General features: G+C 72.9%; 99 protein-coding genes, 3 tRNA genes, 1 other RNA gene and 4 pseudogenes (1 of these 107 only partly in view). 51 read left to right on the top strand and 56 right to left on the bottom strand.

Annotated elements, in window-relative coordinates; genetic code table 11:
- Positions 1-591: the 3' portion of a phosphatase PAP2 family protein gene (locus ACGFNF_RS23080; RefSeq protein WP_393170537.1), read on the top strand. The gene continues 180 nt to the left of window position 1, outside the view; only the last 591 of its 771 coding nucleotides appear in the window; its start codon lies off the left edge, out of view; the stop codon is at positions 589-591.
- A gap of 4 nt (positions 592-595) precedes the next feature.
- Here the strand turns inward: ACGFNF_RS23080 and ACGFNF_RS23075 are convergent, their stop codons facing one another.
- From ACGFNF_RS23075 to ACGFNF_RS23050, 6 genes are all read right to left on the bottom strand, one after another.
- Complete coding sequence (locus ACGFNF_RS23075; RefSeq protein ID WP_393170535.1) at positions 596-1,774, bottom strand: MarP family serine protease; 1,179 nt, start codon at positions 1,772-1,774, stop codon at positions 596-598.
- A 63-nt stretch (positions 1,775-1,837) separates the two neighbouring features.
- Entirely contained in the window at positions 1,838-2,530 is a 693-nt protein-coding gene (locus ACGFNF_RS23070) for a CoA pyrophosphatase (protein ID WP_311413207.1), read from the bottom strand.
- Positions 2,531-2,671: 141 nt separating this feature from the next.
- Positions 2,672-3,295, bottom strand: coding sequence for a TlpA disulfide reductase family protein (locus tag ACGFNF_RS23065; RefSeq protein ID WP_357577968.1), 624 nt, complete (start codon positions 3,293-3,295; stop codon positions 2,672-2,674).
- Positions 3,296-3,398: 103 nt separating this feature from the next.
- On the bottom strand, positions 3,399-4,187 hold the full coding sequence (nth, locus tag ACGFNF_RS23060) for an endonuclease III (protein WP_357577941.1): 789 nt from the start codon (positions 4,185-4,187) through the stop codon (positions 3,399-3,401).
- Between the two features lie 61 nt (positions 4,188-4,248).
- Positions 4,249-5,412, bottom strand: coding sequence for a CapA family protein (locus ACGFNF_RS23055; RefSeq protein ID WP_357577942.1), 1,164 nt, complete (start codon positions 5,410-5,412; stop codon positions 4,249-4,251).
- Between the two features lie 56 nt (positions 5,413-5,468).
- Positions 5,469-6,131 (bottom strand): adenosylcobinamide amidohydrolase, encoded by a 663-nt coding sequence (locus tag ACGFNF_RS23050; protein ID WP_357577943.1) that lies wholly within the window; start codon positions 6,129-6,131, stop codon positions 5,469-5,471.
- 216 nt (positions 6,132-6,347) lie between these two features.
- On the opposite strand from ACGFNF_RS23050, the gene ACGFNF_RS23045 reads away from it, so the two are divergent.
- The 9 genes and pseudogenes from ACGFNF_RS23045 to ACGFNF_RS23005 all read left to right on the top strand — a co-directional run bounded on the left by ACGFNF_RS23045 (position 6,348) and on the right by ACGFNF_RS23005 (position 17,698).
- On the top strand, positions 6,348-7,025 hold the full coding sequence (locus tag ACGFNF_RS23045) for a Crp/Fnr family transcriptional regulator (RefSeq protein ID WP_089003062.1): 678 nt from the start codon (positions 6,348-6,350) through the stop codon (positions 7,023-7,025).
- A gap of 85 nt (positions 7,026-7,110) precedes the next feature.
- Positions 7,111-7,854, top strand: coding sequence for a metallophosphoesterase family protein (locus ACGFNF_RS23040; protein ID WP_357577944.1), 744 nt, complete (start codon positions 7,111-7,113; stop codon positions 7,852-7,854).
- A 409-nt stretch (positions 7,855-8,263) separates the two neighbouring features.
- Positions 8,264-8,866 (top strand): TetR/AcrR family transcriptional regulator, encoded by a 603-nt coding sequence (locus tag ACGFNF_RS23035; protein ID WP_357577945.1) that lies wholly within the window; start codon positions 8,264-8,266, stop codon positions 8,864-8,866.
- A gap of 68 nt (positions 8,867-8,934) precedes the next feature.
- Positions 8,935-9,714: pseudogene (locus tag ACGFNF_RS23030) on the top strand (TIGR03084 family metal-binding protein); the annotation flags it as partial.
- Between the two features lie 125 nt (positions 9,715-9,839).
- Positions 9,840-11,564, top strand: a complete 1,725-nt coding sequence (locus ACGFNF_RS23025; RefSeq protein WP_357577946.1) for an acyclic terpene utilization AtuA family protein — start codon at positions 9,840-9,842, stop codon at positions 11,562-11,564.
- A complete protein-coding gene (locus ACGFNF_RS23020; protein ID WP_357577947.1) occupies positions 11,561-12,700 on the top strand; it encodes an acyl-CoA dehydrogenase family protein in 1,140 nt (379 codons plus the stop codon). Before ACGFNF_RS23025 ends, ACGFNF_RS23020 begins: the two co-directional genes overlap by 4 nt.
- Positions 12,701-12,814: 114 nt before the next feature.
- Entirely contained in the window at positions 12,815-14,416 is a 1,602-nt protein-coding gene (locus tag ACGFNF_RS23015) for a carboxyl transferase domain-containing protein (protein ID WP_357577948.1), read from the top strand.
- A gap of 14 nt (positions 14,417-14,430) precedes the next feature.
- Entirely contained in the window at positions 14,431-16,491 is a 2,061-nt protein-coding gene (locus ACGFNF_RS23010) for a biotin carboxylase N-terminal domain-containing protein (protein WP_393170530.1), read from the top strand.
- A 16-nt stretch (positions 16,492-16,507) separates the two neighbouring features.
- On the top strand, positions 16,508-17,698 hold the full coding sequence (locus tag ACGFNF_RS23005; protein ID WP_393170528.1) for an acyl-CoA dehydrogenase family protein: 1,191 nt from the start codon (positions 16,508-16,510) through the stop codon (positions 17,696-17,698).
- A 49-nt stretch (positions 17,699-17,747) separates the two neighbouring features.
- Here ACGFNF_RS23005 and ACGFNF_RS23000 read toward each other — a convergent pair whose 3' ends face one another.
- A complete protein-coding gene (locus tag ACGFNF_RS23000) occupies positions 17,748-19,553 on the bottom strand; it encodes an alpha/beta hydrolase (RefSeq protein ID WP_393170526.1) in 1,806 nt (601 codons plus the stop codon).
- 197 nt (positions 19,554-19,750) lie between these two features.
- A complete protein-coding gene (locus ACGFNF_RS22995) occupies positions 19,751-20,266 on the bottom strand; it encodes a hypothetical protein (protein ID WP_393170524.1) in 516 nt (171 codons plus the stop codon).
- A gap of 110 nt (positions 20,267-20,376) precedes the next feature.
- Between ACGFNF_RS22995 and ACGFNF_RS22990 the strand changes: the two genes are divergently transcribed.
- A complete protein-coding gene (locus ACGFNF_RS22990) occupies positions 20,377-20,724 on the top strand; it encodes a hypothetical protein (protein ID WP_357577953.1) in 348 nt (115 codons plus the stop codon).
- On the opposite strand, the gene ACGFNF_RS22985 is transcribed toward ACGFNF_RS22990, so the two are convergent.
- The 7 genes from ACGFNF_RS22985 to ACGFNF_RS22955 all read right to left on the bottom strand — a co-directional run bounded on the left by ACGFNF_RS22985 (position 20,701) and on the right by ACGFNF_RS22955 (position 28,498).
- Positions 20,701-22,206 carry a serine/threonine-protein kinase gene (locus tag ACGFNF_RS22985; protein ID WP_357577954.1) on the bottom strand — a complete coding sequence of 502 codons (1,506 nt, stop codon included), beginning with the start codon at positions 22,204-22,206 and terminating at the stop codon, positions 20,701-20,703. The two genes, ACGFNF_RS22990 and ACGFNF_RS22985, sit on opposite strands and share 24 nt — an antisense overlap.
- 30 nt (positions 22,207-22,236) lie before the next feature.
- Complete coding sequence (locus ACGFNF_RS22980; RefSeq protein WP_393170522.1) at positions 22,237-22,707, bottom strand: hypothetical protein; 471 nt, start codon at positions 22,705-22,707, stop codon at positions 22,237-22,239.
- A 127-nt stretch (positions 22,708-22,834) separates the two neighbouring features.
- Positions 22,835-26,419 carry an adenylate/guanylate cyclase domain-containing protein gene (locus tag ACGFNF_RS22975; RefSeq protein ID WP_393170520.1) on the bottom strand — a complete coding sequence of 1,195 codons (3,585 nt, stop codon included), beginning with the start codon at positions 26,417-26,419 and terminating at the stop codon, positions 22,835-22,837.
- Positions 26,416-27,243, bottom strand: a complete 828-nt coding sequence (locus ACGFNF_RS22970; RefSeq protein ID WP_357577957.1) for an MBL fold metallo-hydrolase — start codon at positions 27,241-27,243, stop codon at positions 26,416-26,418. The genes ACGFNF_RS22975 and ACGFNF_RS22970 overlap by 4 nt, the downstream gene beginning before the upstream one ends.
- Before the next feature lie 121 nt (positions 27,244-27,364).
- On the bottom strand, positions 27,365-27,826 hold the full coding sequence (locus tag ACGFNF_RS22965) for a RidA family protein (RefSeq protein ID WP_357577958.1): 462 nt from the start codon (positions 27,824-27,826) through the stop codon (positions 27,365-27,367).
- On the bottom strand, positions 27,823-27,978 hold the full coding sequence (locus tag ACGFNF_RS22960; RefSeq protein WP_018222171.1) for a DUF4177 domain-containing protein: 156 nt from the start codon (positions 27,976-27,978) through the stop codon (positions 27,823-27,825). Before ACGFNF_RS22960 ends, ACGFNF_RS22965 begins: the two co-directional genes overlap by 4 nt.
- A gap of 46 nt (positions 27,979-28,024) precedes the next feature.
- Positions 28,025-28,498 carry a hypothetical protein gene (locus ACGFNF_RS22955; protein WP_357577959.1) on the bottom strand — a complete coding sequence of 158 codons (474 nt, stop codon included), beginning with the start codon at positions 28,496-28,498 and terminating at the stop codon, positions 28,025-28,027.
- Positions 28,499-28,987: 489 nt separating this feature from the next.
- Here ACGFNF_RS22955 and ACGFNF_RS22950 point away from each other — a divergent pair.
- The 3 genes and pseudogenes from ACGFNF_RS22950 to ACGFNF_RS22940 all read left to right on the top strand — a co-directional run.
- Positions 28,988-29,578, top strand: a pseudogene (locus tag ACGFNF_RS22950) (hypothetical protein); the annotation flags it as partial.
- A 26-nt stretch (positions 29,579-29,604) separates the two neighbouring features.
- Positions 29,605-30,582, top strand: a complete 978-nt coding sequence (locus ACGFNF_RS22945; protein WP_357577961.1) for an ArsA-related P-loop ATPase — start codon at positions 29,605-29,607, stop codon at positions 30,580-30,582.
- A 54-nt stretch (positions 30,583-30,636) separates the two neighbouring features.
- The gene (locus tag ACGFNF_RS22940; RefSeq protein ID WP_311413228.1) at positions 30,637-31,788 is read left to right on the top strand and encodes an ArsA-related P-loop ATPase; all 1,152 of its coding nucleotides are present in this window, start codon (positions 30,637-30,639) and stop codon (positions 31,786-31,788) included.
- A gap of 6 nt (positions 31,789-31,794) precedes the next feature.
- Here ACGFNF_RS22940 and ACGFNF_RS22935 read toward each other — a convergent pair whose 3' ends face one another.
- Positions 31,795-32,115, bottom strand: a complete 321-nt coding sequence (locus ACGFNF_RS22935; RefSeq protein ID WP_132238543.1) for a WhiB family transcriptional regulator — start codon at positions 32,113-32,115, stop codon at positions 31,795-31,797.
- 404 nt (positions 32,116-32,519) lie between these two features.
- Here ACGFNF_RS22935 and ACGFNF_RS22930 point away from each other — a divergent pair, with 404 nt between their 5' ends.
- Positions 32,520-34,961: a penicillin-binding protein gene (locus ACGFNF_RS22930; RefSeq protein ID WP_393170516.1), complete on the top strand. Its 2,442-nt coding sequence runs from the start codon at positions 32,520-32,522 to the stop codon at positions 34,959-34,961.
- A gap of 84 nt (positions 34,962-35,045) precedes the next feature.
- Here ACGFNF_RS22930 and ACGFNF_RS22925 read toward each other — a convergent pair whose 3' ends face one another.
- A complete protein-coding gene (locus ACGFNF_RS22925; RefSeq protein ID WP_132238537.1) occupies positions 35,046-35,501 on the bottom strand; it encodes a GatB/YqeY domain-containing protein in 456 nt (151 codons plus the stop codon).
- A gap of 25 nt (positions 35,502-35,526) precedes the next feature.
- Between ACGFNF_RS22925 and ACGFNF_RS22920 the strand changes: the two genes are divergently transcribed.
- Complete coding sequence (locus ACGFNF_RS22920; protein ID WP_357577963.1) at positions 35,527-36,420, top strand: metallophosphoesterase; 894 nt, start codon at positions 35,527-35,529, stop codon at positions 36,418-36,420.
- 335 nt (positions 36,421-36,755) lie between these two features.
- A tRNA-Pro gene (locus ACGFNF_RS22915) sits at positions 36,756-36,829 on the top strand.
- Positions 36,830-36,907: 78 nt separating this feature from the next.
- Here the strand turns inward: ACGFNF_RS22915 and ACGFNF_RS22910 are convergent.
- Positions 36,908-37,185: pseudogene (locus ACGFNF_RS22910) on the bottom strand (tyrosine-type recombinase/integrase); the annotation flags it as partial.
- A gap of 146 nt (positions 37,186-37,331) precedes the next feature.
- Positions 37,332-37,862: a GNAT family N-acetyltransferase gene (locus ACGFNF_RS22905; RefSeq protein WP_393170514.1), complete on the bottom strand. Its 531-nt coding sequence runs from the start codon at positions 37,860-37,862 to the stop codon at positions 37,332-37,334.
- Between the two features lie 740 nt (positions 37,863-38,602).
- On the opposite strand from ACGFNF_RS22905, the gene ACGFNF_RS22900 reads away from it, so the two are divergent.
- Positions 38,603-41,593 carry a hypothetical protein gene (locus tag ACGFNF_RS22900; RefSeq protein ID WP_393170512.1) on the top strand — a complete coding sequence of 997 codons (2,991 nt, stop codon included), beginning with the start codon at positions 38,603-38,605 and terminating at the stop codon, positions 41,591-41,593.
- 11 nt (positions 41,594-41,604) lie between these two features.
- A complete protein-coding gene (locus tag ACGFNF_RS22895) occupies positions 41,605-41,838 on the top strand; it encodes an excalibur calcium-binding domain-containing protein (RefSeq protein ID WP_393170510.1) in 234 nt (77 codons plus the stop codon).
- Between the two features lie 220 nt (positions 41,839-42,058).
- Here the strand turns inward: ACGFNF_RS22895 and ACGFNF_RS22890 are convergent, their stop codons facing one another.
- On the bottom strand, positions 42,059-42,601 hold the full coding sequence (locus ACGFNF_RS22890; protein WP_393170508.1) for a hypothetical protein: 543 nt from the start codon (positions 42,599-42,601) through the stop codon (positions 42,059-42,061).
- A 216-nt stretch (positions 42,602-42,817) separates the two neighbouring features.
- Here ACGFNF_RS22890 and ACGFNF_RS22885 point away from each other — a divergent pair, with 216 nt between their 5' ends.
- Positions 42,818-43,216 (top strand): hypothetical protein, encoded by a 399-nt coding sequence (locus ACGFNF_RS22885; protein ID WP_393170506.1) that lies wholly within the window; start codon positions 42,818-42,820, stop codon positions 43,214-43,216.
- A 45-nt stretch (positions 43,217-43,261) separates the two neighbouring features.
- Here ACGFNF_RS22885 and ACGFNF_RS22880 read toward each other — a convergent pair whose 3' ends face one another.
- Positions 43,262-43,663, bottom strand: coding sequence for a GntR family transcriptional regulator (locus tag ACGFNF_RS22880; RefSeq protein ID WP_392997912.1), 402 nt, complete (start codon positions 43,661-43,663; stop codon positions 43,262-43,264).
- Between the two features lie 587 nt (positions 43,664-44,250).
- On the opposite strand from ACGFNF_RS22880, the gene ACGFNF_RS22875 reads away from it, so the two are divergent.
- Positions 44,251-44,424: a hypothetical protein gene (locus tag ACGFNF_RS22875; protein WP_393170504.1), complete on the top strand. Its 174-nt coding sequence runs from the start codon at positions 44,251-44,253 to the stop codon at positions 44,422-44,424.
- A gap of 280 nt (positions 44,425-44,704) precedes the next feature.
- Positions 44,705-46,729: a hypothetical protein gene (locus ACGFNF_RS22870; protein WP_393170501.1), complete on the top strand. Its 2,025-nt coding sequence runs from the start codon at positions 44,705-44,707 to the stop codon at positions 46,727-46,729.
- A 66-nt stretch (positions 46,730-46,795) separates the two neighbouring features.
- Here ACGFNF_RS22870 and ACGFNF_RS22865 read toward each other — a convergent pair whose 3' ends face one another.
- Positions 46,796-47,269 carry a hypothetical protein gene (locus ACGFNF_RS22865; protein ID WP_357580171.1) on the bottom strand — a complete coding sequence of 158 codons (474 nt, stop codon included), beginning with the start codon at positions 47,267-47,269 and terminating at the stop codon, positions 46,796-46,798.
- A 132-nt stretch (positions 47,270-47,401) separates the two neighbouring features.
- On the opposite strand from ACGFNF_RS22865, the gene ACGFNF_RS22860 reads away from it, so the two are divergent.
- Complete coding sequence (locus ACGFNF_RS22860; RefSeq protein ID WP_357580172.1) at positions 47,402-48,685, top strand: MFS transporter; 1,284 nt, start codon at positions 47,402-47,404, stop codon at positions 48,683-48,685.
- A gap of 198 nt (positions 48,686-48,883) precedes the next feature.
- Here the strand turns inward: ACGFNF_RS22860 and ACGFNF_RS22855 are convergent, their stop codons facing one another.
- The 4 genes from ACGFNF_RS22855 to ACGFNF_RS22840 form a co-directional block, all read right to left on the bottom strand.
- Positions 48,884-50,590 carry a bifunctional metallophosphatase/5'-nucleotidase gene (locus ACGFNF_RS22855; protein ID WP_357580173.1) on the bottom strand — a complete coding sequence of 569 codons (1,707 nt, stop codon included), beginning with the start codon at positions 50,588-50,590 and terminating at the stop codon, positions 48,884-48,886.
- A gap of 288 nt (positions 50,591-50,878) precedes the next feature.
- Complete coding sequence (locus tag ACGFNF_RS22850) at positions 50,879-51,334, bottom strand: lamin tail domain-containing protein (RefSeq protein ID WP_393170498.1); 456 nt, start codon at positions 51,332-51,334, stop codon at positions 50,879-50,881.
- 330 nt (positions 51,335-51,664) lie between these two features.
- Positions 51,665-52,309 carry a histone deacetylase gene (locus ACGFNF_RS22845; RefSeq protein ID WP_357580175.1) on the bottom strand — a complete coding sequence of 215 codons (645 nt, stop codon included), beginning with the start codon at positions 52,307-52,309 and terminating at the stop codon, positions 51,665-51,667.
- Positions 52,310-52,328: 19 nt separating this feature from the next.
- Positions 52,329-53,111 carry a phosphodiesterase gene (locus tag ACGFNF_RS22840; RefSeq protein ID WP_357580176.1) on the bottom strand — a complete coding sequence of 261 codons (783 nt, stop codon included), beginning with the start codon at positions 53,109-53,111 and terminating at the stop codon, positions 52,329-52,331.
- Between the two features lie 216 nt (positions 53,112-53,327).
- Between ACGFNF_RS22840 and ACGFNF_RS22835 the strand changes: the two genes are divergently transcribed.
- Entirely contained in the window at positions 53,328-54,749 is a 1,422-nt protein-coding gene (locus ACGFNF_RS22835) for a diguanylate cyclase (protein WP_357580177.1), read from the top strand.
- A gap of 13 nt (positions 54,750-54,762) precedes the next feature.
- Here the strand turns inward: ACGFNF_RS22835 and ACGFNF_RS22830 are convergent, their stop codons facing one another.
- Positions 54,763-54,969: a hypothetical protein gene (locus ACGFNF_RS22830; RefSeq protein ID WP_357580178.1), complete on the bottom strand. Its 207-nt coding sequence runs from the start codon at positions 54,967-54,969 to the stop codon at positions 54,763-54,765.
- 182 nt (positions 54,970-55,151) lie between these two features.
- On the opposite strand from ACGFNF_RS22830, the gene ACGFNF_RS22825 reads away from it, so the two are divergent.
- Complete coding sequence (locus ACGFNF_RS22825) at positions 55,152-56,195, top strand: hypothetical protein (protein WP_357580179.1); 1,044 nt, start codon at positions 55,152-55,154, stop codon at positions 56,193-56,195.
- A gap of 58 nt (positions 56,196-56,253) precedes the next feature.
- Here ACGFNF_RS22825 and ACGFNF_RS22820 read toward each other — a convergent pair whose 3' ends face one another.
- The 3 genes from ACGFNF_RS22820 to ACGFNF_RS22810 form a co-directional block, all read right to left on the bottom strand.
- Positions 56,254-56,505: a helix-turn-helix domain-containing protein gene (locus ACGFNF_RS22820; protein ID WP_393170495.1), complete on the bottom strand. Its 252-nt coding sequence runs from the start codon at positions 56,503-56,505 to the stop codon at positions 56,254-56,256.
- Between the two features lie 83 nt (positions 56,506-56,588).
- Positions 56,589-57,650, bottom strand: coding sequence for an aspartate-semialdehyde dehydrogenase (locus tag ACGFNF_RS22815; protein WP_393170493.1), 1,062 nt, complete (start codon positions 57,648-57,650; stop codon positions 56,589-56,591).
- A gap of 5 nt (positions 57,651-57,655) precedes the next feature.
- Complete coding sequence (locus ACGFNF_RS22810) at positions 57,656-58,921, bottom strand: aspartate kinase (protein WP_121401692.1); 1,266 nt, start codon at positions 58,919-58,921, stop codon at positions 57,656-57,658.
- Between the two features lie 224 nt (positions 58,922-59,145).
- On the opposite strand from ACGFNF_RS22810, the gene ACGFNF_RS22805 reads away from it, so the two are divergent.
- From ACGFNF_RS22805 to leuA, 3 genes are all read left to right on the top strand, one after another.
- On the top strand, positions 59,146-59,982 hold the full coding sequence (locus tag ACGFNF_RS22805) for a hypothetical protein (RefSeq protein WP_393170491.1): 837 nt from the start codon (positions 59,146-59,148) through the stop codon (positions 59,980-59,982).
- Between the two features lie 85 nt (positions 59,983-60,067).
- Positions 60,068-60,619, top strand: coding sequence for a nitroreductase family protein (locus ACGFNF_RS22800; RefSeq protein WP_393170489.1), 552 nt, complete (start codon positions 60,068-60,070; stop codon positions 60,617-60,619).
- 238 nt (positions 60,620-60,857) lie between these two features.
- Positions 60,858-62,609: a 2-isopropylmalate synthase gene (gene leuA, locus ACGFNF_RS22795; protein WP_393170487.1), complete on the top strand. Its 1,752-nt coding sequence runs from the start codon at positions 60,858-60,860 to the stop codon at positions 62,607-62,609.
- Positions 62,610-62,650: 41 nt separating this feature from the next.
- On the opposite strand, the gene ACGFNF_RS22790 is transcribed toward leuA, so the two are convergent.
- Positions 62,651-64,087, bottom strand: a complete 1,437-nt coding sequence (locus ACGFNF_RS22790; RefSeq protein ID WP_393170485.1) for an MFS transporter — start codon at positions 64,085-64,087, stop codon at positions 62,651-62,653.
- Between the two features lie 108 nt (positions 64,088-64,195).
- Between ACGFNF_RS22790 and ACGFNF_RS22785 the strand changes: the two genes are divergently transcribed.
- Both ACGFNF_RS22785 and ACGFNF_RS22780 read left to right on the top strand, forming a co-directional pair.
- Positions 64,196-64,861 carry an HNH endonuclease family protein gene (locus ACGFNF_RS22785; RefSeq protein ID WP_393170483.1) on the top strand — a complete coding sequence of 222 codons (666 nt, stop codon included), beginning with the start codon at positions 64,196-64,198 and terminating at the stop codon, positions 64,859-64,861.
- On the top strand, positions 64,843-65,298 hold the full coding sequence (locus tag ACGFNF_RS22780; protein ID WP_393170482.1) for a hypothetical protein: 456 nt from the start codon (positions 64,843-64,845) through the stop codon (positions 65,296-65,298). The genes ACGFNF_RS22785 and ACGFNF_RS22780 overlap by 19 nt, the downstream gene beginning before the upstream one ends.
- A gap of 51 nt (positions 65,299-65,349) precedes the next feature.
- Here ACGFNF_RS22780 and ACGFNF_RS22775 read toward each other — a convergent pair whose 3' ends face one another.
- The 7 genes from ACGFNF_RS22775 to ACGFNF_RS22745 form a co-directional block, all read right to left on the bottom strand.
- Positions 65,350-66,453 (bottom strand): oligopeptide/dipeptide ABC transporter ATP-binding protein, encoded by a 1,104-nt coding sequence (locus ACGFNF_RS22775; protein ID WP_327029904.1) that lies wholly within the window; start codon positions 66,451-66,453, stop codon positions 65,350-65,352.
- On the bottom strand, positions 66,450-67,580 hold the full coding sequence (locus tag ACGFNF_RS22770) for an ABC transporter ATP-binding protein (RefSeq protein WP_393170479.1): 1,131 nt from the start codon (positions 67,578-67,580) through the stop codon (positions 66,450-66,452). Before ACGFNF_RS22770 ends, ACGFNF_RS22775 begins: the two co-directional genes overlap by 4 nt.
- Positions 67,581-67,757: 177 nt before the next feature.
- The gene (locus ACGFNF_RS22765; protein WP_357580189.1) at positions 67,758-68,714 is read right to left on the bottom strand and encodes an ABC transporter permease; all 957 of its coding nucleotides are present in this window, start codon (positions 68,712-68,714) and stop codon (positions 67,758-67,760) included.
- The gene (locus ACGFNF_RS22760) at positions 68,711-69,715 is read right to left on the bottom strand and encodes an ABC transporter permease (protein ID WP_393170478.1); all 1,005 of its coding nucleotides are present in this window, start codon (positions 69,713-69,715) and stop codon (positions 68,711-68,713) included. The genes ACGFNF_RS22765 and ACGFNF_RS22760 overlap by 4 nt, the downstream gene beginning before the upstream one ends.
- 78 nt (positions 69,716-69,793) lie before the next feature.
- Positions 69,794-71,458, bottom strand: a complete 1,665-nt coding sequence (locus ACGFNF_RS22755) for an ABC transporter substrate-binding protein (protein WP_393170476.1) — start codon at positions 71,456-71,458, stop codon at positions 69,794-69,796.
- Positions 71,459-71,778: 320 nt separating this feature from the next.
- On the bottom strand, positions 71,779-72,372 hold the full coding sequence (gene recR / locus ACGFNF_RS22750) for a recombination mediator RecR (protein ID WP_089003014.1): 594 nt from the start codon (positions 72,370-72,372) through the stop codon (positions 71,779-71,781).
- Positions 72,373-72,379: 7 nt separating this feature from the next.
- Positions 72,380-72,688: a YbaB/EbfC family nucleoid-associated protein gene (locus ACGFNF_RS22745; protein WP_233600326.1), complete on the bottom strand. Its 309-nt coding sequence runs from the start codon at positions 72,686-72,688 to the stop codon at positions 72,380-72,382.
- 159 nt (positions 72,689-72,847) lie between these two features.
- Here ACGFNF_RS22745 and ACGFNF_RS22740 point away from each other — a divergent pair, with 159 nt between their 5' ends.
- Positions 72,848-73,921, top strand: coding sequence for a DUF2332 domain-containing protein (locus ACGFNF_RS22740; protein ID WP_393170474.1), 1,074 nt, complete (start codon positions 72,848-72,850; stop codon positions 73,919-73,921).
- A gap of 175 nt (positions 73,922-74,096) precedes the next feature.
- Here the strand turns inward: ACGFNF_RS22740 and ACGFNF_RS22735 are convergent, their stop codons facing one another.
- Both ACGFNF_RS22735 and ffs read right to left on the bottom strand, forming a co-directional pair.
- Positions 74,097-77,234: a DNA polymerase III subunit gamma and tau gene (locus ACGFNF_RS22735; RefSeq protein WP_393170472.1), complete on the bottom strand. Its 3,138-nt coding sequence runs from the start codon at positions 77,232-77,234 to the stop codon at positions 74,097-74,099.
- 108 nt (positions 77,235-77,342) lie between these two features.
- Positions 77,343-77,432, bottom strand: an RNA gene (ffs, locus tag ACGFNF_RS22730) — signal recognition particle sRNA small type.
- 82 nt (positions 77,433-77,514) lie between these two features.
- On the opposite strand from ffs, the gene ACGFNF_RS22725 reads away from it, so the two are divergent.
- From ACGFNF_RS22725 to ACGFNF_RS22710, 4 genes are all read left to right on the top strand, one after another.
- A tRNA-Ser gene (locus tag ACGFNF_RS22725) sits at positions 77,515-77,599 on the top strand.
- 180 nt (positions 77,600-77,779) lie between these two features.
- Complete coding sequence (locus tag ACGFNF_RS22720; RefSeq protein WP_393170470.1) at positions 77,780-77,980, top strand: hypothetical protein; 201 nt, start codon at positions 77,780-77,782, stop codon at positions 77,978-77,980.
- Positions 77,977-78,408 (top strand): hypothetical protein, encoded by a 432-nt coding sequence (locus ACGFNF_RS22715; protein WP_393170468.1) that lies wholly within the window; start codon positions 77,977-77,979, stop codon positions 78,406-78,408. The genes ACGFNF_RS22720 and ACGFNF_RS22715 overlap by 4 nt, the downstream gene beginning before the upstream one ends.
- Positions 78,409-78,563: 155 nt before the next feature.
- Entirely contained in the window at positions 78,564-79,364 is an 801-nt protein-coding gene (locus ACGFNF_RS22710) for a sulfite exporter TauE/SafE family protein (RefSeq protein WP_393170466.1), read from the top strand.
- Between the two features lie 159 nt (positions 79,365-79,523).
- Here the strand turns inward: ACGFNF_RS22710 and ACGFNF_RS22705 are convergent, their stop codons facing one another.
- Positions 79,524-79,775, bottom strand: coding sequence for a flavin reductase (locus ACGFNF_RS22705; RefSeq protein ID WP_151457621.1), 252 nt, complete (start codon positions 79,773-79,775; stop codon positions 79,524-79,526).
- Positions 79,772-80,140 carry a hypothetical protein gene (locus ACGFNF_RS22700; RefSeq protein ID WP_393170464.1) on the bottom strand — a complete coding sequence of 123 codons (369 nt, stop codon included), beginning with the start codon at positions 80,138-80,140 and terminating at the stop codon, positions 79,772-79,774. The genes ACGFNF_RS22705 and ACGFNF_RS22700 overlap by 4 nt, the downstream gene beginning before the upstream one ends.
- A 369-nt stretch (positions 80,141-80,509) precedes the next feature.
- Between ACGFNF_RS22700 and ACGFNF_RS22695 the strand changes: the two genes are divergently transcribed.
- From ACGFNF_RS22695 to ACGFNF_RS22675, 5 genes are all read left to right on the top strand, one after another.
- A complete protein-coding gene (locus ACGFNF_RS22695) occupies positions 80,510-81,277 on the top strand; it encodes a Scr1 family TA system antitoxin-like transcriptional regulator (protein WP_393170463.1) in 768 nt (255 codons plus the stop codon).
- Complete coding sequence (locus tag ACGFNF_RS22690; protein ID WP_393170461.1) at positions 81,268-81,459, top strand: DUF397 domain-containing protein; 192 nt, start codon at positions 81,268-81,270, stop codon at positions 81,457-81,459. The genes ACGFNF_RS22695 and ACGFNF_RS22690 overlap by 10 nt, the downstream gene beginning before the upstream one ends.
- 308 nt (positions 81,460-81,767) lie before the next feature.
- Entirely contained in the window at positions 81,768-82,382 is a 615-nt protein-coding gene (locus ACGFNF_RS22685) for a hypothetical protein (RefSeq protein ID WP_311414591.1), read from the top strand.
- Complete coding sequence (locus ACGFNF_RS22680) at positions 82,379-82,909, top strand: hypothetical protein (RefSeq protein WP_393170459.1); 531 nt, start codon at positions 82,379-82,381, stop codon at positions 82,907-82,909. Before ACGFNF_RS22685 ends, ACGFNF_RS22680 begins: the two co-directional genes overlap by 4 nt.
- Positions 82,910-82,961: 52 nt before the next feature.
- Entirely contained in the window at positions 82,962-83,513 is a 552-nt protein-coding gene (locus ACGFNF_RS22675) for a DUF5872 domain-containing protein (protein ID WP_393170457.1), read from the top strand.
- A gap of 201 nt (positions 83,514-83,714) precedes the next feature.
- Here the strand turns inward: ACGFNF_RS22675 and ACGFNF_RS22670 are convergent.
- Positions 83,715-83,801: transfer RNA gene (locus ACGFNF_RS22670), tRNA-Ser, on the bottom strand.
- A 75-nt stretch (positions 83,802-83,876) separates the two neighbouring features.
- On the opposite strand from ACGFNF_RS22670, the gene deoD reads away from it, so the two are divergent.
- From deoD to ACGFNF_RS22655, 3 genes are all read left to right on the top strand, one after another.
- Positions 83,877-84,584, top strand: coding sequence for a purine-nucleoside phosphorylase (gene deoD, locus ACGFNF_RS22665; RefSeq protein ID WP_311414588.1), 708 nt, complete (start codon positions 83,877-83,879; stop codon positions 84,582-84,584).
- A 123-nt stretch (positions 84,585-84,707) separates the two neighbouring features.
- Positions 84,708-85,346 (top strand): TetR/AcrR family transcriptional regulator, encoded by a 639-nt coding sequence (locus tag ACGFNF_RS22660; protein WP_132238435.1) that lies wholly within the window; start codon positions 84,708-84,710, stop codon positions 85,344-85,346.
- Positions 85,343-85,810: an acyl-CoA thioesterase gene (locus tag ACGFNF_RS22655; RefSeq protein ID WP_393170454.1), complete on the top strand. Its 468-nt coding sequence runs from the start codon at positions 85,343-85,345 to the stop codon at positions 85,808-85,810. Before ACGFNF_RS22660 ends, ACGFNF_RS22655 begins: the two co-directional genes overlap by 4 nt.
- A 66-nt stretch (positions 85,811-85,876) precedes the next feature.
- Here ACGFNF_RS22655 and ACGFNF_RS22650 read toward each other — a convergent pair whose 3' ends face one another.
- The 4 genes from ACGFNF_RS22650 to ACGFNF_RS22635 all read right to left on the bottom strand — a co-directional run bounded on the left by ACGFNF_RS22650 (position 85,877) and on the right by ACGFNF_RS22635 (position 87,866).
- A complete protein-coding gene (locus ACGFNF_RS22650; RefSeq protein WP_357578013.1) occupies positions 85,877-86,329 on the bottom strand; it encodes a nucleoside deaminase in 453 nt (150 codons plus the stop codon).
- Positions 86,330-86,513: 184 nt separating this feature from the next.
- Positions 86,514-87,041: a tRNA adenosine deaminase-associated protein gene (locus ACGFNF_RS22645; protein WP_393170452.1), complete on the bottom strand. Its 528-nt coding sequence runs from the start codon at positions 87,039-87,041 to the stop codon at positions 86,514-86,516.
- Positions 87,042-87,163: 122 nt separating this feature from the next.
- Positions 87,164-87,331, bottom strand: a complete 168-nt coding sequence (locus ACGFNF_RS22640; protein ID WP_357577993.1) for a hypothetical protein — start codon at positions 87,329-87,331, stop codon at positions 87,164-87,166.
- 142 nt (positions 87,332-87,473) lie between these two features.
- The gene (locus ACGFNF_RS22635; RefSeq protein ID WP_393170450.1) at positions 87,474-87,866 is read right to left on the bottom strand and encodes a hypothetical protein; all 393 of its coding nucleotides are present in this window, start codon (positions 87,864-87,866) and stop codon (positions 87,474-87,476) included.
- Positions 87,867-87,926: 60 nt separating this feature from the next.
- On the opposite strand from ACGFNF_RS22635, the gene ACGFNF_RS22630 reads away from it, so the two are divergent.
- The 3 genes from ACGFNF_RS22630 (at position 87,927) to ACGFNF_RS22620 (ending at position 92,943) form a co-directional block, all read left to right on the top strand.
- Complete coding sequence (locus tag ACGFNF_RS22630) at positions 87,927-88,691, top strand: M23 family metallopeptidase (RefSeq protein ID WP_393170448.1); 765 nt, start codon at positions 87,927-87,929, stop codon at positions 88,689-88,691.
- A gap of 172 nt (positions 88,692-88,863) precedes the next feature.
- A complete protein-coding gene (locus ACGFNF_RS22625) occupies positions 88,864-91,788 on the top strand; it encodes a glycosyl hydrolase (RefSeq protein WP_393170446.1) in 2,925 nt (974 codons plus the stop codon).
- Between the two features lie 84 nt (positions 91,789-91,872).
- Positions 91,873-92,943: a PHP domain-containing protein gene (locus ACGFNF_RS22620; RefSeq protein ID WP_393170444.1), complete on the top strand. Its 1,071-nt coding sequence runs from the start codon at positions 91,873-91,875 to the stop codon at positions 92,941-92,943.
- A gap of 641 nt (positions 92,944-93,584) precedes the next feature.
- Here ACGFNF_RS22620 and ACGFNF_RS22615 read toward each other — a convergent pair.
- Positions 93,585-94,646, bottom strand: a complete 1,062-nt coding sequence (locus ACGFNF_RS22615; protein ID WP_393170442.1) for a DMT family transporter — start codon at positions 94,644-94,646, stop codon at positions 93,585-93,587.
- Between the two features lie 220 nt (positions 94,647-94,866).
- Between ACGFNF_RS22615 and ACGFNF_RS22610 the strand changes: the two genes are divergently transcribed.
- On the top strand, positions 94,867-96,537 hold the full coding sequence (locus ACGFNF_RS22610; RefSeq protein WP_393170440.1) for a DUF885 domain-containing protein: 1,671 nt from the start codon (positions 94,867-94,869) through the stop codon (positions 96,535-96,537).
- Between the two features lie 61 nt (positions 96,538-96,598).
- On the opposite strand, the gene ACGFNF_RS22605 is transcribed toward ACGFNF_RS22610, so the two are convergent.
- Positions 96,599-97,609, bottom strand: a complete 1,011-nt coding sequence (locus tag ACGFNF_RS22605) for a hypothetical protein (protein ID WP_393170438.1) — start codon at positions 97,607-97,609, stop codon at positions 96,599-96,601.
- A 601-nt stretch (positions 97,610-98,210) separates the two neighbouring features.
- Here ACGFNF_RS22605 and ACGFNF_RS22600 point away from each other — a divergent pair.
- A complete protein-coding gene (locus ACGFNF_RS22600; protein WP_393170436.1) occupies positions 98,211-98,945 on the top strand; it encodes a class I SAM-dependent methyltransferase in 735 nt (244 codons plus the stop codon).
- Between the two features lie 83 nt (positions 98,946-99,028).
- Here the strand turns inward: ACGFNF_RS22600 and ACGFNF_RS22595 are convergent, their stop codons facing one another.
- Positions 99,029-100,063 carry a DUF3068 domain-containing protein gene (locus ACGFNF_RS22595; protein WP_393170434.1) on the bottom strand — a complete coding sequence of 345 codons (1,035 nt, stop codon included), beginning with the start codon at positions 100,061-100,063 and terminating at the stop codon, positions 99,029-99,031.
- A gap of 149 nt (positions 100,064-100,212) precedes the next feature.
- On the opposite strand from ACGFNF_RS22595, the gene ACGFNF_RS22590 reads away from it, so the two are divergent.
- On the top strand, positions 100,213-101,691 hold the full coding sequence (locus ACGFNF_RS22590) for an acyltransferase family protein (protein ID WP_393170432.1): 1,479 nt from the start codon (positions 100,213-100,215) through the stop codon (positions 101,689-101,691).
- Between the two features lie 2,028 nt (positions 101,692-103,719).
- Here ACGFNF_RS22590 and ACGFNF_RS22585 read toward each other — a convergent pair.
- From ACGFNF_RS22585 to ACGFNF_RS22565, 5 genes and pseudogenes are all read right to left on the bottom strand, one after another.
- Positions 103,720-105,702, bottom strand: a pseudogene (locus tag ACGFNF_RS22585) (alpha-(1->3)-arabinofuranosyltransferase family protein); the annotation flags it as partial.
- 77 nt (positions 105,703-105,779) lie between these two features.
- Entirely contained in the window at positions 105,780-107,240 is a 1,461-nt protein-coding gene (locus tag ACGFNF_RS22580; protein WP_393170430.1) for a glycosyltransferase family 4 protein, read from the bottom strand.
- Positions 107,237-108,037 (bottom strand): glycosyltransferase, encoded by an 801-nt coding sequence (locus tag ACGFNF_RS22575; RefSeq protein WP_393170428.1) that lies wholly within the window; start codon positions 108,035-108,037, stop codon positions 107,237-107,239. The genes ACGFNF_RS22580 and ACGFNF_RS22575 overlap by 4 nt, the downstream gene beginning before the upstream one ends.
- Before the next feature lie 30 nt (positions 108,038-108,067).
- On the bottom strand, positions 108,068-108,226 hold the full coding sequence (locus ACGFNF_RS22570; protein WP_393170426.1) for a hypothetical protein: 159 nt from the start codon (positions 108,224-108,226) through the stop codon (positions 108,068-108,070).
- Entirely contained in the window at positions 108,223-109,992 is a 1,770-nt protein-coding gene (locus tag ACGFNF_RS22565; protein ID WP_393170424.1) for a hypothetical protein, read from the bottom strand. The genes ACGFNF_RS22570 and ACGFNF_RS22565 overlap by 4 nt, the downstream gene beginning before the upstream one ends.
- A 171-nt stretch (positions 109,993-110,163) precedes the next feature.
- Here ACGFNF_RS22565 and ACGFNF_RS22560 point away from each other — a divergent pair, with 171 nt between their 5' ends.
- Entirely contained in the window at positions 110,164-111,444 is a 1,281-nt protein-coding gene (locus ACGFNF_RS22560; protein ID WP_393170422.1) for a polysaccharide biosynthesis protein, read from the top strand.
- On the opposite strand, the gene nudC is transcribed toward ACGFNF_RS22560, so the two are convergent.
- The gene (gene nudC, locus ACGFNF_RS22555) at positions 111,341-112,258 is read right to left on the bottom strand and encodes an NAD(+) diphosphatase (RefSeq protein WP_393170420.1); all 918 of its coding nucleotides are present in this window, start codon (positions 112,256-112,258) and stop codon (positions 111,341-111,343) included. The genes ACGFNF_RS22560 and nudC overlap by 104 nt on opposite strands.
- A 179-nt stretch (positions 112,259-112,437) precedes the next feature.
- On the opposite strand from nudC, the gene ACGFNF_RS22550 reads away from it, so the two are divergent.
- On the top strand, positions 112,438-114,252 hold the full coding sequence (locus tag ACGFNF_RS22550) for a VanW family protein (RefSeq protein ID WP_393170418.1): 1,815 nt from the start codon (positions 112,438-112,440) through the stop codon (positions 114,250-114,252).
- Positions 114,253-114,762 lie beyond the last annotated feature (510 nt).

The following is a 114,762-nucleotide window of genomic DNA, read 5'->3' as shown; positions in this document are numbered from 1 at the left end:
CGCCGGCTGGACACGGCGGTCACCGACGCGCTGGTCGGCTACGCCGCCGACCACCCGGCGTGGGTACGCCTGATGACCCTCTGGACCGACGTGTTCGCCCCGATGCCGCTACGCGTCGGCGCCCTCGTCCTGGTCCTCTGGCTGTTCCGCCGGGGTGCCCGGCAGCTGGCGGTCTGGGTGGCCGTCACCATGACCGTCGGCGGCCTGCTCAGCCCGCTGCTCAAGCTGCTCGTCGGCCGGCCCCGGCCGGACCTGCCGGACCCGGTGGCCGAGGCGCCCGGCCTGGCCTTCCCGTCCGGGCACGCGCTCAACGCCGCCCTCGCCGCCGGGGTGCTGCTGGTGGTTTTCCTCCCGTACGCCCGGCCGGCCGGGCGCCGGGTGGTGTGGACGGCCGCCCTGCTGCTCGCCCTGGTGACCGGATTCAGCCGGGTGGCCCTCGGCGTGCACTGGACCAGCGACGTGCTGGCCGGCTGGCTGCTCGGCGCGGCCGTGGTGGCCGCGACCGCCGCCGCCCTCACCGTCTGGCGGGCCGACCCGCCCGGGCGCCCGGCGCCGCCCACGGGTCACGGGCCGACGGGTACGGGGAGCTGACCGGTCAGGTGCACTCGCCGGTGCCGACGGCGCGGGTGCGCTCGGCGCCGGCGAGGGCGACGGGACGGGCCTCGGCCGCGGTCACCGCGAAGCCGGTGTTCGGATCGTCGGCCGCCGCCGCGAAGATCACCCCGAGCACCAGCCCGTTCGACGAGACCAGCGGGCCACCGGAGTTGCCGCTCTGCACGAGCGCCCGGATCGTGTAGACCTCCCGGGTCACGTTGCCGCCGGAGTAGATGTCCGGCCCGGTGATCCGGTCGACGTCCCGGATCCGCGCCGACTGGGCGTTGTACGGCCCGTCGAGCGGGAAGCCCAGCACGATCGCGTCGGCGCCGCTGCCCGCGTTGCCGGCCGCGAAGCGCATCGACGGGCCGGGCAGCCCGGGCACGTGCAGGACGGCCAGGTCCCGGTCGGGGTCGTAGACGACCACCTTGCTGTCGTACCGCTCGCCGTTCAGCTCGACGACGGTGGACCGGGTGCCGGCGACGACGTGCGCGTTGGTCATCACCCGGTCGTCGGCGTAGACGAAGCCGGAGCCCTCGATCCGGCGCGAGCAGCTCGGGGCGGAGCCGAGCACCTTGACCACCGAACGCTGGCTGTTGACCACCACCTGCGAGCCGGCGAGCGCCGGATCCGGCGGGGACACCTGACGGGCGCGGGTGGGTGCCAGGTCGCCGAAGACGTCGGGGAAGCCGTTGGTGTCGACGGTGTCCCGCAGCGCCGTGGAGAGCTGCTGCGCCTGGTCGGGCAGGACCCGGTCGACCACGGTGAGCAGCGCGCTGTTGCGCACCGAGGAGGCCAGCCAGGGCAGCGACGACGAGCCGAGCGGCACCGCGACGAGCCAGGCGACCAGCAGGACGGCGAAGAGCGAGACGAACGCCCCGCCGACGTCGTCGACCCGCTTGGCGACGTCACTGGTGATCGTCTTGCGCAGGTGCGAACCGATCCAGCCGGCGAGCGCCTGGCCGACCACCGCCAGCCCGAAGATCGCCACCAGGGAGATCAGCACCCGGGTGCCGCTGTCGACGAACTGCTGTGCCAGCAGCGGCCCCAGCTGGAGGCCCACCAGCGCGCCCAGGAAGAAGCCGGAGAACGACAGCACCCCGATGACGAAGCCCTGGCGGTATCCGCTGATCGCGAACACGAGCATGAGCAGCAGCAGTACGAGATCCACGGCGGACACGCGTCAAGCGTACGGGCACCGGGCTCGCGAGATGACCATCGCTTGCGGAAGGTGACCGTCCGGTCAGCGCACCGGGGTCTCGTCGACCGCGTCGGTGCCGGCCGAGGGCGCCGGGGTGGCCCCGGTCGGCGGCAGGTCCACGACCCGGTCGCGGGGCCACGGCCGGGCCCAGCCGCCCATGTCGAGCAGGGCGGCCAGCACCCCGGCGGTGAAGCCCCAGACCAGCATCCCGCGCGCCGAGAAGGCCGGGCCGATCCAGCCGCTCGGGTGGCGGACCCGCATCCGGTTCGCCGGGTCGACCAGCTCGGCGACCGGCAGCCGGGCCACGTGCGCCACCTCGGCCGGCTCCCGGGGGTGCACCGGGTGCGGCGCGTGCCACCAGGCGAGCACCGGGGTGACCACGAAGTCGCTGACCGGGATCCAGAGCTTCGGCAGCTCCGCCAGGACGGTGACGCTTGTCGGGTCGAGGCCGACCTCCTCGTTCGCCTCACGCAGGGCGGTCGCCCGGGCGTCGGCGTCCTCCGGGTCGGCCGCGCCGCCGGGGAAGGCGGGCTGCCCGGCGTGGTTGCGCAGGGTGGCCGCCCGCTGGAGGATCAGCACGTCCGGGCCGGCGCCGGGCTCCTCGCCGAGCAGCACCAGCACCGCGCTCTCCCGCCCCCCGCTCTCCGGGGTGACCAGCCGGGTGAAGTCCTCGCTGCGCGCGCTGCCGAGCCGGGTCAGCAGCGGGTCGAACCAGCCCGGCGGACGCCGGCTCACGCCCGCACCCCCGCGCCCCGCCGGTGGCCCGTGCCCGCGGGCCAGCGCCCCGAACGCACAGCGCGGCTCACGCCCGCACCCCCGCGCCCCGCCGGTGGCCCGTGCCCGCACCCCCGCGCCCCGTCGCGCGTGCCGGACGGCTCATGCCGGCACCGTCACGCCGAGGTGCTGGCGGACCAGGTCCGCCAGCCGGGCGTCGTCGAGGGCGCCGCTGGAGTCGATGTGCCGGATGCGGCCCTGCCCGTCGACGAAGACGGTCAGGGGGATGGCCTTGCGGTTCAGCTCCCGCTTCAGGCGCTCACCCTGGTCGACCAGCACCGGGAAGCGGACGCCGAAGTCCTCGCCGATGGCCTGGGCCGCCTCGCGGCCGTCCTGGTTGTTGACCCCGACCACCTGGAGCTGGCCGGCGGCCCGCTGGCTGAGCCGCTGGAAGGCGGGCAGCTCCTTGCGGCAGGGCGGGCACCAGGAGGCCCAGACGTTGATCACCGCCGGACCGCGCAGGTCGCGCAGGGCGACCGGGGCGCCGCCGGTGAAGCAGTTCAGGGTCAGCTCGGGCAGCGCCTGGCCCCCGCCCCCGGACGGGGCGGCGGGTGCGGCGGACGCGGGCGGCGTACCGAGGGCGGAGCAGTCCTGGAAGGGAGACGGCCGGCTGGCGGCGGCCTTCTGCCGGTCGGTGGGGCCCGGGTCCTTCTCCTCGGCGCCGGCGGTGCACCCCGCGACGGCCAGCAGCACGGGTACGAGCAGGGCGGCGAGCCGGCGCTTCACCGGTCGCGACTGCGGGGCTCGCAACACCGGCTCACTCCTCGCGCTCACAGCGATACCTCGGTTCGCGACTGCGGGGCTCGCAACACCGGCTCACTCCTCGCGCTCACGGTGCCTCCGCCACGACGGCCTGGACCGGCACCAGCTCCGGGTCGACCCCGGCCGCCACCGCCAGGTCCCGGGCCCGGGGGCCCTTGAGCAGCTTCGCGGCCGCCGCCGACTCGGTCGGACCGGTGCCGTACGACGGGCACAGCTTCGTCAGCGTGCACGCGCCGCAGGCCGGCTTGCGGGCGTGGCAGACCCGGCGGCCGTGGAAGATGATGCGGTGCGACAGCATGGTCCAGTCGCGCCGGGGGAAGAGCGCCCCGATCGCGTGCTCGATCTTGACGGGGTCGGTCTCGGCGGTCAGCCGCCAGCGCTGGACCAGCCGCTGGAAGTGCGTGTCGACGGTGATCCCGGGGACGTCGAAGGCGTTGCCGAGGATGACGTTGGCGGTCTTGCGGCCGATGCCGGGCAGCGTCACCAGGTCGGCGAGCTTGCCGGGGACGCGGCCGTCGTACCGCTCCACGAGGGCCTGGCCGAGCTTGATCAGCGAGTCGGTCTTGTTACGGTAGAAGCCGGTGGGCCGGATCAGCTCCTCCAGCTCCGCCCGGTCCGCCCCCGCGTAGTCGGCCGCGCTCGGGTAGCGGGCGAAGAGCTTCGGGGTGACCTCGTTGACCTTCTTGTCCGTGCACTGCGCGGAGAGGATCGTCGCGACGGCCAGCTCCAGGGCGTTGGAGTGGTCCAGTTCACAGTGCGCGTCAGGGTGGGTGTCGGTCAGCGCCCGGCCGATCCGGCGGGCGCGACGGGTGCGCCCGAGGTCGGTCTCGGTGAAGCCGGAGGAACTCGTGGTCACGCCGGCCAGCCTACGTCGCCCGGCCGACGGTCGGCCGGGTCCACGCGCCGCGCCGCCCCGGTCAGCCGCCCTGCGGCGCGCTGATCTCGCCGGAGTCGTCGAAGCCGGCGCCGGTCTCCGGGAAGTCGCTCTTGGTGAGCTGCTTCATCAGGCCCAGCCCGCGGTCGTCCTTGTCCATGGTCGGCTTGCCGATGGAGTTCATGTACGTCGAGACGAACGAGCCGCCGGCCCAGCTCCCGTCCGGCTTCAGCGAGACCTTCAGCACCCCGCCCCAGCCGAGCCGGCCGGCGTTGCTCAGCGAGTTTCCCCCACCGGCGAAGTTGCCCAGGCTGTACGCGATCAGCCGGCCCTTGTAGAACTCCATGCCGCGCAGCACGTGCGGGCCGTGCCCGACGATCAGGTCCGCCCCGGCGTCGATCATCGCCTTCGAGAACTTGACCGGGTCGCCCCGGTTCTCGCCGAGGAACATCTCGGTGCCGGGCCGCACCCGCGTCTTCTCGGAGCCCTCGCCGCCCATGTGCACCTGCACCACCACGATGTCGGCCATGCCGGCCGCCTTGGTGATCACCTTCTTCGCGGCGGCGATGTCGGTGAGGCTGTTGGACCAGACGTACGACGAGAAGCCGGCGACCGCGACCTTGACCCCCTTGACGTCGACCACGGTGATCTGGTCGGGCGCCCCGGTGTGCGCGAGGTCGTACTTCTCCAGCGCCTTCTGGGTGTTCTCGTAGCCCTTCGGCCCGAAGTCGTAGCCGTGGTTGTTGGCCTGGTTGAGCAGGTCGAAGCCCGCGTCGCGCAGGTGCGCGGCGTACTCCGGCGGGGCCCGGAACTGGAAGCAGCGGGTCGAGTTCGGGCCGCACTTGCCGGTGCCGGTGTCGACGGTGAGTGGCTCCTCCAGGTTGCCCATCACCAGGTCGGCGGCGAGCGCCTTCTCGACCGAGTCGAAGAAGCCCTTCCCGCCGTTGGGGGGCAGCCGGTTCGGCGCGTTGCCCATGATGATGTCGCCGGTCGCCGAGAGCGAGATCGCCTGCTCGGCGGGCGGTGTGGTGCTCGTGGGCTCGCCGGAGCGGACCGGGGCGCCGGTGTTGCCGCCGCCCGCGCCGGGCTGCCAGACCGCGTCGGACCCGGACCCGGGACCTCCGCAGCCGGCGGTGAGCAGGACGGCGAGCAGTCCGCCGAGGGCGAGTGCGGCCCGGCGACGCGGAGAGGAGGCGGCAGCGTACATCGAGCGCGACCTTATCGGGTGGGCAACGCCGAAACGAGGGCCGATCGGACGGAGTCTCAGCCCACCAGTCGGTCCGACCACGGGACCACGGTGCCCGCCCCGCCGGCCGTCACGGCGGCGTGCACGGCCCGGGCCAGCGGGGCGCCCCAGGTGGAGCGCGGTCCGCCGTACGCCGACTCGGGGCCGTCGACCGGGCAGAGCACGGTGACCGCGTCCGTCGGGGTGCCGGTGCCCGGCACGCCCAACTCGGCGATCGCCTGCGCCTTCGCCTCGGTGGCGGTGGCCACCGCGTTGACGAGGGCGGCGTCGCCGAGCCGGGCCGGGACGTACACGACGATGTTGACGGTGCCGACGCGCTGGGCCAGCGCCGCCGGGGCGGGCTCTGCCGCCCGGACCGGGGTGCCCAGGCCGACCGTCGCCCAGACCCGCACGCCGGTGTCCGTCCGGGCGACCACCTCGGCGACGTCCACCCCGGTCAGCAGGCCCACCCCGGGCCCGTCGAGGTCGAGCCGGTCGGCCAGTTCGGCCAGGTGGTCGGCGGGGTCGTCCCGGTCGTACGACATGGGCACGGTCGCGTTGACGACCCAGTGCCGGACGCCGATCCCGCCGCCCAGCGGCGCGGAACTGACCGCGCGCAGCGGGCGGTCGGCGCGCCAGAACAGCAGCGGAACGTCCCGACCGCCCTCCTGGCGGGCGGTCAGCACGGGTTCACTCAGCACGTGGTGACCCTACGACCCGGGTGTCGGGGGCGGGATCGGCGTCCGGAGGGCGCGCGATTTTACTGCTTGATCAGGCCCGGCAGGTTACGCCCAACGATCAAGTTTCCAGGGGTGCACCTCTGATTGCTGCTCACGTGCGCCTAGACTGGCGACGCGCGAGGGATCAGCGGACGGCGGACCCGGCCGACGGACGGCACGCGCAGGCGGAGGTGCGCGATGGACGAGGTACTGGCCCGCAGCGGGATCTTCCAGGGCGTCGACCCGGAGGCTGCCGAGGCGCTCGCCAAGGAGATGGAGACGCTCGAGGTCCGCAAGGGCGAGATCGTCTTCAACGAGGGCGAGCCCGGCGACAGTCTCTACATCCTGCTGTCCGGCAAGATCAAGGTCGGTCGGCGGGCTGCCGACGGCCGGCAGAACCTGATCGCGGTGATGGGCCCGTCGGACATGGTGGGCGAGCTGTCGCTCTTCGACCCCGGCCCCCGCACGGCGACCGCCACCGCGGTGACCGACACCCGGCTGGTGCGGCTGCGCAAGCAGGCCCTGCGCCCGTGGCTGAACAACCGGCCGGAGATCGCCGAGCAGCTGCTCCGCGTGCTCGCCCGCCGGCTGCGGCGGACGAACGACTCGCTGGCCGACCTGATCTTCACGGACGTGCCCGGCCGCGTCGCCAAGAACCTGCTCCAGATGGCCGGCCGCTTCGGCACCCGCGACGGCGGCGTGCTGCGGGTGACCCACGACCTCACCCAGGAGGAGATCGCCCAGCTCGTCGGCGCCTCCCGGGAGACCGTCAACAAGGCGCTGGCCGACTTCGCCTCGCGTGGGTGGCTGCGCCTGGACGGCAAGAGCATCATCATCCTCGACCCGGAGCGTCTGGCCCGCCGCGCCCGCGTCTGACGCACCCGGCTGATCTGCCCCGGGCTCTGTCTGCCCGGGGCAGAATCGCTGGACTCCGGCACGGGCCGGTGGGCACGGTGGAGCGATGCTGAACCGGGTCGCCGTTCTCTCCGACATCCACGGTGCGCTGCCGGCGCTGGAGGCCGTGCTGGCCGAGCCGGACGTCGCCGCCGCCGACCTGATCGTGCTCACCGGCGACATCGCGGCCGGCCCGCAGCCGGTCGAGGTGCTGGACGTGCTCGCCGGCCTGGGCGACCGGGCCTGCTGGGTGCGCGGCAACGCGGACCGCGAGCTGGTGGAGACCCGGGCCGGGCGCCCGTCCCCGGTCGACGTCTCCAACTGGGCGGCGGAGCAGCTGCGCGACGACCAGGTGGCCCGGTTGGCGGCGCTGCCGCTGACGGTCACCCTGGAGGTCGCCGGACTCGGTCCGGTGTTGTTCTGCCACGCCACCCCCCGCGACGACGAGGAGGTCGTGCTCGTCGACTCCCGGATGGAACGCTGGGCGGAGGTGCTCGCCGACGTCCCCGCCGAGGTCGGAACGGTGGTCTGCGGGCACACCCACATGCCGTTCACCCGGCTGGCCGACCGCCGGCTGATCGTCAACCCGGGCAGCATCGGGATGCCCTACGGCGGCCCCGGCGCCTTCTGGGCGCTCCTCGGTCCCGGCGTGGACCTGCGGCGTACCCCCTTCGACGTGGACGCGGCCTGCGCCCGGGTGGCGGCCGAGTCGGGCTTTCCCGACGCCGCCGACTGGGCGGACGAGTACCTGCGCTCCCGACACAGCGACGCCGCGGCCCTCGCGGTCTTCGCCCCGCGCGACGGCCGCTGAGCACCGGCCGGCGCGACGGGCGATGCGGGCGACGGGACGTGGGACGCGCCTGACGGGACGCGGAGGGAAGACCGGAGGAAGAACCCGGCCACCGCCCTGTCGAACTGAATCGTCTACGACATCAGTGGAATCCAGCGCCACGTCTCTGCGGTCACCTTGAGGGGCGCGGTCGCGCATGAGTCGTCTACGACATCAGCTCGACAGCGCCCCGTAGGTCATCCGCCGCCCTGCCCGCCACGCTGGCCACGGCCAGCCGGCTACGTGGCCGACACCGAGCACGCCGAGGCATCGCGGTGGCGGGGACGGCGGTCCTGCGAGCACCGGAGCCGGCGAGGCACGCGGCCGGGTCACCCGCACCGCAGAAAAAGTCAGTCTTGACTGTTTGTTTCTGCGGCGGCACGCTGTCCCCATGTCCGCATCGACCCGCGTCCCTCAGCAGGAACGCAGCCGCGCCACCCAGGCGCGGCTGCTGGAGGCGACCGTCGAGTGCCTGGTCGAGCACGGCTGGTCCGGCACCACCACCACCGTCGTCGCGGCCCGCGCCGGCGTCTCGCGCGGCGCCCAGTTGCACCACTATCCCACCAAGGCCGCGCTGGTCACGGCTGCCGTCGCCCACCTCGCGGAGCGGCGGGCGGAGGAGCTGCGCACCGAGGCCGAGGCACTGCCGCCCGGCCCGCAGCGGCTCGACCGGGTGATTGACCTGCTCGGCGCGGCCTTCACCGGCCCGCTCTTCGTCGCCGCCCTCGAACTGTGGGTCGCCGCGCGCACCGACCGGGAGCTGCGCGAGGCCCTGGTGCCGCTGGAGGCCCGGGTCGGCCGCGAGATGCACCGGCTCACCGTCGCGCTGCTCGACGTGGACGAACGCCGTCCGGGCGTACGCGAGGCGGTGCAGGCGACCCTCGACCTGCTCCGCGGGCTCGGCGTGGCCAACCTGCTCAACGACGACTCGGCCCGCCGCGCCGCCCTGCTGCACACCTGGAAGCGCCAGCTCGCCACCCTGCTCACCCCCTGATCGCCCGCCCTGACCGCCCCGCCCCGACCGGCCCGCCCTGGCCGCCCGCCCAGCCCTCCGGAGGCACCATGGTCGACCTCAAGGACCTGCTCGCGGACCTGGCCGACGAGTCCCAGCAGCTCGACGACCTGGTGACCCGCCCGCCGACCGACTGGGGACGTGCCACGCCGTCCCCGGGCTGGACCGTCGGGCACCAGATCGCCCACCTCGCCTGGACCGACCACGTCGCACTGCTCGCCGCCACCGACGCCGAGGCGTTCCTCGCCGTCGTGCTCGCTGCCCCCGACCCGGCCCGGCTCGTCGACGTCGGAGTGGCGGAGTTCCTCGCCCCGCCGAGCGAGTTGCTTCCCCGCTGGCGGGCCGGCCGGGCGGCGCTCACCGACGCGTTGGCACGCGTGCCGGCGGGCGGGAAGCTGCCCTGGTTCGGCACCCGGATGTCGGCCGCCTCGATGGCCACCGCCCGGATCATGGAGACCTGGGCGCACGGCACGGACGTGGCCGACGCGCTCGGCGTCACCCGCCCCGGCACGGCCCGACTGCGGCACGTGGCGCACCTCGGCTTCCGTACCCTCGGCCACAGCTTCGCCGCCCACGGCCGGCCGGTGCCGACGGCGCCGGTGCGGGTCGAGCTGGCGGCGCCGGACGGGGACACCTGGACGTACGGGCCGGCCGACGCCGCCGACCGGGTCACCGGTCCCGCGCTCGACTTCTGCCTGCTGGTCACCCAGCGGAGGCACCGCGCGGACCTGGCGCTGGCGGCGACCGGCCCGGTCGCCGACGCCTGGCTGGACGTCGCGCAGGCCTTCGCCGGCCCGCCGGGTCCCGGCCGCCCGCCGACGGCCCCCGCACCCGGCACGGCCGACGCACCCGACGCGACCGACACGGCGGACACGGCCGACGCGGCCGACGCGACCGACGCGGTCCCCGCTGCCGGGGCGGCCGGCCGGACCGGCGTGGCGGGCGGGGTGCCGGCGTGAGCGACGTACTGCGGGTGGGCAACGCCTCCGGCTTCTACGGCGACCGGTTCACGGCGTGGCGGGAGATGCTCGACGGCGGCGACCTGGACGTGCTGACCGGGGACTACCTCGCCGAGCTGACCATGCTGATCCTCGGCCGGGACCGGCTGCGCGACTCCTCCCTCGGCTACGCGAAGACCTTCCTCCGGCAACTGGAGGGCTGCCTAGGCACGGCGCTGGACCGGGGCATACGGATCGTGACAAACGCCGGCGGGCTGAACCCGGCCGGTCTGGCCGCCGCCATCGGGTCCCTCGCCGACCGGCTCGGCCTGACCGTCCGGGTCGGGTACGTCGAGGGCGACGCCCTCGCCCGCCCGGACGCGCTGACGGCGAACGCCTACCTGGGGGCGTACGGCATCGCGGCCTGCCTGGACGGCGGGGCGGACGTGGTGGTCACCGGCCGGGTGACCGACGCGTCCCTGGTGGTCGGGCCGGCGATCGCCCGGTTCGGCTGGGGGCGCGACGACCTGGACGCGCTGGCCGGGGCGACCGTCGCCGGTCACCTGGTCGAGTGCGGGGCGCAGGTGACGGGGGGCAACTTCAGCTTCTTCACGGAGCTGCCCGACGGCGGGCGGTGCCCCGGCTTCCCGGTCGCCGAGCTGCACCCCGACGGCTCCTGCGTGATCACCAAGCACCCGGGCACGGGCGGCGCGGTCACCGTGGAGACGGTCACCGCCCAGCTGCTCTACGAGGTCGGCGGCCCGGCCTACCTCGGGCCGGACGTGGTGACCCGGCTGGACACGGTGGAGCTGGCCGCCGACGGGCCGGACCGGGTACGGGTGAGCGGCGTCCGGGGTACGCCCCCGCCGGGCACCCTCAAGGTGGGCGTCAACAACCTCGGCGGCTTCCGCAACTCGATGACCTTCGTCCTGTGCGGGCTCGACATCCCCGCCAAGGCGGCCCTGGTGCGGAGCCAGGTCGAGGCGGCGGTCGGTACGGAGGGGCTGGAGTTCACCCTGGCCCGTACCGACCACGCCGACGCGGTCGACACCGAGGCGGCGAGCGCGCTGCTGCACGTACACCTGCGCGACGGCGACAAGGCGCGGGCCGGGCGGGCCTTCTCGGCCGCCGCGGTGGAACTGGCCCTGGCCTCCTACCCCGGCTGCACGCTGACCACGCTGCCGGGCGACGCGACGCCCTACGGGGTGTTCACCGCCGACGCCGTGCCGCAGGACACGGTGCCGCACGTCGCGGTGCTCCCCTCCGGCGAGCGGGTGTCGATCCCACCGCCGTCCCGCACCGCCGCCCCGGCGGACGGGCCGGCGACCGCCCCGGAGGCGGACGGCCCGCCGGCCGACCGGCTCACCCGGCGCGCGCCGCTCGGCGAGCTGGTCGGGGCGCGCTCCGGCGACAAGGGCGGCGACGCCAACCTGGGCGTCTGGGCCCGCACCGACGCCACCTGGTCGTGGCTGCGCGGCTGGCTGACCACCGCGCGGCTGCGCGAGCTGCTGCCGGAGACCGCGCCGCTGACCGTGGAGCGGTACGAGCTGCCGAACCTGCGGGCCGTCAACTTCGTCGTCCGGGGCCTGCTCGGGCAGGGGGTGGCCGCCTCCACCCGGTTCGATCCGCAGGCCAAGGCGCTCGGCGAGCTGCTCCGCTCCCGGCTCGTCGACCTGCCAACGGAGCTCACGCCCGGCCCGGACTCCCCGGCCGGCGGCGCGACGCCCCGGGAGAACCGATGACCATCGTGGACACGCCGGAGCGCCGGCAACTGCGGGAGCTGACCCGGGCCTTCGTCACCCGGGAGGTGCTGCCGCACCTGGACGACTGGGAGCGGGCCGGCGAGATTCCGCGGGAACTGCACGCCACCGCCGCCAAGCTCGGCCTGCTCGGCATCGGCTTCCCAGAGGCGGTCGGGGGTAGCGGCGGGGACCTGCTCGACTCGATCCTCGTCACCGAGGAGATCATCCGCTCCGGCGGCTCGTCCGGGCTGATCGCGGCGCTGTTCACCCACGGCATCGCCCTGCCGCACATCGTCGCCTCCGGCGACGCGGAGCTGATCGACCGGTACGTCCGGCCCACGCTTGCCGGCACCATGATCGGCGCGTTGGCGATCACCGAACCGGACGGCGGCTCGGACGTGGCGAGCATCCGCAGCCACGCCCAGCGCGACGGCGACCACTACGTGGTCAACGGGTCGAAGACCTACATCACCAGCGGCGTCCGGGCCGACTTCGTGACCACCGCCGTCTGCACCCTGCCGCCGGGCACCGGCGCCCTGACCCTGCTGGTGATCGACAAGGGTACGCCGGGCTTCACGGTCGGACGTCGGCTGGAGAAGCTCGGCTGGCACTGCTCCGACACCGCCGAGCTGTCCTTCGTCGACGTCCGGGTGCCGGTGACGAACCGGGTCGGCGCGGAGGACACCGCCTTCCTGGCGATCATGCAGAACTTCGCCGCGGAGCGGCTCTCGCTGGCCACCCAGGCATACGCCATCGCGCAGCGCTCCGTCGAGCTGACGGTGCGCTGGTGCCGGGACCGGTCCACGTTCGGCCGCCCCCTGGCGAGCCGACAACTGATCCGGCACCGGCTGGCCGAGATGCACACCCGCGCCGAGGCGGCCCGCGCGTACGTGCACGAGGTGGCGGCCCGGGTGGCGGCGGGCGAGCCGGTGGTGACCGAGGTGGCGATGGCGAAGAACGTCGCGGTGGCCGCCTGCGCCGAGGTGGTCGACCAGGCGCTCCAACTGCACGGCGGCTACGGCTACCTGCGCGACGCCGAGGTGGAGCGGCACTACCGCGACGCCCGGATCCTCGGCATCGGCGGCGGCACCACCGAGATCATGAACGAGATCATCGCGAAAGGCATGGGCCTGTGAGTGCGAGGAGTGAGCCGGGTTTGCGAGCCCCGCAGTCACGAACGAAGGAGGCCCTGTGAGTGCGAGGAGTGAGCCGGGTTTGCGAGCCCCGCAGTCACGAACGAAGGAGGCCCTGTGACGACACTGCGCAGCGCGGTCGACGCGTCCTCGCCGGGGTACCGCGCCAACCGGGAGGCGCTGCTGGAGCGCCTCGCCGAGCTGGAGACGGCCCTCGACCAGGCCCGCGCCGGCGGCGGCGAGAAGTACGTGGCCCGGCACCACAAGCGGGGCAAGCTGCTCCCCCGGGAGCGGATCGAGCTGCTGCTGGACCCGGACAGCCCGTTCCTGGAGCTGTCGCCGGTGGCGGCGTACGGCACCGACTTTCCCGTCGGCGCCAGCGTGGTGACCGGCATCGGCGTCGTCGAGGGCGTCGAGTGCCTCATCGTCGCGAACGATCCGACGGTACGCGGCGGCGCGGTGAACCCGTGGTCGCTGGCGAAGACCCGCCGGGCGGGCGAGATCGCCCTGGCCAACCGGCTGCCGATGGTGAACCTGGTCGAGTCGGCGGGCGCGGACCTGCCCACCCAGGCGGAGATCTTCATCCCGGGCGGGCGGGTGTTCCGCGACCTGACCCGGCTCTCGGCCGCGAAGATCCCCACGGTCAGCGTGGTCTTCGGCAACGCCACCGCCGGGGGCGCGTACGTGCCGGGGATGTCCGACCAGGTGATCATGATCCGGGACCGGTCGCAGGTCTACCTGGCCGGGCCGCCGCTGGTGAAGATGGCCACCGGCGAGGTCACCGACGACGAGTCCCTCGGCGGGGCGGCCATGCACGCGAGCACGTCCGGGCTGGCCGACTTCCTCGCCGAGGACGAGGCCGACGGCATCCGGCTCGCCCGGCAGTGCGTACGCCGGCTGAACCGGCGCAAGCAGGGCCCGCCGCCGCGCAACCCGGTCCCGGCCCCGCCGAAGTACGACCCGGAGGAGCTGCTCGGCATCGCCAGCGCCGACCTGAAGGTGCCGTTCGACCCGCGCGAGGTGCTGGCCCGGGTGCTCGACGGCAGCGAGTTCGACGAGTTCAAGCCGGCCTACGGCACCGCCCTGGTGACCGGCTGGGGCGAGCTGCACGGCTATCCCGTCGGGGTGCTGGCCAACGCGCGGGGCGTGCTGTTCAGCGAGGAGGCCCAGAAGGCGGCCCAGTTCATCCAGCTCGCCAACGCCGCCGACACCCCGCTGGTCTTCCTCCAGAACACCACCGGCTACATGGTCGGCACCGAGTACGAGCAGCGCGGCATCATCAAGCACGGCGCCCTGATGATCAACGCGGTGTCGAACTCGACGGTGCCGCACCTGACGGTCAACCTGGGCGCCTCCTACGGCGCTGGCAACTACGGCATGTGCGGGCGGGCGTACGAGCCGAGGTTCCTGTTCACCTGGCCGAACGCCAAGTCGGCGGTGATGGGGCCGGCGCAGCTCGCGGGCGTGCTGTCCATCGTGGCCCGGCAGGCCGCCGCCGCCCGCGGCCGGGACTACGACGAGGACTCCGACGCCGCGATGCGGATGATGGTCGAGCAGCAGATCGAGTCGCAGTCCGGCGCGCTCTTCCTCTCCGGCCGGCTCTACGACGACGGGGTGATCGACCCCCGGGACACCCGTACGGTCCTCGGGCTCTGCCTGTCGGCGATCCACAACGGACCAGTCAGGGGCGCCGACGGCTTCGGCGTCTTCCGCATGTGAGCGCGAGGACCGCCATGATCACAAAACTTCTGGTCGCGAACCGGGGCGAGATCGCCCGCCGGGTCTTCGCCACCTGCCGGACGCTGGGCGTCGAGACGGTGGCCGTGCACTCCGACGCCGACGCCGACGCGCCGTTCGTCGCCGAGGCCGACCACGCCGTCCGGCTGCCCGGGAACACGCCCGCCGAGACGTACCTGCGCATCGATCTCATCCTGGACGCGGCCCGCAGGGCGGGGGCGGACGCCGTCCACCCCGGCTACGGCTTCCTCGCCGAGAACGCCGAATTCGCCGCGGCGGTGACCGACGCCGGGCTGACCTGGGTCGGCCCGCCGGCCAAGGCGATCGCCGCGATGGGCGACAAGGTGGCGGCGAAGGCCCTGCTCGCCGAGGCGGGCGTGCCGATGCTGCCCACCTGGACCGACGCCGACGAGATCACCGACTTTCCGGTGCTGGTGAAGGCGTCCGCCGGGGGCGGTGGGCGCGGCATGCGGATCGTCCGCGACGCCGCCGGGCTGGCCGAGGCCGTCGCCTCCGCGCGCCGCGAGGCGGCTGCGGCGTTCGGCGACGGCACGGTCTTCATCGAGCGGTACGTCGAGCGCGGCCGGCACGTCGAGGTCCAGATCTTCGGCGACACGCACGGTACGGTGGCCGTCCAGGGCGTACGCGAGTGCTCGATCCAGCGCCGGCACCAGAAGATCGTCGAGGAGGCGCCCGGCGTCCTCCCGCACGAAGTACGCACGGCGCTGCACGAGGCGGCCGTGGCGGCGGGACGGGCGGTCGGCTACGTCGGCGCGGGCACGGTGGAATTCCTGCTCGCCCCGAGCGGTGAGTTCTTCTTCCTGGAGATGAACACCCGGCTCCAGGTGGAACACCCGGTCACCGAACTCTGCACCGGGCTGGACCTGGTCCGCCTGCAACTGATGGTCGCCGAGGGCCAACCCCTGCCGGAGAACGCCACCGACCCGCACTGGATGCGCGGCTACGCGATCGAGGTGCGACTCTGCGCCGAGGAGCCGGTGCAGGGCTGGCGTCCCGCCACCGGCACCGTCCACCGGTTCGCGGTCCCCGGGGTGGCCCGGGAGTTCGGCAACCTCCGGGCGATCGGCCTGCGGCTGGACTCCGGCGTCGTGGACGGCTCGACCGTCGGGGTGCACTACGACTCGATGCTGGCGAAGGTGATCGCCTGGGGCCAGACCCGCGCCGAGACGATCCGGCTGCTGGCCGACGCGCTGGCCCGGGCCGAGTTGCACGGGGTGGCCACCAACCGGGACCTGCTGGTCCGGGTGCTGCGCAGCCCGGAGTTCGGCGCCGTGGAGATCGACACCGGCTTCCTCGACCGGCACGGGGAGGTCTTCGCCCCGCTGCTGCCGGCCGACCAGCTCCCCCTGGTGGCCCTGGCCGCCGCGCTGGCCACCGCCGCCGCTCGCCGCGCCTCGGCGCCGGTGCTCGCCGGCCTCCCGTCGGGCTGGCGCAACGTGCCCGCGTTCCCGCAGGTCACCCGCTACGCGGGACCGGACGGCGAGATCGAGGTCCGCTACCGGCTGGACCGCTCGGGCGGCCTCGCCGAGTGGTCGACCTCGCCGGGCGCCGGCCCCACCGCCCGCACCGACGGGCCGCCCTCGGACGCGGCGGCCCCGACGGGCGGGCCAAACTCGGACGAGACGGCGGCAGGCGGGCCGTCGCCGGTGGTGAGCCTGGTCAAGGCCGCGCCGGACCGGGTGGTGCTCGACGTCGACGGGGTGCGGCGGGCGTACCGCGTACACCGGGTGTCCTCGGAGGTCTTCGTGGACGGCCCGGACGGGGCGGCGAGCCTGACCGAGCTGCCGCGTTTCCCCGAGCCCACGGCGGAGCTGGCGGCCGGGTCGCTGGTCGCGCCGCTGCCCGGCGCGGTGACCCGCGTGTACGTCGAGGTCGGCCAGCGGGTGGCGGCCGGTGACCTGCTGCTGACCCTGGAAGCGATGAAGCTGGAACATCCCGTGCTCGCCCCGGCCGACGGCGTGGTCGCCGAGCTTCCGGTCGCGGCCGGCGGGCAGGTCGACACGGGCGCCGTGCTGGCCGTGGTCAACCCCGAGTGATCCTGGAGGCCCCCCGATGAACTTCGACCTCACCCCCGAGCAGGACCAGCTCCGCGACGCCGTGCGCGCCCTGGGCCGCCGGTACGGCCACGAGTACTTCGTCACCAAGGCCCGCTCCGGCGAACACACCACCGAACTGTGGGACGAGGCCGGCCGGCTGGGCTACCTCGGGGTCAACATCCCCACCGAGTACGGCGGCGGCGGGGGCGGGATCACCGAGCTGGCCATCGTCTGCGAGGAGTTGGCGGCGGCCGGCTGCCCGCTGCTGCTGCTGGTGGTCTCCCCCGCCATCGCGGCCACGGTGATCGCCCGGCACGGCACCGAGGAGCAGCGCAAGCGCTTCCTGCCCGGGTTCGCGGACGGCTCGCTGAAGGTGGTCTTCGCGATCACCGAGCCGGAGGCCGGCTCCAACTTCCACCGGCTCGGCACGGTGGCCCGCCGCGACGGCGACGACTGGCTGCTCTCCGGCCGCAAGTGCTACATCTCGGGTGTCGACGAGGCGTCGTACGTGCTGGTCGTCGCCCGCGTCGCTGTCGAAGACGGCCAGGCCGGCACAGGGGATGCCACTCCGCAGAAACTGAAGCCGGCGCTGTTCATCGTGCCGACCGACGCGCCGGGGCTGACCCGTTCCAAGCTGGACATGGAGATCGTCTCCCCGGAGAACCAGTTCCTGCTCTACCTCGACGACGTGCGGCTGCCCGCAGACGCGCTGGTCGGCGAGTCGCTGGACGCCGGCCTGCCGGCGCTCTTCGCCGGGCTCAACCCGGAGCGGATCACGGTCGCCGCGATGGGCGCCGGCACCGGCCGGTACGCGATCGAGCGGGCCAGCGAGTACACGGCCACCCGCAAGGTCTGGGGCGGCCGGACCATCGGCTCCCACCAGGGCGTCTCCCACCCGCTCGCGCACGCCGCCGTGCAGGTCGAGCTGGCCCGCCTGATGATCCACAAGGCGGCCACCCTCTACGACGCGGGCCGCGACCTGGAGGCCGGCGTCTCCGGCAACATGGCCAAGTACGCCGCCGGGGAGGCCGCCGCGCTGGCCGTCGACACCGCCGTCCAGGTGCTCGGCGGGGCCGGCATGACCACCGAGTACGGCGTGGCCACGCTCCTCGGCGCGGTGCGCGCCGGCCGGATCGCCCCGGTCAGCCGCGAGATGATCCTCAACTTCGTCGCCCAGCACGTCCTCGGCCAGGACAAGTCGTACTGAGCGGGCCGGGGTGCGGCGGGCGCCCGATCGCCCGCCGCACCCCGGGTCCTCAGCGGACGGTCAGCGAGCCGACCGCCGGCAGCGGGGCGACCACCGGCGGGAGCCGCTTCGGCTCACCCCGACCGGGGGCGCCCTCGGCGGCCAGCGCGCCCTTCGACGCCTCCGCCCGCCGGGTCGCCTCCGGCTCGGCCGGCAGCTCGGCGAACGGCTGGACGTCGCCCACGCAGACCTTGCCGTTGGCCGGCAGCGCCCCGCGCAGCAGGTACGCGTCGACCGCGCCGGTCACGCAGGCCGACGTCCCGTACGCGGTGTGGCCCCAGCTGTCGCTGCTGAGCAGGCGGCTGTTCGGCAGCAGCCGGGCCGAGCTGACCGCGCCCCGGTAGTTGGTCGCCGGGTCCCAGTAGTTGCCCACGACCAGCACCGGCGCGGCGGTCCGCCGGTTGAACGGGCCGGTGTAGGCATCCTCGTCCCGCACGGTCCAGCTCTTGCGGGCGCACGGCGAGGTGACCCACGTCCACAGCCGACCGAAGTACGGGTCGCGCTTGTCGGCGTTCGCGGCCAGCGCCGGGAACGAGCCGGCGTCCTTCGGGTGGTACGCGTCGGTGCAGTCCACGCCGAGGAAGGTCTCCAACCCGTTCTCGTACGGGAAGTCGTACCGTCGGGCCTGCTCGCGGGCCTTGACGGCCTGGCGGGTCACGTCGGCCGTCGCCGGGCGGCGGGCGGCCGGCGACGACGCCGGGTCGGTGAGCACCAGCAGGGCGGCGGTGAGGTCGACGACCTCGGCGTAGCCCGTCGGGCCGTAGAGCATGCTGAGGTTGGCGGCGACGAAGTCGGCGTACGTGATGGTGACCGGGCCGACGTCGGGGTCCTCGATGACCACCGGCTTGGCCCGCAGCCGCTTAGCGACCAGGTCGAACGACGCGACAGGATCGCCCTCGGCCAGCGCACACGCCTCCGCGCCGGCCTTGTCGCAGCGCACCAGGATCTCCCGCAGCGCCTTGTACGCGCCCTCCGCGCTGCGCATCCGCTCCTCCTGGGGCAGGCTGCGCGCCCTGCCCTGGCCGACCCACTCGTTCGGGTTGAGCACGCCGTCGATCACCAGGGCACGGACCCGGTCCGGGAACATGTTGGCGTAGTACTGGCCGAGGATGCTGCCGTAGCTGAAGCCGAGGAAGGTGAGCTTCCGGTCCCCGACGGCGCGGCGCAGCACGTCCATGTCGCGGGCGACCTCGGCGGTCGACATCGCGCCGGTGAGCGGCTTGCCCGTGGTGGAGCAGCCCCTGCCGACGGCCTTCGAGGACGCCACGTAGGCATTCTCCTCGGCCTTCGTCAACGGGAACGCCACGTTCAGCCCGGCGTACGCCCGGGTCTGCTCCTTGACGGAGGGGAAGCACCTGACCTGCTGGCTGGCGGCGACGCCGCGCGGGTCGACGCCGACGATGTCGAAGCGGTCCAGCACCTCGTCACCGAGGAAGTACGGCGCGGCGAGCGCGACGTCGGTGCCGGAGCCGCCGGGGCCGCCCGGGTTGACGAAGAGACTGCCGATCTTCCGCTGCTGGTCGCGGGCCTTGACCCGCAGCACGGCGACCTCGGTCGTCGGGCCGTTCGGCTTGTCGTAGTCGCGGGGCAGCCGGACGGTGGCGCACTCGGCGTAGTCGTAGCAGGCGTACCAGTCCAGTTCGGGCGTGGGCACCCGGTCGACCCGGCGGGCCTCCTGCGGGCTGGTCCGGTCGGAGGTGACCGGACGGTCCCCGCCGGCAGGGGACGGTGCGGCGGCGGCGGGTGCGACCGCGGCGCCGGCGAGGAGCACGCCGGCGATTCCCGCAGCGGCGAGAGACCGGTTTCGTCGTGGCATGTGGACGCCTTCCGGTGGGCGACAGGACGGCCGAGCCGTGGCTCGACCTCCGTCACTCTAGGAACGGCGGACCAGGATTACCGGCCGGCGAACGGCCGCATATCCGACAAACCGCTGACCGCTGTAACGAATTGTTCACCGTCGACGCTTTTGGCGGCGGCCAGGCGCAGTGGCCCGGCGTCAGCCCGCGCGCCGGCTCACCTGATGCCGGCCATCCACACCGGCGGTTTGGGCTCCGCACCGTCGGGCGCGTACTCGTCCGCCACCCGCCAGCCGGCGGATCCCCTGCGCAGCAGCAGGAAGCCGACGATCTCGCTGTGCGGGGCGCCCAGTCCGTAGACCTCGTCCCGGTCGACGAAGCCCATCCGGAGGGCGCAGATCGCCGCGGGATCGCGCTTCGCGTTCTTGCAGAGCCCGAGGTAGCGGATCCCCTGGACCGCCGACAGGTGTTTGGCGATCGCCTCGTCCGGGTTGGCGTACCCGCCACGACCGGCGGCCGGCGAAGCGGGGGCGGCCGGCGACGCGGAGACGGACGAGGACGCGGGGGCGGCCGGCGAGGCGGGGGCGGACGACGACGGGGCGGCCGGGGACGTCGGCGCGGCGCCGGTCGCGGAGGGCGGCGCGGTAGCCGGCTCCGGCGCCCCGTCCGCCCCGCACGCGGCCAGCGCACCCGACACCAGCACGGCGGCGACGATCCGGAAGACGCGGGTCACCGGCACTCCTCTCCCACGGGGACGATCACGGCGACGATCTCGGTGAAGATCATTGCATCCGGTGCCGGCGACCCGGTTGACAGCGGGCCCCACTCGGACATCCTGGACGGGTGAGACTTGCGAGGCCCGATGCGCGGGCGAAGGCGGTGGCGGCCGTGCTGGTGGCGGCCTCCCTGCTGGTGACGCTGATCGTGTGGGGGCGCCAGGATCTCGTCGGCGTGACGTTGGCGCTGCTCTGCGTACTCACGACGATGATCGCGGCGGTGTCCGTGGCGGCGGCCCGGCAGGACGACGGCCCGGAACCGGCGGTCACGCCGAACGGCCCGGGGCAGCCCGTCGGGGGACTGTACGGCGTCGACGCCGACACGCTGGAGTCGCTGGACCACCGGGAGGCCGTCCGCGCCATGCGGGAGCGCCACCGGGGACGCGGCGGCTCAGCGGCCCGTGAGGGTGGGTGAGGCGAGCGCGTCGAGCCCACGCCCGGCCAGGCAGCGGTACGTCCGGTCGGCGTCGGCCCCGGCCGGGGGCAGCACCTCCAGGTTCCAGCCGTCCGCGTAGCTGATCCCGCTGGTGAGCCGGAAGGTGGTCTCGTTGCAGACCCCGCGTACCACCGCGGCCGCGCTGACCTCGTCGTGGCCGGCGCCGACCAGGGTGTCGGGGAGCTTGCCCTCGGCGTAGCTCTCCCAGGTGTGCTGGCCGTCGCAGGGCACCCGGGGCGCCCGGGTCCGCGCGCCGCGCACCTCCATCGGCCCGAAGCACTCCAACTCGTCGGCGCAGCCCGCGCCGGCCGGCAACGCGGTCGTCAGGGCGCAGGCGGGCAGCACCGTGCTCGTCGCCGCCACGCCGGCCGTCGGCGACGGGCCCGGGCTGGAGACCGCGCCGGCCAGCCAGGCGCCGGCGCCGGCCGAGGCGGCCAACGCGACCATCCCGGCGCCGCCGAGGAACCAGCGCCGCCGACGCCGCTGGCCGGCGGTGGGCACCGTGGGGTGGAGGTCCTCCACCGGCGGTCGCGGAGCGGGCCGGGAGGCGTGGTCCACGCCGTACGGGCCGACGGGGCCGGGCACGCCGCTGACCGGACCCGGGATGCCCGGGCCGGCCGCCGGGGAGCCGACGGGGCCGAGCGGCAGGCCGACCAGCAGGTCGCGCAGCTCGACGGCCGAGGGACGCTCACCGGGGTCGTTGGACATGCCGGCCCGGAGCACGTCGATCATCTCGGCCGGCACCCCGGGCAGGCCGGGAACCGGCTGGTGGAACATCTCCAGCACCGTGACCAGGCTGGGGTTGCGTTCGGACTGCCAGCGCGGCGGGCGGCCGTGCATCACCGCGTAGAGGGTGGCGCAGAGGGCGTAGACGTCGACGGCGGGCGACGGCGGGCTGTGGTTGAACATCTCCGGCGGCGCGTAGGCCGGGGTGAGCACCTCCAGGGCGACCGAGGCGTCACGCATCTCGGCCACCACGGCCAGCCCGAAGTCGGCAAGCACCGCCGAGTTGAAGTGCGAGTAGAGGATGTTCGCCGGCTTGACGTCGCGGTGCAGCACGCCGGCGGCGTGCGAGTGGGCGATGGCGTCGGCGATCTTGACCCCGAGGTCGCGCGCCTCGGCGGGCCCGAGCGGCGAGGTCCGCATCCGCTCGGCGTACGAGCCGTCGCAGAGCTCCATGATCAGATAGGGGTGCTGGTCGACCGTGACCCCGACGTCGAAGAGATCGACGACGTGCGGGTGGGACGACATCCGCCCGGCGGCCCGCGCCTCGCGCAGGAAGCGGGCCTGGTCGTGCTCGCTGTCGAGGGTGCGATTCTCCACCTTGACCGCGACCTCACGCCCCACCGAGATCTGGGTCGCCTTGTAGATCGTCGCGTAGCCTCCCCTGGCAAACACGTGCAGATCGGTCAGACCGGGCACAATGGGCGTCGGCAGGGCGCCGGGCGGGGTCGCGGTCACAGCTCGAAAATACCCAACCGGACCGACGGCTCAGTGAACCGCATCAGCGGCCGGAACGGCACCGGCAGCGGAATCGCCTCCGCCGCCCACCGCCCCCGGGCCCGCGCGACGGTCGTCCCACCAGAGCCCGGCGGCGGTCGCCACCGCGCCGAGGCCCTCCCAGACGGCCACTCCGAAGAACCGCCCGGGCGCGATGTCGGCCAGCACCGCGATGCTGAACACCGTGAACGTGACCAGCCGGAACAGCACCGTGAAGCGGAAGAACGACCGCCACTCGGTGGCGGTGGCGAGCAGGTAGTAGACCCCCATGTTGAACGAGGCCATTGAGGAGGCGATGAGGAAGGTGCCGGTGTGGTCGCCGGCCGCGCGCGTCGCCGGCACCTCGAAGCCGAGCATTCGCAGCAGCGCCTCCGGCCAGACCAGCCCGACCGCGCCCATGAGCAGGGCCAGCACGCCGAAGACCGCGATCGTCCATCCGGCGGCCGAACGCGGCAACCTCATCACGGCCCTCCCCAGACCCGACGCGGTCGCACGACCGACCGCCCCTCGGACCTGACACGCTATCGGCCATCCCCGACACACCGCATCCCCAGAACCGCCAGACCTTCCGGTTCCGGGGTCCGCGGGACTAGGGGGTGGACAGTCGCGCCCGCAGGGCGTCGGCGGCGGCGCGCTCGCTGCGCTGCTCGGTCGCGTACGCCAGGCGGACCGCCTCCTCGGCGCTGGCGAGCGCCTCCGCGGACCGGCCGCAGGCCGCGAGCGCCTCGGCGAGCACCCGGGCGGCGACCACCTGGCTGCGCACGTCCTCCGCCGGGGCGGCGACGGCCCGCCGGGCCCAGTCCAGCGCCTGCTCGCACTGGCCGTGGGCGAGCAGGGCGGACGCGTACCGGGCCATGGTCTGGCGGCGGGAGAAGAGCAGCGAGGGCACGGTGGCGGCGGCGGTGGCCACCGGGGCGAGCAGCCCCACGGCGGTCGCGGAGTCGCCGGCGGCCAGCCGGGCGGTGGCCAGCAGCACCCGGGGCCCCACCTGGGCGGGCGCCTGCGGGTTGTGCGGCTCGACGGCGGTCAGCACCGACCGGGCGTCCCGCTCGGCCGTGTCGCAGTCGCCCAGGTCCAGCGCCACGAACCCGCGCAGCGTGCCGGCCATCCCGGTGAGCAACGGGTGCGACGTCCGCTCCGCGTACGACAGCGCGTCGGTGAGCAGGTCGGCGGCGTGCCCCGGCTCGCCCAGCCCGCGCGCCACGACGCCCCGGACGACCAGCGCGAACCCGCGCCCCCAGTCGTCGGAGGCGGCGGCGAACTCGCGGTACGCCCGGCGGGCCCCCCGGTCCGCCTCGCCCAGCTCGCCCAGCTCGGCGGTGGCGAACGCCTCGACCGCGCGCAGCGTGCCCACCGCCCACGCCTCGCCGACCCGCTCGCCGAACGGCAGGAAGACCTGCGCCATCCGGCACGCCTCGCGCAGCCGGCCGGCGAGCAGCCGGGCGAAGGCGGTGGTGCCGCGCAGCCAGGCCCGCCCGTACGGGTCCTTCAGCTCGGCGAAGAGCCGGGCGGCCCGGCCGAGCACGGCGTCGGTGCCGGCGAAGTCGCCCCGGGTCGTGGTCACCCAGGCCAGGTTCTGCAACGACCACGCCTGCCCCCGGCGGTCCTGCGACTGGAGGCTGACCTGGTACGACGCGGCGAGCCGGCTGCTGGCCTGCCCTAACCGCCCGGCAACGAAGTCGGCCATGCCGAGGCGGCGCATCGCCGAGGCGCGCAGCGTCGGCAGCCCGCCGGCCGTGGCCACCTGCAACGCCTCCTGCCAGCAGCCCACCGCGCGCGCCTGGTCGCCCATGGTCTGGTGGGCCTGCCCGGCGAGCAGCAGCGCGCTGGTCCGGACGGCGGACTCGTCGCCGGCGTTGGCGGCGATCTTCTCGGCGAAGGCGAGCGCGTCGGCGGGGCGTCCGACCTGGAGCAGCGCCCGGGCGTGCACCACCCGGTCGGCCGCCGGCACCCCGTCCCGGGCCAGCTCGGCCGCGCGTTCGGCGTACTCCACGGCCAGCGCGGGCTCACCCGCCTGCAACGAGCGGCGCGCGGCCCCGCCGAGCGCGGCGACGCCCAGACCGACGACGGCCCGCGCCGGCGCGTCCGGCCGCAGCCCGACCGCGTCGGCCAGCGCGGCGGCCCGTTCCACGTGCTGGGCCACGAAGACGTCGCGGGCCGCCTCGGCGAAGCCGCCCGGCGCGCCCGCCCCCGCCGACGGGCCGGCCGCGGCCCACCGGGCCAGCGCCGCGTGCCGCTCGGCCAGTTCGGCCTTGCTCACCCCGGCGTACGCGGCCTCCCGCATCAGCGGGGTCGCGAAGGCGTACCCGGTGCGGGTGCGGTGCAGCATCCGGCGTTGCAGCAGCTCCTCCACCGCCCGTTCCAGCTCTACGGCGACCACCGCCGCCGGTCGGCCGTCGCGGCCGGCCCGCTGCTCGCGCAGCGCCTCCAGCGCACCGTCCGGCACCGTGTCGCCGACGACGGCCGCGTCCCGCAGCACGGAGCGGGCCTCCGCCGGCAGCGCGTCGATGCGCGCGGCGAGCACCGCGGCCAGGTCGCGGGAGAGCAGGCGGCTGCCGAGCGAGCCGGGCACCAGTCGCCAGCCGCCCGGATTCGGGGAGTTCCGCTCGGCGACGGTGGTCAGCGCGCCCCGCTCCATCAGCAGGGTGACCAGCTCGGCCAGGTAGAACGGGTTGCCCTGGGCGGTGGCGAGCAGCCGGTCGGCGTCGGCCTGCGGCAGCCTGCCGCCGCCGAGGTAGGTGGTGAGCAGCCGGGCCGCGTCGGCGCCGCGCAGCGGCGGCAGCGCGTGCACCTCGGCGTCGGCGACCCGGGTCAGCGCCCCGGCGGTACGCACCAGCTCGGGCCGGCCGAGCAGCAGCACCAGCACCGGGCCGGCGAGCCGGGACAGGGTGACCCCGAGCGCCTCGATGGTCTCGGCGGTGGCGTCGTGCAGGTCGTCGACGACGACCACCAGGGGCGCCTCCCCGGCGAGCGCGGTGAGCAGGTCCGCGACCGCGTTCGGCACGGTGTCGGCGTCGACGGGCTGGGCGGTGCCCCACTCGCCCTGGTCGGCCGGGCCGCCGCCGGGCAGCTCGGCGTACCCGAGCAGGGCCAGCAGCTGGTCGATGGCGACCGGCGCCGGCGTGCCGGTGCGGCTGAGTCGCTGGCCGAGCCGGCGCAGCCGTTCCTCGACGGCCGGGCGGGTGAGCGCGGTGGCGGCGTCGTTGGGCAGGCCGACCGCCGCCCGGACCAGGTCGGCCAGGGGCGCGAGCCGGCGTCGCTCGCCGAACGCGGCGCAGCGCACCGACAGCACCCGGGCGCCGGTGTGCGCGGCGTACCGGCCCGGGCCCACGTCGTAGCCGGCGGCGAGGCGTTCCACCTCGGCGGCGAACCGGGACTTGCCGATCCCGGCCTCGGCGGTCATCAGCAGCACCCGGGGTTCGGCGCGGTCGATCACCTCGGCGAGCCGGCCGGCGACCCGGCCGATCTCGGTCTCCCGGCCGACGAAGGGCGCCTCGTCGCCGAGGCCGGACCGGGTGCCCGGGGCGTCCAGGAGACCGAGCAGCTCGTACGCCTCGACCGGCTCCCGCTTGCCCTTGAGCCGCAGCGGGCGCAACGCCCGCCAGGAGGCCACGTGCCGGGTGGCGGCGGAGGTCCGCGCCCCCGCGTAGACCGCGCCGACGGCGGCGGCGTCGGCCAGCCGGGCGGCGGTGTTGACGGTGTCGCCGATGACCGTGTACTCGATGGCGGCCTGGATACCGGCGATCACGTCGCCGGTGTTCAGCCCGACCCGCAGGCCGAGCGGCGCGCCGCCGCCCCGCTCGTCGTCGAGGACCCGGCGGACCGCCCGCTGCATCGACAGCGCGGCCCGCACGGCCCGCTCGGCGTCGTCCTCGTGCGCGACCGGCGCCCCGAAGACCGCCATGATCCCGTCGCCGGTGAGCTTGTCGACGTGGCCGCCGAACGTCTTCACCGCGCCGGCCAGCGCGGCGAGCACCCGGTCGGTGACCGCGCCGACGCGTTCCGGGTCGAGGTCCTCGGACCAGGAGGTGAAGTCGGACAGGTCGCCGAAGAGCACCGTCACCACGCGGCGTTCGGCCGCGGGCAGCGTCGCGGCGGCCGGCAGCGCGGCGCCGCAGTTGTGGCAGAACCGCGCGCCGGGCACGGCGACGGTTCCGCACACCGGGCAGGTCACGCTTGCTCCAACCCCGCGGCACCTCCGCCGGATTCCCGGCCCAGGTACTCCAGCTGGGCCCGGACGGACCACTCGGCGGCCCACCACAGCGACCGGTCGACGTCGGCGTAGACCGTCGCGACCACCTCGGCGGCGGTGGTGGCGCCCGCGGCGACCGCCGCCCGGACCTGGTCGAGCCGGGCCCGGCGGTGGGCCAGGTAGAAGTCCGCGGCGACGCCGCAGTCGGCCAGCGCCGGGCCGTGCCCCGGCAGCGCCGGGATCCCCCGGTACGTCGAGAGCAGCTCCAGGCTGGCCAGGTAGTCCCCGAGGTGCCCGTCCGGGTGGGCGACCACGGTGGTCCCCCGGCCCAGGATCGTGTCGCCGGTCAGGACCACCCGCTCGTCGCCGTGCTCGACCAGGAAGCAGACCGAGTCGCCGGTGTGCCCGGGGGTCGGCACGAGTCGGACGCCCAGCCCGTGGCCGTCCAGCTCTCCGCCCGGCCCGGTCAGCGGCTCCCCGGCGATGGTGTGCGCCGGGTCGGCGGCGCGTACGGGCACCCCGCCGAGCAGCTCGTGCAGGCGGCGCGAGCCGTCGGTGTGGTCGGGGTGGCCGTGGGTGATCAGCACCAGGCCGATCGGCCCCCGCGCGGCGATCGCCGCCAGGTGCCCCTCGTCGGCCGGGCCCGGGTCGACCACGACGGCGTGCTCCCGGCCGGGGGCGCGCAGCACCCAGGTGTTGGTGCCGTCGAGCGTCATCGGCCCTGGGTTCGGGGCACGCAGCAGCGTCACCCAACCCGGCAACCCGTCGGCGAGCGCCGCCGCCGGCGCGGTGAAGTGCCCGGTCATGGCTGCGATCGTACGGCCCCGCCGGCCACTCCCCGCGATCTTGCAGGCTCCGCCTCTGATACGTCCCGGTTCGCGGCTTTTGCCGGGCGCGAGACGCAAGATCGCGGGGAGGGGGTGCGGGTCAGGAGACCTCGACGACGACCTCGACCTCGACGGGGGCGTCCAGGGGCAGCTCGGCCACGCCGACGGCGCTGCGCGCGTGCCGGCCGGCCTCACCGAAGACCGCGCCGAACAGGTCGGACGCGCCGTTGATCACGCCCGGGATGGCGGTGAACCCGGAGGAGGCCGCGACGAAGCCGGTCAGCTTGACGATCTTGACGACGTTCTCTAGGCCGACCAGCGAGTCGATCGCGGCCAGCGCGTTGAGCGCGCACTGCTGGGCCAGGTCCTTGGCCTGCTCGGCGGAGACGCCGGCGCCGACCTTGCCGGTGGCGAGCAGCTTCCCCTCGACCATCGGCAGCTGCCCGGAGACATAGACGTGCTGCCCGGACTGGACGGCCGGCACGTAGCTGGCCAACGGCGGGGTCACCTCGGGCAGCGTGTGCCCGAGTTCGGCGAGTTTCGCGTGCGGACCGTTGCTCATGCCTTCGGCCGCTTCAGGTAGGCGACGAGCTGCTCCGGGTTGGGACCGGGAACCACGGAGACGAGTTCCCACCCGTCCTCACCCCAGTTGTCGAGGATCTGCTTGGTCGCGTGGACCAGCAGCGGGACCGTGGAGTATTCCCACTTCTGCATAGGTGGAGGGCTCCCTTGGCTGGAGTTCGACTTCTCGACGCACAGCCTACGGTCCGGCGGACGGGCGGGGCACGGGACGCTGCTCCGGGGGCGCCGGCACCTCCCCGCAGGAGCCGCCGTGCTCGTACGGCTGGGGGCAGCGGGAGCGGTCCGGCAGCAGCAGGTCGCAGAAGACCCGGTGCCGGTTGTTCTGGTCGTCGGTGCTGGAGACGGTGGTCTCGCCGGCGTCCAGCTCGTTGAGGAAGCTCAGCGAGGTGGCGACCGTTCCGGCCAGCGCGGTGGCCGCCCTCAGGTCGGCGACCCGGATCGGCAGGTGGATGACGAAGCCGGGCTCCTCCTCGTCCCGGGCTCCGGGCCGAGCGGGCACGGGCACCACCTCGACGGGTTCGGCGAGCCGCCGGTACGACCGTTCGTTGACGGGTAGGCCGACGCCGCCCTCGGTCTCCCCCGGGAAGCCGGGCCGCCGCGCCCGGTCGCCCACCGGGAACTGGGCCCGAGGAATGTTGTCCACGTCGCGCATGCCTTGCCTCCGGACGTCGTACCTGGTCAGGTCATCGCTCGCGGTCCGGACCCTCCGCCCGGCCCGCCCCCCGCGCCGCTGAGAACGTAGGTCGGCGGCGACAGCCACGCCAACCGGACGCGCACAGACGATCACCCAAAGTCACATATGCGACACACCATCGGTAAGGAACCTGACGGCACCCGCCGCCCCCCGGAGCGGGGAACCGACCGTTACCCTTCCGGTCGGACGGGCGCTCCGCCGGCTCGCCGCCAGCTCGATCACGCTCGTCGCCCGGTCAGGCGGCGACGCCGCAACCCGGGGGATGAGATGACCCAACCACCCAGCGGTGGTCCCGTCGGACCGCCGGCCGACCAGCCCGGCTCCCCGGCGGCTCCCGACCCGGTCGCCGTACCCGGCCCGGCAGTCCCATCCGGTCCGGCCGCCGCGCCCTACCCGGCCACCCCGTCCGGCCCGGCCACCCCGTCCGGCCCGGCCACCCCGCCCGGCCCGGCTGCCGCCCCTCCGCCCGGCCCGGCTGCCGCCCCTCCGCCCGGCCCGGCTGCCGCCCCTCCGCCCGGCCCGGCCGCCGCCCCGGACCCGTCGATCCCGCCGGCCCCGGCCGGGTACCCGCCCTACCAGCCGCCCGCCGCGCCGAAGAAGAAGCGCGGCGTGCTCATCGCCTCCATCGCCCTGGCCGTGGTCCTGCTGCTCTGCGCCGGCGGCGGCGTCGTCGCGTTCCTGACGCTGCGCGACGCCGACAGCGGTACGGGGGCCAAGGAGCCGACGGTCGCGGTCGACGAATTCCTCAAGGCCGTCTACCAGGAGCGCGACGCGGACCGGGCGGCCGGCCTGGTCTGCTCCTCGTCGCGGGACGAGAAGAAGATCGCCGCGAAGGTGGCCGAGGTCGAGAAGCACGTCTCGGCCCACCAGAACCCCCGGTTCCGGTGGAGCACCCCGAAGGTGGACAACCAGACCGGGGATCGCGCCATGGTCACCACCAAGGTCACCATGACCACCGCGGACGAGAAGGTGGCCGACCAGGACCTGCGGTTCACCGTGGTGAAGAAGACGGGTTGGTGGGTCTGCGAGGTCGCCTGAGCCCACGGCCTGGATAGGCTCGACGGGTGCGAGCAGCAGAGTCGCCGGCCGACCCGGCCGGCACCCAGTGGCCGGCCCGCCTCCACGTCGTGACCGGCAAGGGCGGCACCGGCAAGACCAGCGTCGCGGCGGCGCTGGCCCTCGCGCTGGCCGCCGGCGGCCGGCGCACGCTGCTGGTCGAGGTCGAGGGGCGGCAGGGCATCGCCCAACTCTTCGGCACCGATCCGCTGCCGTACGAGGAGCGGCACCTGACCGACGCGCCGGGCGGCGGGGAGGTGCGGGCCCTGGCGGTGGACGCCGAGGAGGCCCTGCTGGAGTACCTCGACATGTTCTACAAGCTCGGTGCGGCCGGCCGGGCGCTGCGCAAGCTCGGGGCGATCGACTTCGCCACCACCATCGCCCCGGGCCTGCGGGACGTCCTGCTCACCGGCAAGGTGAAGGAGGCGACCACCCGCACCGTCGGCCAGCGGCGCGCGTACGACGCGGTGGTGCTGGACGCGCCGCCCACCGGGCGGATCGGTCGGTTCCTCAACGTCACCGCCGAGACGGCCCGGCTGGCCAAGGTGGGCCCGATCAAGACCCAGAGCGAGGGGGTCGCGGCGCTGCTGCGCTCCCCGATCACCGCCGTGCACGTCGTCACCCTGCTGGAGGAGATGCCGGTCCAGGAGACGGTCGACGCGATCGCCGAGCTGACCCAGCTCGGCTTCCCGGTGGGGCGGGTGATCGTCAACGGCGCCCGGCCCCCGCTGCCGGCGGGGCGGGTGGTGGCCGCCACCGAGCTGGAGCGGGGGCTGCGCGCCGCCGGGCTGCCGACCGACCGGGACACCGTGGCCGGGCTCGTCGCCGAGGCGCGCGACCAGGCCATCCGCCGCGAGCTGGAGGATTCGCTCCGCGCCGACCTGGTGGAGCTTGGGCTGCCGATGACCGAGCTGCCGCTGCTGCCCGACGGGGTGGACCGGGCCGGCCTGGACCAGCTCGCCGCGACCCTCGTCCGGGCGGATTGACTCACACCTGCGACCGGCCCGGGCGCACGGACCGACCCGGCCCGATACGCTCGATTGGTGCCTTCCGAAGACGCGGCGCCGCAGCTGGACGTCGACCAGATCCTCGCCGATCCGGGCGTCCGGATCGTGGTGTGCTGCGGGGCGGGCGGGGTGGGGAAGACGACCACGGCCGCCGCGCTCGCGCTGCGCGCCGCGGAGCGACACGGCCGGCGCACGGTGGTGCTCACCATCGACCCGGCCCGCCGGCTGGCCCAGTCGCTCGGGCTGACCGAGCTGGACAACACCCCCCGCCAGGTCAAGGGGATCGACGTCGAGGCCAGCGGCGGCGAGCTGCACGCCATGATGCTCGACATGAAGCGCACCTTCGACGACGTGGTGCTCCAGCACACCGACCCGGCGAAGGCGGCGGAGATCTTCGCCAACCCCTTCTACCAGGCCATGAGCTCGACCTTCGCCGGCACGCAGGAATACATGGCGATGGAGAAGCTGGGCCAGTTGCACGCCCGGGGCGAGTGGGACCTGATCGTGGTGGACACCCCGCCGTCCCGCTCGGCGCTCGACTTCCTGGACGCACCGGCCCGCCTGTCCCGCTTCCTCGACGGGCGGATGCTGCGGCTGCTGCTGGCCCCGGCGCGTACCGGCGGGCGGAGCATGTTCAGCCTGGTCACGGCCTCGTTCGGGATGTTCTCCAAGGTCGTGCAGAAGGTGCTCGGGGCCCAGTTGCTGACCGACCTCTCCGGTTTCGTCGCCGCGTTGGATTCGATGTTCGGCGGCTTCCGGCAGCGCGCCGAGCAGACGTACCGCATCCTCCAGGCGCGGGAGACGGCGTTCCTGCTGGTCGCGGCGCCGGAGCCGGACGCGGTCCGGGAGGCCGCCTACTTCGCGGGCCGGCTGCGCGAGGAGAAGATGCCGCTGGCGGGCCTGGTGCTCAACCGGGTGCACCGCTCGGCGGTGCCCGGGCTCGACGCGGCGGAGAGCCTGGCCGCCGCGGAGCGGCTGGCCGGCCTCGGCGGGCACGAGGGCACCGTCGACGTGCTGCGGGCCCACGCGGCGCTGGCCCAGCAGGCGGTACGCGAGCGGCAGGTGGCGGCCCGCTTCACCGAGGCGTTCCCGGCGGTGCCGGCGGTGTCGGTGACGGCGCAGCCCGCCGACGTGCACGACGTCGACGGGCTGCGGACGATCGGCGCGGCGATCAGCCGGCCGTGACGGTGCTCAGCCGGCGGTGGTGACGAGGATCTTGTCCTTGCCGGTCTTGTCCTTGGCGTTCTTCTTCATCGCGGCCTCGAACATCTTGCGCCAGCTCGCCACCTGTGGGTGACGGCGCAACAGCGCACGGCGTTCGCGTTCGGTCATGCCGCCCCACACTCCGAACTCGATCCGGTTGTCCAGCGCGTCGGCCAGGCACTCGTACCGAACTGGGCAGCTCCGGCAGATCCGCTTCGCCACGTTCTGTTCGGCGCCCTGTACGAACAACGCGTCCGGGTCCCCGTTCTGACACGCCGCCAGCGACGGCCAGTCAGTGATCATGCCCATCTGTACACGTCCCCCCTTGCAGTACCTACCGACCCCGTCGCGGACCAGCCGGCAATCCCCCCGATCGCCCTGCCCGCCTTCCCCAAGGCGGCACGGACGACATGTGGCGCTGTCGCCGCCACCATCATGCTCTGTAGTCGCCTGATTACGCAACGTTGTCGGCGAAATCCATCATTCCGGACACTCCCGGCTTCCCGGGCTTCGCGACCGCCGGTTACCCCGTCGGGGTACGTGAAAACGCTGCGGGCCCCCTCCGTCAGGAGGGAAACTCGGCGGCGGATTCACGCAACCACTCACCGGGGGTCGTGCGTTTAGCACAACGAGGTCGGCGCGCGCAGGAAATGGGGAAAGAACGCCCCGGCGCCCCTCGTTCCCTACTCGCGTACCCTGTCGAGGTGACCTGGATGCGGAAACGTGACCACAATGTGCTGACCAACGCCGCATCGCTACTCATCTGTGGCCTGTTGGCCGGCGTGGTGGTCGCGGCGGCGGCCTTCCCCGCAGTGGCGATGTCCGGACTGGCCGCGAAGGCCGGCGCCGAGACCTTCGGCGCACTGCCCAAGGAGCTGACCGTGGCCCGCGCGCCGCAGATCAGCTACCTTCTCGCCTCCGACGGCAAGACACCGCTGGCGACCATGTACGACGAGAACCGTCGCGACGTGAAGCTGGCCGACGTCGCGCCCGTCATGCAGAAGGCGATCATCGCCGCCGAGGACCACGACTTCTACAAGCACAACGGCGTCGACCTCAACGGCATCGCCCGGGCGTTCGTCAACAACCAGTCCAACGCGTCCAGCCAGCAGGGCGCCTCGACGCTGACCATGCAGTACGTCCGGCTCGCCATCGCCTACTCGGCGAGCCACCCGGCGGACGTGGTCGCGGCCACCGAGGACACCAGCGCCCGGAAGCTGCGCGAGATGCGCTACGCGATCCAGATCGACAAGGAGCTCTCCAAGGACGAGATCCTGGAGCGCTACCTCAACATCGCCGCGTTCGGCAACGGCGCGTACGGCATCTACGCCGCCAGCCAGGTCTACTTCAACAAGCCGCCGAGCAAGCTGAAGCTCGAGGAAGCGGCCATGCTCGCCGGCATGGTGAAGGCGCCGAGCACCAACGACCCGACCACCAAGAGCGGCCACGCGGCGGCCCTCGCCCGGCGCAACTACGTCATCCAGAACATGGTCGAGACCGCCGCCATCACCCAGCAGGAGGCGGACGCGGCGAAGGCCACCAAGCTCGTGGTCACCGGCAAGCGCGCCCCCAACGGCTGCGTCTCGACCAACGAGAAGGGCTGGGGCTTCTTCTGCGACTACTTCTACCGCTGGTGGATGCAGCAGGAGACGTTCGGCTCGACCTCGTACGACCGGGAGCGGCGGCTGAAGAGCGGCGGCTACACGGTCATCACCACCCTGGACCCGCAGGCCCAGCGGGGCGCCGACAAGGCCGTCCGCAAGGCCAAGCCGGAGAAGAGCAAGGAAGCCGCCATGGTGGCGGTGGTCGAGCCGGGCACCGGCCGGGTGCGGGCGCTCGCGGTGAACCGCAACTTCAAGCTCGACGACCCGAAGAAGCCGGTCAACAAGGCGCACAGCGACCCCAAGCAGCGCAAGAAGGGCAAGCTCGGCAACTACCCGAACACCGTCAACCCGCTGCTCACCGGCGGCGACGGCATCACGGGCTACCAGGCCGGCTCGACCTTCAAGATCTTCACGATCGTGGCGGCGCTGGAGAAGGGCATCCCGCTCGGCTACACGATCAACGCCCCGCAGGCCTTCAAGTCGGAATACATCGTCGAGGCGGGCAGCCCGGCCGCCTGCCCGGGCACCAACAAGTACTGCCCGACCAACTCCGGCAAGAAGGCCGGCGGCGTACAGAACATGTGGAGCGCCTTCGCCTCCTCCATCAACACGTACTTCGTGCCGCTCCAGCAGCAGGTCGGCGCGGAGAACGTGGTCGACGTGGCCAAGCGGCTCGGCATCCAGTTCCGGGTCACCAAGGAGAACGACTGGGCCAACAACAAGGCGGCCGCGCACGACTGGGGCGCGTTCACCCTGGGCGTCTCGAACACCACCCCGCTGGAGCTGGCCAACGCCTACGCCACCCTCGCGGCCGACGGCAGGTACTGCGAGCCCATCCCGGTGCAGATGATCAAGGACCCGGAGGGCAAGAAGCTCGACATCGCCAACCCGCGCTGCGAGAAGCGGGTCAGCACCGAGGTGGCCCGTGCCGCCGTCGACGCCGCCCGCTGCCCGGTCGGTGACAACTCCTCCACCACCAAGTGCGGCGGCAGCCGTACGGCGGCGAACGTCCGGGGCATCGTCGACGCGCCGGTGGCCGGCAAGTCCGGCACCACCGACTCGGAGAAGAGCGCGGCCCTGGTCGCGATGACCAAGCAGTACGCGGTGGCCGGCATCATGGCCGACCCGGACTGGCCGCAGACCAACGTCAAGATGAAGCACAACCAGAAGGACGGCATCAACCCGCCGGTCTACGAGACGCTGCGCGACGCCATGAAGGGCAAGGACCGGAAGAACTTCGAGCCCCCGGGCAAGAAGATCTCCGAGGGCGACCAGCGCCGGATCCCCGACGTGAAGTGCCTCGACCCGGAGCAGGCGAAGTCCCGGATCAAGGCGGAGGGCTTCGACGCGGTCATCTCCGACATCAAGGTCCCGTCGAGCTGCCCGGCCGGCAAGGCCGCCGGCACCAGCCCCGACGGCCGGACCATCAAGGGCGGCGTGGTCACCATCCAGATCAGCTCCGGCGGCGGCACCGCCCCGGGCACGACGCCCGACAACAACAACCGGCCGCCGAACACCCCCGGCCGACCGCCGGGCCGCTCCGGCGGCTGAGCCGGCCGGACGAACGCCACGGGCGGGCACCCTTCGCGGGGTGCCCGCCCGTTTCGCGTTTGCGGGTCGGTGCGGCCGGGCCTGTCAGAGGCCGAGCTGGCGGCGTACCTCGGCGGCGACGCGACCGCCCTCGGCCCGGCCGGCCACCGCCGCCTGGGCCGCCTTCATGGCCGGGCCCATCTGCGACTTGCCGGTGAAGCCGCCCGCGGCGAGCGCCCCCGCGACCAGCTCGGTCAGCTCGGCGTCGGGGAGCTGCTTCGGCAGGTAGCGCTCCAGCACCTCGCCCTCGGCGATCTCCTTCGTGGCCTGCTCGGTGCGGCCGGCGTCACCGAAGGCGGTGGCGGCCTCCCGGCGCTTCTTCGCCTCCTTGGTCAGCACCGCGAGCACCTCGTCGTCGGTGAGCTCGCGCTTGGCCTTGCCGGCGACCTCGGCGGTGCCGACGGCGGCAAGCGCCATCCGCAGCGTGGAGGTGGTCAGCTCGTCGCGCGCCTTCAGGGCGGCGCGCATGTCGGCGGTCAGACGGTCCTTCAGCGTGCTCATGGTCGGTGAAACTACCCTGAACGGCATGCGAAAGCGCACACTATTCCGGCTCGCGACCGGGACCGCCGCGCTCGGCGCGGCGACCCTGGCCTACGCGTCACTCGTCGAGCGCAACATGTTCACCCTGCGGCGGTACGACGTGCCGGTGCTGCCGGCCGACGCGGAGCCCCTGCGGGTCCTGCACCTGTCGGACCTGCACATGATGCCCGACCAGGGGCGTAAGCAGCGCTGGGTGGCATCGCTGGCCGCCCTCGACCCCGACCTGGTCGTGGTCACCGGGGACAACATGGCGCACCCCGGCGCCGTGCCCGGCGTGCTGCACGCCCTCCAGCCGCTGCTCGACTTCCCGGGGGCCTTCGTCTTCGGTTCCAACGACTACACCGGGCCGGTCTGGAAGAACCCGTTCACCTACTTCCTGCCCGACCGGGAGTACACCGAGGGCGTCGAACTGCCGCACGAGGAGCTGCGGGACGTCTTCGTCGGCGCCGGCTGGGCGGACCTGAACAACGCCCGCACCACCGTCAAGGCCGGCGGCCGGGTCGTCGAGCTGCTCGGCGTGGACGACCCGCACGTCGAACGGGACGACTACGACTCGGTCGCCGGGCCGGTGTCGCCCACCGCCGATCTGTCGATCGCGCTCACCCACTCCCCCGAGCCGGCCGTCCTCGACCGGATGGCCGCCGACGGCTTCGGGCTGATGCTCGCCGGCCACACCCACGGCGGTCAGGTCTGCGTACCGGGGTTCGGCGCGCTGGTCACCAACTGCGGCCTGCCCCGCTCCATGGCACGCGGCCTGCACCGCTGGCCCGGCTCCGACTCGTGGCTGCACGTCTCCGCCGGCCTCGGGACGCATCCGACCGCGCCGGTCCGGTTCGCCTGCCCGCCGGAGGCGAGCGTGCTGACCCTGATCCCCCGCTGACCCACGCGCCGGTGATCCGCCGGGCCGCCGCCTACGGCCCGGCGGCCCGGCGGCCCGGCGGCCCGGCGGCCCGGCGGCCCGGCGGCCCGGCGGCCCGGCCTGGTTGGCGAGCGAGGCGGGAACCGGCTGCCGGCTGGCAGCCGTGCAGGGTGATCGTCGGATCCGCCCGGGGGACCTGGCTGTGTTCGCCCTGTCGAGCTGAGTCGTTCACGACATCAGGCGCCAGGTGGGGTCGGCGCCCGGCAGGTACCGCACGGTCCGGGAGGACCCGCAGGGCGGTGGGGGTACCGAGTTGGACCACCGACGGGGGTGGGCTACTATTTGTCGGCACGCCTCGGGGTGTGGCGCAGCTTGGTAGCGCGCTTCGTTCGGGACGAAGAGGTCGTCGGTTCGAATCCGGCCACCCCGACCGAGGTCAGGGGCCACTCTACATCGATGAGAGTGGCCCCTGATGCATTCGTACAGCAGTCGAGTACAGCAGCGGCGGTCACCGCAGGCTCTCCCCCAGGCGCTTCAGGGCGTCGCGGGTGGCGTCCGAGGACGCCTGCGAGTAGACCTCCATCGTCACCGAGACCTCCGCGTGCCGCAGCACCTGCATGATGACGCGCGGGTGCACGTCCAGGTCGACGAGCAGAGAGTCGCGCAGGTACGCCGGGCGTCGTGCACGGTGATCCTCCGAACTCCGGCACGGGCACAGCGGGCGTCCCAGGAACGGTTGAAGTTGCGCGGCTCCACGGGCGTTCCGTAGCGAGTGGTGAACAGCAGCCGGGAGCCCTGCCAGGCGATGCCCGCCCGACACGTCAACCCGCAGTGACCCCGCACCGGAGGCGGTGCCTGCGATCCGACAGCTGATGTACGACAGGGTCCGGCGACCTAGAGGCGGCAGAGGCAGTCGCAGCGGCCCTTGTCGATCAGTCGGCCAGCTTCTCAAACAGTTCGTTCGGCGTGTCGTAGTACCTCGTTGTTCGACCGAAGTACGTCATGCCGAGCCGCCGACAGACGGCCTGGGAGGCATGGTTGTCCGGATCCGTGACCGCGATGACTCTCGTCAGTCCCCGGCTGAACGCGTCGTCTAGGACCGCCGCCGCTGCTTCGGTGGCGTAGCCGTGCCCCCAGGCGTCCGGATGCAGGTGCCAGCCGATCTCGACATCGGTCGGCGCGCCAACCGGCTCCCCAGCCGACAGGGGAATTGGCTTGAGCAGGAGGTTTCCCACCAGCCGGGCGTCCGCCGCTGTGGTGATGGCCCAGATCCCGTGGATGGGATCGTCGACGGCGCGTCGGCGTGCGATCGAGGCGAGGGCATCCTCGCGGTTATTCATCATCGTGGGATGCGCGCCCAAGAATCGTACGACTTCCCAGCGCGACTCCAGATCTAGGAGGAAGTCGGCGTCCTCGTCGCGCCATGGGCGCAGCAGGAGGCGGTCGCTGGCGATGGTGCGCATGCGACCCAATCTAGCGAGCGCCGAGCAACGCGGCTCAACCCGATTCCCCTCGCACGCATCCGCGGCGATCAGTGCGCTGAGGCGTCGCAGATCAGTTGGCGGACGTGTCGCACCTCAGCCGACGGAGGACACCGGCTGCCAGCCGAGTGTGGGAGGACTTTCTGTACATCTATTCAAGGCGGCCCTGAACGGGCCGCACGCGCCGCCGCCTGGGCGCGTGTCCGTCGCTTCGCTGGCGCTCCGACTCCGGCCACGCAACACGCCCGGCGGCTGGCGCGGATGGCGGGTAGCCCGGTGGGCCGCCGGATGACGACAGCAGTGTTGACTGGGTGAGGGTAGGCCGACAGCCGGCCGGGCCGTGCGCCACACGCCCGCGCGGCATAGGGGAACGCACGCCGGCCGCGTCGGCGAGCTGGCGGCGGTCGCGGGGATGCGGCTACTGCGCCTCCGGCGGGGGGCGCTCCGGCTCCAGGATGGTCGGGGCTGCGTCGGCGGGTCGCGGTCCGTGGGTGGTTGCGGTAAACCATCCCGTCTGCCGTCGACCCGGGCGAGCCGAGCAGACCGCCGCCCGACCCGCCAGCGTCCGAACGTGCGTCAAGGCCGTCTTGACGTGGCGGGCCGGGCGGCGGCCCGCTCCCCACAAGGGCGGGTCGACGGCAGACGGGATGGCGGGCTGACACGTGTTCAACGTCCATCTAATCTGGAGCGGTACCCACGGGGAGGGAATAGGGGAGGGATCAATGGTCGGCGTCGACGGGGGACGGATTGCTGCTCGGGGCTTTCAGTATCAGTATCTACGGACGCTTGAGTACATGCTGAAGGCTATGGGTAACCCGGCGGTCTCCGCTTGTCGCGTAGAAGGCGCACCGAATCCAGTAAATCCCGAGGGTGTCGACGCAGTTGACTTCGACATGATAGATGCTGCTGGCGCTGTTCTCATCGCGGCTCAGGTCAAGAGTCGCTCCGCCGGTGCGAAGATGGGACTGGCGGAGGCCTGCACGATCCTTGCAAAGCTTGTCGCCCGGACCGACGCGGAATCCTATCTGCTTCTCACGGATGCAATCGTCCCTCCGAATCTTGAGCGCTTCTTCGAGGAAGCCAGCAAGAGTAGATCTATCTCTGAATTTCGCACTACCGTGGCTGATGCTCTAAGCGGCGCACCTCGGGCCTTAGCAGAACTGACCGCTTTGCATGATATGCAGTTCGAACGGCTCCAGCGGTGTCGGGTGGTTGCGGACAGCCGCGACCGCGATGAACTGCGTGAAGATATACGGGAATCGATCATTAGGCGGCGGCGTCGCCGCCGGAGCGGCGTCGGAAGCCAATCGAGCGGTTTGCTTGTGTCGTTCTTGCTATCCGAGACCCTGCGTAGAGCCGCTGCACCAGAGAGCGCCATTTGGACATTGGACGACTTTCGAACCGCGCTCGACTTGGATGACGACATCCTCAGTGACGCACTAGGCCAGCGAGATTGGGGGCGGATCGTTGGAGTTATGGCGCCGATTCCCGACGTGGCAAGACCGGACCTACTGCGTCAACTATCCGAGGGCCTTCGCCAAGGGGATTCAAGGTCCCGCTCAGTAACGCGATTGGCGCTGATAGGCCCGTCCGGGATCGGGAAGTCTAGTTTAGCGGCCGCGTATGTGGCAGAGTATTTAGACCTGTATGATTTGGTCCTTTGGGTTGATGCTGCCAATGAATCGGCCCTGTTCGAGTCCTTTCGGAATATTGGACTGTGGATGGGCCTTGACGGAACCCTCGGCATTAATTCACTTAGAACTCTCATCCATGAACGCATGGCGTCCCTTCCTGGTCGGTGGCTGCTTGTCATGGACGACGCCGATGCGGAATCAGTGGAGCAGTGGATTCCACGGGTCGGCAATGGCGACGTAATCATCACATCCTTGGACGGCGTTCACGGCTTCGGCAGTAGCCGTAGGCTACCGGTGACCTCGATGCTTCCGTCCGAAGCGGAGGCGCTCCTCCTTGCCAGGATGCAGCTTGAAGATCCGGACGCAGTGACGGACCGGGATGCGCTTCGCAGGCTTGCCGCAGCACTAGAGTATTGGCCCCTTGCTTTGGAACTGGCGGCAGCCTACCTTCTTAGCTGTGGCTTTAACGTCGACGATGTTGAACACTACTTGACGCGTCTAAAGATTAGATCGCTGAGTGACAAGACTTCTGTGCCACCGGGCTATCCCAGGACACTCGTTGCGGCTATTGACCTCGGACTGGCACGGATGACCTCTTTGGCTGATGACGTTGAGGTTGCAAAGCTTGTGAATGATTCATTAATCACAGCATGCTACCTCGCGCAACGCCGAATTCCGATCCAATTAATTGTGTCGGCGGCGAGGCTTCCTCCGGAAGAGGTGCCACCGGAGCGCGGAACAATCTTCAGTGATGAGCCGCAGATCCCCGAAGCGTTCCGTCTGCTAAAGCGGGTGTCATTCTCGCGGGACGACTCCCCTTTGCCGGCTTCATTCAACGATGATCCGCGTTCACGCAATACTGTTGCCGTTAACAGCATCTTGCAGGAAGTGATCCGTGAGCGGGTTGAACAAGTCCATTCTAATCACTCGGTTAGCTATGAGATGGACAAGCTGGCATTCTATGTCGACCTGTGGCTTGAAGCGGCTATGCATAATGGAGAAGCTGATCGCGTTCACGTAATTGCCCCTCATGCGGAGGTCCTGGCGGGGCATCTGCGAAGATTAGGTGTTGCGACGAACAACGCAGCCATCATGATCGGCAATCTTGCAAGCTTTCACCACGCCCAGGGCAACTTGTCGGAAGCGCAGGACTTGCTGCAATCCGAACTAGCCCTATTTGACTTGATTGAAGAACCAAATGAGCTACTCCTTCAGCAGACGCGGATCTACCTCGCGACAATTCTGATTGAACGTAGAGGTGGGGATAGGCGGGCCACGCTTGATGCTGTAAGGCTTTTGGAGCCCGTAGTCCCCTACCTGCACTCACTTTCCCTTGACCCAGAGACGCAGGATTCCGCGTCCTTCCTTTGTGGTCAAGTCATCGAGGGCCTCTTGGGTAGGAATGGCTGTGACCAGCAGGTGGCCGCCCCCTTGCTGAATGTGCTAGAGGATCTGGCAAGCAGACTGCCAAGGCATAGCCTTATCAGCGGGCGTGAGGCTGCCCGTTACGCGAATGAGCTTATTCAGTCCGGCGATGTCGAGGAAGCCGAATCGATATGTAGAGAGCATCTTGGTCAGGAGGGCGGAGGGGCCGGGAACCTGTATCTAGAGCTGCGACGTCTCCTGGTCGAGGCAGTCCTCAGGCAGGATAGATGGCAGGAGGCGCGAGTAGAACTCGATGCGCTGGTCGCTCGCATGGGAGATGTTCCCCTATACAGGGAAGCTGTGGGCATGACCCTTCACAACCTGGGACTTCAGGCGGCGCTTCAGATGTTTATGTCCTCACATAAGGAAGCCCGTCAGTTCTTCCTATACGTCATGAGCTTGCCTCAGCTAGACGTGGCTCGCACCGCTGCTCCGGATGATGCGGCTTGGAGGTTTGCTGTTCTTGACCTAGCGCACGCGCTTGCGAAGGGTGGGCGCAACGAGGCGGTCGCCTTGTCTGCCGTCGTAAAGAGCATTCTTCCCGCCGAGCCCCGTAATGACCGAGACGCGGGTTGGATGACTTTTGCCCGTTTTTTGTTCGAGGTGGTCGAGGGTGGGTCCAGGGCTGAAGTGCTACGGGTATTCGGGGAATGAGCTAGATCTCGATGTCACGGAGACAACAAGCGGCCACTGCGACGACAGCCGGCAAAGGCATGACGGGCGCAATCGCCCGAGAGCACGGACGCGGACGTATCCCCCAGTGCCCAGGACCATTGGGCTGGTGGACGGAGCGCATGCCATCGCTGCCTATGAGGCGGGGGCGCGGCACCCATTCGCCGCGCGACCCGGGGTACTCGCGGAAGCTGGATCGGGACGGAGACGGCATCGCTTGTGAGTGATGCTGGCTGACGGACGTCGCTGGGGCCCACCTTGGCCGCCGCATCAGCGGCACCTACAGCCACACCGCTAGGGCCAAGATCATGCCGTATCTAGGCCGTCGGAGGGGAACCCGTACTGCCCAGTGCTGACCATCAATGCCAGGCGTAACAGCGGCTCAAGAGCCAAGTCGTCCGCTTTGGCTGACTACGCCCCCGCCGTTGATCAATACAACGCCAAGTGTCAGTAGCCGACCAGCAGCACCCCATCGAAGGGGAGCCGCAGACGCTGGCTGGCGTAGATGGCGTTAAACTGGTCTCGGGCGTCACGAAAGGCTGGCACCGCGACCTCACGGCCCCCACTCTGATGGCGGTAGGCGATCGGTAGCAACAAGGCAAGATATCGCGCGTCAAGGATGAGACTGGTGCGAACGATGTCGCGGTAGACCGCGTTGCCCCGGGCGCCGCGCCCTGCTTCGGCCTCTACCACGATCCCGCGGCCGTCGTGGAAGGCGTCGATTTCGTAGGACACCTCGGCTCGCCCGTTATCACCGAACAGGACAGGCCGGCGGATCTTCCCGGCAGCCGTCTTGCCCGTCTCGACCGCGAAGCCAAGGCCTTTGAGTCCAGCAGCAAGGTGGCGTAGCACCATGTCGCTAGTGACGCCGACGCGAGGCTCAGCCGTAGAGATGTGCGGGGCGGCATCATGGATGACGGAAAGGAAGTCCTCGACCCACTCTGGCGGCCGGAGGTTACGCGGGTAGTAGTTCCACACCGGGTAGGACACCTGGGAAGGTTAACGGGCCGGGCCGAAGCCGCGCAGGAGTGCAGATAGCCATTTTGGGCCGCCAACCGGGGCATTGCAGGGCCGTAGAACGTCGACCAGCAGCGCCCAGAAACAGCAGGCCAGCCGCCATGAGACACGTCCAAGCCGCGAGGCACTTGTCGGGTGCCGGACAGATAGCCCTTACTGACCGCATGCACTCCACTACGGTCGATCTCCATGAAGGGTCTGGGGCGGTACTGGGGCTATCTGGCGTTCGTCATCCTCGTCACGGCTTGGTGGACTCGCTCCGTGGGGCCAGTGGCGCTGCTCGTGCTGTCGCTGTTGGTGACAAGCTTCTTCCTGTTCCAGGCCCCTGTCTGGTGCTGCGCCGTGAACCGCGACGGGACCTTGTGCCGAAACAACTCGGCTGGCCTGCTGCTTGGATGCAGCAAGCGGCAACACAAGTGGCAGAAGCTCAGGATGACCTTCGTTCCGCACGCGTGGCGTCAGATGAACCGCGGGCTTTGGGCGTCGCCCAGGGAGGGACTGACGACCCTGGGCGCGATCGTGGGGATGCTGTCGACGATCGTAGCGACAGCGATCAGCGTTGCCGGGCAGTTTGCAGGTAAGGCCTGACTGGCCGCCCAGCGCGACGCGTAGGCTCAATGGCCATCGCCGCCTCTACCTTCCTACGCGGATGCGGTCGGCCGCGTACAGCTCGCGCGAGCCGTCGGCGCGAAAGATCACGAGGATCGGGATACCTTCGCCCATCTCTAGCTCACGCCGCTCGACAGGGGTAGGCATCCGAGCGGTGGCGGTGTCGCCTTTGAGGAGAGTCACCGTCTCGGTCGGCTCGACGGCACGGACGAACGTGCCGCGCGGTGGTTCCACGATCACGAGCCCTTCCGACCGGAGTAGCGCTACCGCCTGTCGGACGCTCGTGCGGCTCAGCCCATACTCCTGAGCTAACCGCAGCTCGCTGGGCAGTGACGCCCCGGGCGCGAGGTCGCCAGACGCGATCCGGTCTCGCAGGAGGTCTGCGAGCTGCCGGAACACGGCACGATCTGCGCTCGGGTCGATCACGATAGTGACGCTATGTGCCCAACAGCTCTACATCTTATTGTATCTACAGTCCTACGTCGTTACGGTGACGTGAGCTGCGGACTTGCACGATCACCAGTTCCGACGAGATGCCGTGGTTGGCCGATACCCGAGGGGAGACTTGGTGCCTCGCGTCTCGTACGAGGAGTACTTGGTAGCTGTCGCGCTCACTCTCGCCAGACGGCACCGGCCGGTCTGGTCATGGCACCGGTGGCGGAAGGTCTGTCGGTGCGGAGGTGAGCTCCCCTGCCGCACCAGGCATCGGATTCCGATCAACAGAGGCCACTGGCCGTCAGATGACGACCGGCAAGGCGCCCCGGCATCGAAGTGGCGGGCAGCGCGGAAGAGGCTGCAATGACGACACACCTTCCGGTCACACCGGCTTGGGCATGCGGCGGCTGCGGTGCCGACTGGCCCTGCCAGCCCCGGCGGCAGGAGCTGCGAGCCGAGTACGATCGCGCCCCCGTGTCATTGGCCCTCTACCTCGCCGCCCAGCTCGTCGACGCCGCCCAGGACCTGACCCACATCCCCGCCGGCCACCTGCACCACCGATTCCTCGGCTGGACCCGATGAGCATCCTGCGACCCGGCGACGAGAAGTTCCACTACAGCGACGGCTCCCACAAGTGGATCCCACCCGACCCCGACTACGACCAGGAGGTCTGGAACGAGCAGGTCCGCCAGCACAAGGAAGGCCACCTGAGAAACGAGCAGCCCAAGGTCCGCATCCAGCGCCTCGTCTGACGCCAGCAGTACAGCAGCGAAGTACAGCAACCGTGTCAGCCGAACCAGGCCAAGCCGAGCCCCAGCAGAGCCCGTGACCTCGGAAGCAGCCCGACCAGACCACGATGCAGCCAGTTCGGGACGAAGAGGTCGTCGGGTCGGCGAGCCGGTCGACGTCGCCGCCGTCGGGTCGGCCATGGCCGACCTGCGTGACACAGGCACCCGATGATGCTGCGAACGGCCCCCTGCCCGCTGCTGCGGTCAGCGCCAACGGATCGGCCATGACCATGACGTCTGGGACGTGCAGCAGCGCCCGAAAGGCTGTTGCCGTTTATCGAACCTGCACGATTTGATGTCCGCAGCTTTCCGGCCGGACGACCCCGGCTGGATTCGGGGAGGGCCATCCACTGTGATAGTTACCTGGCCACGTCGTGGCCTCATCGGCGCGCTCGCGCTGACGCTGGGCGTCAGCGGGCTCGCCCTCGTCGCGACCGGCAGTCCCGCCGTCGCGGCCCCACACTACGAAAGCACTCCGTCGATCCAGATCGGCTGGACCGACTCCGCCACGCCGCGCAAGGCGTACGGGTGGAACGACGAGACACACATGCCGCTCGGCACGTCCGTGGACGACGCGGATGTCAGCCACACCTCCCGGGTCTACGCCACGTTCGACCTGTCCGCCTACGAGGGCCGGAAGATCTACGGCGGGACGGTCTTCATCGAGGAGTACAGCGCCGCCGACTGCGGAAAGCGGGCGATCGAGATCTGGCGCACCAAGCCGGTGAGCACCACGCCCACCTGGAACAGCGCTCCTGAGCCGCTGACCAAGCTGGACGAGGTCCTCACCCCGGAATGGTGCCCGAAGGCGACTCTGTCGTTCGACGTCGGTGCCGCCGTGCAGGACGCCGTGGCGCACAAGCAGCGCCGGATCACGTTCGAGATCCGCGTCCCGGAAGCCAACGAGAGCGACCCGACCTACGCTCGTCGGCTCAACTGGTACCGCAGCGTCGGCCTGACCACGCAGTACAACTCGGTGCCGAAGGGCGACAACGCCCACCTCTACAACGGCGGGTTCCCGTGCACCCAGTTCCGTCCGTACCCACGGCTGGGCGGCTTCGCCAACGTGCTCCAGGCTCTCGGCACCGACGCGGACCCGGATGACGAGCGCCGCCTGACCAGCGAGTTCGCAATCTGGCCGACGGGCGATGCGGCGGCCCGACAGGTCTTCACCAGCGAGCACGCCATCTCGGGTCGGGTGCACACGGCCAACCTGCCGGCGGGCACGCTCGTTGACGGCAAGTCGTACGCCTGGCAGGCCCGGGTGGGTGACGGGGCGGACTTCTCGGCCTGGTCGAAGAAGTGCTTCTTCACCTACGACGGCACCAGCCCCACCGCACCGACGGTTGCCTCCGCGAACTACCCGGCCGACGACAGCGGCGAGCAGGCCCCGGCGGGCGTTCCGGGCATCTTCACCTTCTCCGGCGGCGGCAACAAGGACGTGGCGGGCTTCCAGTACTCGTGGAACGGCCTCGGGGTGAACACGTGCGCGGCCTCGGGCGACCTGGGCCAGTTGGTCTGCCGCGATCCGTTCAGCCTGCCGAACACGGTCAGGGCAGACGTCCCGGGCGGCTCGGCGACCGTGACCCTGAACCCGACCGGGTCCGGGCCGCAGCAGTTGACCGTGCGTTCCCTCGACCTCGCCGGCAACATCTCGGCCGAGACCGTCTACAAGACGTTCATTCCCTGGTCCGCGCCGGATGTCCGGGTCGAGAACGGAGATCCGCAGTGGGGGCAGGAGGTGGTGCTGAAGTTCGCCCCGGCGACCGGCGTCACCGGCGTCCGCGAATACGAGATCGTCCTGGACAACGGCGACCGCGAGACGAGGCAGGCCGCAGAGGGCACCGCGCACTTCAGCTTCATCGCCGGCAACCCGCAAGGGCATTCGGTGCGGGTACGTAGCATCAGCGACAACGGCTTCATCTCCACAGAGGCCAGTTGGTCGACCTACTTCTACCCCGGCCCGGGCGTCAAGTCGGACGTCTACGTCCAGCCGCCGGACGGTTCGCCGGTCGGCGGAGTGGGAGTCGCAGGAACCTTCACCTTCTCCCCGCCGCCGGGCTGGACGGACACCGTGGCCTACCGGTACTCCTTCGTCGACGGCGAGGAGCTGACCGAGATCGCGGCTGATGCCGATGGTCGCGCAACGGTCACCTGGACGCCGACGACGAGCGGTTGGGTGCTGTTGACCGTGTACGCCGTCAAGCCCGACGGCACCTGGAGCGAGTACGGCAACTGGTACTCGTTCGAGGTGGCGGCCAGTTCCTGAGCCCTGCTCGTAGGTGACGGAGGGCCTGGCACCTGCCGGGCCCTCCGTCACGTACGACGGCGCCGGTCAGTCCTGCTGTTCGGTGCGCGCGATCTCCGTGAACGCGGCGGTCAGATAGCCCTCGACGGGCCTGCCGGTGACGGCGAGCAGGTCGGCGACGAGCAGCGGCGCGTGCTGCGCCACGGCGGGCGGGTCCGGGGGCGACTCGTCGCCGTCCGGGTCGTAGACGCCGAGGGCGCCCGCCAACAGGACGAGGACCACGTGCGGGTCGACATCGGGCCGCCACTGCGCGGCGTCGCGGACGCAGCCTTCGAGCACCTGACGGACGTCGTCGCCGTCGAGGCCGTCGGGGTGGGTCTCCTCCAGCAGCAGCCGGACCACCGCGCCGAGCACCAGGCCCGACCGGTCGGCCGCCGCGAGCCGGGCCACCGCGACGTCGTACGCCTCGGGGGCGCGCTCGCGGGCGGCGGCGACCGCGTCGGTGGTGGCGGCGGCGATCTCGCGGGCCGGTGCGGGCAGGTGTCGCCAGGTGGTGGTCATCACGACCAGGATCGCAGAGAGGTACGACGCCCCGCCGACGCGCCTGTGGTGTGACCCCGCGCACAAGGCGAACGGGAAACTCGGCGCGGAAAGGTCTCGCGCTGTGTCACACCCAGCACACAGAATCGGGGGATGCTCAGTCGCGCCCTGCCCCGCCGTTATGAAGCTCAGCGGATGCTCGTCGGCACGCTGTTGTCGGCGATCGGGCGCGGCCTCACCCTGCCGTTCCTGTTCATCTACCTGACCGACGTCCGGGGTCTCACCGACACCCGCGCCGGCCTGGTGATCGGCTGGTACGGCGTGATCACCCTGGCGCTCTCGCCGATCGGCGGCGCGCTCATCGACCGGTTCGGCGCCCGCCGGATCCTGCTGTCGGGCCTGCTGATCGAGGCGGTCGGCACCGGGTCGCTGGCCCTGGTCGACTCGAGCGCCTCGGCGTTCGGGGTGATGACGCTGGTGGCGATGGGCAGCTCGGTCATCTGGCCCGGGCAGAACACGATCCTCGCCTCGCTCACCGACGCCGACGAGCGGCAGCGGGTCTTCGGGCTGAACTTCGCCCTGCTCAACCTCGGCATCGGCGTCGGCGGCCTGACGTCCGGCGCGATCGTCGACACCACCCGCGAAATCACCTTCCAGGCGATCTACGTGCTCGACGCGATCAGCTATCTGATGCCCGCGCTGATCCTGCTGACCCTGCCGCACGTGGGCCACCGGCTCGCCGCCGGACCGGCCGGGGAGCGGACGTCGGCCGGCGGCTACCTCACCGTGCTGCGCGACCGTCCGTTCCGGCGGCTCGTCATCTTCGGCCTCGTCCTGACCACCTGCGGCTACGCGCAGATCGAGGTCGGCTTCACCGCCTACGCCATACGGGTGGCCGAGGTGACGCCGCGCGTGGTCGCCTGGGCGCTGGCCGGCAACACGGTGATGATCGTGCTCTCCCAGCTGCTGGTCCTGCGACGGATGGAGGGGCGCAGCCGCACGGGCGGGCTGGCGGTCGTGGGCGCGGTCTTCGCGATCGCCTGGCTGGTCCTGGGGGCCGGGGGCGTGGTCGGACCGGGCAACGCGCTGCTCGCCGCCCTCTGCGTCGTGGCCTGCTCGGCGATCTTCGGCTTCGGCGAGACCCTCCTGTCGCCGGTGATGCCGGCGCTGACGAACGCGCTCGCCACGGACGCGCTGCGCGGCCGGTACAACGCCATGAGCTCGATGATCTTCGGCATCAGCGGCGTGATCGGCCCCGTCACGGCGGGCCCGCTGCTCGGTGCGGCCGACGGCCGGATCTGGGTCGGGGTGGTCGTCAGCGGCTGCCTGGTGGCCTCGCTCATCGCGCTCTCCCTGCGCCGGCTGCTCACGCCGGCCCAGGACGGCCGCGCGCCGGCCGCCCCGCCGGCCACCGAACCGGCTACGGCCAAGGCCTGACCGCCCCGCCCCGACGGGCACGCGGACCGTGGGCGGCGGTCGCGTGAGCTGCGGCTGCCGATCGCGCGGGCCGTGGCCTCCGGGCGCGCGGGCCGTGGCCGGCGGGCACCGAGCGTCCGGTCCCGACGCTGCTGACGGCGACGGGCCCCGGAATCCGCAAGGGATGCTCCGGGGCCCGTCGGGTGCGTACCGCTGCCGTCAGGCGGTGGGAACCTCCGCGGTGGTGCGGATGCGGTCCAGGGCCGGCGCCGAGACCGGGGACTCGGCGGTCAGGTAGGCCACGAACGCGTCCAGGTCGATCATGCCGGTGACCGCGTTGGTGCCGCCGGTGAGGACGGTGAAGCCGTCGCCGCCGCCGGAGAGGAAGTTGTTGACCGTGACCCGGTACGTGGCGTCGGCGGTGACCGCCACACCGCCGAGGGTGAGGCTGCCCCGGACGACCCGGGTGCCCGTGCAGGCGTCGGCGACGGTGCCGGTGGTGCCGGCCGGGTCGACGACGTAGCGGACGGTCGACGACGGGTAGAGCGTCCGGCCGGTGACGAACTGCTGCTCCAGCATGCAGTAGAGCTGCGCGCCGGTGAGGTCGAGCGTCACGAGGTTGTTGCCGAACGGCTGCACCGTGAACGCCTCCTCGTAGGTGACCGGGCCGGCGTCGAGGTCGGCGCGTACGCCACCGGGGTTCATGAAGGCCGCGACGGCGCCCTGCTCGTCGTCGGTGGCGGCGAGCTGCGCGTCGGCGATCACGTTGCCCAGCGGGGACTCGCCCAGGGTCGTACCGAAGAGGACCTCCTGGGTCTTCTTGATCTCCTGGGTGGTCCGGCCGACCTCGCGGCCGGCCACCGGGCCGAGCACCGTCTTGTAGCGGTTGATAAGCGCGGTCTGCGCCGGGTCCTTGGCGAGATCCCTGGTGACCACCACGTTCTCGGCCTTGGCGCTGATCACGTCGCCGGTGCGCCGGTCGATGGAGAGGTCGATGTCGGTGACCAGGCGACCGAAGGAGCTGGCGCTGGTGACCAGCTTGCCGGCGATGTCGCAGTTGTACGCCTGGTGGGTGTGGCCGCTGACGACCACGTCGATGGACGGGTCCATCCGGTTGGCGATGTCCACGATGGGACCGGAGATGCCCTTGCAGTCGTTGATGCCGCCGGTCGCGTCCTGGGTGCCGCCCTCGTGCAGCAGCACGACGATGGTCTCGACGCCCTGGCGGCGCAGCTCCCGGGCGTACCGGTTGGCGGTCTGCGCCTCGTCGGCGAAGGTCAGGCCGGCGACGCCCTGCTGGCTGACGATCCGCGGGGTGCCCTCCAGCGTCATGCCGATGAAGCCGACCTTGACGCCCTGCACCTTGTGGATGGCGTACGGCGCCAGCAGCGGCTGGCCGGTCGCGGTCTTGAACGCGTTCGCGGAGAGGTACTGGAAGCCGGCGCCCTCGTACGGGGTGCCGTCGACGCAGCCGTCGACCGGGTGGCAGCCGCCGTTCTGGATGCGCAGCAGCTCGTCAGCGCCCTCGTCGAACTCGTGGTTGCCGACGCTGGCGTAGTCGAGCCCGGCCAGCGAGAGCGCCTCGATGGTCGGCTCGTCGTGGAACGCGGCGGAGAGCAGCGGGGAGGCGCCGATCAGGTCGCCGGCCGCCACGGTGATCGTGTTCTGCTTCTTGGCGTGCCTGCGCAGCTCGGCGAGCTGGGTGGCGAGGTGTTCGGCCCCGCCGGCGGGCTGCCCGGCGATGGAGCCGCTGGAGCCGGACGGCGGTTCGAGGTTGCCGTGGAAGTCGTTGAGGGCCAGCAGCTTGACGGCGACCGGCTTCGGGCCGGCGTCCGCCTGGTCGGGGGTGGTCGTGACCGCGCCGAAGGCGGTCACGGCGAGCGCGGTCAGGCCGATGGCGGCCCGGCGCATCCCGGGGATGGACATGGAACTCCTCGTGGGAAGCCGGCGCGGGCACCCGGGTGACGGTCCACCCCGGGGGCGGGCCGCGCCGTCGACAGGTTCGGTCGCGGTGGCGATGGTGGCCGAGCGCCGCCGCGTCGCGGACAGCTTCTCATCGTCGCCCGCCCCGGTCGACCGGGGCGGGGGCACAGACCTGCGCAAACTCGCGGCCGGCGACCATCCGGACGGGCGTTTCCGACATGCCCGGCAGCGTGGGCGCCGGCCGGCGGAGAGGTGCCGCCGACCCCGGGTGCCCGGGGCCGGCCGCCCGCCTCAGCAGTACGTGTAGCTGCCCTTGCCCCCCCACGAGCAGGAGTCGATCAGGGTGCCGGACGAGTTGCGCAGGGACGCCTTGTCCCCGGTGTTGTTCCAGATGTAGGCGCCCGAGCCCCAGTAGCGGTGGGTCGAGCTGTTGGTGCCCTTCCCGGTGTGCACGAAGACGCTGGCGCCCGGGGCCAGCCGGAAGTCGCCGGAGAACTTGTAGACGTGGTTGGACTGGTCGCGCAGCGTCCAGTACTTCAGGTTGACGGTGGTGGAGCGCCGGTTGGTCAGCCGGATGTATTCGGCGTTCAGGCTGGAGTTCGAGCGGTTGTCGGCACCGGGCGAGTTGTAGTAGGCCTTGGTGATCTGGACGGCCGGGGTGGCGGCCTGGGCCGGGCCGGCGGTGGTCAGTGACACGCCCACCGTGACGGCGAGCGCCACCGCGAGACCGATCAGCCTTCTCCTCATGCGATTCCCCCACACACAGACGGCCGGTCGTGGAGCCGGCGGATGAGCCGTGCCCGCGCACGGCCGGCCGAGGTTATCGATCTCCGGCGGCGATTGTGGACGGTGAAACGGCCGTCACGGGCGATTGCGTCCGCCCGGTTGATCCGCTGCCGGCCGGCGGGACGGCGCCGCTCGTCCGACCGACCGCCGGGGTCACCGTGCGGTGCGACGACGGCCACCGAGCGTCCCGCCCCCGCCCGGCGTTCGGCGTCGGAGGCCGTACGGTGCGGCGGTCAGCCCGGCACCTGGCGCCGGTCCGTGGTCAGCCCGGCCACTCGGGCCGGTAGGTGGTCAGCCCGGCACCTGGCGCCGGTCCGGTCCGGCGAGCAGCGCCGCGACGGCCGCGGCGTCCCAGGCGCCGGCGACCCCCGGCCGGGCCAGCAGGTAGCGGGCGATCCGGTCGGCGTCCCAGCCGTGCGACTCGCGCAGGCCACGGGCGATCATGTCGAGGTAGGCCGGGGCCGGGGCACGCCACGGCACCTCGGACGCCGCCCACGGGGCGGTGAAGGTCAGCAGCGGAAGCCCGTCGAGCCGGCCTGGGCAGAGCAGGGTCTCGTACCGGCCGGGGCCGAGGGTGGCCCTCCCGGTGGCGACGGCCTCGGCGATCAGGCCGGCATCGGCGCCGGGTTCCCGGTACATCTCCTGGGCGGCCACGTCGGCGAACTGCCCGACGTCGAGCAGGTAGGCCCGGGCCGCCGCCTCGCCGGGGAGCGCCGGGTCGTAGAACGCCATCCCGCCGGTCCAGGCCCGCGACTCGCCAGCGAAGTAGACGCCGCCGGGCAGCGACACCGGCACCGTACGCCTGGGGGGTCGCGGGTCCCGGCAGCCCGGATACGTCCGCCGCCCGCCGGGCGGGCAGCCTCCCGCCAGGTAGAAGCCGAGCCGGGCGGCGTGCATGTTCGACCCGTACGCGACGTACCAGACCTCGCCCACCACGGCCGACCGGTCCCGGCGGTCAGAAGCCGCAGGTCATGCCGGCGGCGTGGCTGGCCTGCACCAGATGCGTGGCGCAACCGCTCCCGGTGACCTTGTGCAGCAGGAAGCCGGTCGGCTCGACGACCCAGCCGAACTGGTCGTCGGCGCTGGTGGTGAGGGAGCTCTGCCGCCAGGTGCTCGGCGCGGTGGTGAGCACCGTGCCGGCGAAGGTCACGGTGACCGGGCGGTGGACGTGCCCGGCGACCACCCGGACCACGTGCGGGTGGCGGGCGACCACCTCGGCCAGCTCGTCGCCGTCGGTCAGCCCGATGTCGTCGAGGAACGGGATGCCGACCGGTGCCGGCGGGTGGTGCAGGCAGACCACGGCCGGCACCTCGGGTCGACCGGCCAGCACCCCGTCCAGCCAGCCGAGCTGGTCCGCACCGAGGCAGCCGGCGTCGCCCCCGCCCGGCATCAGGGAGTCGAGCACCACGACAGTCGCCTCCGGGTGGTCCACGTGGTAGTGCGCCGAGAAGCCGCCGCCGAGCCACGGCGTGCCCCCGAACGCGTCCAGCAGCGACTCCCGGTCGTCGTGGTTGCCGGCGACCAGGTGCACCGGCAGCGGGAACCGGCCGATGACCTCGCGCAGGGTCGCGTACTCGTCGGGGCGGCCACGGTCGACCAGGTCGCCGGTGATCACCACGCAGTCGGGCCGTGGGTTCAGCGCCAGCACCCGCCCCAGGGCGCGGTGCAGGCCGGCGGCCGGCTCGGCGGCGAGCACGCCGGTGGTCAGGTGCGGATCACTGAGCTGGGCGATGAGCATCGGTGCCTCCACTCGACCGAGACCCTCACGCTATCGCCGCGGGCCCCGGCGCGCGGCCCGCCCGTACCCACAGGCCCTGTCCACAGCCTGTGGATGGCACATGTGTACGAAGGTGTCGACGATCTTGGTTCCCGCTGGTCCCGCGCCTGCCTGAGTACGCTTGATCGCGGGCCCGCCCGCCGGTCGCGGCCCTCCCTACCTGGAACGACGTGCCGAGTGGATCACGAGCGAGTCATCCGTGACGTCACGGTCCGCCTCCCCATGGCGTCGACCGTCGTCGAGGCGTGCCGGTCGACCGTCACCGCGCTCGCCCGCCACGCGCCGGCCACCATCTCCGTCCTGCTGCACGTCCACGACCGGCTCCGCTGCGTCGCGGCCACCGGCTCCTGGCAGGTCTTCTCCACCGTGCCGCCGAAGACCGGGATCGTGGGCCGGGTGTACGCCTCCGGCGAGACCGCCGTCGTGCCCGACGTCGCCGCCGACCCCGACTACATCCCGGTACGCCCCGACGTCACCGCCGAGGTGTGCGTACCGGTGCTGGACCCGGCGGGCCGGCCCATCGGGGTGCTGGACCTCCAGTGGTGCGGCCCGGCCGACCTCGGCCCGTGGCGCGACACCGCCGAGCGGCTGGCGGCCCGCCTCGGGGCCCGGATCGTGGCGCTCGGCGGGCCACCACCGGAGAGCCGCAGCGAGAAGCTCCTGCGGCACGCCGCCGCGCTGACCTCCGCGTCGACGGAGTGGGACCTGTTCGCCGCCGCGATCGCCGCCGCCCGGGACGTGTCCACGCTCTCCGCGGCGGTACTGGTGCTCGCCGGCCCGGACGGGCCCCGCCTGGGCACGCCGCCGGCCACCCCCGGCGAGCTGGAGGCCCGGATCCGGGCGGAGCTGACCGAGGCGGACCCCGCCGCGCTGGACGGACTCGTGGCTCGCGCCCACCGCCACGGCGTGGGCTACACGCTCGGCGAGGCGGGACACCCGCCCGTGCCCGACCACCGGCCGCTGACCCGGGCCGGGGTGCGCACGCTGGTCGCCGTGCCCGTCGGCCGGCCCGACGACGGCGGGGTGCTGCTGGTGGCCGACGAACGGCTGCTGCGCCCCGACCCGACCACGGTCAACCTGCTGGAGCTGCTCGCCGGCCAGGCGTGGAGCTGCCTCGACCGGCTGCGTACCCTGGCCCGCCTGCGCGAGCAGGCCAACTCGGACCCGTTGACCGGGCTGCGGCACACGGGGCCGTTCGGCCAGCGGATCGCCGCGGCGACCCCGGGGCGTACGGCCCTGCTGGCGATCGACGTGGACGGCTTCAAGGCCGTCAACGACACGTACGGCCACCAGGCCGGCGACCGGGTGCTCGTCCGGCTGGCCCGGGCCCTGGAGGGGGCGCTGCGGCACGGCGACGAGCTCTACCGGATCGGCGGCGACGAGTTCGTGGCGGTGATCGAGGTGGGGCGCCCCGAGGAGGCGGTCCGGATCGCCGAGCGCCTGGCCGAGGCGGCGCGGCAGATCGGCCGCACGATCAGCGTCGGGGTGGCCCTTCCCCGCCCCGGCGAGTCACCCGAGGCCACGCTGCGCCGCGCCGACCAGGCGCTCTACGCGGTGAAACACCACGGCCGCGACGGCGTACGCCTGGCCCCCGCCTGACCGCCTCCGTCGGTCACCGTCGGCGGCGGGCGACGTTCACCGGCTTCTGCTCGTTCGGGGGCATCTCGACCCGGGCGACGCCGGCGTGCCACCGGGTGTGCAGCGCGGTGTCCGCGATCCACGCCCCGCACCGGTGGCAGACCTCGACGTCCTTCGGCCGCCGCCCCGCGGGCAGCAGTTCCCCGCCGTCGTTGTCGGTCCCCCGCGATGTCTCGGCCACCGCCCTACCGTCAACCTCGGGCCGGGAACGGGGCCCGCGTCGGTCCGGTCGGCAACACCGGCAATACCGGCAACAAGCGATAGCACCCGCCCATGACCAGTGGGCCCGCACCGGTTCGCCGGTGCGGCCTCACGGTCTTCCGGGGCCGCCGGTCGGGGGGACGGCCGACTAGGGTGCGGGCCATGCGCATACGTCCTGCCGGGCTCCTCCTCGCTGCGGTCGCCGCGGTGCTCTGGGCGCTCGGGATGACCGTCCTGCAACCGCTGACAGAGCAGGTGGGGCCGTGGCCCGAGGCGCTGCGCGGCAACAACGCCTACTGGGCCCGCGACCTGCGCTTCGTGGCGATCGTCGGGGCGGTGGCGGGGCTCGTGCTGGCCGGTGGCGGCAACCGCCGGTGGAGCGTTCCGGCGGTGCTGCTGGGCGGCGCGTGGATGGCCGTCGACGTAGCCGTGGACCGGGCCGACCCCACCGGCGCGGGTTTTACCGTGCTGCTCGCCGTCGCCGGCTGCGCGGCCGTCGCCGGTGCCGCCGCCCTCGCCGTACGCCGCCAGCGCGGTGGCCGCGATCGGCGGGCGCTGGTCGCCACCGCCTGCGTCACCGGAGTGTCGGTGCTGATCGCCGCGGGCATCGAGTCACCGACCGACCGGGAGCCGGAACTGAACCGGGCAGCTGTCGTCACGAGCCTGCTGCTGCTCGCCCTGACCCTCGGTTGCGCGCTGGCGGCGGCCCCGGGGTGGCACCCGGCCCGGCAGCGGCTGGCGGTCGGGATCGGCGCGGCGGCCGTCGCCGCCGTCCTGCTGGTGCGGGCGGTGCCGCCCGGCTCGCGGATCCTTCCCGGAGTGCTGCTCGGCGCGGTGCTGCTGACCGGGGTCACCCTGCTGGCCTGGGACTGGCCGGGCGGGCGGCCTGTCTGGCGGTGGCACGCCCTCGCTGCCCTGGCGGCCCTGTTCGGCCCGTACGCGATGCTGCTGATCGTGGTCATCGGCACCCTGCCACTCAACCCGGGCGCGCCGCTGACCGCGCTGGCCGGCAACACCGCCATCAACAGCGCCGATTCCGACGTGCTCAACTCGCTGTCCGGGGTGCTCGCCGGCCTCGGGATGGCGTTGCTGCTGGCCTTCCCGCCCGCCCTCGGCTACCGCCCGGCCGACGCGGAGCGCCCCGACGGACCGGACGAGCCGGAGGGACCGGACGGGCTGCGCCGGGCCAGCGCCGACCGGCGGTAGCCGTTGTTGACGTAGATCAGCGCGCCGATCACGAACCAGACAGCACCAATGCCGCTGCTCACCGGTCTTGCAGGGCGGCCTGGTCGTCGCGTTGGGCCGGAACGAGGCCAGGCAGCGCGTTGTACAGGGTGCTGCGAGAGACGCCGAGGAGCTTGGCGATCGAGGTCATCGTGCGGTTCGGTTCGGCGAGCAGTTGTAGCGCGTACGCGACCTTCTCCGGGGTCATGGCCGGCGGCCGGCCGAGCCGGTCGAGCGGCAGTGCATCGGCGCCGAGGTTCGTCCCCTCGTGCTCCGCGCGACGGAGCGCCACGCGAGCGAACCCTCGCGGCAGCGACTCGGAGCGCCACGCGGGCAGGGCCTCGGCGCGCCGCCGTGAGGCGTGCCGGGGGCGGCTCAGCGGGGGGTGAGTTCCTTGGCCAGGAGTTCGGCAATCTGGGCCGTGTTCAGGGCGGCGCCCTTGCGGAGGTTGTCGCCGGTGACGAAGAAGTCCAGGGCGCGGGGGTCGTCGACGGCGCGGCGGATCCGGCCCACCCAGGAGGGGTCGGTGCCGACCGCGTCGATCGGCATCGGGAACTCGCCCGAAGCCGGGTCGTCGACCAGGATCACCCCGGGCGCGTTCCGTAGCACCTCGCGGGCGCCCTCGGCGTCCACCTCGGTGGCGAAGACCGCATGCACCGCGACGGAGTGGCCGGTCACCACCGGCACCCGTACGCAGGTGGCGGAGACCTTCAGGTCGGGCAGCCCGAGGATCTTGCGCGACTCGTTGCGCAGCTTCATCTCCTCGGACGACCATCCCGCGTCGGCCAGGGAACCCGCCCAGGGCACCACGTTGAGCGCCAGCGGCGCGGGGAACGGGCCCACGTCGTCGCCGACAGCCTGGCGTACGTCGCCGGGGCGGGAGCCGAGCACCCGGTCCCCCGCGATCTTGGTGAGCTGGGCGTGCAGGGTGTCCACGCCGCTCTGGCCGGCGCCGGAGGCCGCCTGGTAGGAGGCGAGCACCAGTTCGCGCAGCCCGTACTCGCGGTGCAGCGGAGCGATCGCGATGATCATCGCCAGCGTGGTGCAGTTGGCGTTGGCGATGATCCCCTTCGGCCGGTTGCGTACCTGCTCGGGGTTGATCTCCGGCACCACCAGCGGGACGTCGCGGTCCATCCGGAAGGCGCCGGAGTTGTCCACCGCGACGGCGCCGCGATCGACCGCGATCGGGGCCCACCGCGCGGAGACCTCGTCCGGGACGTCGAACATCGCCACGTCGACGCCGTCGAACGCCTCCGGGGTCAGCGCCTGGACGGTCAGCTCCTCGCCCCGGCAGCGCAGCCGCCGCCCGACCGAGCGCTCGGAGGCGAGCAGCCGGATCTCGCCCCAGACGTTCTTGCGGCCGCTGAGCAGCTCGCACATCACCGTGCCGACGGCACCGGTCGCCCCGACCACGGCCAGGGTGGGCAGCGGCGACACGGTGGCTACCGTCCCGTCCCCGCGTAGACGACGGCCTCGGTGTCGCCGCCGAGGTCGAAGGCCTCGTGGATGGCGCGCACGGCGGCGTCCAGGTCGGTGTCGCGGCAGACCACGGAGACCCGGATCTCCGAGGTGGAGATCATCTCGATGTTCACCCCGGCCGCGCCGAGGGCGGCGAAGAAGCCGGCCGCGACGCCCGGGTGCGAGCGCATGCCCGCCCCGATCAGCGAGACCTTGCCGACGTGGTCGTCGTAGAGCAGGCCCTTGAACTTGACCGACTCCTGGATCTTGCTCAGGGCGGCCATGGCCGTCGGGCCGTCGGCCTTGGGCAGCGTGAAGGAGATGTCCGTGCGGCCCGTGCCCTCGGTGGAGACGTTCTGCACGATCATGTCGAGGTTGATCTCGGCGCCGGCCACGGTGTCGAAGATCCGCGCGGCGGCGCCCGGCTCGTCGGGCACCCCCACGATCGTGATCTTGGCTTCGCTGCGGTCGTGCGCGACGCCGGTGATCAGTGCCTGCTCCACGGGAAGGTCCTCCATCGATCCGGTGACCATCGTGCCGGTGTTGGTCGAGTATGACGAACGGACGTGGATCGGCAAGCCCGCCCGGCGGGCGTACTCCACGCTGCGCAGGTGCAGGATCTTGGCGCCGCAGGCGGCCAGCTCCAGCATCTCCTCGTAGGTGATCTGGGTGATGTGCCGTGCGTTCGGCACGATCCGCGGGTCGGCGGTGAAGACGCCGTCCACGTCGGTGTAGATCTCGCAGACGTCCGCGTGCAACGCGGCGGCGAGCGCCACGGCGGTGGTGTCGGAACCGCCCCGGCCCAGCGTGGTGACGTCCTTGGTGTCCTGCGAGACGCCCTGGAAGCCGGCGACGATGACCACCGCGCCCTCGTCGAGCGCGCCCTTGAGCCGGCCCGGCGTGACGTCGATGATCCGCGCCCGGCCGTGCACCGACGTGGTGATCACGCCGGCCTGCGAGCCGGTGAACGAGCGGGCCTCGTACCCCAGGTTGTGGATGGCCATGGCGAGCAGCGCCATGGAGATCCGCTCCCCGGCGGTGAGCAGCATGTCCAGCTCGCGGCCCGGCGGCAGCGGGCTGACCTGGTTGGCCAGGTCGAGCAGCTCGTCGGTCGTGTCCCCCATCGCGGAGACCACCACGACGACGTCGTCGCCGGCCTTGCGGGCGGCGACGATGCGCTCGGCCACCCGCTTGATCCGCTCCGCGTTGGCGACGGAGGACCCGCCGTACTTCTGCACCACGAGTGCCACGACGGTGCGCTCCCTCCCAGCGACGACCCTGAGCGTGCCGACGCCGCCGGATCTCAGCCGGCGGCGCGTGTCAGACGCACCCAGGGTATCGGTCGGGCGACTCGGCCGGGTCAGGTGATCCCACGATCCGGCCCGGCGGCCCGCGGCGGGGTGGTGCGCGACACGCCGGGGCGCCGCGCGTGGCAGGGCCCCCGCGCGTCGTTTCCGGGCCGCAGAATGGCCCCGTGCACGCCCACCTTCGCCCGGCCGGCCCTCCCGCGAAGCCCGCGCGCCCGCCGGTGCGCCCGGCCCGACGCCTGGCCGGTCCGCTCGCGCTCGCCCTGCCCGCGCTCCTCGTCGCCTGCACCGCCGACGAACCGGTCACCCGGCCCACGCCCACCTCGACACCGGTGCCGGCGGGGATGGACGCGGCGCGCGACGAACTGGCGGCGCTGGCCGCCGCCGCGCAGGATCGGCACCTGGTCGCCAGCTACACGCTGCGCGCCCCGGAGTCCCCGGACCGGACGATCCTGGTGACCAGCGCGAACGACGGGAGCTGGCGGGTCGACGTGCCGGGCGGCGCGCTCGGCGGGACCGCCGACGTCTCGTTCGCCGCCACCGCCGACGGGCTGTTCCAGTGCGCCCTGCCGTCCGCCGCCCGGCCCGAGCCGGCGGCCTGCGTACGCCTCGGCGACCGGGACGAGGCCGTGCCCCGCCGGCTTGACCCCCGGGTGCAGCACCCGTTCACCGACTGGCTGGACGTGCTGACCGACCGCCGGGCCCCGCTCGCCGTCTCCCCCGCCGAGCCGCCACCCGGCGCGTCCGGCGCCTGCTACTCGGTCGAGACCACCTCGGCGTCGATCAACGCGCCGCTGGACGTGGGGATCTACTGCTACGACGCCGACGGCACGCCCACGGCGGTGCGCACCGCGTCCGGCACGCTGATCCTCGCCGGGACGCCCGCGCCCGCCCCGGCCACCGTGCAGCTGGCCGGGCCGGTGGTCGACGCCGAGCCGCTCGGCACGGCTGCTCCGGATCCGACCGCGGAGGCGACCACGAGCCCGAGCGCGGAAACGCCGTGACCGCCCGCGACGTTACGGGTGCCGTTCGCCACATTCGGACATCCCGCCCTTAACCACTGAATCGCCCTTACGGGACACTTACCCCATGGCCGACCTCACCCCGCTGCTCGCGTTCCGTTGGAGCCCCCGGTCCTTCGACCCGGTGGCGGAGCTGTCCCGCGAGGACGCGTCCGCGCTGCTGGAGGCGGCCCGCTGGGCGCCCTCGGCCGGCAACGCCCAACCGTGGCGGTTCGCGCTCGGGCACCGCGACGACGAGACGTTCAAGCGGATCCTGGTCAACCTGCCGGAGACCGAGCAGCGCTGGGCGCAGCGCGCCGCCGCCCTGCTGCTCGGCGCGCACCGGACCGGATCGGCCGGGCACGCGTACGACCTGGGCCAGGCCGTCGCGCACCTCACCGTGCAGGCCACCGCGCTCGGCCTGCACGTACGCCAACTGCACGACCTCGACCACGCCGGCCTGGCCGCCGACCTCGACCTGCCGGCGGACGTACGACCGCACGTGGTGGCGGCCGTCGGGCAGCTCGGCGACCCGCTCAGCCTCCCGGCGGACCTGCTGCGCTCCGAGACCGGCCTGCGCCGCCGGCTCCCCCTGGCCGAACTCCTGCTGACCAGCCAGGCTGCGAAGTGCGTCTCATAGTCCGGACCCGCCTTCCCGCACCCCGGCCCGCCACGTAGGGTTGCCTGGTCATGTGGCGGGCGTACCTTCTCCTTGGTCGCCGCGACGAGGCCTGAAGGCCGGCACCTCGTCGCGGAGTCGAACCGCGCCGTCCAGCACATCCGAAACTTCCCATCGGCAACCGCCCGGGCACCGTCGCCCGGCACCTGGCCGACACCTTCCGATTGCTGACGCCACATGTTCCAGGGAGCACTCCGTCATGGCTCAACCCATCGCCGACGCTGAGACCGACCCGATCGCCCGGCAGCGCCCCAGCCGGATGCCGTACCACCGCTACCAGCCGTACCACCAGCAGTTCCGGCTCGACCTGCCCGACCGCACCTGGCCGACCCGGCACGTCGAGGCCGCGCCGCGCTGGTGCGCGGTGGACCTGCGCGACGGCAACCAGGCGCTGATCGACCCGATGTCGCCGGAGCGCAAGCGCCGGATGTTCCAGCTGCTCGTGCAGATGGGCTACAAGGAGATCGAGGTCGGCTTCCCCTCGGCCAGCCAGACGGACTACGACTTCGTACGCCAGCTCATCGAGCAGGACCTGATCCCGGAGGACGTCACGATCCAGGTGCTCACCCAGTGCCGGGAGCACCTGATCGACCGCACCTTCGAGTCGCTGCGCGGCGCGCGGCGGGCGATCGTGCACTTCTACAACTCGACCTCCACGCTCCAGCGGCGGGTGGTCTTCGGGCTGGACCGCGACGGCATCGCCGACATCGCCACGCAGGGCGCGCGGCTCTGCCGCAAGTACGCGGAGATCCACACCCCGGACACGGACATCCACTACGAGTACTCGCCCGAGTCCTACACGGGCACGGAGCTGGAGTACGCGCTGGAGGTCTGCGCCAAGGTCATCGAGGTCATCGACCCGACCCCGGACCGCAAGCTGATCGTCAACCTGCCGGCCACCGTCGAGATGGCCATGCCCAACGTCTACGCCGACTCGATCGAGTGGATGCACCGGCACCTGCCCCGGCGGGACAGCCTGGTGCTGAGCCTGCACCCGCACAACGACCGGGGCACGGGCGTCGCCGCCGCCGAGCTGGGGCTGCTGGCCGGCGCCGACCGGGTCGAGGGCTGCCTGTTCGGCAACGGCGAGCGCACCGGCAACGTCGACCTGGTGACGCTGGGGCTGAACCTCTTCTCCCAGGGCGTCGACCCGATGATCGACTTCTCGAACATCGACGAGGTGCGGCGCGCCGTCGAGTACTGCAACCAACTCCCGGTGCACGAGCGCCACCCGTACGCGGGCGACCTCGTCTACACCGCCTTCTCCGGCTCCCACCAGGACGCGATCAAGAAGGGCTTCGACGCGCTCGCCAAGGACGCGGCGGCGGCCGGCGTGCCGATCGACAAGCACACCTGGGCGGTGCCCTACCTGCCGGTCGACCCGAAGGACCTGGGCCGCACCTACGAGGCGGTCATCCGCGTCAACTCGCAGTCCGGCAAGGGCGGCGTCGCGTACATCATGAAGTCCGAGCACCAGCTCGACCTGCCGCGCCGGCTCCAGATCGAGTTCTCCGGCGTGGTCCAGCAGGTCACCGACCACGACGGCGGCGAGGTCGACCCGGGCACGATGTGGGAGATCTTCGCCACGCACTACCTGATCGACCACCAGGTCGACCCGGCGCTCGCCCTGGACAGCTACGCCATCGGCACCGCCGAGGGCAAGGTCGAGATCGAGGCCCGCGTCGGCCTGGGCGGGGAGCCCCGCTCGCTGACCGCCGTCGGCAACGGCCCGATCGACGCGTACGTCAACGCGCTCCAGTCGGTGGGCGTGGCGGTACGGGTGCTCGACTACCACGAGCACGCGCTCTCCTCCGGCGGGGACGCGCAGGCCGCCGCGTACGTGGAGTGCGAGGTCGACGGTCGTACGGTCTGGGGCGTCGGCACCGACGCCAACATCGTCACCGCCTCCGTGAAGGCCGTGACGAGCGCCGTCAACCGCGCCCGCGCCTGACCGGCGGGGAAGGGCATCCTGCTGCGGCAGGGTGCCCTTCCCTACCGCTTCGGTGGGCGGTGGATGAGCAGGGCCGCCATCGCCGCACCGGCCAGCAGCAGGCCGGCGCACCAGAGCATCGCGCCCCGGTACGCGCCGGTCAGCGCGGCCGGCTGCGCGTAGCCGGAGCCGGAGAGCCCGACCAGCAGCGGGAGCGCGGCCACCGCCAGCAGGCCGCCCGCCCGGGACGCCGCGTTGTTGAAGCCGCTCGCCACCCCGGCGAACCGGTCGTCGACAGCGGCCAGTACGGAGGCGGTCAGCGGCGCCACCACCAGCGTCAGCCCGATCCCGAAGAGCACCACCCCGGGCAGCACGTCCCGCCAGTACGACGCGCCGGGGCCGACGCCGCGCAGCAGCACCAGCCCCGCGGCGGCGACCACCGGCCCGACGGTCAGCGGCAGCCGCGGCCCGATCCGCGCCGACAGCGCGCCCGCCCGCGCCGAGCCGAGCAGCAGCAGCACCGTCATCGGCAGCAGCGCGACCCCGGTGAGCAGCGCCGACCAGCCGACCACGTTCTGCAGGTAGACGGCGAGAAAGAACGTGAAGCCGCCGAGCGCCGCGTACACGAGCACGGTGAAGACGTTCAGCACCGAGAAGAGCCGGCTGCCGAACAGGCCGGTGGGCAGCATCGCGCCGTCCCCCCGGCGCCGCTCGACCAGCACGAAGGCCACCGCGCCCGCCACGCCCGCCAGGATGGCGGCGAGCACCGGCACCGAGTCGAGGCCCCGGACGGGGGCGTCGATCAGCGCGTACGTGACGCCGGCCAGGGCGAGCGCGCCGAGCAGCGCGCCGGCCACGTCGAACCGGCGGCGGTGACGCTGCGGCCCCCCGGTGCGGGACGCGGCCTCGTCCCGGCTCTCCGGCACCCAGCGCAGCGCCGCCAGCACCACGAGCACGGCCAGCGGCAGGTTGAGGAAGAAGATCCACCGCCAGGAGAGCGCGTCGACCAGCCAGCCGCCGAGGAAGGGGCCGAGCGCGGTGGAGACGCCGGAGAGCCCCGACCAGGCGCCGATGGCGCGCCCCCGGTCGTCCGGGTGGAAGCTGGCCTGGAGCACCGACAGCGAGCCGGGGGTGAGCAGCGCACCCCCGGCGCCCTGGAGGAACCGGGCCGCGATCAGCCACTCGGTGCCCTGGGCGAGGCCGCAGAGCAGCGACGCGAGGGTGAACCAGACCACCCCGAGCAGGAAGACCCGCCGCCGCCCGAAGCGGTCGCCGAGCGCGCCGCCGAGCAGGACGAAGGCGGCCAGCATCAGCAGGTACCCGTTGACCGTCCACTGGAGACCGGCGACGGTCGCGTCCAGGTCCGCACCGAGGCGCGGCAGCGCCACGTTGACCACGGTGGTGTCGAGGAAGACCATGCCGGAGGCGAGGACGGCGGCGAGCAGGGTGCCCCGCCCGTGCGCGGTGCCCAGCCGGAGCGCGGGCGTGGTTTCGGTCATGGCGTCCAATCTGCCCCGCACGATATGAGAGACGCCACGAATCGCCGAAAGCGGGCCCGGGTACTGTGCGGGATCGCCGGGAGCCCGCAAGCTGGAGAGGTGTCGTCTGTGCGTACCAGATCAGGACCGCGCGCCGCAGTGACGGCCGCGCTCGCCGCGGCGCTGGCGCTCGGCGCGGCCGGTTGCGTCGCCGCCGACGAGCCGGACGTCGCGCCGAGCAGCGGTGGTAGCGGCGGCAACGCCGCGCAGAAGCTGACCCAACTCACCGTGGCCACCGCCGGGTCGATGAAGGGCTACAGCCGCAGCCGCTTCCCGCACTGGCGGGACACCGGCAAGAACTGCGACGTACGCGACAGCGTGCTGAAACGCGACGGGGAGGACATCAAGCTCTCCGGCTGCAACGTGGTCGGCGGCCGCTGGGAGAGCGTCTACGACGACCGCGCCTTCACCGACCCGTCCGACGTGGACATCGACCACACCGTGCCGCTGGCGAACGCGTGGCGCTCGGGCGCCGACGAGTGGGACGACGCGAAGCGTGGCGAGTTCGCCAACGACCTGGACCGGCCGCAGCTCATCGCGGTTTCCGCGTCCTCCAACCGGGCAAAGGGTGACCAGGACCCGTCCCAGTGGAAGCCGGCGAACCGGTCGTTCTGGTGCCAGTACGCCGACAACTGGGTGACGGTCAAGCACCACTGGCGGCTCACGGTGACCAGTGCCGAGAAGGCCGCCCTGACCGACATGCTGGAGGGCTGCACATGGGCGAGCAAGCCGTGACCGGAGCCGGGGCGACCCCCGCCCCGGAGCAGACGCCGGACGCCACCGGGGAGGACGCGGCGGCGGCCACCGGCAGCGCGCCGCCCGGGCCGACCACGGCCGGCATGACGGCGGACGGCGCGGCCGGCACGACCACCGGCGTGCCGGGGGCCGGGATGGCCGCCGACGCCGAGGGCACGTCGACCGCCGCGCGGGAGCGTACGGCCGACGTGATGCCCGGCCCGGGCGGGGTGATGACCGACGAGGTCGGGGTGGTCACCGGCGAGCTGACCCTGCGCACCGCGTACGCCGACGGCCAGGTGACGCTGACGGTGCAGTACCGGGACGCCGACGAGTGGTACAAGGTCACCGGCGGCACGGTCGCGCTGGCCGACCCGGCTGGGCTGGACGCGGTGCACGGCATCGCGGTCGCGCTCCTGCACCGCCCGGAGGGCTGACCGCCGACCGCCGGACGCGGCCCTCGACGGGGGCCGCGTCCGCGACGCGGATCAGACGTACGAGCCGGGCTCGTTGGGGGCGGAGACGGTGTGCGGCTCCTCGCCCTCGCCGAGCGGACGGGTGAGCTGCACGCTGACCTTGTGCGGGCGCAACTCCCCGCTGGCGATCCGCTCGGCGAAGTGGCAGGCGACCCGGCTGCCGCCGACATCCCGCAGCGCGGGCCGCTCGTCGGCGCAGCGGGTCGGCTGCGCCCACGGGCAGCGGGTGTGGAACCGGCAGCCCGCCGGCGGGTTGGCCGGCGAGGGCAGGTCGCCGGCGAGCAGGATGCGCTCGCGGCGGTCCTCCACGTCCGGGTCCGGCACCGGCACCGCCGACATCAGCGCCCGCGTGTACGGGTGCATCGGCTCCGTGTAGAGCCGGTCGCTCGGCGCCTCCTCGACCAGCGCGCCCAGGTACATCACGCCGACGGTGTCGGAGATGTGCCGGACCACCGCGAGGTCGTGCGCGATCACCAGGTAGGTCAGGCCGAGGGTGTCCTGGAGGTCGTCGAGGAGGTTCACCACCTGGGCCTGGATCGACACGTCGAGCGCGGAGACCGGCTCGTCGGCGACGATCAGGTCGGGCCCGAGCACCAGCGCCCGGGCGATGCCGATGCGCTGCCGCTGGCCGCCGGAGAACTCGTGCGGATAGCGGGAGAGCGCCCAGCGGGGCAGGCCGACCTTGTCCAGGGTCTCGCCGATGACCCGGCGCCGCTCGTCCCGGTTGCCGCCGATGCCGTGGGCCTGCAGGCCCTCGGTGAGGATCGACTCGACGTTCTGCCGGGGGTCCAGGCTCGACATCGGGTCCTGGAAGATCATCTGCATGCGGCGGCGCATCGACCGCAGCTTGCCCGCCGGCAGCTTCGTCAGCTCGACACCGTCGAACCGGACCTCGCCGCCGGTGGGCGGGGTGAGCTGGAGCAACGCCCGCCCCAGCGTCGACTTGCCGCAGCCGGACTCGCCGACCAGGCCGTACGTCTTGCCGCGCGGGATGCTGAGGTCGACGCCGTCGACGGCCTTCACGTGGCCGATCGTCCGGTCGAAGATCACCCCCGTGCGGATCGGGAAGTGCACCTTCAGGTCGCGGACCTCGACGAGGAATTCGCTCTCGGTCACGGCTTCTCCTCCTCGCGCGGGGCGGGCACCTGACCCGCGGTCGCCTCCGCCGCCGGGGCGGTGGCGGCCGGCACCTCCGCCGGGGCGGTGCTGGTGGCGGCCGGCGCCTCCACAGGCGCAGTGCTGCTGGCGGCCGGCCGGGGCACGGTGCCGGGCACCGGCGCCGGGTTGACGCAACGGTAGCTGCGGCCGTCGTGGGCGTGCACCAGCGCGGGCGGCTCCCCCACGCACTCGTCGACCCGCCGCGTGCAGCGCGGCGCGAAGGCGCAGCCGTCCGTCCAGGGCAGCAGGTCGCGGACCGAGCCCGGGATCGGGTTCAGCCGCTCGCCGCGCCCGGCGTCCAGGCGCGGCACCGAGCCGAGCAGCCCCACGGTGTACGGGTGGCGGGGCTCGCGGAACAGCGGGCGACGCCGGGCCGTCTCCACCACCCGGCCGCCGTAGAGCACGTTGATGGAGTCGCACAGGCCGGCGACCACGCCCAGGTCGTGCGTGATCATCACCAGGGCTGTACCGGAGTCCCGGACCAGCTCCTTGAGCAGCTCCAGGATCTGCGCCTGGATGGTCACGTCCAGCGCCGTGGTCGGCTCGTCGGCGATCAGCAGCCGGGGTTGGCAGGCCACCGCCATCGCGATCAGGGCGCGCTGGCGCATGCCGCCGGAAAGCTGGTGCGGGTACTCCTTCAGCCGCCGCTTCGGGTCGGGGATGCCGACCCGGTCGAGCAGCGCCGCCGCCTCCTTCTCGGCCGCCGTGCCCTTCATCCCCCGGTGCCGGGTGAGCACCTCGGTGACCTGCAACCCGATCGGGATCACCGGGTTCAGCGAGGACAGCGGGTCCTGGAAGATCATCGCGACGTCGCGGCCCCGGATGTCGCGCCGGGACCGGTCGTCGAGCTGGAGCAGGTCCGTGCCGTCGAAGACCGCCTTGCCGCCGACGCGCAGGCCCGGCTGCTTGGGCAGCAGGCCCATGATCGCCAGCGAGGTGACGCTCTTGCCGCAGCCGGACTCGCCGACCAGGCCGACCACCTCGCCCGCGTCGACGGAGAAGGAGACCCCGTCGACGGCGTGCACGGCGCGCTGACCGCGCCGGGCGAAGGTGACGGAGAGATCTTCCACATCAAGCAGAGCCATGTCGGGCCCGCCTTTCGTTCGCGACTGCGGGGCTCGCCAGCGCACTCCTCGCGCTCACCGTGCTGGCCTTTTCGTTCGCGACTGCGGGGCTCGCAAGCTCACTCCTCGCGCTCACCATGCTGGCCTTTTCGTTCGCGACTGCGGGGCTCGCAAGCTCACTCCTCGCGCTCACCGGCCCTACTTCCGCAGCTTCGGGTCGAGTGCCTCGCGCATCGCCTCGCCGAGCAGGGTGAAGCCCAGCGCGGTGACGATGATGGCGAGGGCGGGCAGGATCGCCAGCCGGGGCGCGGAGTCGAGGTACTGCTGCGCGTCGGCGAGCATCACACCCCACTCGGGGATGGAGGCGTCGTTGTTGCCGAGCCCGAGGAAGGAGAGCGCCGCGGCCTCGATGATCGCGGTGGCCAGGGTCAGGGTGGCCTGCACGATGACCGGGGCGAGCGAGTTCGGCACCACGTGGGTCAGCGCGATCTTCGGCTTCTTCACGCCCAGCGAGACGGCGGCCAGGACATAGTCGCTGTTGGCCTGGGAGATCATCGAGCCGCGCAGCAGCCGGGCGAAGACCGGCACCGACACCACGCCGACCGCGATCATGACCGTGGTCAGCCCGGCGCCGAGCAGGGCGGCGATGCTGATCGCCAGCAGCAGGCTCGGCATGGCCAGCAGCATGTCGACGAAACGCATCAGCACGTTGTCGACCGCCCGGCCCCACCGGCCGCCGAGGCCGGCGGCGGCGCCGGCGATCCCGCCGATCAGCGAGCCGACCGCGAGGCCGATCAGGGTGGAGACCACCCCGACCAGCAGGGTCTGCCGGGCGCCGACGATCATGCGGCTGAACTCGTCGCGACCGATGTGGTCGACGCCGAACCAGTTCTCGCCCCGGAAGCCGGGGAAGTCGCCGAGGCGGATCTCGCTCTTCCAGAGCTGGGCGTCGGGCGCGTACGGGACGAAGAACGGCCCGAGGATGGCGACCAGCAGGAACAGGCTCAGGATCACCGCGCCGACGATCGCCGCCGGGTTGCTCCGCAGCCGGCGGAACGCCTCCTTCCAGAGGCTGACGCCGCGCTCGTCCTCCCGGGCCGCCAGTTCGGCGAGCCGGTCGATCTTTTCCTTCTTGGTGCCGCCGGTGATCGTCATCGGACCCTCACCCTCGGGTCGATCAGGCTGTAGGAGAGGTCGACCAGGAGGTTCACCAGCACGTACACCACCGCGATGATCAGGATGAAGCCCATCAGCACGGGATAGTCACGTTGGCTGATCGCCTCGTAGATGAAGGCTCCGATGCCGCTGAAGGCGAAGACGGTCTCGGTCAGCACCGCGCCGGAGAGCAGGCCACCGGTGAGCAGGCCGATCGAGGTGACCACCGGCAGCATGGAGTTGCGCAGCACGTGCCGGCGCCGGACCGTGCTCTCGGTCAGGCCCTTCGCCTCGGCGGTGCGTACGAAGTCCTCGTTGAGCACCTCCAGCACGCTGGCGCGGGTGATCCGGACGATGATCGCCAGGGGGATGCTGGCCAGCGCGACGGCCGGCAGCACCAGGTGCCAGAGCGCGTCGGCGGCGGCGTCCCACTCCCGGGTCATGATCCCGTCGAGGACGAAGAAGTTGGTGATCCGGGTCGCCCCGAGCGTCGGGTCCTGCCGGCCGCTCGCCGGGAACCAGCCGAGGTTCTCCGCGAAGATCGCCTTGAGCACGTACGCGAGGAAGAAGACGGGGATGCAGATGCCGATCAGGGAGCCGCCGACCGAGAGGTGGTCCAGCATCCGGCCGCGGCGGCGGGCCGCCAGGTAGCCCAGCGGGATGCCGACGCCGACCGCGATCAGCATCGCCGTGACGGAGAGCTCGACCGTGCCGGGGAACCGTTCGACGAACTCCGTGACCACGGTCCGCTTGGTGGAGGTCGAGGTGCCCAGGTCGAGGCGGATCAGCCGCCGCACGAACCGGCCGTACTGCACCAGGATCGGCTCGTCGAGGCCCATGTTGCGCCGGATCGCAGCGCGCATCTCGGGCGTCCCACGCTCACCGAGGATGGCGGTCTCGGGACCGCCGGGCAGTCGGCGGAGCCAGATGAACAGCAGGAGGGAGAGCCCGAACAGCGTGGGTATCAGCTGAAGCAGGCGTCTGACGATGAACCGGAACACGGCGGCCTCGAAAGGGGTACGGAGGGTCGTGGGCGGGCGCTGTCGAAACAGCGCCCGCCCACGACTCGGAGCGTCAGATCAGGACTTGAACTCGGCGGTGGCGAACCGCTCGTCGGTGAGCGGGCTCGCCTTGACCCCGGTCACGTCCTTGCCGAACACGATCGCCGGCGGCGAGTGCGACACCGGGACACCGGGCAGGAAGTCCATGATGGCCTTGTTCAGGGCCTTGTACTTCTCGGTCCGGGCCGCCGCGTCGGCGGTGGTGTCCGCGTCCTTGAACTGGTCGAACAGGGCCTTGTTGGTGAAGCCCCACTCGGCCTTCGGCCGGTCGAACATGGTGCCGATGAAGTTGTACGCGTCGCCGTAGTCACCGGTCCAGCCGAGGAAGTGCAGGTCGTGCTTGGCGCCCGAGGTGGTGGCGTTCAGGTAGTCCGGGCTCCACTTGAGCGGGATGGCCTGGACGGTGATGCCGACCGCCTTGAGGTCCGCCGAGAGCAGCTCGAAGATGTCCTTCGGGTTCGGCATGTACGGCCGGGTGACCTCGGTCGGGTAGTGGAACCGCAGGGTCAGGTTCGTCGCGCCGGCCTCGGCCAGCAGCGCCTTGGCCTTCGCCGGGTCGTAGTTGTACTTGGTGACGTCGCCGTTCCAGCCCTCGACGGTCTCCGGCATGAAGTTGTCGGCGACCTTGGCGCCCGGGGGCAGCTTCGAGTCGACGAGGGCCTGCCGGTTCAGCGCGTGGGCGATGGCCTGGCGGACCTTCAGGTCGGCGAGCTTCGGGTTCCCCTTCTGGTTGATGCCCAGGTAGAGGATGTTGAACGCCGGGCGGGTCAGGACGTTGAAGCCCTCACCCTTCAGCGGCTCGACGTCGGCCGGGCCGACCAGGTCGTACCCCTGGATGTCGCCGGAGCGCAGCGCCTGCTTGCGCGCGTTCTCGTCCGAGATCGTCTTGTAGATGAGGGTCTTCAGCTTCGCCTTGGTGCCGGCGTAGTCCTCGTTGCGCTCGATGGTGAGCGTCTTGTTGGCGACGTCCCAGGACTTGAACTTGAACGGGCCGGTGCCGGTCGGGTGCGCCGTGGCGTAGGCCGGGTACTTGATGTCCTCGGCGGTGCCGCCCACGTTGCTGGCGTCGTACTTCTCCAGCGCGGTCGGGCTGTGCATCGAGAACGAGGGCAGCATCAGCGCGGCCGGGATCTTGCTGGAGACCCGGGTGAAGGCCAGGTCGACGGTCGTGGCGTCCTTGGCGGTGCAGGACTTGAAGAGGCTCGGCGGCAGGTCCGCGCTCTCGTTCTTGGCGAAGCCGCCCATGACGTCCTGCCAGTACGGGGTCACGTCCGGGCTCTGCATGAGGCCCTTGGCGTTGTACCAGCGGTCGAAGTTCTTGCAGACCGCCTCGGCGTTGAATTCGGTGCCGTCGTGGAACTTCACGCCGGAGCGCAGCTTGAAGGTCCACGTGGTGCCGGCGGCGTCCGGGGTCCAGGTCTCGGCCAGACCGGGGGTGACCTTGGTGCCACCCTCCTCCGGACGGACCAGCGTCTCGAAGACCTGACGCGCCACGCGCAGCGACTCACCGTCGCTGGCGAAGCTCGGGTCGAGCACCTTCGGATCTCCGGCTACGCCGAAGACGAGGGTGTCCTTCTTGCTACCGCCGGAACTGTCATCGCGGTTGCTCTCGGCGCAGCCTGCTACCGCGAGGGCCGCGACCGCGACGGCCGCGAGGGCGACCTTCGGCCTGGATGCACGCATGGGTGCTTCACCTCGTCCTTGGGGTTACGGACAATCGTGGTGACAGGGGTCACCGATCGCCGTGACCTTAGCCGCCGTTCGGACCGGCGGGAAACCGTCGCGGAACCGGTTGGTACCGGATCGTGTCTTAACCGATGCGCACCGCCTCAGCGGCTGTTCCGGACCGCCGACAAAGGGGCACTATGTCCGGGTTGGCCGATGCCGATTTGTTACATCGATCGTCGCCTGCATCGCTGCGATGTCAGACCCCACAGTGGATCCGACAGTGCCCGTACGACGATGGTCGGCACCCGAATCGGGTGCCGACCATAGCGGAAACGTCAGACGGCGCGACGGCCCTCGAAGGCGCGGCCGAGCGTGATCTCGTCGGCGTACTCCAGGTCGCCGCCGACCGGCAGGCCGCTCGCCAACCGGGTCACCGAGATGCCCATCGGCTTCACCATCAACGCCAGGTACGTCGCGGTCGCCTCGCCCTCGGTGTTCGGGTCCGTGGCCAGGATCAGCTCCCGCACGGTCCCGTCGCTGAGCCGGGCCATCAGCTCGCGGATGCGCAGATTGTCCGGCCCGATCCCCTCCAGCGGATTGATCGCCCCGCCGAGCACGTGGTAGCGGCCCCGGAACTCTCCGGTCCGCTCGATCGCCACCACGTCCTTCGGCTCCTCGACCACGCAGAGCACCTCGTCCGTGCGGCGCGGATCGCGGCAGATCCGGCACCGGTCGGACTCGGCCACGTTGTAGCAACTGGTGCAGAACCGCACCAGCTCCTTGACCTTGCGCAACGCCCCGGCCAGCCGGTTGACGTCGGCCGGATCGGCGGACAGGACGTGGAAGGCGATCCGCTGTGCGCTCTTCGGGCCCACGCCCGGCAGCCGCCCCAGCTCGTCGATCAGGTCCTGGATGGCGCCCTCGTACATCTGCCGCTCAGAAACCGGGCAGGCCGAGGCCGCCCATGCCGCCGGTGACCGGGCCCATCTTCTTCTCGGTCAGCTCCCGCGCCGCCTCGGCGGCGTTGTGCATGGCCGCGACGACGAGGTCCTCCAGGGTCTCCACGTCCTCCGGGTCCACCGCCTTCGGGTCGATCTTGATCGACTTCAGCTCGCCGGTGCCGGCGACGGTCGCGGTGACCAGGCCCCCGCCGGCGGTGCCGGTCAGCTCCGCCTCGGCGAGCTCGGCCTGCGCCTTGGCGATCTGCTGCTGCATCTTCTGCGCCTGCTTCAGCATCTGCTGCATGTTCGGCTGTCCACCTGGGCGCACGGATGGCTCCTTCTCGCACTCGTCTGCTCGGCCGCCGCTCAGCCTATCGGCTGTGAGCAGCCTCGCCCCGCCCGGTGCTTCCCTCGCGCCGGGTCCGGGCGCACGATCACGGAACCGACCGGACGGAGGTGGCCGATGTCCCGGGAACAGGCCGCGGCAGCCATGGAACGACAGGCCCGGGCCTGCGCCGACATGGACGCCGCCCTCTACGCCCACCTGCTGGCGCGCGCCGCCGGGGACGTGCGGGCCGGCGGCCCGTGCGCCACCGTCATCAAGGGGTACGAGGACAGCGACGCCGACGCCCTCGTGTCGCTACGCCTGCTCGGCGGGGTGCACGCACTGGTGCTGTCCGGCCGGGCACCCGAGCTGGCCCGGTTCTACCCCAGCGCGGGTGGGGCGTACCGGGCGGCGGACGCCCCCGCCTGCTGGGCCGCGTTCCGGGCGGTCGTCGAGGCCGAGCACGACACGCTGCGCGGCTGGCTGCGCCGACCGCCCCAGACCAACGAGGTCGGCCGGGCCAACCTGCTGCTGGCCGGCCTGCTGCACGCCGTCCACGAGGTGGGCGGGCTGCCCGTGCGCCTCGTCGAGCTGGGCGCGAGCGCCGGGCTGAACCTGCGCGCCGACCGGTTCCGCGTCGAGGCCGCCGGCTTCGCCTGGGGACCGGCCGACTCCCCGGTACGCCTGCCGGACGCCTGGCGGGGCGGGGCGCCCGACTGGCTGCGGGCGGCGGCCGAGGCGTACCCCGAGCTGACCGTGGTGGAGCGGCTCGGCTGCGACGTCAGCCCGCTCGACCCGGGCGACTCCGACGGCGCGCTCGCGCTGCGGGCGTACCTCTGGCCGGAGCACACCGCCCGCGCGGCCCGGCTGGCCGGCGCGCTGGAGCTGGCCGGACGGCTGCCGGCCCGGGTCGTCGCGGCGGGGGCGGCGGACTTCCTCGCCGGGATCACCCCGCGCCCCGGCACGCTGACCGTGGTGTGGCACTCGGTGATGCGCCAGTACGTCCCGGCCGAGGAGTGGGCGCGGGTCACCGCCGAGCTGGACCGGCTGGCCGCCGCCAGCGGCACCGACGCGCCGGTCGCCCACGTCTCCTTCGAGCCGCACCCATATGAGGCCCGCAACGACTTCCAGCTCCGCACCCGGCTCGGCAGGGGTCAGGAACGCCTGCTCGCGGAGGCACACCCCCACGGCCTCCCGGCCTGGCCTGCCTGACCCCACCCCGCCCGCCGCGCCACCGCGTCCGCGTCATCGCCAGAGATCTTGGTACCGGAGCGCCCCCAGAGGGGCCGATTCCTGCCAAGATCTGCCGCGTTCGCCTCGCCGGTCACGGCGAGGCGTGCCCCCAAGTCGGCGTGCCCTCCGCGTCGGGGTCGGCGTGGGGGAAGGGTTATCGGGCGTCGACCTCGTCGATCTTCTCTGCGCCGAACACCTCGCGGAGCAGTCGTACCGCCTGTTCCTCGCTGGACTCCCGCGCGGTCTGCTCGTCGATGACCTCGTCAAGCGGCTCGTCACCCGGGTCGAAGCCCTCGAAGTTCGGGGCCGCCGGCCGGGCACCGCCGGGGCGCCCCCCGCCGCCGCGCACCGGGCCGTCGAAGTCCGGGTCGTACGGCGGCTCGCCGGCCCAGTCGGCGTCCGCTGTCTTCCGTACCGGCTGGCCGGTACGCGGACCACGTCCCGCCGCAGCCGCCCGCGCCGCCGCGATCGCGCTGCTCACCGGAGGGCTGGCGGGCGCAGCCTGCTGCGGCGCACCCGAGGGACCTGCCGGCTTCGGTACGGCGGGCGCGCCAGTCGCCGACGCCGTGGCGGCGCTCGCCGGCCGGGTGGTCGCCGCTGCGCCGGGCAGGCCGGCCACCGCCGGGGCAGCGGCTGCCGTGCCGCTGGTCGACGTGACGGCCGACGCGCCACCCGGCCGAGCCGGTTCCGGCCAGTCGTCGCCACCCCCGGCCGCGCCACCCGGGCGGGCGGGCTCGGGCCAGTCGTCGCCGCCGCCCCCGGCCGCGCCACCTGGGCGGGCCGGCTCGGGCCAGTCCTCGGCGACGTCGGCAGCGGCGGGGGCACCGCCGCTGCCCGACGCACCAGCGCCGGAGGTGGGCCGGGTCGCCCCGTCCTGGCCGCCCGCAGCGCCACCCGCGCCGCTCGTGCCACCAGACCCGCTGGCCGCACCGCTGAGGCCATTCGGGGCGGCCGGGCCACTCGCGCCGGCCGGGCCACTCGCGCCGGTCAGGCCATTCGGACCGCCCAGACCACTCGCACCGGCCAGCCCACTCGGACCGCCCGGGCCACTCGCACCGGCCAGGCCATTCGGGCCGCCTGGGCCGGCCAAGCCACTCGCACTGCCTGGGCCGGTCAGGCCACTCGCACTGCCTGGACCGGTCGGGCCACCGGAAATGCCGCCGCCGCCCGCGCCACCACCGGACGCCCCACCACCAGACGGGCCGCCGCCGGACGCGCCACCACCGGACGGGCCGGCGCTGGACATGCCGGCGCCGGACGGGCCGGCGCCGGACGCGCCACCACCAGACGGGCCGGCGCTGGACATGCCGGCGCCGGACGGGCCGGCGCCGGACGGGCCGGCGCCGGACGCGCCACCACCAGACGGGCCGCCGCCGGACGGGCCACCACCAGACGGGCCGGCGCCGGGCATGCCGGCGCCGGACGGGCCGGTGCCGCTTCGGTCCTGGTGGGCGGGGGCTGCCGACGGCGGGGATGCCGGGCGGGCCGCAGCGGCGGGACGGGACGAGCCACCGAGTGACGTGCCACCCCGCTCGCCGGCCACCTCGCAGCGGATCTGCCAGCGGCCACCGAACTCCTCGTAGAGCACGTCGGCCAGTACCGACGTGTGGTTGCCCATCATCTGCGCGAGCACCGGCGACTTGACGGTCAGCACCAGCGTGTCGCCATCCACGTCGCGGACCACCGCGTCGCGCATCAGCGCGGCGGCCGGCTTCTTGATCCGGTTGACCTTCGCGACGATGTCCGGCCAGACCCGGCGCACCGCGACGGCGTCCAGGGGGCCCGCCGCAGCCGCGCCGGGGCGGGGCGGGGCGGGGGTGGCCGGGTCGGGCAGCACCGCCGAGGCCGGCACCTGACGGCGGGCGGGAGCATCGGCGGGCGGCCCACTGGCGGGCGCGCCCACCGGCTCCGTGGCGGCCGGGGCTGCCTGCGCCGCACGGGAACCGGTGGCGGCCAGAGCCGCCGCGCGGGCAGCCGCAGCGCCGGACTGGGCGCCGGCAGCCGCCGGCGGGCCGGCGGGCGACGGGTCGGGCGCGGCGGCAGCCGCGGTCGGGGCGGGAGCTTCGGGGCGTACGGGAGGAGGGGCGGCGACCGGCGCAGGGCCGGCGGCGGCCGGCGGCGCGTCGGTGCCGGCGAGGGTGAGCCGGCGCTCCATGCGTTCGAGGCGCTGGAGCAGACCGCCGGTGCTGTCGTCGGCGCCGGGCAGCAGCATCCGGGCGCAGATCAGCTCCAGCAGCAGCCGGGGCGCGGTGGTGCCGCGCATCTCCACCAGGCCGTTGTGCACGATGTCGGCGCAACGGGACAGCGTGGCCGGGCCGAGCCGCTGGGCCTGGGCGGCCATCCGCTCGATCTGGTCGGCCGGGCCGTCGATGAGGCCCTTGGCGGCGGCGTCCGGCACCTGCTGGAGCACGATCAGGTCGCGCAGCCGCTCCAGCAGGTCGGAGGCGAACCGGCGCGCGTCGTGCCCGGCCTCGGCGACCCGGTCGACGGTCGCGTACGCCGTCGCGCCGTCCCCGGCCGCCAGCGCGTCGCACATCTCGTCGATGAGGGCGGCGTCGGTCACGCCGAGCAGGGCGGCGGCCCGGGAGTAGGTGACGCCCTCCGGCCCGGCCCCGGCGATGAGCTGGTCGAGCACGGAGAGGCTGTCCCGGGCGCTGCCGCCGCCGGCGCGCACCACCAGCGGGAAGACCGCCGGCTCGACGGCGACGTTCTCGGCCTCGCAGAGCTGCTCCAGGTAGGGCCGGAGCACCTTCGGCGGGATCAGCCGGAACGGGTAGTGGTGGGTCCGCGACTTGATCGTGCCGAGGACCTTCTCCGGCTCGGTGGTCGCGAAGATGAACTTGACGTACTCCGGTGGCTCCTCGACCAGCTTGAGCAGGGCGTTGAAGCCGGCCGACGAGACCATGTGGGCCTCGTCGATGACGTAGATCTTGAAGCGGCTCTTGGCCGGCGCGAAGATCGCCTTCTCGCGCAGCTCGCGGGCGTCGTCGACGCCGCCGTGGCTGGCCGCGTCGATCTCCAGTACGTCGATCGAGCCGCCGTCGGTGGCCAGCTCGCGGCAGGAGTCGCACTGCCCGCACGGCTCCGGGGTCGGGCCCTGCTCGCAGTTCAGCGAGCGGGCCAGGATCCGGGCGCTGGAGGTCTTGCCGCAGCCGCGTGGGCCGGAGAAGAGGTACGCATGGTTGAGCCGCCCGCTGCGCAGCGCCTGCGACAGCGGCTCGGTGACGTGCTCCTGCCCGATGACCTCGGCGAAGGTACGCGGCCGGTACTTGCGGTAGAGCGCCAGTGCCACTCGTCCCGCCTCCTCTCGACCGAGCCATTCTGCGCCGGTCGGGCGCGGGTGACCACCCACCACCCCGTGACCTGACCCGCAGGGACGTTACCGGGACCCGGAGACAAAAAAGGCCTCCCGTGCACCCGGCAGAGCCCGCTTATCCTTGCTGCCTTCCGGCCCTGGGGAGGTTCACGAGATACCGCCGCACGGGAGGTACCGCCAACCCTACCCGACGCCGCGTCGATCTTCAGGGGGTGGTGGGGTGGCCCACCCGCCGGGGACCTGTATCCTCGTCTGCGGAGGATTCGCCTAGAGGCCTAGGGCGCACGCTTGGAAAGCGTGTTGGGTTAACACCCTCACGAGTTCGAATCTCGTATCCTCCGCTCGCTGAGCAGCACGAACGCGAGGGCCGACCCCCATCGGGGACGGCCCTCGTACCGTTTCTGCCGAGCGCCACGGTGGCTCCCCTGGTTACGCTCCTCCGACCTGTGTCGATGCCTCGTCGACGATCGGTCGGTGGCGGTCGCGCCTCTCGACGGGTGAGGCCGGAAGGGGCGACCCGCTTGGGCAAGAATCCGCGCTGGCTGCTCTGGACGCAACTGGTCGCGATGTCCTGCGTCCTTCTCTCCCAGGTGGGGTCCGGGTTCGACCGACCGCTGGAGATCGTCGTCGGCTGCGGGGCGGCCGGGATGGCGCTGTACTGCGTCGCCGCGCTGATCATCGGCCGCACCGGCGGCAACGCCGAGAAAGCCGATGCCGGGTGAGCGAGCGGCCGACCGACCCGGAGTTCGACGAATGCGACTGCCCGGAGAAGGTCGACGCGGCCCTGGCGCGTACGGAGCCCGGGGCCGGGCCGGCGCTTCTCTGGCTGGTGCTGGACGAGTTCCACCCGCCTGCCGTCGTCCTTCCCCGGATCAAGCGCGGGCTCCGGTCGCGGGACGCGCAGACCAGGGCGAACGCGTTGCAGTCGCTGGGTCACTTCGGGCGCCTGCACCGCGACATCGACGTCGAGTCGCTGGCGCTGCTCCGGGGCGCGCTGCGCGACCGCACCCCGCTCGGCGGCTGCCAGCTACGCGGCTACGCCGACAACGCGGCGGACGACGTCGGCACGTTCGTGCCCCGGCACCGCCTGCCCCGCTGGCTGCGCCGCCGCCACGCCGGGCCCTGGCGACCGCGCCGGCCGCAAAGGTGAACCCCGACGAAGCTACTGGTCACGGCGTGATCCCCGCCGCACGTCGATCAGGAAGCACCGCCCGCGTCCTACGCTGACAGCCGCATCCGACAGCGAGACAACCGGGCGGCGGCGACCTGCGGGCGTCGACCGGCCCGGGGAGAGCGCGGACACAGGTGAACGCAACGCTGAACGTCGTCGACGGGCTGGCCGTGCTGGCCGCCGGGGTCGCGGCGGGAGCCATCAACGCGGTGGTGGGCTCGGGCACGCTGGTGACCTTCCCGGTCCTGCTCTCCCTCGGCTATCCGCCCGTGGTGGCGAACGTGTCCAACACCGTCGGGCTGGTGCCGGGGTCGTTCACCGCGGCGTACGCCTATCGCCAGGAGCTGGCCGGGCACGGCCGGCTGCTGGCCCGCCTGGGTCTCGCCGCCGTGCTCGGCGGGATCACGGGCGGCGTACTGCTGCTGCTCCTGCCGCCCGGTGCGTTCCGGGCCATCGTGCCGGCGCTGATCGTCCTGGCGTTGGTGCTCGTGGTGGTGCAGCCGCGGCTGGCGCGGGCGTTGGCCCACCGACGGCCGGTCGCGGGCGACGCGGGCGCGTCGTCGGCGGGCGGTCAGGCGGTACGGCGGGCAGGGCCGCTGCTGCTGCTCGGCGTCTTCGGCACGGGGGTGTACGGCGGCTACTTCGGCGCCGCCCAGGGAGTGCTGCTGCTGGGGCTGCTCGGCGTGCTGCTCTCGGCCGACCTGCGCTGGGTCAACGGGGTGAAGAACGTGCTCGCCGGCCTCGTGAACGGGGTCGCGGCGGTCCTGTTCGTCGCCGTGGGATCGGTGGCGTGGCAGCCGGCGCTGCTGATCGCGGCGGGTTCCGTGGTGGGCGGCCTGATCGGCGGCCGGTGGGGACGCCGGCTGCCGCCGGTGGCGTTGCGCGCCATCATCGTGCTGGTCGGCCTCGCCGCCCTGGTCAACCTGCTGCGCTGACCCCGCCGGCCGGTCGTCCGCGCGGGCGGCCCGGGGTGCGGAAGCGTTCGGCGAGTGGAACACCACGGGTGTTTCCCGGCATGGGATGCACCCGTGGTGTTCCACTCGACCCCGCCCGCCCGCCGGGCACGGCCACGGGTGGGCGCGGAACAGCGGCGGTCATCCGCGTGGGCGGGCCCAGGAGACGAAGCGGTCGGCTAGCTGGGCCGGGCTCACGCCGGGGTCGAGTGCGACGAGCTGTGCGGCGGCCTCGACCTGGAGAGTCGCCAGGTGGACGGTGAGCGCGGCGCGGTCGTGGCGGTACTCGCCGAGCAGCCGCAGCTTCGCCGGCGAGCAGGGCCAGGCGATGCCGCACGCCCGGCACCGCCACGTGGGCCGGGTCGGGACGTGCTCCCGGGTGCGGCGGCTCACCGCGCCGCCGGTCCCGCAGACCCGACCCGGGCCGCCGCCCCGGGTTGCTCCGTCCCGAGCCGGTCCACCGTCCCGAGTCGATCAGCCGTCCCGGGCTGGTGAGCCGCCCCGAGCCTGTCCGCAGCCCAGGCCCGGGGCGTATCGGTGGCGATCACCCGGGCGCGGTCGACGCGGATCGAGGCGAAGCGCTCGCGGGGGCGGAGGGTGCCGTCGGCGTTCACCTGATGGCCGCGTACCTCGGCCCAGAGCCGACCCTCGAACGGGCCGACGCTCAGCACCTCGGTGACGCGCAGCGTCAGGGGACCCTCGCCGAAGCGGTAGGCGTCGTCGGGAACGCGGATGGTCGTACCGGCGGGCCACCCCACCGGCCGGCTCCGGGCGGGGGCGGCCGGTGGGGGCGGATCGTCGCGGTCGGCCGGGGGACGGGGCTCGCCCCGATGCTCGGAGACTGGAGCGCGGCGGGTTGGCACGGGCGGACCTCCTTGGCGGGCTCGGCAGGGCTCGTCCTGGCGGGACGAGAGGCTGAAAGGGCCGGACTGGCAGGGACGTGGGCTGGAGGGGGCCGCCCCGCCCTCCCCGTCGGGGCGGCCCCGCGACTGACGCCGACCGCCGGGCTCCTTCGCCTCCACCGGCCGCGCCGTCTTCGTCACCCCAACTTGCCGCGTGTGTGCAGACAGATACAGCCCGTAGCGCTATGGTCGCCAGATATTTGGGACATCCGATGGGAGGAGCCCGTGAACGACGCGCTCAGGGTGGCGCTCAGCGACACCGGGCACACGATCGAATCCCTCGCCGAGACCGTCGGCGTCGACCCGAAGACGGTCGGGCGCTGGCTGACCGAGGACCGCATCCCGCACGCCCGGCACCGGCTGGGGGCGGCGGAGGCCCTCCGCAGGGACGTGTCGGACATCTGGCCGGATACTTCGAGACGTCGTGACCCGATCTGGTTTCGTCCGTGGCAGGAGATCGAGCGCGAGGCGGTGTCGCTGCGGTCGTACGAATCGGTGGTCCTGCCGGGCCTGCTCCAGACCGAGGCGTACGCGCGGGCCGTGCTGACCGACGGCGGCCTGTTCCCCCGGGGTGACGTCGAGCGGCACCTCGCGGCCCGGCTCGCCCGCCAGGGCATCCTGCGGCAGGACGAACCGCCGCAGTTCACGGCCGTGATCGACGAGGCGGTGCTGCGTCGCCCGGTCGGCGGGCGGGCCACCATGCGCGAGCAGCTCCGGGCCGTCGTCGCCGCCTGCGCCGAGCCGCACGTGCGGGTGCACGTCGTGCCGTCGTCAGTCGGCGCCTACGCCGGCCTGAACGGGCCGTTCGTGATCGCCAGCAGCCACGACCACCGGATCGCCGGCTACCTCGACAACCAACTCCAGGGGCAACTGGTTAGCGAACCCGCGGACATCGCCGCCATGATGGCTGCGTGGGAGAACGTGCGCGGCGAGGCGCTGTCCCACTGGCAGTCGGTCGATCTCATCACGGAAGTGGCGGAGACATGGAGCTGAACGGCGCGCGGTGGCGCAAGAGCAGCCGCAGCAGCGGCAACGGCGGCAACTGCGTCGAGGTCGCCGACAACATGCCCGGCGTCGTCGCGGTGCGCGACTCGAAGGACCCGGCCGGCCCGACGCTCGCCTTCGCCCCGGCGGCGTGGCGCGCGTTCGTCGCCACCATCGCCGATCGCCCCTGAACCGACCCGCCCACGGCAGAGGCACCCCCGGCACAAGGCGCGGGTGGAACACCACGGGTGTCTCCCGACGCGGGATGCACCCGTGTCGTTCCACCCGCCGTTGGCGGCGGCATCGATCACCCTCCTGCCTCTCCGCCCTGCCCGACCGACCCTCGCCGGAGGCCGCGTCACGCCCGGAGGAGGGCCGGCAGTGCCGCATCGCGGGGCGGTGCCGGAAGGGGACGATTGGGTACGGTGCGGAGAACGGCGGAGGCGGGACTCGTCGTACACATGTTCCATCCACAGGCTGTGGACGGCGGAGGGCTCCCATGGGTTACCAGCTCAGCGCGGTCGTCGCGGACGCCGAGCTGCTCCGCGAGCACACCGCCGACCTGGACCACGCGGTCCTCGGCGAGTTGCGCCAGGACTTCGCGCTGCTGCCGGTCACCCCGCAACTGGTCGAGGAGCTGACCGGGGCGCCGCCCGACTACTCGACGGCGGAGCGGTCCCCGGAGGAGCCGTTCCACCTGGCGCTCCCGGCACCCCTCGCCGAGGTCCTCGCCCGCTGGTCGCGGTCGGGTCCGGTGGCGTACCTGGAGGCGGAGTTCCTCGGCGGCGCCGGCTACCAGTCGGCGCTGGTGTGGCTCGGCGGCCAGGTGAGCTGGGGGCCGGGGTTCGACCGTCTCTTCGACGGGCCGCGCCCGGAGTGGCCCCTCAACGCGGCGCTCGCCCGGCTCGGGGCGGAGCCCGGCGCGTGGATCGACCCGTTCGCCGAGCTGGGCCTGCACGTCGAGCGGAGCACCGCCGGCTGGCTCGCGCACGGGCGCCGTCGACTCAGCGCCGACTACTGGGACGAGCTGGCCGAGGAATGGGAAAACCGGCAATCTGCGGGCGGGCAGCAACCTGAACGGCCCGGTCCCGTTGGGGACTGGGGGATTCCATGAAATTGCGACAATTTGGCTTTATCGCCGCGCTGGCGACGGCTGCCTGGGTCTCGGGCAGCGGCGTGCACCCGCCGCTGCGCGAGTTGGACGGCCGGCCCGTCGGGGCCGTCGAGGTGGTCGACCTCAACGGCCTGCGCGACGTCGAGTTCGGCGACACCGAGGACGAGCTGACCCGGCGGGGCATCCTGCGCTCCGACGTCGACGCCTGCGGCCCGGCGCTGGCCGGGTACGACACGACCAGTCCCATCTTCGTCGACGACCGGCTGGTGCTGCTCTGGCTCGGCGAGGCGACGCGCACCCCGCAGGGAGTCACCGCCGGCATGCCGGTCGACGAGGTCCGCACCCGCTACCCGGCCGCCCGGGAGTTGGACGCTCCACAGGGGACGTACCGGCTCGACGGCCTGCTCGCCCGGCAGGGCGACCGGGCGTACCTCTTCCTGCACGACGGGCGGGCGGTCAAGAAGATCATCGCCGGGTACGCCGACTGGGCCCAGCGCCTCTTCGACGAGGGCCACAGCCCCTGCTGAGCCCCGCGCAGGCTCGACGAATGAGGATCCCGAGGTGGGGTAACCGCCGGACATGGCGCGGTACACGAAGCCCGAACTCAGGGAGCAGGTCAAGGAAGAGATCAAGGCCTCCGACAAGGGTGGCCGGCCGGGACAGTGGTCGGCACGCAAGTCGCAGCTGGTCACCCAGGAGTACAAGAGGCGCGGCGGCGGCTTCGTCGGCCCGAAGGACGAACGGCAGAAGTCCCTCCAGCGCTGGGGTGGCGAGCACTGGCAGACCAAGGAGGGCGACACCCGGGCGCGGCACGGCGACGAGACGAGTCGATACCTGCCCGAACAGGCCTGGAAGGAGCTCTCCGAGAAGGAGAAGCGGGCGACCGACGCCAAGAAGCGCAAGGAATCAAAGTCCGGCAAGCAGTACGTCGCCAACACCGGACCGGCCAAACGCGCCCGCCGCAACGCCACGTCGGCCGAACAACTGTCGGAGCTGCCGGTCGCCGAGGCGGCCAAGCTCGTCCGCGACCTCGACAAGGCCCAACTGAAGTCCGCCCTGCGCCGCGAACGCGACGGCAAGTCCCGCAAGACGCTCATCCAGCGACTGGAAAAGGAACTAACCCGCCGCTAACCCTCCACCCCGGCCCCGTCCCCCCATCACGGCGTCGATCATGCACTCGTGGTGGGCAACAGCTACCCATACGCCCCTTTCGCGGGGCACCACAACTGCATGATCGACGCAGGCAGGGGCGCGGGGGGCGCGTCGGGCGGTGCATGCGAGAACGCCCGGCCGATCCTCACGGATCTGCCGGGCGTTCTCGGTGTTCACGAGCGGTGGCGGAGGGATTTGAACCCTCGGAGGGCGTAAACCCTCACACGCTTTCGAGGCGTGCTCCTTAGGCCGCTCGGACACGCCACCGCCGAGAAGGGTACATGACCCCGGGTTCGGACGCCGAACCGGTACGCCCCGGGGCGGCCTGGCAGGATCCTTGCCATGAGTACGCACATCGGCGCGAAGCCGGGAGAGATCGCCGAGCGGGTCCTGATGCCGGGCGACCCGCTGCGGGCGAAGTGGATCGCGGAGACCTACCTCGAGGGCGCGCAGTGCTACTCGACGGTGCGGGGCATGCTGGGCTTCACCGGCCGCCACAACGGCGTCGAGGTCTCCGTCCAGGGCTCCGGCATGGGCATGCCCTCCGCCTCCATCTACGCCCACGAGCTGGTCAACGAGTACGGCGTGAAGAGCCTGATCCGGGTCGGCTCCTGCGGGGCCCTGACCGAGGACCTGCGGCTGCGCGACGTGATCGCCGCGATCGGCTCGTCCACCGACTCGAACATGAACCGGATGCGCTTCGACGGGCTGATCGACTACGCCCCGGTGGCCGACTTCGGGCTGCTGCGTACGTCGGTCGAGGTGGCCGAGCGGCGCGGCATCGCGATGCGGGTCGGGCCGATCCTGGCGGCGGACGCCTTCTACACCGACCGCCCGGACCTCTACGACAGCCTCGCCGACTACGGCGTGCTGGCGGTGGAGATGGAGTCGGCGGCGCTCTACACGATCGCCGCCCGGTTCAAGGCCCGCGCGCTGACGCTGCTGACGGTCAGCGACCACATCAAGACCGGCGAGAAGACCACCTCCGAGGAGCGGGAGCAGACCTTCAGCCAGATGGTCGAGATCGCCCTGGACACGATCATCGCCTGATCCTCGTCGGCCCCGACGCCGCCCGCCGTCCGTCCCCGGATGGCGGGCGGCGTCGCTGTGTCGTGACCACGGTCACGCCAAGAAAGTATACGAACGGTCGTGCTTATTGATTAGCCTGTGCCCATGACAGTCGACGGACGCGTCGCGCGGGGCGACCGGACCCGCACCGCCGCGCTGGACGCCGCCGTGGTCCTCGCCACCGAGGTCGGTCTGCACGGGCTCTCCCTCGCCCAGCTCGCCGACGCGCTCGGCGTCAGCAAGTCCGGCCTCTTCGCGCACTGGGGTTCCAAAGAGGCGCTCCAGCTCGCCACGGTCGACCGGGCGGTCGAGCAGCAGCGGGAACGGGTCATCGAGCCGGCCCTGCGCGCCCCCCGGGGCGTACGGCGGCTCTGGGCGCTGCACCAGGCCCGGATCGACTTCTTCGCCGCCCGGGTGCTCCCCGGCGGCTGCTTCTTCGCCAGCGCCGACTTCGAGTACAACGCGCGTCCCGGCCCGGTCCGGGACCGGCTCGCCGAGGTGTTCGGCCGCTGGACCGCGTTCCTCGAACAGCTCGTCCGCGAGGCGGTCGCCGCCGGCGAGCTGCCCGCCGACGTGGACGTCGCGCAGCTGGCGTACGAGATCGACGCGCTCGGGATCACCGCCGCGATGCGCTCCCGGCTGCTGGACCCCGACACCGCCTACCGGCACGCCCGCCAGGGCCTGCTGAACCGCCTGCGGGCACTGTGCCCCGATCCGACCCTGCTACCGGAAGGCATCTCATGAGCCACGCCATCGTCGACCAGCCCACCGTCGAGTTCGGTCACGTCGCGCACGTCGCGGTGCACTTCGACGACCTCGACGCGTTCGGCCTGCTGCACAACGCCCGGTACGCGGTGCTGCTCGAACGGGCCCTGACCGGGTACTGGGCGGACCACGGTGTCGCGTTCCAGGCCGGCCAGCAGAGCGCACCGGACGTGTTCCACGCCGTCCGCGAGTTCACCATCACCTACCGGGCCCCGGTCACCGGGACCGGCCCCGTGGCGGTGCACTTCTGGCTCGACCAGTTCGGCACCAGCAGCGCCCGGTACGCCTACCGGTTCCACTCGGTCGACGGACGCATCGTGCACGCGGAGGGCCAGCGGTCGATCGTTCGGGTCGACCCGGCGACCCTGCGACCCGCCCCCTGGACCGACACCGCCCGCGCGGTCGCCGCGAACCTGCTCCGGCCCGCCCCGGCCGACGCCTGAGCCTAATCACCCCGGCCCGCACCCAGCACGGGCGGCCCGCCCGAGGGGTCAGGAAGGTGCCCTTCCTTACACCCGGAAGAAGGCGCGCAGGATCGCGGCGCTCTCCGACTCCAGGATGCCGCCGTAGACCTCCGGCCGGTGGTTGAGCCGGCGGTCGCGCAGCACGTCCCACAGCGACCCGGCGGCCCCGGTCTTGGGCTCCCAGGCACCGAAGACCACTGTGGACACCCGGGCCAGCACCAGCGCGCCCGCGCACATCGTGCAGGGTTCCAGGGTGACGACCAGGGTGCAGCCGTCGAGCCGCCAGCGGCCGAGCCGTCCGGCGGCCCGGCGCAGCGCCAGCACCTCGGCGTGCGCGGTCGGGTCGCCGGTCAACTCCCGCTCGTTGCGCCCGATCGCCAGTTCGGCGCCGTCCGGCCCGTAGAGCACGGCGCCGACCGGGATGTCGTCGGCGGCGTCGGGGCCGGTGTCGGCTGGGCTGTCGGGGCCGGTCACGGCGACCGCCAGCGCCCGCCGCATCCACAGCTCGTGCCGCTGCCGCCGGCCGGCGCCGTCCGGCTCGGCCAGCCCCTCGTGGGCGCCGGGCCCGACCCGGCCCGCCGCGCCCGGGGTCGGCTGACCGGGGCGTACGGTGCCCAGCGCCGGATCGGTGGCGTCGGCCGGCTCGGCGCCGCCCGTACCGGCCCGGCCGGGCCCGGACGGCTCAGACCTCACGCAGTTCCTCGACCTCGTCGGCGCAGCCGAGCACCTGGCACACCTCGGTGGTGACGTCGCCCGGCATCATGCCCTCCTGCGCGCAGAGGTTGAGCAGCTTCTGCGCGGGGATGCCCAGGTCGGCCAGGAGGTCCGCCTCGCCGACCGGGTCGGCCTCGGGGTCGACGGCGGGCTGCTCGGTGTCGTCGTCGCCGCGGCCGGACGGGCGCGGCTCGTCGGTGTCGTCGAGCCCGGTCACCGAGGTCTTCAGGTCCCCGACCAGCAGGGCGCCCAGCCGGGACTCCTCCGCGTAGGCCGAGTCGGAGCCGAAGACCCGCAGGTCCTCCCCCTCGTCCAGGCGCATGATCACCAGGTACGTGTCGTCGGCCTCGACGAAGAGCAGCGACAGGTCGGCGTCGGAGTCGACGTCGCGCAGCCGGTCGGCGACGTCCTCGATGTCGGTGACCCCCCGCAGGTTCACCTCGGCGGCCGTCCAACCGCTGTCGTCACGTACGACGGCCGCAGCGAAGTACGACACGGTTCCCCCAAAAGAGCCTCGGCAGGCCGACCCGTTACGCGTGCACGTTAGCCGGTCGGGTCGGCAGGCGACCGGTCAACGCCCCGAAGGGCCGGTCAATCCTGGGGAAAGTCTGCCGTCCGTCAGCCGGAGACCCGGCGGCGGGTGGCGATCAGCTCCCGCAGGCGCTCGCTGCGCACCCGTTGCGGCCGTACGCGCTGGCGTACCGCCCGGGCGCCCGCCAACTCGGCGAGGAGCTGCTGGCGACGGCGGCTGCGCTCGGGATCGAGCCGCGGAGTGGTCCAGGCCATAACGCCGAGGGTGCCGAGTTCGGGCGGCCACGTCAAGGCAGGATTCGCTGCGCAGCCGGCCCGCGACGCAGCGCAGCCACGGGCCCGCCGCAACGGGCGCCGGCAGGCGGGTCGCCGCTGGGCGGGACGGGCCGGACCGGGCTCACCAGAGCGGCCAGTCTCCGCTCGACACCCACCGCACCGCCACGATGGCGGCGGCGATGCTCCACCCGCCGGCGGTGACGATCGCGATCCCGGTGGCCACGCCCCGGTCGCCCGCGCGGACCAGCAGCAGCGCGGCCAGCCAGGCCAGGCCGCCGGCCAGCAGCGTCCACCAGGCGTACCCGGGCACGCTGCGGCCGAGCAGGCCGAACAGGAGCAGCCAGACGGTCGCCACGGCGGCGCCGGACGCGACGCCCGCGCCGGTGACCGGGTGCGGCTCGCGGTAGGTGGGCTGGGACGGCGGCGCGGACGGGAAGAGCCCCGAGGGGACCCGTGGCGCCGGCCGGAACCCGGCGTCCGGCCCGGGCGGGAAGGCGTACCGTCCGGTCGTCATCGACCCCTCCCCTTCTGCCGCGCACCTCCACCACCGTACCGACTCTGCGAGGATGACCGGATGCCCTCGCCGACGATCGGACGCCGCGCGCGTCCGGCGTACCCGGTCCTGCTGGTGCTGGTGCCGGTGCTGGCCGCCGGCTGCGCGACGACGCGGCCCGGGACGACGCCCGGCGCACCCCGGCCGAGCCTGCCGGCGACGGCCGGGCAGCCCGCGCCGCCGGCCGTCACCCCGACCGGCGCTCCCACCCCGACCGGCGCCGCCGCCCCGACCGGTCCGTCGACCGCGCCGCCCCGCGCCGGGCTGCCGCACGTCTTTCCGGTACGCGCGGCGAACGTCGCCTACCACCCGACCCACTCGGCCTACCCGGGGACGGACATCTTCGCCGACTGCGGCGAGCCGGTAGTGGCGGTGACCGACGGCGTCCTCCTCGAGGTCAGCCGGGTCGACCGGTTCGACAGGCGCGGGCCGCGGGGGCCGCACAACGGCGGGCTGTCGGTGTCGCTGCTCGGCGACGACGGGGTGCGCTACTACGGCTCGCACCTGCGCCGCGTCGCCGACGGCATCGACGCCGGGGTGCGGGTGCGCGCCGGGCAGCGGCTCGGCGAGGTGGGCCGGACCGGGAACGCGAACAACGTGTGCCACCTGCACTTCGGCATCTCCCCGCCGTGCACCGGCCGGGACGGCTGGTGGATCCGCCGGGGCGTGCTCTGGCCGGCGCCGTACCTGAACTCGTGGCGGCGCAAGGGCAACAAGGAACCGGCCGCCGAGGTGACCGCCTGGCACCGCCGGCACGGCTGCCCGAAGGCGCCGCCGACCGCCTGACGACCCGCTCCGGTTTGTCGTCATCAGCGCTTCATCGCTGGGAAACATTGACGGAAGTCTCGGCCCTGAGCTAGCGTCCCGTCGCAAGAGAGCGCTCTCTGAGATTACTTTCCACACAATTCGCTCGCAGAACGCGCCCGTCCCCGACCGGCGCTCCCTGACCGGAGGCACTGTGACACCTCCTGCGACACGCCGCACCTGGGCCGTGGCGGCCACCTCCGCCCTGGCCCTCGCCCTCGGCGGCCTCGCCGTCGTGACCACCACCCCCGCCCAGGCCGCCACCGTCGGCGCCGGCAGCTACACCACCGACCGCGTGGGCCCCCTGCCCACCGGCTGCGGAGACATGACCACCAACCCCCGGCAGTTCGCCACCGCCGACGCGCCCGCCGGGCCGATCCCCACCAACGACTGGTGGTCGTCGCTGCTGTGGAAGCGGACCAACTGCTCCTACAGCGAGCCGCTGCACGCGCACCCGGCCTCCTACCAGCCGGCCGGCGACGGCCTCGGGATCTCGGCCACCTCCACCCCGACGATCACCGGCACCGCGACCGGCGTCGGCGAGTTCAAGTACACGTACTCCGAGGACATCCGGGTCGGCATCGCGGGGCTGGGTGCCCCGGTCGTCAAGGTCGACGGCTGGACCGACTGGACGGTCACTCCGCACTGGACCGACGGCACCCGGACCATGCGCGCCACCATCGGCCACGGCCTGCCGTTCGCGTACTTCCGCACCAGCGGCGGCGACGCCCTGGTCAACGCCACCGGCGGCAGCCCCACGGTCTGGTCGAACAGCGGCGCCACGATCGGCTTCACCGTCCGGGGGCACGACTACGTCGCGTACGCGCCCACCGGCGCCACCTGGTCCGTCAACGGTGGCCGGATCACCTCCACCCTGGCCGGCAAGGGCTACTTCTCGGTCGCCCTGCTGCCCACCACGCCGAGCACCGACGCCGCGTCCCGCGCCGAACTGGCCACCACCTACGGCCGGTACGCCCACGCCCACGTGACCGGCACCCGCGTCTCGTACGCGTACGACCAGGCGACCAGCACCGTCAACACCACGTACGCCTTCACCACGACCGCCCGCGAGGGCACCGCGAACCGGACGGTCGTCAGCCTCTACCCGCACCAGTGGCGGTCGCTGACCGGCTCCACCCCGCTGGCGCTCACCTACCCGTCGGCGCGCGGCCGGATGAAGGTCCTCGCCGGCGTCGACTCGTTCCGCACCTCGATGAAGTTCAACGGCGTACTGCCGGAGGTGCCCGCCGTGGCGACCGGCACCGGGGAGGACCTGGCCACGCTGCGCAGCCACCTGGCGGCGGTCCGGGGCAACCCGATGGACCAGCGCGGCGGTGACACCTACTGGACGGGCAAGGGCCTGGGCCGGGCCGCCCGCATCGCCGAGATCGCCGACCAGGTGGGCGACGCCGAGACCCGTACCGCCGCACTGAACGCCATCAGGAGCACGCTCACCGACTGGCTCACCGCCTCACCCGGGGAGGCCTCGAAGGTCTTCCACTACGACCGCAACTGGGGCACCCTGATCGGCTACCCGGCGTCGTACGGCTCCGACCAGGAACTCAACGACCACCACTTCCACTACGGCTACTACATCGCCGCCGCCGCCACACTGGCCAAGTTCGACCCGGCCTGGGCCCGGCAGGACCAGTACGGCGGCATGATCGACCTGCTGATCCGGGACGCGAACAACTACGACCGCACCGACAACCGCTTCCCGTACCTGCGCGACTTCGACATCTACGCCGGGCACGACTGGGCCGCCGGACACGGCTCGTTCCACGCCGGCAACAACCAGGAGTCCTCGTCCGAGGGGATGAACTTCGCCAACGCCCTCATCCAGTGGGGGCAGGCGACCGGCAACACCGCCGTACGTGACGCCGGCATCTTCATCCACACCACCCAGGCCGCAGCGATCCACGAGTACTGGTTCGACGTGACGAACGAGAACTACCCGGCGGCGTTCGGGCACTCCACGGTCGGCATGGTCTGGGGTGACGGCGGCGCGTACGCCACCTGGTTCAGCGCCGACCCGGAGATGATCCAGGGCATCAACATGCTCCCGGTCACGGGCGGGCACCTCTACCTCGGGCAGTACCCGGCGTCCAACCGCGCCAACTACCAGGAACTGGTGCGCAACAACGGCGGCGAACCGACGGTGTGGCAGGACATCCTCTGGCAGTTCCTGGCCCTCGGTGACCCGGACGCGGCACTGACGAAGCTGCGCGCGAACCCGGGGTACACGCCGGAGGAGGGCGAGAGCCGCGCGCACACCTTCCACTGGATCCGCAACCTCGCGGCCCTCGGGACGGTGCACACCCCGGTCACGGCCAACCACCCGCTGGCGGCGGTGTTCCAGCGCAACGGCGCGCGCACCTACGTGGCGAGCAACATCACCGCCGCGCCGCTGACAGTCACGTTCTCCGACGGCACCCGGCTCGCCGTGCCGGCCGGGAAGACGGCCACCAGCGGGGCGTACACCTGGAGCGGTGGCACCGCGACCGGTGGGGTCACCGGCACGCCGCCGCCCACGACCACCCCGCCGACGACACCCCCGCCCACCACGGCCCCGCCGACCACCCCGCCGCCCACCACCCCGCCGCCCTCGCCGGACTTCCCCAACCGGTACCTGCTGCCGGGCGGCGGGCTGGCCGCGTCCAGCGGGGCGGCGACCGCCACGGTGGCCGGCGCGGGCGGCGCGAACCACGACGGCACGCCGACCAACCCGCAGGTGTTCACCGCGACGGGCCTGGATCTGGCGTACGGCGGCGGGCAGACCACGTTCGACCTGTTCCTCGACGCCGGCAACGCGGTCGGCAACGGGGTGCAGGTGCGGGTCTCCTACGACCTGACCGGCAACGGCAGCTGGGAGCGGGTGGAGACGTACCGCTACTTCGCCACCGACCCGGTACCCGGGTACGAGCGCTACACCCAGCAGAGCGGCCTGCACTCCGCCACCGGCGCCCTCGGCAACCTGTCGAACGGCACCGTGCGGGTGGAGGTCTGGTCGGCGATCGGGAACAACCCGACCACCCTCGGCATCGGCGACAGGTCGCTGGTGAAGCTGCCGCACTCCTGATTCCGTGGCCCTCCGCTGATTCCATGGCCCTCCGCGCCGTCGGTCGTCCCGCGACCGGCGGCGCGGAGGCGTATTTTCCATGGCATGAGCGCCCGGGACCCCATCGCCGACCTGCGCCGGATCGCCTTCCTCCTGGAACGGGCGAACGAGGCGACCTACCGGGTCCGGGCGTTCCGCTCGGCGGCCACGGCCCTCGGCGCGCTGCCGGGGAGGGAGCTGGCCGAGCGGGCCCGCACCGGCAAGCTCACCGAGCTGTCCGGGGTCGGCGACGTCACCGCCCGCTGCGTGGCCGAGTCGCTCGCCGGCGAGGAGCCGGTCTACCTGCGGCGGCTGCTCGCCACGGAGGGCACGGACCTGGACGAGGCGGCCACCGCGTTGCGTACCGCACTGCGCGGTGACTGCCACACCCACTCCGACTGGTCCGACGGCGGCTCACCCATCGAGGAGATGGCGCTCGCGGCGGTCGAGCTGGGCCACGAGTACGTGGTGCTGACCGACCACTCGCCCCGCCTGAAGGTGGCCCGGGGGCTGACCGCCGACCGGCTGCGCCGGCAGCTCGACCACGTGGCGAAGGTCAACGAGGCGCTGCCGGAGGGCTTCCGCATCCTGACCGGCATCGAGGTGGACATCCTCGCCGACGGGTCGCTCGACCAAGACGAGAAACTGCTGGCCCGCCTCGACGTGGTGGTCGGCTCGGTGCACAGCGGCCTGAACGACGACCGGGCGAAGATGACCCGGCGGATGCTGACCGCGATCGCGAACCCGCACCTGGACATCCTCGGCCACTGCACCGGGCGGATGGTGTCGTCCCGGCCCGCCGGGGTGAAAGGGCCGGGCGACCGGGCGCACCGGCCGCGTACCCGGGCGGAGAGCGACTTCGACGCCGACGCCGTCTTCGCCGCCTGCGCCGAGCACGGGGTGGCCGTCGAGATCAACTCAAGGCCGGAGCGGCAGGACCCGCCGAAGCGGCTGATCCGCCGGGCACTGGAGGCGGGCTGCGACTTCGCCATCAACACCGACGCGCACGCGCCCGGCCAGCTCGACTGGCAGCGGTTCGGCTGCGAGCGCGCCGCCCTGTGCGGGGTGTCCGCCGACCGGGTGGTCAACACCTGGGACGCCGACCGGCTGGTCGACTGGGCCCGCTCCGCCCGCTGAGGTCCTGGCTGCTCGACCTGGTGGACCGGGCCCTCGCCGGCAACCCGCCGGCGACCAGGGGGATGGCACCACGAACGCTGTCGAGCTGCCCCGTTCATGAGACCGCATCACACACGGCCCAGCCTCACACGCGGGCCAGCCTCGCACCCGGCCCGGCCCCATACCGGGCCCAGCCCCACACGCGGCCCACCCTCACACCCCGGCCACCGTCACACCCCGACCAGCCTCGCACCCGGCCCGGCCCACACCCGGCCCAGCCCCACGCGGCCCAGCCCCACACCCCGGCCAGCCTCACACGTGGCGCGGCCCCACACCCGGCCCGGCCTCACAGGCGGCTTTGCCGTCACTGACGGGCGGCGGAGCGGTGACCGCGCCTGGACGGGTGCAAACGGCAGCGCGTGCGGCGACGGCCCGCGCCGCTCCTGAAGGTCGCCGGCCCACGGCATGTCCCGCCACGTTCACGGGTGGAACACCATGGCTGTCAAAGGCGGGCGTTGACACCCATGGTGTTCCACCCGTCCGCCGAGGCGACGGGCGGCAGGCGGCGCCGGGCGGCAGGCGGCAGGCAGCAGGCGGCGTCGGGCGACGGGCAGCAGGCGGCGCCGCGCGGCAGGCAGCAGCCGGGCGACGGGCGGGATCGCTCAGCGGCGCGCAGCCGGCGCGGCCTGCACGGCGACGCCGGCCGTCGCGACGGCAGCCGCCAGCGCGACGGCAGCGGCATCGGCAGTGGTCGACTCGATCACGCCGGCGGGCGCGGACGGCTCGGTGAGGCCAGCGGGTGCGGGCCGGCGGCGGCCGATCAGGCCCTGCGAGACGGCGACGCCGGACAGCACGATGAGCGCGCCCACCGGCTGGTGCCAGGTGAGCCGCTCGTCGAGGGCCAGGGCGCCGATCAGCACCGCGAACACCGGCACCAGGTAGGTCACGGTGGAGGCGGTGCTCGCCCCGGCGACCCGGATGTTGCGCAGGTTGATGACGAAGGCGAGGCCGGTGCCGAGCGCACCGAGCGCGAGCACGCTGGCGAGCACCTCGGCCGAGAGGCCGGTCGGGGCGGGCGGCGCCCCCGCCACCAACGGCGCGACGACCGCGAGCTGAGCGGTCGCGACCAGGAGCTGCGCCGCCGAGAGCGAGAGCCCGGAGTGCGCGCTGCCCGCGACGAACTTCTTCTGGTACGGGATGGCGACCCCGTAGCAGGCGGCCGCGCCCAGACACATGAGTTGCCCGGTGAAGTGGGCGCCGCCCACTCCCTGCCAGACCCCGAGCACCACCAGCACCCCGGCGAAGCCCAGCGCCATCCCGACCGCCCGGCGCGTGGTGAGCCGCTCGGTGCGGAACACCAGCACGGCCAGCGGCAGCACGATGAGCGGGGTGGTGGCGTTCCAGATGCCCGCGAGCATCGACTCGACGTGCTGCTCGCCGTAGCCGAAGAGGGTGAACGGCACGGCGACGCCGAACGCGGCGGCCACGGTCAGGTGCGCCCAGACCCGGGGCTCGGCGGGCAGGCGGTCGCGGAGCACGGCGAGCACCAGCAGCAGGGTCACCGCGCCGGCGGCGACCCGGTAGAGGGTGAGGTGCAGTGGATGCAGCTCCCCGATGCCGATCTTGATGAACAGGAAGCTGGAGCCCCAGATGGCGGCCAGCGCCAGGAACCCGGGCAGCCAGCTCCGCAGCGCCGTCCGGTCAGGAGTGGAATCCACTGTCACCCCTGACACTTTGCCGCAGCCGTACGACGAAGTCCCGCGACTTTCGGACGCCGTGTCGACCACCACAGAAACCGCCTGTCGCCAGGGCGGCCGGCGGTCGGTGGTCGGCGGCTCTCGGCCGACCTGCCGTTCCCGATCGACGCTGGCCCCGCCAACCTGCTGCCCTGAACACGCAGAACGCGTTCGACAAGTTGACGGTGCCCTCACGTAGGGTCGCAGCGTGGGACGAATCGATGACCTCGCGAACCGCTACGTGGCCGAGTGGGCGCCGCTGAGCCCGATCGGCGCCACCTACGTCGGCATCGCCGGCTACGACGACCAGCTCGACGACCTGTCACCCGACGGGTACACGGCCCGCGCGGAGCTGATCCGGCGGACGCTGACCGACCTGGAGGTGACCGAGCCGGAGTCGGAGGCGGAGCGGACCGCCAAGGAGGCCATGCAGGAGCGGCTCGGCCTCGACCTCGCCCGCTACGACGCCGGCGAGGCGAGCAGCGAGGTCAACGTGATCTCCAGCGGTCTGCACGAGGTCCGCATGGTCTTCGACCTGATGCCGACCGAGGGCGACGACGCCAAGGCCCACGTGGCGGCCCGGCTCAACCGCTTCGCGAGCACCCTGGAGGGCTACAAGGCGACGCTGCGCGAGGCGGCTGCCGCCGGCCACGTCAGTGCCCGGGTCCAGCTCGTCGAGGTCGCCAAGCAGTGCGACATCTGGGTCGACCCGGACGGCGACAACTTCTTCCACGGGATGGTCGAGCGGCTGGGCGCCGACGGCACCCTCGGCGCCGAGCTGCGGCGGGGTGCGGCGGCGGCCACCGCGGCGACGGCCGAGTTCGGCCAGTTCCTCCGCACCGAGCTGGCCCCGCTCGGCCGGGAGAAGCAGGCCGCGGGTCGCGAGCGCTACGAGCTGGCCTCGCAGTACTTCCTCGGCGCCAGGGTCGACCTCGACGAGACGTACGCCTGGGGGTTCGAGGAGCTGGCCCGGCTGGAGGCCGACATGCGCGCGGTGGCCGGCCGGATCGTCGGCCCCGGCGCCACCATCGACGAGGCGGTCGAGGCGCTGGACGCCGACCCGGCCCGGACGATCCGGGGCAAGGAGGCGTTCCGGGACTGGATGCAGGCGCTCGCCGACAAGGCCATCGGCGACCTGCACGGCACCCACTTCGACATCCCGGAGCAGGTACGCCGCATCGAGTGCTGCCTCGCCCCGACCAGCGACGGCGCGATCTACTACACCGGTCCGAGCGAGGACTTCTCCCGCCCGGGGCGGATGTGGTGGGCGGTGCCGCAGGGCGTCACCGACTTCTCCACCTGGCGCGAGGTGACCACCGTCTTCCACGAGGGCGTGCCGGGTCACCACCTCCAGGTCGCGCAGACGGCCGTTCGGGCCGAGCTGCTCAACCGCTGGCAGCGCCTGCTCTGCTGGGTCTCGGGGCACGGCGAGGGCTGGGCGCTCTACGCGGAGCGGCTGATGGACGAGCTGGGTTACCTGGAGGACCCGGGCGACAAGCTCGGCATGCTCGACGGGCAGGCGTTCCGGGCCGCCCGGGTGATCGTCGACATCGGCATGCACCTCGAGCTGGAGATCCCGAAGGACAACCCGTTCGGCTTCCACCCCGGCGAGCGCTGGACGCCGGAGCTGGGCTGGGAGTTCATGCGGGCGCACTGCCGGGTGCCGGAGGAGAACCTGCGTTTCGAGCTGAACCGCTACCTCGGCTGGCCGGGGCAGGCCCCCTCCTACAAGGTGGGCGAGCGGATCTGGCTCCAGGCCCGTGACGAGGCGAAGGCCCGCAAGGGCGCCGACTTTGACCTCAAGGAGTTCCACCGGCAGGCGCTCGACCTCGGCTCGCTGGGGCTCGACCCGCTGCGCAAGGCGCTCGCCCGCCTCTGAGGTCGGCGGTGCGGGGCCGGCGGGACACCGGCCCCGCACCGCCGGTGGTGGTGGGGTGAGATCAGGAGAGGGTCAGCTTCAACGCCGGCGTGGCGGTCAGCGTGTCGCTGTCGACGAACGCCAGTTCCATGACCGGCTCGGTGAAGGTGATCGGAACAGGTGACGTGATCGGCAGGCCGTCGGGGAACGGCAGGTCCGGGGTCAGCGTGATCTTGACGCCGAGCAGCCGCCCGACGAACCGGGTGGCGTAGAAGGCGACGTCCCCCTGCACCGTCAGCCGGTCGGTGGCGAACCGCATCGTCCGGCCGGCCGGGGCGGGCGCAAGGAGCAGGAAATCGTCGGTGACCGCGCGGTCCATGGTGAACTTCAGTGCCTTCAGGCTGCCATCGGCGGTGGGCAGGTCGACGATGCCCTCGAACCGCAGCCCGTCCATGGTCACCTGCGATCCGGTGAGCTTCGACGGGACCGCCGCCACCACCGGCTGTCCCGGGTCGGCGGCGATCCGGGGCAGCGGTCTGCCCGCCGCCACCTGCCCGGGTCGGCTCGGCTCCGGGCTGGCCGGGGCGCACCCCTTGCCGGGAGCCGCCGGCCGACCCGTGGCCGAGGCCGTGGGACGGACGCTCGGCGCAGTCGAGGGACGGACGCTCGGCGTGACCGTGGGACGCACGCTCGGCGCGGTCGAGGGTGTCGCCCCCGCAGCGGGCTCCTCGTCCTTGGTGCGGCCGCCGCCGAGCAGGTCCCCGACGCCGTCCAGGATGTCGCGCCCACCAGCCGACGGGAACGGGCCAGGGCCGGTCGGCGTCGGTGTCGCGCTCGGCGTGCCAGTCGGTGTCGCGCTCGGCGTGCCAGTCGGTGTCGCTCCGCCCTGGCCGGGAGCCGTGGTCGGGCAGGCCGAGGTGGGCCGTCCGGCGGGCGGTGGCGCAGCAGCGCGCACCGGTACCGGGCCGGCCGCAGCGACGGCCACGGCGGCGGAGAGGCCGAGCAGCACCGAGAGCACCACGTACGGGCGGAGATCGCGCGGCCCAGCGCGGAACCGGTCGCGCCGGGCGGGCCGCTGATCGACGATTGTCACGTACGCCTCCTGCCGGGACCGGGAAACGGGTGGGTCGGGCCCGCGCGGCGCGGCCACGCGGCGCGGATCAGGTCGGAAAAGCGGTCACGTCGGCGGCGGCCTTCGCGGGCACCAGCTTCGCGGCGAAGGTCTACCGGTTGCGGCCTGGTTGTCGAACCGGTCCTGCACGGATTCCTCCTCGCGGTCTTCGGCGTTCGACGGAGCGCGGGCCGCGCACCGGGATCCGAGTCGCGCTACCAGCGGATACGGGCGTGCCGATTGATGGTGCACGGACCCGGCGCGGGGCCACAAGGACCCGGCTACCGAGCGGTAACACCGAGCCGGGATGCGAATGCCTAGAAATCACGGATCGTTGACCCGGGCTGGCGCACAACGGACCCAGTACGGTGACAAAGACGGACGAATACCTCAGCGCACGCCGCTCAACGTCATCAACGCATCGAGGTATAACAATACGATAACGCGCGACGCGATTCCCGCGGCCGTGCCCGGATCGCCGCCGTGTCGACGCCCGCCCCGAGATGTCGACACGGCGGTCTGCCTGCGACGGCGCACCACCCATGGTCCCGGCGGAAGCCTCGGATGGCCTACTGTTTGCCCGGTGAGCCTGAACGACGTGCGACGCGACTGGACGACACTGGGCGCGGAAGATCCCCTCTGGGCGGTGCTGGTCCAGCCCGGCAAGCGCGGCGGGCGGTGGGACGTCGAGGAGTTCCTCGCCACCGGGCGCGCCGACGTCGAGGAGACGGTTCGCTGGCTGGGCGAACTCGACCTGCCCACACGGTGGGAGCGGGCACTGGACTTCGGCTGTGGCGTCGGGCGGCTGTCACAGGCCCTCGCCGCCCACGCGGAGGAGGTCGTCGCCGTCGACATCGCTCCGCCCATGCTCGACGCCGCCCGGAGGCTCGACCGCAGCGGCGGCAGGATCCGCTTCGTGCTCAACGACGCGGCCGACCTGAGCCAGTTCCCCGACGGTCACTTCGACCTGGTGTACAGCGCGTTGGTGCTGCAGCACCTGCCGCGGCCCGTGATCGACGGCTACCTCGCGGAGTTCCTGCGCGTTCTCCGCCCCGGAGGGATCGCCGTGGTGGGGCTGCCGACGGAACCGGCGCGTACCGCCAAGGCTCTCGTCTGGCAGCTCGCGCCCTACCGGCTGATCAGCTGGGCGCAGCGCCGGCTGCTCAACTACCCGGCCCCGATGCGTATGACGCCGGTGCCGCACGCCGACATCGTGAGCCTCGCGGCCGAGCGGGGCGGGGAGATCGCCGGCCAGCGGCCGGACCTGCCCTACACCGAAGACTGGCGGTGCACCCGCTACGCGCTGCGCCGTCGGTAGCCGCGGGCGCGGACATCCACCGACACGCTTCGGGCCGGCGACCCGAGGGTCGCCGGCCCGACGCGTTCCAGGCGTACGGCTGCCTACGCCTCGCCGCGTTGCGCGTGACGGGGCCCGGACGCCACCGTCGACTCGTCGTGCGGCCCCGACGCCTGCGCCGGGAGGTCGGCGGTCGGCCGGTCGGCGGCGTCCACGGCGGCGCCGGACCGGCCACCGCGGTTGGCCCGGAGCACCCAGAGCACGCCCAACGCCACCAGAAGCAGACCCAGGACGCCGAGCGCGATCGGCACCACCATGGTCAGGAGGTTGATCTGCTGGCGCGCGTCCTTCGCGGCCTTGGCCTGCTGCTTCTGGGTGTCCTCGGTGAAGGTGAGGGTCGCCGAGATAATCTTGATCTTGTCAACGCCGGCCGCGTCCCGCAGGGTCTGCAGCTGCTCTTCCTGACCCTTGACGATGACACCGCTGTCCGGCTCCACCCAGAGGGTGCGCTTGTTGGCGTAGTACCGGCCGGCGTTGGCCATCGGCTCGGTCGAGCCGAGCAGGTTACCGGGTACCTGGATCTCGCTGATCTTGACCGGTTCGACAGTCATCTCGAACCGGTAGACCGTCAGTCCCTGCAACTCCTCGGTGCCGACGTACCGGGCCGGGTAGGCCTGGCGGGCGCTGTTGTCGAAGTACTGGTAGGTCTTCTTCTCGGTCCCGAACGGGAACGTGTAGGTCAGACCCTTGTGCTTGAAGGGCGTGCCGTTGATGTCCTCGGCGCAGCAGGCGACCGCCTCCGCCGTCCGCCGGTCGAGGGCGACCCGGTCGGTGTTGACGGTGATCTCCTTGCCGGCGTCGTCGGTCACCCGTACGCCGACGTTGAAGACGGCCCGGTCCTTGTTGCCGGCCTGGACGTCACCGCGCACGGCCCGGACCGCGGTCAGGTCGACGCCACTACGCTCCGACAGCGTGGCGAAGTCCAGAACCGTTGCGCTCTCAGCCTTCGAATAGGTGACCGAGCTCTGGTCGAGGGGCACCTTGACGAGGGCGGGCGCAACGTAGAACGGCGTAGCGATGGCCCCGACGATCAGGAACGTGCCCGCCGCTACCAAGACGGCACCCGGCGCAGGTCGCATGTAACTCCTCCCCTTACAGCTCGACTGGTCGGCTGACAGTACATGATGAGAGTGTTTTCGGATATGGTCCGACGCGGCGTCCTGAGCCGTACCAACTGCGGCGAGAAGCAGCCTCGTGGTCGTCCCGTCACACACGATGTTGAGGAACTGTGAGCCCGTCTGTCGAGCCGGACCCGAGCGGCAGGGAAGAGCGGACCGCCGCCCCGGATGCGCTTCGGTCCGACGGCTGGCTGCCCGCCCTGGACGGCCTGCGTGCCGTCGCGGTGACCGCGGTCCTCGTGCACCACGTCGCCTACCTGAGCGGGCTGACCAACTCGGTGGCGTACGCCGGCGCACTGCTGGCCCGGCTGGACGTCGGCGTGGCGCTGTTCTTCGCCCTTTCCGGGTTTCTCCTCTACCGACCATTCGCGCTCGCGGCCATTCGCGCGCGGCCGGATCCCTCCGTCCGGAGATACCTGCGGCGTCGCGCGCTGCGCATCCTCCCGGCCTACTGGGCAATGGCGGTTGTCGCACTCGTCTGGCTCAACATCGATTACCTCAGGTCGCTTTGGGACTGGACGATTCCCCTGTTTCTGGCGCAGATTTACCAGCCCTTGCGGCTGCCCGTCGGGATGGAGCAGACCTGGAGCCTCGCCACCGAGGTGGCGTTCTACCTCGCGCTGCCGGCCGTCGCGTTGCTCGGTCGACGGCTGGGCGGCCACACCCCGCAGGCCCGCGCCGGCCGCCAGCTGGCCCTCGGCGGCGGGCTCGTCCTGGCCGGCCTGGTCTGGAACGCGTACGCCCACGGGGCGGACTCCCCGCTGCCGCAGCTCTCCGTGCTCTGGCTCCCCGCGTACCTGGACTGGTTCGGGGCCGGGATCATGCTGTCGGTCCTCGCCTGCTGGCCCACCGGCACCGCGCCGGCCGTGGTCGGCGGCCCGCCGGTGCCGTCCCCGGGCGGCACGCCCCCAACCGACGACCACCTGTGGAACGCCACGCCCCGAGGGCTACGCACGGTGACGGCCGCCCCCGGGACGTCCTGGCTGATCGCCGCCGCACTGCTCTGGATCGCCAGCACCCCGATCGCCGGCCCCCGATCGGTCGAACCCGCCACGTCGGCCGAGTCGCTCACCGAACACCTGATTTTCCTGGCCGTGGCCTGGTACGTGATCGCCCCGCTCGTCGGCCCAGGGTCGGGCGGGCTACCTCGCCGGCTTCTCGGTCACCCCCTGCTCAGGTTCCTCGGCCGGATCTCGTACGGCATCTTCCTCTGGCACCTGCTCGCCCTCGAAGCGTGCTTCCGGCTCCTGGGCTTCACCCGCTTCGACAGCTCGTTCGGAGTGCTGCTGGTGCTCACGGTGGCCCTCACCCTCCCGGTGGCGGTCGCCAGCCACCGCCTGATCGAGCGGCCGGCGCAGCGGCTCGGGCGGCTCCTCGACCGACGGTCGCCCCGCCCGGGCAGACCGCGCGGCATCGACGCCGGCGCCGGCGATCGCGCCCGGGTCCCCGTGCTGCACGGGGCGGTGCCCGGCCAGGCCGAGCAGCCGACCGGGTCGCCGCATCCGGTTCCGGTCGTCGCCCCGGCGGAAACGCAGCAACAGGGCGGCGATGGCGACAAGCAGCAGGCCGGTCGGGAGCACACCGAGTAGCGCGGCAAGCGGCTCCGGGCCGATCCTCGGGAGCCACCACCGCGTGGTTCCGTGCATCGTGAGACCGAGGACGGCGGGGACCCAGGTCCAGCCGGGTGCGGGTGTCCGGCGCCGGTGCAGGGCGACGACCAGGAGCGCGCAGCCGAGACCCACCGGCCCGCCGAGCAGCACCGGCACCCCGACCGCGAGGAAGGGCGCGGTCGGCATCGTCACCGGAACCGCTGGCGGCGTGAGGTTCCGCGTCCGGCGACGGGCCGGCACCACCGTCGCGACGACCAGGAGCAGGAGCAGGGCGACCGCGATCCGCAGGACCAGGTGGTACTGCGCGCCGGGCGTGAAGACCAGCTCGACCCGCCCGCCGGCCCCACCCGGCACGTGCCAGGCCTGCTTCCAGCCGTCGATCCGTACCGGTTCGAGCCGCACACCGTCGAGTGTCGCCCGCCAGCCCGCGTTGGCGTTCTCCGGCACGACCAGGTGGCCGTCGGCACCCGGGCCGACCTTGAGCGTCCGGCGCTGGTCGTTCCAGTCGAGCACGCGCGACGTGCGCACGTACGGCTGGTCGCCCGTTGACCGACCCGCCGTCACGCTGGTCAGCAGCACGCTGTCCACGACGAAGCGGTCCGCCGGCGCGGAGACCTCGTTGGGCCCGTGCCGCAGGGCCACCTGGCCGGCGGTGGCCCGCTTCCGGGCGGGCGGCTCGACGGTGCACGACCGGTACGGCAGGGGCCGCAGATCCCGCAGCTCCCGCAGGGTCCCCGTCATCGTCGTCGGCACCCGTCTGCCGTTGACCATGATGACCGGCCCCGCACCGCAGGGCAGGGTCACCTCGCGGGCGAGGTCGCGGGGCTGGTTCGCCTCGGGTACCCCCTGCACGTCGATCCCGCTGAGCCCGAGCGGCAGGGTCTGCGGCTCGAACAGCGCCGTCGACCGGCTGACCCGGGGCACCGTCGAGGTCACCGCGACGACGATGTTGCGGGTACGCAGCGCCGGGAAACGGACCACGCCGTCCAGCCCGACCATTCCCTCGCGTATCCCGTCGTCGCCGGTGATCCGGACCGTCTTCGGCGGCGAGCCGACGAGACTCGCCGCGAACCGGAGCCGCACCCAGCTCACCTTCTGGGCCTTGGCCCAGCGCAGTGCCACCGTGGGCTGCGGATCGCTCGGATCCGCCCACCAGGACGTGCCGTCGTCCCCGTCGCCCAACGCTCTGGCCGAGGCGACCGGATCGGAGAACCACGTACTCGACGTGGCGAAGACCGGCCCGCCCGCGAACTCGTCGTACGCCGCGAGGGCGGTGGCGGGGCTCGGACGGGCCAGACCGGTGACCCGGACGGTGGACGCCGCCGGCAGTTCGAAGCGACGGGGCAGCAGGGCCGGCTCCTCGCCACGACGGATCAGGTCGGGGGCGCAGACGTAGTGATCGCCCGTGACCGCGCAGGCCGGCCGGTCGTCGGGCTTGCGGGCGATGGCGATCATTTCCGGCGCGCCGGCGGAGGCGGGCACCGCGGGCATCTGCAGGTGTCGTTTGGGGTACACGCCGGGTATCCGCAGATCACGTATCCCCGCCCGACGCCCCGGAACGTCGAGGTCGGCGACGCCGTCGATCGTCACCCTGAGCCAGGTGGTGAGGCCCGACGGCAGCGCCAACCGGATCGGCGCGCGTCCGGCGGTGGCCACCCAGTGCACGAACGAACCCCCCGCGGTGCTCACCCGGACCCTGGTCACCGGCGCGCCGATCAGCTCGTCGTCGACCACCTGGAGTTCCACCGTCTGCACCTGGGTCTTGCCCTGGAACCGGACTTCCAGCCACTGGCCCACGGGCTTGCGCGCGCCGTCCGACAACCAGGCCGTGCCGGTGTCCCCGTCGACGGCGGCGAACGGCAGCGCGGACGGGTCGCGCAGCCCGGCCGGACCCGTCACGTCGGCCGCGCTGGACGACGCCCGCACGTCGGCCACCCCGCTGTAGCCGGCCGTGGTCCACGACCGCCAGCCCGGTTCCACGATGTCGTGGGCCACCCGCGCCTGCCCGGGGCGGTCAGCGGGGGTGAACGTGCGTGAGGTGTTGCCCCGGACCAGCCCGAAGTCCACCTCCCGGCTGCGGAGACTGTCGGCGATGACCACGCCTTCCGTGGCGGGTTCCTCCGCGTCGCCGTCGAGGATCACCGGCCGGTCGCCGAGCAGACCGGCGTCGGCGAGGTCGAGCAGTGTCTCCGGCGCTCCGACCAGGTTGAGCGGCTCGGCGGCGTCCGTGAGGGTGGCGCGCGCCGGCGGCACGTCCACCTGGTAGATCTCCACCGCCGGATACGGCCGGTGCAGCCCGTAGTCCCATGCGCCGCCCAGGTCCGGTTCCGCCCCGACGGTCGGCCCGAAGTGTGCGACCCGCGACAGCCCCGGGGCGCTGTCCAGCGTCCGGTGCACGAGCACGGGCCACGCGGTGGCGCCCCGGGCCGGCCGGAGGTCGTTGCGGACGAGCAGGTAACGCACCCCGAGTCGGCCGAGAACGTCCGCCAGGCCCGGTGAGGCGGCACCCGTCGCCAGCCGCGCGTCGATCGCGGAGAGTATCCGGGCGTTGCCGGCCGAGCCGGCTGGCACCAGCGAACGGACCGCCCACCTGGACTCCGCCAGGGCCTGGATCGGCTCGTCCATGGGCCGGCCCCAGTTGTACTCGGCGAAGTTGGACCCGGGCGCCAGCAGCGTCGTGCCGTGGCCGGCGTTGCGGTCGAGCCACCCGGCGGCCTGCCGCCAGTGCTCAGGCAGGGCCGGAAAGCCGCCATGAGCGGCGAGCCCCGCGGAGCCCGCTCCGGCGGCGACCGCGAGCACCGCGGCGGCGGTCACGAGCGTCGCCGCCCGGCGGGGCGCCATGTCGGCGGGTCGGGGCAGGCGGCGGATGGCCGCGACCCGGCCGGCGGTGTGGAGCATGTGCGCGGTGGCCAGGGCGAGCGGTAGGCGGAGGACCACGTCGAACTTGTGCAGGTTGCGCAGGGCGGCGAGCGGGCCGTCGAGGAGTTCCCGCACCGTCGGGCCGAGAGCCGCTCCCGCGTCCGACACGTTCCCGGCCGTCAGGGTCAGCAGCCCCACCACGGCCGCGACACCCAGGAACCGCCGCTCCGGCAGGTCGCGGCGGGCGAGCCCGGCGAGCCCGACGCATGCGACGAGACCGGTGAGGACGGCCAGCCACGGGACCGTGGCGAACGCCCAGCCCGAGCGCCACCACGGCACCCCGTCCACGGCCAGGTAGCCCACCCAGTGGGTGGCGCCGCGGACGGCCTCCGGGATCGTGGTGACGCTCGTCGTCACCGCCGCGCTCTCGGTGTAGGGCAGGAACGGAAAGCCGTGGCGTTGCAGAAGCAGCAGCGGCACCAGCCACCAGAAGGTCGCCGCGACAAGCGCCGCCGCCCACCAGGCGAGCAGACCGGTACGCCGCCGCCCCCGCGCGCGGGTCACGACGAACAGGAACGCCGGCAGCACGGCGCACGCGGCGGCGGCTCCGTTCGCTCCGCCCATGCAGACCACCGCCAGCCCGCTGAGCGCGGCGGCCCGCCGCAGGGAGCCGCCTGCCGCGCCCTTCACGAGGGGCAGCACCACCCACGGGGCGACGCAGTAGGGCAGCAACTCGAGTGACACCGTGCCGACCAGGGTCAGCGCCCGCGGGGAGAGCGCGAACACCGCACCCGCGACCAGCCGCGACGACGGGGCGCCCAGGTCCAGAGCGCGGGCGAGCCGCACCGTCCCGGTGAACGCCACGCAGAGCAGGAGGGCCATCCACAGCCGCTGGACGAGCCATGCGGGAAGGCCCAGCGCGTCGCCGAGGAGGAAGAACGGCCCCATCGGGAAGAAGTAGCCGACGGCTTGGTTCTGGAGCGTCCCGAACTGCCACTCGGAGGTCCACAGATCGGCGGCCCGGGCGAGGAAGCCGGCGGGATCGACGGCCATGTCGAGCTTCGTGTCGGGCACGATGAGGCCGGGTTCCTGGGTGACGCAGAGGCCGACCAGGGCCAGGCAGACCAGCATCTCCCGCAGGCGCCACACCGCTGCGGCCGGCTGGGCGGACGAGGTGCCGGAAGCGCGCCGAGCGGCCCACCGGCCAGTCAGCACTGCCGTTCCGGAGCGCCGGTGAGCAGTTCCTCCGTGGTGGCCTCCCGCTCGGTCACCGCATCGTCGGCGACCCCGGCCCGGGCCAGCACCTCCCGGACCGCCGTCGGGTCCGCGCCGGGCACCAGGATCCACAGTCCGTCCCGATCGGCCGCCAGGTGCCGGGTACGCGGAAGCAGGGGCGCCACCCGGGTCAGGAGGCTCTCCGCCTGTTCGGTCCGGACCACGAGACAGGTGTTCCTCGACGACCAGGGCACCGCTCGGGGGCCGAGTACGTCCGCCAGCACCTCCCGGACCCGTCGACCGGTGTCCGCCCAGCGGAACGAGCCGCTCCACCGCCGGCACTCGACGGCCGTCCGGGCGGCGTTCCCGGGGACCGCGAGCCAGTCCAGTGCCCGGTCCAGGCCGGCGCTGAGATCGCCCGCCGGGTCCTCACCCTCCGGCACCAGCCATCCGGTCCGTCCGGGTCGCACGGCGTCGCGCAACCCGTCCACGTCGAAGGCGATCGTCGGCAGCCCGGCGGCGGCGGCCTCGACGACGACCAGTCCCCATCCCTCGCCCCAGGAGCCGGAGACATGCAGCCAGGCGGTGTTCAGCAGCATGTCCCGCTGGGCGGCGGGCAGGAAGCCGTGGACGGTGACGGCCCCGGTCAGGTCACGCTCGGCGACGCGACGCCGGATCGTCTCCACGTCCGGTCCACTGCCGACGACGTCCAGGTGCAGTTCCGGCCGGCGGTCGCGGAGTCGCGCGACGGCGTCGAGCACAAGATCCACCCGCTTGTGCGGCGTCACCCGGCCCACGCAGACGAGCCGGGGCCGACCGTGCCGCTGTCCTTCGGCGTCGCTTCCCGGGGCGGCGGGCGCGTCGGCCCCGTTGGGAACGACGACGACCGGCCCCCTCCAGCGGAGCCGGTCCCGGATGGCGACGGCGGTGGACGGGGAGACGGCGAGCGTCACCCCCGCGCGGTAGACCCGGCGGGCGACGGGCCCCTCCAGCCACGCGCCAAACCGGCCGACGACGGGGCCGAAGTACAGCCGGAACTGCCGGTCGTGCACGTGGTGGATCACGCAGATCACGGGCACGGATCGCGGCAGCACCAGCGGGCTGAAGAAGGGGATCCCGTTCTGGCAGTCCACCACGGCGTCGAATCGGCGCCGATGTCGCAGCAGCCAGCCCAGCGCGCGGGGATAGACGCCCCACCGGCCGCCGGCGCGAACGATCCGGATTCCGTCGCGGGTCTCATCGGCGTCCTGCCCGGTGGGGCGGGCGGTGATGAAGGTGACCTGCGCTCCGGCGGCGACCAGGTCGCGGGCGACCTGCCAGGCGTAGACCTCGGCGCCGCCCGCGTCCGGGTGCCAGGGATCCTTCCAGTTCAGCAACGCGATGCGGCGCCCCGACACGTCGGCGTCGCCGGTGGGGTCGAGGACGGTGGCGGTCCGGGCGGAGCGACCACTCACGGTCGCAGGCCCACGGCGGCCGCGCCGCCGGTCATGTCCGGAGCCACCGGGAGGCCGACGACCGACAGCGCGGGCGCGGCCTCCACCTGCCGCAGCCGCCACCGGATGACCGCGACGTCGACGAAGCTGCGCCAGCCGTGGCGTACGGGAGAGAAGCGCGATCCGGGCACGTCCACCCAGTTCACCGGGATCTCGACCAGCCGGGCCCCGGCCCGCTCGGCTCGCCCCAGCACCTCCACGTCGAAGGCGAAGCCCCCGCAGCGCATCGGTTCGAAGGCCTGCCGGGCGACGTCGGCGCGGAAGAACTTGAACCCGCACTGCGTCTCGCTGACGCCCCGCACCACCTGCCGGACGGCGCCCCGGAACGCCACCGCGCCCCACCGCCGCAGGACGCTGTGCCGGTCCTGGACCACGGACTGCGGGTGCGCACGCGACCCCACCACCGCGTCGGCCCCGCCGACGAGGAGGCTCAGCACGTGCGCGAGGTGCTCGGGTGCCGTGGCCAGGTCCGCGTCGCAGAAGCCGACGTAACTCGCGTCGGAGGCCAGCACCCCGGCCCGCACCGCGAACCCCTTGCCACGCTCGGCGCAGTGCAGCAGCCGCACCGGCACGACCCCCGCGGGTACGGCGGTCGCGACATCGGCGGTCTCGTCGGTGCTCGCGTTGTCCACCACGGTCACCCGGGAGGGGACGCCGAGACCGGCCAGCGCCTCCCGGAGCAGCAACAGCGTCTCGGGGAGGCGCTGCGCCTCGTTGTAGGCGGGCACCACGACGTCGAGGACGATGCCTGACGACACGTCAGGAGGACGGGCCTCCATGAAGGGCCGTCAGCGCTCGCCGTACACGATGATCGGCTGTTCGACCTTGGCCGGGGTGGTGTTCCCGACGTAGGCCGACGTCCCGAGCGACACGACGAGGATCCCCAGCACAGCACCGACAGCCGCAGCGACGACGGCGGTGAGGAGGGGGTTGAAGGATGCCTTCATTGACGATCCTTTCGACAAAAGTGACCGGACAGTAGCACGTGTCGACGGCGTATGGAGGGGTGCAGAAGGGCGATCAGCAGGGTGCCCCCGAGTACCGAATAGCCCAGGGCGGGAGTAATGCCGACAGTCCGTCTGGAGGCGGAAGAACCACCATCAGAGAGGCGTAAAAGAGTGAGCGTCGCGTCCTGCCGGACGACCTCCGCGCCACGGAAGCGGGCCTGGTCCTCCGCCGCGCCGGGCTGATCGGTCTGGATCAGCACGTACCTGACGCCATGGCGGCGCAGGGCCGGACCCGGATCGCCGGGCACGGCGAGGAGGCCCGCCACCCGATCGGCTTCGGGGCTCTCGCCACGGATCCGGGTCCTCCCGACCAGCACGTCCTGGTCGCCGACGACCGGTCGACGAAACGCGCGCGGGGCCGGGTCGAGCACGGGCACGTCACCGGCCCAGCGGTAGGCGCGGAACGACGACCAGGGCAGCGAGACCAGACTTCCCGGGGCCGGGTCGCTGTTCACCACCGCCCGTACCGAGGCCCATTCGGCGGGATAGTGGACCGTGTCGAGTTGGCCGCCGAGGCCCCACGCCAAGCCCGGCACAAGCAGGACGGGAGCGATCGACACCAACAGTGCCAACGCCCGGGCGACCGCCACGAGGGACTCCACCAGCATCGCGAGGCCCACCGCCTGCAACAGCGCGAGCGGGGCCAGCAGGCGGGTGCCGTCCCGGACGGCGCCGGCCGCGGGAACGTCCGAGACGAGCGCGACCATCAACCTCTCGCCGACCGGCCACCCCGCGGCGACGGCGATCGCGGTGCCGAGGACGGCCCCGACGAGCAGCCCCCACCACGCGGCGGGTGGCCAGCGGCGGCGCGCCAGGTGGTACCCCCACGCCGCCGCCGCGACGAGCGCGAGCGCGAGCAGCGCGACCGGCCACTGGTCACGCCCGAACGGCACCGCGTGCCGGCTCCAGATCCCGCCCAGCGTGACCATGCTGCCGAGCAGCCCGAGCGGGGTGTCGGCCCGGGCGGCGAAGGCACCGACCCCCTGCTCGTCGACGGCCAGCGCACCGGCGCGGTGCAGCAGGACCATCGACCAGGGGGCCGTCAGGCCGACCAGCACCGCTGCGGCCGCCAGCATGGCCCGCCAGCGGCGGGCGAGGGCGAGGGCCGGCCCACAGGCGAGCACCGCGGCCAGCACCAGCGCCGGTCCGCCCAGTACCACCCCGAGCCCGCCGGCCACGGCCCCGCGCCGCCCCGGTCCCGCCGGGTCCCCCGGCCGCCGCACCACACCGAGGACCCAGGCGTACGCCCACGGCAGGGCCGCGTAGCCGGCGACGATGGCCCACTGACCCAGGTGCAGCCGCCCGTACACCCAGGGGTTCCAGACGTACGCGAGGCCGGCGGCGACCCGCGCCAGAGGGTGGCCGACCGGCGCCAGCCTCGCGGCGCCGACCGCCGCCAGTGCCAGAGCGCCCCCCAGGAGCACCTTCTCCGCGACGTCCGCCGGGACCAGGTGGCCGAGGGCCACGGCGAGGAACTCGCTGGGCACTGCGCGCGGCAGTTCCGAGCCGCTGCCCCAGACGACCGCGCCGAACGGCGGGTCGGGGACGAACACGAGGTCGTAGCGCAGCACGAAGCCGCGCTGGAGGACCGGGCCCAGGATCGCCAGCACCACGCCGAGGCCGAGTGACGCCTCCGGCCACCAACGCCGGCACCAGGCGGCGGCCGGGTGCCACGCCGGACCGGACCCGGGTGACGCTCGGCGCACGAGGACTCCCGCAGTGTTCGCCGTCGACCGCTCCGGACGCCAGGTCGAGCACTCCCTAGGCACGGGTCGACGCTGGCGGTAGTTTGCCAGACGACCTCGATGAGCGGCTCGCGGCGGCGTGCGGCTCCGGGCGACGACCGCCCCCGAACGCCGGAACCGACATGAGGCGCGATGACTGAGACGACATCCGAGCCGGGCATGGGCCGCCTGGGGGCGGCTGGCGCGTCCGTGGCGGTCGCGGCGATGGTGACGAACGGGCTGGCCTACCTGGTGCCGATGCTCGGCGCCCGGCACCTCGCCGTCGAGGAACTCAGCGTCCTGGCCACGGTGCTCGCGCTCGTCGCCATCGTCGGCGTCACCGGCACCGGTCTGCAGATGGCGGTCGCCGTGCACCGGGCCCGGCACCCCGGCGCGCCGACCACCCGGGCCACCCTCGTCACCACGGCCGTCACCGGCGTGGCCCTCGTCGCCGCGGCACCGCTGCTGATGATCACGCTGCGCCTGTCCGCCCAGGTCGTGGCCCTGGCCGTGGCGATGACGGTGCCCGTCGTACTGGCCGGCGGCTGGCTCGGCGAGCTTCAGGGCGACCAGCGGTTCCACCGCCTCGCCTCGGGCATGGGGTTGCTGGCCGTCGGCCGGTACGCCGGCATGGTCGTGGCGCTCGTCCTCGGTGCGGACGTCGTGGGCACGCTCCTCGCGGGGGTGGCGACCGGGTGTCTCGCCCTGCCGGTGCTGGCCTGGATCGCACGCCCGACCCCCCGACGGACAGCCGCCGCCGGCGGTGCCGCCGGAACCACCCTGCGGATCCGGCAGATCCTGAGCGCCGGTACGGCCGCGCTGGCGATGCTCGTGGTGTCGTACGCCGACCTGATCTTCGCCCGCCAGCTGCTCCCGGCGGCGGAGTCCGGCGCGTACGCCGTCGGCACCGTGCTGACCAAGGGCGCGCTGTGGGCACCGCAGGTGATCACGGTGCTGGCGCTTCCCCGGCTGGCCGCCGGAAGCGGCCGGGCCCGAACGGTCGCCCTCGCCGTCGTCGGCGCCTGCGGTGCCGGGCTCGTGGGGGCCTCGGCCCTGGCGGGCGGGCTCGCGTTCCGCCTGGCTGGCGGCGGGGACTACGCACAGCTGGGCGAACACGCCCCGTACTTCGCCGCGACCGGTTCGCTCTACGCGCTGGTGTTCGTCCTCGTCAACGCGAAGATCGCGGCGGGTACGCGGTGGCCGTCGGCGCCCCTGTGGGCCGCTACCGCCGGGCTCGCCGTCCTGGCGCTCCTCGTGGCGCCCCGGACCTTCGAGGGGATCATGTACAGCGCCGTCGCCGCCGCGGCGTTCACGTTGCTCGTGACGCTCCTCAGTTCGCCGCCAGCCAGGAGTGCAGCAGGTGGTGGTCGATCGAGTCGGCGCGGCCCAGCGGCCGTCCGGCGGCCGCCCGCTGGCGCAGCTCGTCCCGGGTGAACCAGCGCGCCTCCAGCAGTTCCTCGCCGTCCACCCGCACCTCCTCGGACGCGGCGGTGGCCCGGAAGCCCACCATCAGGCCGGCCGGGAACGGCCACGCCTGCGAGCCCACGTACGCCAGGTCGGTCACCGTCACGCCGGCCTCCTCCGCCATCTCCCGCCGGACGGCGTCCTCCAGGCTCTCGCCCACCTCCACGAAGCCGGCGAGCGTCGAGTACGCCCCCTCGGGCGCGCCCGCGTGCCGGGCCAGCAGGCAACGGTCGGGGACGCCGGGCGCCTCGATCAGCACGATGACGGCCGGCTCGATCCGGGGGAAGAGGAGCCGGCCGCAGTCCGCCCGCGCGCACGACCGGACGTGTCCGCCGCCCCGGGCGACGGTCGACGCCCCGCACGTGCCACAGAAGCGCTGCTGCCGGTGCCAGTGCAGCAGGCCCCGCGCGTACGCCTGGACGGCCGCCCCGGCCGGGTCGAGCCGGCCGACCAGCGCCCGGACGTCCACGGCGGCGCCCGCCTCCGCCACCTCGACAGCGGCGGCCTCGGGCAGCCCGGAGAGGTCGACGGCGAAGACGGCCGAGCCGTCGTCCATGCCCAGGAAGACGGTCTCGTCGGCGACGGTGAGCGCCTTGGCCGCCCGTTCCCCGGTCAGCCGCACCGGCACGTCCCCCGCGACCAGGCAGCGGTCCCGCCAGAGCGGCAGCAGGGTGCTCGCAGGGTCCGCCAGCAGGGCGGCGAGCCGCTCCGGGTCGGCACGCAGCTCCCCCGCCCGGTCCAGCCAACCGCCCCCGTACGCCAGGACCGCCTCGTCCGCTCCCATGTTCCCTACCGTGCCATGCCCGCCGGCCGGACCGACGACCGGCCGGTGTCCCCCGACACGCCGGGCGACACGCCGCGAGCGACGGGTGGGGCGCTGGCTCCCGCCCCGCCGGGGCGCCGGTTACCGTAGGTGTCTTCCGGGCGGAGGTGCGCTCCCCCGTTGTGGTACGTCCGATCGAGGTGACCGTGACGCTGTACGGCGAGAAGACTCCACCCGCCGACGACCGGCCCACCGTGCAGGTCAAGGCTGTGACCTGGCCCGGTGACGAGCCGGAGCCGGTCGCGCCGGCGGGCCGCCCGGGCGGGTCACGGTCCCGCCGGATCCGCCTGCTGCTGGCCGCCGGGGCCGCCACGGCGGTGCTGGCCTCCGTGGCGGGGGCGGGCGCCTACGCGTACGCCGGTGACGTGCCGCGCGGGACGACGGTGCTCGGCGCGGAGCTGGGCGGCCGGAGCCGCGCGGACGCCGCCCGGGAGCTGCGGACGGAGCTCGAACGCCGCGGCACCGCGCTCAACGCCCCGCTGTCGGTACGCGTCGGCGAGCGGACCGCCACGATCGATCCGGCCACCGTCGGCCTGGCGGTCGACGTCGACGCCACCGTGGCGGCGGCGGCCGAGGCCGACGCGCACGCCGTCGACCGGCTCGTGGGGTCCCGGGCGGTGCAGCCGGTGGTGACCGTGGACGCCGCCCGGCTCGACGCCGCCCTCGAGAAGGTCGTCGGCGACCAGGGCCGGAAGATGACCATGCCGGCGATCACCTGGAAGGGCACCACGCCGAAGGCGGTGCACCCGAAGCCGAGCCTCGCCCTCGATCCGGAACGCTCCGCGCAGGTGGTGCGGGAGGGCTGGCTCGCCGGCCAGCCGGTGACCGTGCCGCTGGTCGAGACCCACCCGGCGACCACCGCCGAGGAGGTGGACCGGCTGGTAGCCGAGCTGGCGAAGCCGGCCGTCGCCGCGCCGGTCACGCTGACCACCGGCAAGGGCTCGGTCCAGATCCCGCCGAAGGCGATCGCGCGGAGCCTGCGGTTCACGGCCGACAAGGCCGGCAAGCTGACCCCGCAGGTCGACGTGAAGCGGCTGCGGGCCGCGCTCGGCGACGACCTGGCCGCGATCGAGGTGCCGCCGAGGGACGCCCGGATGACCATCTCCGGCGGCAAGCCGAAGGTCGTCGACGGCAAGCCCGGGCAGCAGCTCGACAGCGCGGCCCTCGGCCGTGACCTGCTCGCCGTCCTGCCGAGGGCGGACGACCGGAAGGTCACCGGCGAGCTGAAGCCGGCGGAGCCGGAGCTGACCGCGGCGAAGCTGGCCGGGTTGGGCATCAAGGAGCGGGTCTCCACCTTCACCACGCACTTCACCGGTGGGCTCTCCTCGCCGCGCAGCCAGAACATCGTCACGATCGCGAAGGACGTGGACGGCACGGTGGTGCTGCCCGGCGAGACGTTCTCCCTCAACGGGCACACCGGCGAGCGCGGCTACGCCCAGGGCTACCGGGACGCCCCGGTCATCCTCGACGGCAAGCTGGTCCCGGGGGTCGGCGGCGGCACCTCGCAGTTCACCACGACGCTGTTCAACGCGACGTACTACGCCGGGCTGGAGGACGTCGAGCACAAGCCGCACTCGTACTGGTTCAGCCGCTACCCGGCGGTCATCGAGTCGACCATCTTCTGGCCGGACCTGGACTTCAGGTTCCGCAACAACACCGAGCACGGCGTCCTGATCGACACCTCCTACACGTCGAGTTCGATCACCGTGTCGATCTGGAGCACGAAGATCTGGGACAGCGTGAAGACCGAGTACACCCCGCGCCGCAACATCACCCAGCCGAAGACGGTCTACCTGGAGCCCGGCCCGACCTGCATCCCGGCCGGCGGCAGCCAGGGCTTCACCCAGGACGCCTACCGGGTGTTCAAGAAGGACGGCAAGGTCGTGAAGCGGGAGAAGTTCACCTGGCGCTACTCCGCCGAGCCGCGCTTCATCTGCGGTCGCGAGCCGTCCTGACGGCCGCCTGACTCCCGCTCCGGGAAGCCCCGCCGGCCACGTCGCCGGCGGGGCTTCCCCCTGTCGTACGCGCACCGCGTCACGGCCCTCGTAGGTGCCGAACATCGTCCCTGCGCCTGGCGCCCGCGCCCCGCCCGCGGTGCCGACGCGAGGCGATGCCGGGCCCAGTCAGCCCTCGCTGGCTCTGGTGCTGGCCTTGGTGCTGGTGGGGCGAACCTGAACGGCTGTCACCAGGGTGCCGGGGCTCTCACCGTGGTCGTGTCCCGCTGATGAGCCTGACGCCGTTGGCCGGTGTACCCCTCGGGGGCTGCTCCGGTAGATGGGGCGTTGGCGGGGTTGGCGGCGGCGGAGCGCGACGGGCGGCTGCTCGTGAGCCACGAAAAGGTCCGGAACGCAGTTCAGGGCCACCCCGAAAGGGGTGACCCTGAACTGAAAGATTGTCCGGCGGCGTCCTACTCTCCCACACCCTCCCGAGTGCAGTACCATCGGCGCTGGAGGGCTTAGCTTCCG

The organism is Micromonospora sp. NPDC048868, from assembly GCF_043198195.1.
Classification (GTDB): Bacteria; Actinomycetota; Actinomycetes; order Mycobacteriales; family Micromonosporaceae; genus Micromonospora; species Micromonospora reichwaldensis.
Note: the sequence above shows the minus strand (reverse complement) of the source record. Positions and strands in the feature narration are given on the sequence as shown.

Bases quoted from the DNA above. Each gene is read 5' to 3' on its own strand.
- ACGFNF_RS23055 (WP_357577942.1), bottom strand. From the start codon at position 5,412: ATGTACGCTGCCGCCTCCTCTCCGCGTCGCCGGGCCGCACTCGCCCTC.
- ACGFNF_RS22640 (WP_357577993.1), bottom strand. From the start codon at position 87,331: ATGGCCTGGACCACTCCGCGGCTCGATCCCGAGCGCAGCCGCCGTCGC.
- ACGFNF_RS22650 (WP_357578013.1), bottom strand. From the start codon at position 86,329: ATGCGGCGGGCGCTGGCGGTCGCCGTGACCGGCCCCGACAGCCCAGCC.
- ACGFNF_RS22905 (WP_393170514.1), bottom strand. From the start codon at position 37,862: ATGCGCACCATCGCCAGCGACCGCCTCCTGCTGCGCCCATGGCGCGAC.
- leuA (WP_393170487.1), top strand. From the start codon at position 60,858: ATGGCTCAACCCATCGCCGACGCTGAGACCGACCCGATCGCCCGGCAG.
- ACGFNF_RS22765 (WP_357580189.1), bottom strand. From the start codon at position 68,714: ATGACGATCACCGGCGGCACCAAGAAGGAAAAGATCGACCGGCTCGCC.
- ACGFNF_RS22935 (WP_132238543.1), bottom strand. From the start codon at position 32,115: ATGGGCATGATCACTGACTGGCCGTCGCTGGCGGCGTGTCAGAACGGG.
- ACGFNF_RS22770 (WP_393170479.1), bottom strand. From the start codon at position 67,580: ATGGCTCTGCTTGATGTGGAAGATCTCTCCGTCACCTTCGCCCGGCGC.
- ACGFNF_RS23020 (WP_357577947.1), top strand. From the start codon at position 11,561: ATGACCATCGTGGACACGCCGGAGCGCCGGCAACTGCGGGAGCTGACC.
- ACGFNF_RS23005 (WP_393170528.1), top strand. From the start codon at position 16,508: ATGAACTTCGACCTCACCCCCGAGCAGGACCAGCTCCGCGACGCCGTG.
- ACGFNF_RS23000 (WP_393170526.1), bottom strand. From the start codon at position 19,553: ATGCCACGACGAAACCGGTCTCTCGCCGCTGCGGGAATCGCCGGCGTG.
- ACGFNF_RS23040 (WP_357577944.1), top strand. From the start codon at position 7,111: ATGCTGAACCGGGTCGCCGTTCTCTCCGACATCCACGGTGCGCTGCCG.
- ACGFNF_RS22655 (WP_393170454.1), top strand. From the start codon at position 85,343: ATGAGCCACGCCATCGTCGACCAGCCCACCGTCGAGTTCGGTCACGTC.
- ACGFNF_RS22960 (WP_018222171.1), bottom strand. From the start codon at position 27,978: ATGCAGAAGTGGGAATACTCCACGGTCCCGCTGCTGGTCCACGCGACC.
- ACGFNF_RS22740 (WP_393170474.1), top strand. From the start codon at position 72,848: ATGTCCCGGGAACAGGCCGCGGCAGCCATGGAACGACAGGCCCGGGCC.
- ACGFNF_RS22955 (WP_357577959.1), bottom strand. From the start codon at position 28,498: ATGCGCGACGTGGACAACATTCCTCGGGCCCAGTTCCCGGTGGGCGAC.
- ACGFNF_RS22685 (WP_311414591.1), top strand. From the start codon at position 81,768: ATGGGTTACCAGCTCAGCGCGGTCGTCGCGGACGCCGAGCTGCTCCGC.
- ACGFNF_RS22895 (WP_393170510.1), top strand. From the start codon at position 41,605: ATGTCACGGAGACAACAAGCGGCCACTGCGACGACAGCCGGCAAAGGC.
- ACGFNF_RS22690 (WP_393170461.1), top strand. From the start codon at position 81,268: ATGGAGCTGAACGGCGCGCGGTGGCGCAAGAGCAGCCGCAGCAGCGGC.
- ACGFNF_RS22840 (WP_357580176.1), bottom strand. From the start codon at position 53,111: ATGCTCATCGCCCAGCTCAGTGATCCGCACCTGACCACCGGCGTGCTC.
- ACGFNF_RS22855 (WP_357580173.1), bottom strand. From the start codon at position 50,590: ATGTCCATCCCCGGGATGCGCCGGGCCGCCATCGGCCTGACCGCGCTC.
- ACGFNF_RS22745 (WP_233600326.1), bottom strand. From the start codon at position 72,688: ATGCAGCAGATGCTGAAGCAGGCGCAGAAGATGCAGCAGCAGATCGCC.
- ACGFNF_RS22860 (WP_357580172.1), top strand. From the start codon at position 47,402: ATGCTCAGTCGCGCCCTGCCCCGCCGTTATGAAGCTCAGCGGATGCTC.
- ACGFNF_RS22930 (WP_393170516.1), top strand. From the start codon at position 32,520: ATGCGGAAACGTGACCACAATGTGCTGACCAACGCCGCATCGCTACTC.
- ACGFNF_RS22790 (WP_393170485.1), bottom strand. From the start codon at position 64,087: ATGACCGAAACCACGCCCGCGCTCCGGCTGGGCACCGCGCACGGGCGG.
- ACGFNF_RS22925 (WP_132238537.1), bottom strand. From the start codon at position 35,501: ATGAGCACGCTGAAGGACCGTCTGACCGCCGACATGCGCGCCGCCCTG.
- ACGFNF_RS22680 (WP_393170459.1), top strand. From the start codon at position 82,379: ATGAAATTGCGACAATTTGGCTTTATCGCCGCGCTGGCGACGGCTGCC.
- ACGFNF_RS22920 (WP_357577963.1), top strand. From the start codon at position 35,527: ATGCGAAAGCGCACACTATTCCGGCTCGCGACCGGGACCGCCGCGCTC.
- ACGFNF_RS22660 (WP_132238435.1), top strand. From the start codon at position 84,708: ATGACAGTCGACGGACGCGTCGCGCGGGGCGACCGGACCCGCACCGCC.
- recR (WP_089003014.1), bottom strand. From the start codon at position 72,372: ATGTACGAGGGCGCCATCCAGGACCTGATCGACGAGCTGGGGCGGCTG.
- ACGFNF_RS22885 (WP_393170506.1), top strand. From the start codon at position 42,818: ATGAAGGGTCTGGGGCGGTACTGGGGCTATCTGGCGTTCGTCATCCTC.
- ACGFNF_RS22780 (WP_393170482.1), top strand. From the start codon at position 64,843: ATGGGCGAGCAAGCCGTGACCGGAGCCGGGGCGACCCCCGCCCCGGAG.
- ACGFNF_RS22630 (WP_393170448.1), top strand. From the start codon at position 87,927: ATGCCCTCGCCGACGATCGGACGCCGCGCGCGTCCGGCGTACCCGGTC.
- ACGFNF_RS22865 (WP_357580171.1), bottom strand. From the start codon at position 47,269: ATGACCACCACCTGGCGACACCTGCCCGCACCGGCCCGCGAGATCGCC.
- ACGFNF_RS22560 (WP_393170422.1), top strand. From the start codon at position 110,164: ATGACTGAGACGACATCCGAGCCGGGCATGGGCCGCCTGGGGGCGGCT.
- ACGFNF_RS23035 (WP_357577945.1), top strand. From the start codon at position 8,264: ATGTCCGCATCGACCCGCGTCCCTCAGCAGGAACGCAGCCGCGCCACC.
- ACGFNF_RS22900 (WP_393170512.1), top strand. From the start codon at position 38,603: ATGGTCGGCGTCGACGGGGGACGGATTGCTGCTCGGGGCTTTCAGTAT.
- ACGFNF_RS22825 (WP_357580179.1), top strand. From the start codon at position 55,152: ATGCGCATACGTCCTGCCGGGCTCCTCCTCGCTGCGGTCGCCGCGGTG.
- ACGFNF_RS22800 (WP_393170489.1), top strand. From the start codon at position 60,068: ATGGCCGACCTCACCCCGCTGCTCGCGTTCCGTTGGAGCCCCCGGTCC.
- ACGFNF_RS22875 (WP_393170504.1), top strand. From the start codon at position 44,251: ATGAGCATCCTGCGACCCGGCGACGAGAAGTTCCACTACAGCGACGGC.
- ACGFNF_RS22595 (WP_393170434.1), bottom strand. From the start codon at position 100,063: ATGCGACCTGCGCCGGGTGCCGTCTTGGTAGCGGCGGGCACGTTCCTG.
- ACGFNF_RS22850 (WP_393170498.1), bottom strand. From the start codon at position 51,334: ATGAGGAGAAGGCTGATCGGTCTCGCGGTGGCGCTCGCCGTCACGGTG.
- ACGFNF_RS23045 (WP_089003062.1), top strand. From the start codon at position 6,348: ATGGACGAGGTACTGGCCCGCAGCGGGATCTTCCAGGGCGTCGACCCG.
- ACGFNF_RS22570 (WP_393170426.1), bottom strand. From the start codon at position 108,226: ATGAAGGCATCCTTCAACCCCCTCCTCACCGCCGTCGTCGCTGCGGCT.
- ACGFNF_RS22970 (WP_357577957.1), bottom strand. From the start codon at position 27,243: ATGACCGGGCACTTCACCGCGCCGGCGGCGGCGCTCGCCGACGGGTTG.
- deoD (WP_311414588.1), top strand. From the start codon at position 83,877: ATGAGTACGCACATCGGCGCGAAGCCGGGAGAGATCGCCGAGCGGGTC.
- ACGFNF_RS22965 (WP_357577958.1), bottom strand. From the start codon at position 27,826: ATGAGCAACGGTCCGCACGCGAAACTCGCCGAACTCGGGCACACGCTG.
- ACGFNF_RS22635 (WP_393170450.1), bottom strand. From the start codon at position 87,866: ATGACGACCGGACGGTACGCCTTCCCGCCCGGGCCGGACGCCGGGTTC.
- ACGFNF_RS22675 (WP_393170457.1), top strand. From the start codon at position 82,962: ATGGCGCGGTACACGAAGCCCGAACTCAGGGAGCAGGTCAAGGAAGAG.
- ACGFNF_RS22755 (WP_393170476.1), bottom strand. From the start codon at position 71,458: ATGCGTGCATCCAGGCCGAAGGTCGCCCTCGCGGCCGTCGCGGTCGCG.
- ACGFNF_RS23010 (WP_393170530.1), top strand. From the start codon at position 14,431: ATGATCACAAAACTTCTGGTCGCGAACCGGGGCGAGATCGCCCGCCGG.
- nudC (WP_393170420.1), bottom strand. From the start codon at position 112,258: ATGGGAGCGGACGAGGCGGTCCTGGCGTACGGGGGCGGTTGGCTGGAC.
- ACGFNF_RS22980 (WP_393170522.1), bottom strand. From the start codon at position 22,707: ATGAGGTTGCCGCGTTCGGCCGCCGGATGGACGATCGCGGTCTTCGGC.
- ACGFNF_RS22620 (WP_393170444.1), top strand. From the start codon at position 91,873: ATGAGCGCCCGGGACCCCATCGCCGACCTGCGCCGGATCGCCTTCCTC.